The following is a 92,969-nucleotide window of genomic DNA, read 5'->3' on the forward strand; positions in this document are numbered from 1 at the left end:
GGCGAGGCTCTTGGTGACTGTCGACTCCATGGACGCCATCGAGCTGGACGTGCTGGACTGGAGCCGGTTCAGGTCCGAGCCGATCGCCCGGGTGCCGGACGTGAACTTGGAGCTGTCCACGGTTGCGTAGGCGACGAGCTCGCCAACGGTCAAGGCCACGAGAGGGTCACCCCTCTCATGGGTCAGAAGTCGTCGTCGATGTCTCGCTCGATCACAGGGGCCCCGCGGTCCGGATCCTGCTCGGATCTCAGCGCGCGGAAGATGCGGGTCTTGGGGTCGGCCAGGAGGCCGAGCACGCGGACGCGCAACCATCGGCCGGTGCGGGCTCGGAGGAGGCCGGGCTCCTCCAGATCGATCCCGTAGACCTGGTGAAGGTCAGCCTCGATCAGCGACCAACGCGTGAAGAGGTCTTCCCAGGTGATGCCCGACGACTCGGGTTCCGGGTTGTACCAGTCGCGGATGCCGGTGACGGGGTCGACGGGTCCTCCGCCGGGGTCCCCGCCGGCTCGTCGGTCGTCGAGGTCGATCGTGGTTTTGGGACGCCACCACGCGCCCAGATTTCCATGGCGGCTTCTTCACCGTGGACGTGCCATGTCAAGGCGGTGAGGCCGCACGCGCGGATCTGCTTCCACGCCGCACCATCGGAGATGAGGTCGTCGTAGACCGAGCCGAGGCTCTGCCGGTAGAGGGCGGCTTCGGAGCGGTCGTCGGCGATCTCCTCATCATCGTCCTTGGCGGCCGCGGCCCGGTCCTTCAGGCCGGTGAACCGAGAGGCGAGGCGCGCCCACGTGTCCGCGTCCAACGGCTGCACGCTGTAGGTCATGGTGCCGCCGCCCGGGAGGGGGACGGGCAGGTCGAGCGTCTCGCCCAGGCTGGCGTCGAGCTCGGGGAACTTAGGCATGGAGGGGGAGCCCTTCCTACTCGGTTTCGGTTTCGAGGTCGGGGTACGGGGTCAGTTCGGTCCGGGAGCCGCGGCCGCCGAGCGTGAAGTTGAACGGCTCCAGCGCGGTCGTGGCGCCGCCGCCTCCGCCGTACTGGACGTTGGCACGGCCCTGCCACGCGTCAGGGGCGCCGTCGCGCCGGTAGTAGCGGATCTCGATGCCGCTCCCGACGCCGACCCGGTTGCCGGCGCGGCGGATGAACTCCTGGCCGGGATCCGGTGTAAACGTCGTCTCGTTGTCGGCGTCGCGCTTGCGCTTGCCCTCGCACTCCAGCCGCCACTTGCGCTGGGTGACCTCGTCCGATCCCCATTCGGGGTCGTCGAAATCGGAGTCGTCCTCCATCGTGGAGTCGATGGTCTCCTTGAAGGACGACATGCCCTTGATGGGCGTCCACTCGGGATCATCCGAGGTGCCGGTGTTGACGTCCAACGCCCAGGCGCTGGCCAGCAGTGAGCGGGTTGACATGCTGTTATCTCCCTATCCGGGGCGGTGCTGAGTGGATTGATGCGTGAGCAGGCGGTAGGAGTCGGCCCGCTCCCACCGGTTATTGGCGTCCGAGCCCATCGGGGCCTGGATCCGGCGAGTCATGAGGATCACGCCGACGGCCGGGAACTGGGCACCCTGGAACGTGTCGAACACGCCCTGGGCGATGCCGTTGAGCACCTGGATATCGGGGGTACCGCGCATGCGGAACTGGACGCCGAGCGTGCCGTCGGTGTTGACGGGGTCGTCGCCGTCCTGGTCAGCTCCGTACGGGGTGATCGCGATGGCGCGGTCCGGGGCGGTCGGTAGCTTGCCCAGGACGATCGCGACCTCTGACGCGGCGTAGACGCCGCTCCCGGGTGGACGCCACACCCCGACGCCTGCGGCGTGCAGCTGCTCGGCGAAGGTGGTGATCAGAGTGGTGGTCCAGTCGCTCATCGCAGGGCCCGCCGGATCTGGGCGGCAATGAGCTCCTGCATCTTCTGCTGCTCGGAGTCGAAAGGATCCTCGAGGTACTTGGCTTTCCTGCCGTCGTCGTGCTTGAGCGTCAGGTCCTCATGCTGGATCGTGGCGTACGGCGTGTCGTAGGAGACCGCGCCCTTCAGCGCACCCTCGTCCACGCTCGGCGTGCCGGAGCGCTCCAACGCGCCTTCCTCGTGGGGCACCTGCTCCTGACTTTTCTGGAGTAGGTGCTCCATGGCGACCTGGAGGCCCTTGACTGCGCCGGCCTTCATCTTGGCGTCCAGCCCGGACAAGTTCAGCTTGAGCTCGGAGCGCTGCGCCACCAGAGCCTCCTTATTGGAGTGTCACTTGTAGGTGGGAGGGGACGGGGAGGCGGCCGCCGTCGATGGGCGCGGACGACAACACCGTGCTCGGCCGTCCGTCGGGGAGGGTGACGCGGGATCCGGCCGGGCAGGTTTCGGTCAGCTGCATGCGCAGCGTCGTCTCTGAGATGACCTCGGAGCCTGAGGAGTCCCGGACCAGACGCCGCTTGTGCTCGACCAGGCAGCGCACCACGACCTCAGCCCCGAACGTTGGGCCGAACGGGCCCTCCCCGATGAACGGCTCCACAGTGACGTCCTGGCCGGCCTTACGGAGCAGCCATCCCGGGATCGCCCTCACGGGTACGTCCGCGGGGCGTGTCCGAGCAGCCCGGCTGCGTCGAGGATCTCGACCGCTTCCGGGGCTCGGCGCGGGTCGACGGCTCCGCCGGTCGGGTCTGTTCTGCTCGCCTTGGACAGGCTGATGCTGCCTGCGGTGACGTTGCTGTAGTCGGATCCGGCGGCGATGCCGTCGTCCCCGTTCGCGTCCCACCATTCGACGGTGGCGCAGCAGGCGTCCCGGAGTGCGGCGGTCACGGTGTCGTCGGTGGGCTGCCCGTCCTCGTCGACGTCGTAGATGGAGGTTTTCAGGAGGACGTTGTCGATGTACCTGGTGGCCCGGTTCAGCATCCGCTCGGCCCCGGTGGGCGGGGTGTCGCTGAGCCACGTCCTCAGGTCCTCAACGGTCGCGTACGCCATCGCCGCCTCCCTCCTTGTGTTGTTGGTACGCGGGCGGGCGGCCCCCTCCAGTTCCGCCCACCCGCGCGATCAGGACCCCTCTACTTGGTTTTGCTTCGGGGCTTGGCCGGGGGCCGGGAGGCCGCCGAGGTGGTGGTGCGAACCTCGGCGTCCTCCTCGACGATCCCGAACACGTCAGGCACCTCGCGCAGCGCCTGGGCGAGTTCGGGAGACTCGACCTCGGCCCGGCCGTCCACGAAGTAGACGAGGCCGGCCGTGGTGCGGATCGGCGCCTCCCCGGCGGGGAAACGCTCGCAGCGGAAGACGCTCACGGGTCAGGCGCCTGCGGGGGCGCCGACGCGCAGCATCTTGCCGTGCGCCTTCTCGTTGCCGTACTTGAGGCCGATCTCGCCGTACATCTGCCGCTTCTCGCTGGCCCCGACCTTGGCCAGCTCCTCCACGAACAGGAAGCCCTTGCCGGGGATGGGCAGCATCACCGGGGCGCACTCCTCCAGGGAGACGACCTGCAGCACGGACGTGGGCATGTGCCGGTTGAGCATGATGTTGAGGCGGCCGAAGTCCGTCTCGAACGTCATCAGGCTGACGCCACCGACGTTGCGGGTCTGCTCCTGGAACCCCTTGTCGGTGATGTAGATCTTCGTGAGCGCCCTCTTCAAGGAGGCGCCGCACATCAGGGTCGCGGTCTCCGACTCCTGGATGCCGCCGTTCTCCCACACCTGCTGCAGCAGGTTGGAGACGAGCGCATCGGTGAGAGGGGTCGCCTTGTAGACGATCGCGCCGCCGGTGCCCGTGAACGTGATGGCGCTGCCGCCGGGGCGGGTGGCGAGGGTGAACGTGTTGGCGTCCGGCGCGGTGGCCACGTAGTACAACGTGTCCGTCTTGACTACGCCGATCGCGCCTGTGGTGAGCGTGGTCAGGGTGACCTGGTCGCCGACGGTGAGGCCGTGGGCGGTGATGGTGAACGTGCCGTTCGTGGCGATGGTGGCCGTACCGACCGCGGCGCCGCCCTGCGTGGACACGTTGCTGGTGGTGGCCTCCAGGATGCCCCGGGTGCGGCGCGCGGTGGCGTTCGTCGACGGGTTGTTGAACGTCCCGGTGATGAACGACTTCTCGACGTCGCGGGCGATCTGCTTGAGGTGCTGTTCGATCTGCCAGTCCAGCTCGTTCAGCACCGGGTTGGAGCCGTTGAGGCCGACGGCGCCCGCGTGGGAGGAGCCGGTGGAGTTGTACTGGCCGGTCGCGGCGAGCTTCGTGTAGGACAGCTCGAGCGCCTCGGTGTGGATCTCGACCACGTTGTTGACGTTGTACCGGGTGCGGGCCTCGGCGGTGGGGGCGTTCGCACCCTCCAGCCGCTGCCTGTCGTCCTGGGCGTCGCGCAGGTCGTATCCCTGCCACTGGAACAGGGTCGCCGACGCGGCCTCGCCGCCGGTCAGGCCGCCGATCGCGGACAGGAACGGGGTGTCGGTGGGGGTGACGGCGAAGAGTTCGCCGACGTAGTTCGGCAGGCCAAACGTGGTGCCCTGCCCGGTGATGCCCGGCATGGGGTCATCCTCTCTGTGTCGAGGTCGGGCAGGCGGTGGGCCTGGCCCTGGTAGTTACTGGGTCAGCATGAGCTGGGTTTTGAGCTGCCTTGCGGTCTTCCAGTCGCCCTTGGTCTCGGCTTCGCGGATCTGGTCGGCGAGGCTCTGCTGTCCGGTGCCGCCGCTGCCGGTGAAGTCGCCGCCCGACTGGGGCGGGATCGGGGGAGGCGGGGGCGCGGTGGTCTGCTGGGCGGCCATCCACGGGTTCGCGGTCAGCGCGGCCTGGATGGTCTCGGCGAGCTTGGCCGGGAAGTCCACGGCGCTCGGGTCGAGGCTCGCGGCCGCCGCGGCGAACACCGTGCTGCCGAGGAGCGCGGCCGGGTTGACTCCGTGCTCGGTGGCGGTGGTGTAGGCGTGGCGGAGCACGGTCTCCGTGCGGGCCGACGTCCTGTACTTCGCTGACTCGCTACGCAGGTCCGTGATGACCTTCTGCCACTTCTGCGGCAGCTTACCGAGGTCGTCGATACCGCCGTCGTCAGCCTGCGCAGGCTGGGGCGGGGTCCAGGTGGGCGGTTGCGGAACCGGCGGAGGCGCGGGTGCGGGGTTGGCCGGGGGCGTGCTCTGGACGGGCTGCTGCTGGCCGGGGTCGGCCGGTTCAGGCTGGGGTGCCGGGGCCGGCGGGGTGGGCATGGTCATGCGGACCCTCCTGGGGAGCGCGGTGATGGGATGGCCGGCACCTGGCCGACCGGGTGTTTCGGGCCGCTCCGGGCGGCCCTTTTCGGGCATCCATTCCAGGTGATCCGGGATGGAAAGTCATGGTTGCGTCTATGGTGCGCTGATGCACCCTCCACAGCAGCAGCCTCAGCAGTGGCCGCCCGCCCCGCCCCAGCCGTACGGCCAGCCGACGCAGCACATGCAGCCCCCGCCGGGTCAGCACCGGCCTCCGACGAAGAGCGGGGTCGGGCGTGGGCTCGCGGTGGCCGGCGGCGTGGTGCTCGCCCTGGCCGTGATCGGCGGGCTGCTCAAGTTGACGGGCGGCGAGGACGAGACGGCGGCCAGCCCGTCGGCCAGTGCGAGCCCTACAGCTGGCGCTGAGCGTGTGGTGGCAGCCGAGCCGACCCGATCACAGCAGCGCGCCTACCTGGCCGCCCTGAAGGAGATCGACCCGGGGCTCACGGTGAACCCGACGCGGGTGATGCGCCGGGCCGGACGGGTCTGTGATCGTCTGCTCAACGAGCCGGACGGTCTGCCGAAGTACACCGTGCTGGAGTTGTCGGGCGGGAACGCGACGATCGATGAAGACCAGGCCAAGCAGGTCATCGATGCCGTCGCCGCGTGGTGCCGCCCAGCCTAGACGCGTAGGTCGAGGCCTTCGGGCGTGTAGAAGTCGGGGTCGAGCACGTCGGCGGCCTCCACGCCTGCCTCGTAGCAGGTGTGGAGGATGACCCATACGGCCGCGGCCGCGCGCACCCCGGCGGGACCGGCGTCCTCGGAGGGACGGAACCCTGCGGCCTCGCGGTCGTCGGTCCACACCAGGCCGAGCAGCTGGTCGCCCTGGCGGAGCTCGGCCCGGCGCACCTTGCCCTGCGGGGTGCTGGAGTAGCCGGCCGGGGTGTGCACCTCGGCTGGGTTCGGGGCAGGGTCGTAGGCCCAACGCCCATACGCTTTCTTGCCCGTCACTCGTGGTCCTCCTTCGCCCACCCGTTCAAATATCCCTCGTTCGCGTCGCCGTACGGATCCGGTTTCCAGTCTGCGGGCTTGGTCCAGTTCTGCGGGACGATCTCCAACTCCATGAACCAGCGATCATCTTTGTGGTAGGCGGCGTGCACCACATACCGCATACCCCGGTCGAGGAGGATCTCCCGTTCCTCTTCACCGTACTGCGAGAGGCGCATCAGGTTCAGGGCCTGCGTGCCGCGAGGTGCCTTGATCATGAGGTAGATCTCGCCCTGAAACGCGGCGTTGCGACCGGCTGACGTGCTCATGTAGCCGTCTTCGGGAAAATCCTTGCCGACCAGGGCGTGCATGCTGTCAGGCCGGCGAGCACTCGCGCCGAGGAACTTGGCGAAGTTCTCGCCGACGCCGCGGTGCAGGATGACGTCCTCCGGCAGCTTGGACTTGGCGAACGCGGTGTCGCAGCCCTTGACGATCCGCTCGTAGTTCGCGAGATCGCCCGGGGTGGTGGGCAAGTTGCCGCGTAGGCCCTTGTTGACCATTTCGTAATCGCTGCCGGTGTAGGCCCGTAGGGCGTCCTGCTCGGCCTCGGTGAGGTTGTCGGGGGGCGGGTGATGGTCCTTGGCCCAGTCCAGCCCATCCTGGTTGCTGCGGTGGCGTAGGGCTTTCCGCATGCCGCCGGTGCTGGGCGGCTTCGCCGCGGCGGCCTTCTTCGCCTTCGCGGCTGCGAGGGCGCGCGTCTTGGCGGCCGCGGCCTTCTTCGCCTTCTGTGCAGCTTCCTGGGCGAGCCGGTCGGCTTCCGCCTTCTGCGCAGCCTGCTCGGCGGCCTTGGCCTTGGCTTCCTGGTCGGCCTTCTTCTTCGCTGCCGCGGTTGGAGCCGCCTTGGGCTTCGCCGGTGCGGTCTTCTTCGCGGCGGGGCTCGGCGTGGTCGGGTCCGGCGGGACCAGGTCGCTGACCGCGCCGCCCTTCGGCCCGTCGGGCCCGGGGATGTTGCCGGCGCCGATCTGCTCCCGGTACGGCAACCTCTTGAGCTTCGGATTGGCGGCGAGGTGGTCGCGGAGCGCGGCCTGAGCGGCGCGGACGCGGGCGCCTGCGGCCTTCTTCGATGGCTCGTCAAGAGCGCCGAGCGCCTGCTCCTTTTCCCGCCGGATCTTCCGCTCGAGGGCGCGCTGCTTCTGCCGGGCGACGTCACCTTCCGGGTCCTCGGTGTTGTCCTTGAGCTTGGTCACCCCGGGCAGGAACGCCGATGCTGAGTGCCTGCAGTTCGGGTGGAACAGGCCCTTGCCGCGGGCGCCGTCCAGCGTGTCGAGGACGTCGACGGTGACCATCTCGCCGTCCCGCGTCGAGTGCTCGAAGCGGAGCTTGCCGACCGGGCCCGCGTTCCTGCGCAGCACCTTGCTCTCGAAGGGTCGGCAGCGCTTGCACTCCTGCACGTTGTCCGAGATGTAGACCAGGTCGATGCCCACCGACGCGAGCCGGTCGGTCTGTCCTTGCACCATGGCCCTCTGTGCGTTGGTGCGGCCGATCATCTCCGCGTAGGAGGAGAGACGCCACTGCCGCCCGGCGCGGTCGGTGAAGCTCGTGATCCCGCGATCCATGAGCCGCTGCCATGCGGCCTGGGACGCCTGACGGCGGGTGGCGGTGCCAGTCACGATCCGGGCAGCGGTGGCTGCCTGTACGGCCCGGTAGGCGTCGAGGGTGTCGCGGAGGAGGTTGCCGTCCACCCTGCCGAGATCCCTGTGCAACGCCTGAGCGAGGTTCTCCATGATGGCCGCGTTCGGCACCTGCTGCATGGCCGTCTTGGCGTGGATCTTGACGAGGGCGTCCGTCGGAATGCTGGTGAGCGCGTTGGTGTGCCCGGACCGGTACGCCGTCCGGATCGCCTCACGCACGGCCACGCTCTTCGTCTTGGCCAGACGGGCCTGGACGGCCACGGCGGCCGCCTGGAGACGCCGGATGGCGTCCAACTTGACCTCAGCCGTGGGCGCGTCGAGGCCCTTCTTCAGCTCGTCGGCGATGACCTTGACCAGGCTGCTCTCTACCTCGCGGTAGAGGTCGGCGACGGTGCCAGCGATCTGGTCGAGGAGGTCCTGATCCGCGGCCACCAGGACCTCCCCGAACCATTCGCCCTTTTTCCCGGATCCGGGAAAAAGTCAGGTGTGCTACTCCGAGGGCGGCCCGTCCTGCTGGCCAGCATCGGCCAGGGCGGCCGGATCGTCTGGCCCTGTCATCTCGCCGGGCAGGGCGAACGGGTCCATCACCTGCTTCGGCCTGGACTCCGCGATCTTCTGCACCTCAGCCTGGACCTCGGTCTCGTCCCAGTCCGGATGCAGAAGCCTGACCAACGTGTCGTCACTGGCGGCTTCCGCTCGGCGCATCAGCTCCGCCGTGGTCGCCAACGCCAGGATGTCGGTGCCGATACTGTCGCCGAACACGATGGTCGGCCGTTCCGCTGTCACCCCGGAGCCGAACAGGGCGTTCTCCAGTTCGAGGATCATTTCGATCGCGTCGGCGAGCGGCGGCCCGGTGTAGACGGCCTTCTTCCCCCTGGTCGTCAGCGAGCGGCGTTCCTTCGCGGCCACCTCGGTTGCGGTGATCGCCACATCCCCGGACAGGCCGAAGGATTGGGCGCTGTAGCTGGTGGCGCGGAGGATCGCGGCGAGCAGTTCGGCGGCCGTGTCCCGGTGCTCAGCCACGCGGATTGCGAACTGCGTGACCGAGAGTTCCATGCGCTGGTCGCCGCCGAGGATGTCGAGCGCCTCGTACACTTCGCGGTCCGCGTCGTAGTAGGCGCCCTGGCCGCGGCCCTGCGACTGCAGGTAGGAGGAGGGGACGTGGATACGGCCCTTGCCGTGCCGCACATCCCGCATCCAGCTGGTGTATGTCTCGTCCAACGCGTCCATCAAGCCGAGGACCGGGCCGGCGAAGTCCGACCTGCCGAGGTTGGCTCCGGCGGGCAGGTTCCGCCATTCGCGGTTGGGTCGCATGTTGGGGACGTAGACCGCGGTCAGGCGGTCGATGCTGGTTGCGACGACGGGCTGCAGGGCCGCTGTCTCCGGATGCGAGGTGAGCGGGATCGGTTTGCCGAGGTCGCCGCGCTCGCCCCTGTAGAGCGCGTGCAAGATCCGGCCGGGCTCATGCCGCTCCAGATGCCGCAAGAACGTGTGGTCGTCCGGCTGCTCGACGATCCTCCAGAAGGTGACCGCGCTGAGCTTGCCCCAACGCCACTCGGGGACCGCGGCGTCCGCGTGCACCACGGCCAACCACGGCCGCTCGGCGACGGCCTGGTCCCAGACGGCCCGCAGGTAGTAGCCGCCGAGCGCCGCCCCAATCTCGGAGCCTTCCAGCAGGGTGGCCTGAAGGCCGTTCTCCACGAGTTCCTCGATGCGGGCCTGCGTCTGCGTGTTGGCCACCGTGATCGAGGGCGGCTCGGAGAACAGGAGATCCGAGCTCATGGTGGCGATGTCGGAGGCGACCGGCACGTGGAGTTTCGTCCTGCGCTCACCCTGCGGGACCGGGGCGCCCCAGAACATGCGGGCAGCCTTGCCGACGATGCCGCCGCGGTACTGCGACGGCCGGTTGACGGGTCGGGCGCCGGTCTGGTCGCCGTACACCTGGGCGAGCTCGTCGGGGTTGCCGACGTACCACGTGTTGTAGAGGTGGTAGGCGTCGTGGATGGGCTGGAGTGCTTGGGGCGGCCAGGTGCCGCCACCGCTGGGCAGCGGCACGTCAGCCTCCTGTCAGGGGTAGGTGGTTGCCACGTCGTCAGGCCGGGGCTCGGCGGGCGGTGTCCAGCCGAGCGCGATCAGCGCGTCCCGGGTCCTGTCCGGCACAGAGACGACCATCTCGCCATCGACCTCCACCTCGTGCATGAGGAGGTCAACGGTGAGGCCGGGCAGGTCGGCGATCTCGGCGGGCTCAGGCTCGACCTGGCCCGGCTCGCGGATGTACAGGTTCTCGACACGAACCGTGGGAGCGTCGACGCGCTCCGGCCAGTGCCAGGTGCCGCCACGGTGCGACGCCTCGATCCATCCGCATGCGCAGTAGACGATCGCGGCCCGGCACTGCGAGGTGAACGCCTGCGTGCCATCTGGCCGTGGCGGGGTGCCATGGCTGACGTAGTGGACGATGCGGCCGACGGTGGGAGTCTGCATCAGAAGTGCTTCCAGTCGGTCGCGAGCAGGTCCGTCTGCGACGCGACCCACGGCACGAGCTCTCCGTTGACCGCGCACATGTAGATGTAGGGCCTGTTCATCTTCGAATGTGCATCCGGCACCTGAAGGGCAATCCACATGCCCCGGCCGTTCCATCCATCACGGGTGACCTTGTCGCCACGTTGCAGTCGATCGAGCGCTTCACCGAAGTCCATGAGATGCCTCCAGAGGGGTTAGGTAGATCATCTTTTACAACTACCGGGAATGCAGATTCCCGCAAGTTGAACACGTTCAAAACGGTCTCAGGCAGCTCGTGAGCTCGGTTCACACAGCAGCGGCGACCAGATCGCCCGCGTCGTCCTGATCCCGTACCGGAGCGCGTCCACGCCATGGTCTGCGAGCTTGATCGGCTTGTCCTCACCCTTCAGGCTCGCGGCCGGATCCCACGTGTAGCCGGGAATCTCACGGATCAGCTCCTTGCACTCCGCGGAGACGAGGAGACGGCCAGTAGCGAACAGAGAGGCGACATCGCGGATGCCGTCGACGACCTCGTTGTCGGCCAGCGTGCTCGTCTGGCCATCGCGGTGCATCTGCACGCGGTAGCTCTTCGCCGAAGGGTCAACAATCCAGTACGACGGGGTGATGCCCAGACCGTTGACCCAGGCGCGCACCCGCTCGCTGTACTCCGCATCGGTCAGCGAGCCGCGCATCCGTTTGCTGTCCCACCGCCACTCGTGCCCGACGTACAGCCGGCCGTCGACGCCCAGGCCGATCGCGAGGGCGTGGAACGGGTTGGTGGTGCCGTAGTCGAGGGCGATGCACAGCCACCGGTCGATGGCCGGCAGCACGCTGACGACGTGCCGGGCCGGATCCCAGGATTCGTAAACGACACCCTCAGCGATGCACCACTCACCGAGGATCAGCCGGCGATACCACAGGCCGGTGAACTCGGAGGAGACGTCGGCCACGTACTCGGGTGACAGGCTGGGGTTGTCGGCCAGCTTGAAGCTGAACCTGTGCAGGTTCAGCGTGTCGGGACTGTCGCTGCGGTGTACCTGGCCGTCGAGGTCGACATGCAGCCGGGCCCGGTCAAGGTAGCCGACCTTCAGCCAGTGTTGCGGGCCGTCGGGGTTCGTGCTCGCGAAGAGCTGCGCACCCGGGATGGAAAGTCGGGTGAGGAGCATGACCCAGAACGACTCGGGGATCGTTGAGGCTTCGTCGACGTACGCGCCCACCAAGCTCAGGCCGCGGATCTTGTCCTCGGACCCTTCGTTGTAGGCGCCGGCGACGTAGATGACGCGGCCGAGCAGGTGGAGTTCTCCGGATCCGGCGACGAACTTGCACCGCTTCTCGCCGAGCATCTCGATCAGCGGATCGATGATGTTCCGCTTGAGGGTACGTTCGGTTTTGCCGACCATGAGGAGCGGTCCGGCCGGGCAGGTGCGGACGAACTTCAACCACTTCAGCAGGCTGGAGATGGTCTTTGAGGAGCGGACGGACCCGTCCCAAACGTTGAGGCGCGCGGTGGCCAGGGCGACGCTCTGGCGCTGCTTGTCGACGAGCGGCGTGATCCTCACAGCCCCGTCATCTCCGTCAACCAGGCGTCCACCGCGGCGTGCGACTCACCGCTGTTGTCGTGCTTCTCGATGACGAGGTGCTTGTCGATCGCGACCGCGGCCGCCGTCATCAGGTTCCGCAGATCGGACACCGGGGGTTTGGGCAGCACCTTGGAGTTGAAGGTGTTGTCCTTCCCGCCGAAGTTGAACACCGTGTGCTCGCCGTCCATCTGGTCGAGCAGCTCGTTGGCCTTCACCAGGAACCGGCGGGACGTAGACGCGCGGAGAGCGGCGTTGTCGGCCACCTTCGCCTCTGTGGCGTTCTTCGTCTGCGTACGTTCGAAGCCGAGCCCGTTCTCGCGGGCTATCTTCGCGACGGTCGAGGGGCTGACGTCGGCGGAGCGGGCGATGCCTCGGCAGGTGCCTCCGGCCTTGATGCTCTCCAGGATCGCGGCCTTGAGCTCGGGGTCGAGGGGCGGGGGCACACGCTCACCCCCGGGCGGTTGAGATACGGTGACGCAAATGGTGGAGAAGAGCGGCCGTCCGGCTTACCTGCAGATCGTCGACGTGCTACGCGGCCAGATCCGCGCCGGCTCACTCCCGCCCGGTGCGGCTCTGCCGTCGATCGCTCAGCTGGGCGAACGGTTCGATGTGTCTGCCAGTGTGGTGAAGGCTGCGATCAGCGTGCTGCGCACCGAGGGCCTGGTGATCGGCCAGCAGGGCAAGGGTGTGTTCGTCCGCCAGGTGCCCGCCGCGGCGCCTGCTGATGAGGTGTTGGAGCAGCTCGCGGCGATGCGTCAGACGCTGCAGGAGCTCGGCGAGCGGCTCACGGCTCTGGAGGAGGCAGTCTTCGAAGAGCGGGCATGAGAAAGCCCCGCACAATGGCGGGGCCAAGTTTTCGGGCACGCTACGCGTACGCCTGTGGATAATAGCCGACGCCCCTGGTCAGCGCAAGATCGCCGGATGGGCTTACGTCTCGTTCCAGGGCGTCGCGCTCAAACCCGATGGCCGGGATGGAAGTTCGTACCCTTCCGGCAGACGGCGGCGGATTTCTGCAGCCACCTCTCGCAACGCCGCGTCGATCATCGCGGTCTGTTCCTCGCTACCGTCGTCGGTGAGGTCATCGATCGCCCAACCCGCCTCGATCGTTCCGACGATGATGTCGGCTGCCGCCGATCGAGCCCGTCGCTTCGCCTCTGCCCTGTCCATTTTCATGCGGCACGCTCCTCGGCGGCCCGGATGCGCCGGGCGAGACGCTCCCAATCCGAGATGGGCCACACAGGCTGGCCGTGCCACCACGTCCCAACCTCTTTCGGGGGCGGATCACACACGCCTTCGCAGACGATCGCCACCATGCCGCCCGGGAGCTCCCGCACCCGCCACACGTCGTCTGCGCCACACCAGGGGCAGGTGACGGCCAGGTGCTGCCCGTCGTAGACCATGCACAGCGCCCGGGCCACCTGCTCGACCATGCGGTGGGCGATCGGCGCGGCATGCTCGACCAGGTCGTCGGGGAGACGCCGGGCGGCGTACAGCAGGTACGGCCGGGCGTCGAGCTCGCCGGGGCCGGGCGGGGGGAGCGGGGAGTCGCCGGCGACGTGTGCGACGGCCGCGGCGAGGTCGTCGGCCTGCACGAGCAGGTCGAGCATGCTCGACAGGATGGCGACGTCCACCGGGGCGGGGGAGGCTCCGAGGCTGAGCATGCTCCGCTCGAACCGTTCCAGCCGGGCCTGGGCATCTCGTGCGGCGATCGCTGCCGGGGTGAGGTCGGTTTGCCGCCAGGGGCGTCGGGTGCCCGGGATTCTCGACTCGATCAGGTCGGGCCAGTATTCGGCTACCCATTCGAGGTCGGCCACGACATCATTTTTCAATGCGGTCTCCTCAGAATGGCGGCTGGTCGGGGTCGGGCGGGCCGTACGGGTAGACGAGGGTGACGGGCTCGAATCTGAATAAGGGGGGTGGCGCTCCAGGTGGGCATTTGTGGTCGGCGACAACAGCCCATTTCCGAGTGCCTTGGAATCGGAATGATTCCCGGTAGATCAGGAAGGGGCGGCGGGGGAGGCCGAGGGGGTGGACGTCGTAGGTGTGGCGCCCGGCGAGGATCTCGGTCAGTTCCTGGTGGGGGTCGAGCGGCTGGGCGGTGGCGCGGATTGGGAGTCCTTGGTCGTGGCCGAGGAGGATTTGGGTGCCGCATCGGGGGCAGCCGGTGAGCACGGCCGGGCTGGAGATCATCGGCCCGCCCGGTGACGGATGACGGTTGTGACGTGTTCTCCCGCATGAGTCCCTTGCATGCGCGCACGTGACGCACGCGCACACACACGTAAGGGGGGAATCGGAGAAAATCTGTCATCTGTCATCGGCTGGTCGGGGAAAGCAGCATTTTCCCAGCTCAGGACGGCTGCGCGTGTGATGACGGATGTGTCACTCGGAACTGTCATCCCGGCCACCCTCACCACCCCGGGCCGCCGAACTTGTCGGACCCCGAATCGGTCGAACCAGTCTTATAGGCCATTCCGGGCTGTGACAGGTTCGGGGCCGACGGCAGACCGGATGACGGATCCTCATCCTCAATCTGGAGGAGGGTGATGCCCGTATAGAACCGACTCGCCCCGGTACGGCCTTCGCCGACGTTGAACCGGCGGCCGAGCTCCTGGGTGAGCTTTTTCGCCGACACGGGGGTGGTCTCACCCTCGGTGAAGCACCACCGGTCGTAGGCCTCGCGAAGCACGGTCTTCTTGATCTGCACCTGGCTGCTGGCAGCGACGTGGCAGCACTGGGAGACGAACTTCGCCACGGTGTCCTGGTCAGCCTCATAGCCCGCGGTGGCGGCCTTGACCGTGTCGGGCTCCATGAGGCCGCCCTGGGCGAACTGGGCGGCACCCTGAACGATCCACGCGAGCAGGGCGGGCCCGTGCTCCCGGATGAGGATGCCCTGCAGGTCATCGACCTCTTTCTCGGCGGGGACCTCGTGAAGGAACGGGATCAACCGCAGGCGCCGCCAGAAGGACCGGCCGCCTGCTCTGACGGCCGGCTGGTGGTTGCCCATCAACCACAGGTGGTGAGATGCCTGGAACGTGAAATGGTCCTGCCTCATAAACCGGGCGGTCAAAGAGTCACCACCCGTCAATTGCTTGACTTTCGTTTCGTCAAACCGGGCGTCTTCATCGACTTCGGAGCAGATGACCATTCGCATTCCGGCGAGGCGAGCAATTTCGGTTTCATGTTGGATGTTCGCTTTGGCCATGAGGAATCCGCTCGGCGCGGTGGTCGCATAGTCGCCGAGAACACCAATCAACGATTCGAGGAAAACGCCTTTGCCGTTGCCGCCGGAGCCGGCACAGAACGGGAGAACGTGTTTGGCGACACTGCCGGTCGCCGAGTAGCCGACGAGGCGTTGCAGGTAGGCGACCAGCTCCGTGTCGGTGCCGAAGGTGTCGGCCAGGAACTCATCCCACCGGGCTGTGCTCGCTGTGGGGTCGGGGGCGCACGCGGTGACCTTGGTGTGGAGCTTTGAGGCGTCGGAGGGCAGGAGTTCCCCGGTTTCCAGGTTGACGATGCCGGCCGGGGTGTTGAGCTCCAAGGGGTGGTTGTCGAGGTCGTCGAATGCGATGGTGACCCGCACATCCGTCGACGCCTGGGTGAGCATGGCGGTGGTGCCCTGCGACGACAACGCGGTTTTCTTCCAGGAGATGGCTGCCTTGTCGTCTTCGGGGAGACCGCGGGCGACCCGTTTGGCGTACTCACGGATGATGCCGCCGCTCTGGGGTTGCCAGTCCCAGCGCACTCCGTCCCAGGCGAGCCACCGGCCGCGCTGGGAGCAGTAGCGGATGACGTCGCCGAACTTTTCGACGAGGCCGAGGGCGTTGCCGTCGTCGCTGGCCGCGTACGTCCGCTCTTCCACCACCTGGAGGTGTGGGGTGGGGAGTTGGTGGATGGTGGCGAGGTTGCCGACCACGGCCGGGGCCTGTACGGCGGGCGCCGGCCTGGTGGGTTCGACCCGGACCCCGTACCCGCGCGCCTGGAGTGCTTTGGCGGCCGCGCTGTGGTCGCCGCTGTGCTCGAGGTGGGCGTACGCGCCGAACCGGTCGTACGGCCTCTCAGTTTCGAACTCGGTTGAGCTGGACCAGACGTACAGGTTGTCGCCGTCGTTGCGGCCGGTGGTTGCCGAGATGCCGGTCTTCTTGCCGGGGCGGCACCAGTAGGTGACTCCGGCTGAGTCGGTGTAGATCCTGCTCCAGCCGCGCGGGGTGAGGATCTCCTCCCACGTCGTCCGGTTGTTGTAGTCGTCCCCGGGGGAGACGCTGCCGTCGTCCTCGTAGGCGGGGGCGGGCTGGGTGAACAGGGGGCTGGTCGGGACGGTCGGCCCTGAGGGCCGTGCGTCTTCCTGGCCGATGGGCATGCGGTCGAACGCGCCCGCCAGGTGGTGGAGCGCGTCACGCTCCTCCGGGCTGATGGTGGCGATCGTGTCCGCGCCACCGGCGGCGAGAACCCAGGGGGCCCCGGTGGGGTGGACGGTGCCGTGGGAGGGGGCGAGGACGACCCAGCCACCCTCCCCGCGGGTTTCGGCGAGGACTTCGATGGTCGGCCGGCCCGTCTCGGGGTCGACGGGTCCGGGGCGTCGGGCGAGTTTCGTGTTCCCGGCGACCGGACCTTCTACTTTGTAAAGGATGTGGATTCCGCCGGACGGGGTGAACTCGAGGTAGCCGCCGGTCACCTTGCGCCAGAGGTCTCCGAGCCCGGAAGCGTCGGCCAACGCCGTCATCTCGGTGATCATGCCTTCGTGGACGGCGCGGCCCTCGAGTTCCAGCATTTCCAGGTTGCCGCTCACCGCGCCGGTGACGACGCCGAGCCCGGAGGGGGCCGGGTTCTTGTCGAACCACTGGTCGACCTGTTCCCGGGTGGGCTGTCCGGTCTGGAACTGCTTCCAGGGGGTGGCGGGGCGTTTGGTGCCGTCGGCGGCGGCCGGGAGGACGCAGAGGCCCGCGTTGTAAAGGTCCCAGGCGGCCTGCTGAATGTTGTTCAAGTGGTGTCCCCGCTGGTTGTGGTGGCAGATGGGGCAGCCCCCACACGCCGCTTCCCTCGGCGTGTGGGGGCTGGATCAGGGGCCAGGCCGCTTGCTGGTTAGGCGTGCGGCTGGGCGGGCACCGGGGGGATGGGGATGCCGAGGGCGGCCATGGCCTGGGCGGCTTCGGCGGTCACCTGCTGGCCGTTGGGCAGCTGCACGGGCGGACCGGCCGGGGCGGGGGCGGCCATGGGCGCGGGTGCCTGGGCGGGCACGGCGGCCGGGTAGCCGACCGGAGCCGGGGCGGGGTAAGCGGCCGGGGCCGGAGCGGGGACGGCCTGGGGGAGCGGGGCGGCCGGAACCGGAGCCGGGGCAGCCGGGGCGGCGAACGACGGCGCGGTCTGGAACGGGTTGCCGCCCACCGACTGCAGGTAGGAGGTGGCGTACGCGGCGTCCTGGTCGTTGAACGGCTGCAGGATGTACGGGGCGGACTGGCCGGGCTTGGCGGTGCCCTGGCCGAGGCGGGCGAGCACCGGGTCCTTGCCGATGCTGTTGCGCAGGGAGCCGATGAGCGGCTTCTGGAACAGCAAGACCTGAGTCTCCAGGCGGGGCCCGTTGGGGTCGGTGAGGACGACCAGGTCCACCGAGATGGCGTCCGAGCTGCCGTAGCTGGTCTGGATGCTCTCGCGGAGCTCGCGGACGTACATGAGGAGCAGGTGGCCGATGTGGTCGGCGGCCTTGAAGTCGGAACCGGCGGAAGGCTGAGAGAACATGATGATCCTTACTTGGTGGGGGGATCTAGTGATCCGGAGCGTGTGATCCGATGAAGCAAAATGATACACAGTGAATCATTATGAAGCAATATGAAGCACCCTATTGGGCGCCGGGACACCCCTTGGACGGGTCCGTGGACCCGGGCAGGAAGAACGGGCAGAACGTGCAGTAGCTCGACGTGGCGGGGAACATGGCCCAGTTCTGCGGGTTGTTGGGCGGGTCCAGCGCGTCGAGCGCGGCGAGGACGTTGTCCATCCGCTCCAGCGCGGCCAGGGCCATACCGCGGTCGTACGGTGCGGTCCACACGTGCAGGTCGGAGATGCGGCCGCCACGGGGCAGGAACACGACGGCGACGTGCTCCGGCTGCTCGCCGGCGTTCTCCTGGCCCAACCCGTACAGGTGGGCCTGCACCTCGTATTGGGGGCCGGGACCGTTCTTGGCGTACTTCTTGAGCTGGTCGGGGCCGACAATCTTCCAGTCCAGGTTCGTCCTGAGGTCCCGGTCATAGAGGTCCGCGCTGCCGTAGATGTTGCCGCGGATGTGAAGCCGCTTTTCAATCAGGTACCTCTTGCGTCCGAGCCGGGCATTCTCAGCGGCGTACCGCTGGGGCATGCTCTGGTGGAAGATCTCGGACGCGTACTCGTCTTTGGCCTCGTACGTTTCGGCCATCCAGGCGTGGACGGCGGTGCCGATGATGGACGCCCACGGGTCGCCGCTGGTATTCACCTCCGGCCAGTCACACAGCTTGTACGCCATGCGCCGCACGCACGGCATACCGATCTCGGACGGGCCGATGACCCGCTGCAACGACCTGGGGGCGTGGGCGCCGGCGTGCTTCACGGTCTGGACGACGCTGGTGGCGATGGTGGCGGCGAGGCCGGACAGGGCCGGGGTGGCCCATCCGGCCTCAGGCTGACTGAAGGCGGTCATGGCCGGTCCTCGGTGACGAGCTTTTCCAGCTCGCTGTAGTCAGGGCCAGGGCCGACGCCGAGCAGGTAGCGGATCTCGGAGACGTAGAGGAACCGGCGGTCCGGGTCCGGATTCTTGTCTTCGCGGTCGCACTGCTCCAAGAGGAGTTCGATGCGGGAGGGATCGATCATTTCCACTCTCCGGTGAGGTTGAAGGGACGGCTGGCCTTCTTCGGCTTGACGTAGGCCGCGTAAATGTCGGGGTGGTCCTTCTCCAGCGCCTTGCCGTCGAGCTGCATGCCGGGCTTGGACGTCTTCCAGGTGATGGCCGGGCGGCCGGCGACGGTCGCCTCCTCCAGCCCGCGCGCGGCGATCCAGTCCTTCAGCTTCTCGACGGCGGCGGCTTCGATGTCCGCCCACCGGGTCTTGTTCTCCCGGGCCTCCTTGGCGAGGGTCAGCCACCCGACCAGGTCGGCGGGCAGGTCCGTCCCGATGGGCTCAGGGTCGGGGGTGAGCGTGTCCATTGCGGGCGGCGGGGGCTTGGCGTGAGTGTTGCTGGAGAAGCAGGCCGGGCAGCAGCCACCAGCCCCGTTAACGCGGTCGCCGTCGAGACACTGCGAGGCGCTGGTGCCGCACGAGTGGCAGTCGAACACGCACGAAGCGACCCCCGGCCACGCCTGTGCCTCGTCGGCGGGCAGGTCCGTCCCGATGGGCTCAGGGTCCTGAACGAGCACGTCGGCCATGGGCAGCTGCTGGTCGGGTGCGCCGAGCCAGGGCTGGTAGTCGTCGCTGGTGTCGGCGGCGTCCCGGGCGACAGCGTCCTTCAGGGTGTCGACGATGGAGGCCAGGTTCCACGTCGGCTCGGGGAGCGGGGTGCTCCCCGGCAACGCGGACGGATCCAACCCCTGCTTCGCCCGGGTGACGGCGACGTAGGCCAACATGGCCTCGGCCGGGATCAGGTTCCCCTCCTTGTCATGCGGCGGCGGGAAGTCGGCAGCCAACCGGACCGTCGGCCACTCGCGACCCTTCGCCTTGTGCGCGGTGGAGACGACGACGGTGGCGTTGTGCTCGTCGACGAGCTGGTCGACGACGCGGATGATGGCTTCCGGCCCGTGGGAGTCGACCAGCTGCACCAGGGTCTTGAGGTCCTGGCCGCCGGCGTCGTGTTCGGCGTAGTCCTGGACTTCCGCCCAGCTGCTGAAGGCCATCAGCTCCGGGTGGTACGTGCCCTTACCGGATCGCAGGTCCCGGCACGCTTCCGCGAGACGCCGGATGTCGTCGCCACCGCCCACCAGGGCCGCCCGGTGTCCGGAACCGATCGCGGCGATGATCTGGCCGATCGCTCCGGCGTTGGTGCGGCACAGCACCGCGGCCGGGGCGGCGATCCGCTCGATACGGGAGTCGAGGGCCGGGTTGCCGGTGAGCCGGAGCGGTGCGCCCAGCATCTCCAGCCAGGTGTTGGCTTCGTCGGCGATCCGCTGACCGAATCGGAAACTCTGGCTCAGCTGGAAGCGTGCACCTTCGAAGGTTTCCATGGCGTCGACGGCGCCACGCCACCCGTAGATGGCCTGCGACTGGTCGCCGACGAGGATCCGCTGCGACGCTTGCGCTTCGACGATCTGCGCGATGACCGGGTTGGCGTCCTGGGCTTCGTCCAGGCACACGAACTCGGCGGGCAGGGTGGGCCGGGTGAGCGCCCACAGCTTCAGGTAATGGTCGTGCTCGAACTTGAGGCGGCCATCGGCGCGCTGTAGGTCCTCCCATGCCCGGAGCAGCATCGGCATCGCCTGCTCGCGGAGCGTCCACATCGGGCCAGGGCCGTCCGCGTCATCAGGGCCGGGCTCCATGCCGGGGATCGATGCGATGTGCTGCGGCTGCGGTTCGTCGTCGTCGGAGTAGCAGAACCGCTTGATCGCGTCCATGACGAGCCGGGCCACCTTCGGCGCGGTGAGCGCATGCGCGCCCAGGTCGAGGACGGCGGGGATGCCGAGGATCCGCGCGACCTCGCGGGCGGGCAGGCGGGGACCGTTGAGCCGGTGGACGAACTGGCGGCCAACGACGGCGAACGCGAGGCTGTGAGCCGTCGAGCACTGCACGTTGGCGGGGAACGAGGCGCGGGCGTCGTCCGCGATGCTGCGGTTGTAGGCCAAGTACAAGCCACGCTTCATCGTCAAGGCGGCCACCATCTTCAGGGTGGACGTCTTGCCGGTTCCGGCGCCGGCCTCGATGACCAGATCGTTCCCGGTGGCGGCCGCGTCGAGGATGGCGGCCTGCTCGCCGGTGGGCGGGTGCTCGAACACCGAGGCCGCCACCGGGGCGGTGAAGCCGGGATGCGCAACGGCGCCGGGCTGGGTGAACATCACCGGCCACCGTCCTGGCAGATCGTACGCAGCCATTCGACGTTCTTAATAGCGGCCAGGACGCCTTCCTGCGTCCAGCCGAGCAAGAAGCAGAGCATGCCGTCCATCTCGTCCGGGGTGCATGACTTGAAGAAGGCCAGCGCCTGCTCTTTGGTCATGGTCGCCGTGTCGATGACTTCGGCGACCACGTCGGGCTGGTTGGGCCCGTCTTCGGACTCGGTCACTGGGACCTCCATGTCGGTGGGGAAGGGGATCGTTCTGGCGTTGGGTGGGACCGCCACCCCCGAGGGGAGGGCGGCCCGGACTCAACGTCAGACCGACGTGACCGCGCCATCCAGGTTGGCGAGCGCCTTGAAGAAGGCGTCGCCGCCGCGCGTCTCGGCGCGGATCCGGTCGAGCAGGGACGCGGTCTTGGCCTGCTCCGCCTCGGCGGCCTTCGCGGCGACGTTGACGCCTTCGGAGACCGTGATGAGGAGCTGGTGGGCGCGGTCGGCCTCGTAGGTGACGGTCTCCCAGCCGGGCCCGTCCGAGTTGTCGGCGGCGTCGGCGACGACGTCCAGGGTGGTCGCCGTGTGCTTGAGGGTGAGGGAGAGGCGGCCGAGGACGGCCGCGTAGTCGCCGTCGAAGTCGTCGGAGGTGAGGGCGACGGGCAGCAGGGCCGACAGGCGGGCCATCTCGGCGACGATCTCGGTCGCGTTCTGGACGGTGTTCTCGGTGGCGTTCAACGGGGCTCCCAGGGGGGAAGGGGCGGGATGCTTCGTTTTGCTTCACTCGTGCAGACCGAAAGTAGCACAATGAATCACAGTGAAGCAATACGAAGCATTCCCGCCGATAGTGATCCCCCGAATAGGCGTGAGGTGGTGGGCTACCCGATCAGCTCGACAACCTGATCGGCATGATCAGATACCGGTAATCGGGGTCGTCCACGGTGCCGACGATCAGCCCCGGCCTGATCGGGGTTTGCATACCGATCCGGGCCCGCTTACCCTCCACCCCGGCCAACCCGTCCAACAGGTAGGGCGGGTTGAACGCGATCTGGAGCTCGGCGCCATCCAGGTCGGCGGCGACAACTTCGGAGGCGCGGCCGAGGTCGCTGCCGCCGGCCTCCACCGTCACCAGGCCATGGCCGAAGGTGAGCCGGACCGGCGTGGACCGTTCGGCCAGCAGGGCGACGCGCTTCACCGCGGCCGCGAGTTCGGCGACGTCCACCTCAGCCCAGATCGTGTAATCCTGCTCGCCGAGCCGCGTCTTGTAGTCGATGAACTGGTCTTCAAGCAGGCGGACCGTGGTCGTCCGGCCTTCGCAGCTGACGGCGGCCAGCTGCTCGGACAGGTGCAGCGCAACCCCACGGTGCACCGACGGCAGCGACCGGGTGATGTCGTGCAGGAGACGCCCCGGGATCATGACCCCATGGTCGGCACCCTCATCCAAGGTGGGCTCCCAGGTGAGATCCCGGGACACCAGCCGGTACCGGTCGGTGGCCGCCAGGGTGAGCCCGTCGCCGGTGATGTCCACCCGGATACCCATCAGCATGGGGAGCGTGTCGTCTTTCGACGTGGCGCGCACCACCTGGGCGACCGCGGCCGCCAGATCAACGGCGTCAACCGAGCCGACCTCCTCCGGCAGCTCCGGAAGCTTCGGGTAGTCCTCCACCGGCATGGTCAGCAGGACGAACTCTGAGCTGCCGCAGGTGATGGCCACCTCCGTCCCAGACAAGACCAGGTCGACCGGCCGACCCCCGGGGAGGGCTTTGACGACTTCGGCGAGGATCCGACCCGGCAGCAGCACCCGGCCCGGCTCGGACACGTCGGCGCTGACGGTGGTCCGGCGGGACGTGTCGTAGTCGAACGCGGACAGGGTCAGCCCGTCGGCGCCGGCGTCCAGGAGCAGCCCGGCCAGGACCGGCACGCTGGGGCGGTTGGGGAGTGCGTGTGCAGCCCAGCCGACCGCGTCGGCCAGGACGGTGGAGTCAATCGACAGTTTCATCGGGAAGTCCTCGGGGTCGATGGGGGAGGGGTGATGCGCACCCGCGGCGCGCACCGGTGTTCGCGCTTCCATGCCTTCGCGTCCGCCTCGCTGAATCGGCCGGCGTCGTCTTCCCAGTCGTCGGCCATGGAGACGTCGCACGTGTCGCAGACGGCCTCCCAGGACGGCACACAGGTCGCGCAGAGGAGGCCGACGTTCGGGTCGAGCCACCCGGAACCCTCAACGGGCTGTGAGGTCTGCTTGGCCAGGGCCGGGCAGTCGACGTCGATGTGGTCGCCGTAGGCGCCACCCGGATACCAGGGGCGAATCCACGTCGGCATGGTCAGGGTGGTGCTCACGAAACCTCCTGCAACTGCTTGGCCAGGGCTGCGATCCCGATGTGGTAGCCGAGCGCCTCCACATACCGCTGCAACCCATCCAGGCGGGACCCGGAACAGATCTGCACCTCGTAGGAGCGCACGCCGGCAGTGGTCATGAAGAGCCGGTGCGCGAGCCGCGGCCGGCTGACACCCTGGCCGCGCCGCAACTTGGCCAGGTCGACGATGATGTCCTCGCCTTCAGCCACCACGGCACTGCCCTGCAAGAGGACAAGCCTGCGGTCGAGCCACGCCGCGTACGCCACAGCCGACCCGATCGGCGGGCTACGGTGTCCGCGATCCCACGACCCGACAGTGCACACAGCCACGCCGAGATGGTCGGCCATGGTTTGCTGTGAGATTCTCTGGCCCCGGCGGATCAGGCCGAGGCTCACACCGATCGGCGCGGTCATCCAGACACCGCCCTCACGTAACGCTGCACCGTTCGGAGGGACACCGACAACTGCCACGCGATACGCGGCTTGGACCAGCCGAGCGCAACCAGCTCGGCGACTTCAGTCCGACGGTCGACGGTCTGCTGGTGGGTGGAGCCGAGCCGCCTACCCACCGGCCACCGCCGACTCGAGCGGCTGCCCGTACCCGGCGCGGCGCAGGATGTAGCACGCGGAGGACAGCAATGTGCGGATGGGGAAGTCCTCATCAGCAGACAGAGTCGGGAAGATGTAGGAGGCGGGAAGGATCGCCCACCACCGGTGAGCGTTGCGGGGGCCGACCCCGCGCCTCTGGACGACGAGCACACCAACGTCCGCGCGGGCGTTGACCCGCTCCGTCTCTGTCTCGACCAGCCACGAGGCGATCTGCCCGTCAGAAGCCGACTTGGCGGCCTCCCCACCCTTCACCTCCCACACGATGCCGGGACACCCGGTTATGTCGCCGAGATCGTAGGTGCCGGCCAACGCGCGGCGTTCCGCGTGCGGGAAACCGTGGGCGCGGAGTGCCTTGACGACGGCAGTCTCCGCCGCGGTGCCGATGTCTTTCGGCCGGGCCATCACCGGCGGCCTCCGGTCTTCTCCCGGTCCCTGTGCAAAGACCAAGCGGTCAGCACGAGCGCGTCGACGACCAGCAGCGCGGCGACTCCGGCTGTCCAGACAGGGATGGTGGCGGCCGGGATGGCGGCCAAGAGGAGCGCGACGTAGACAGCGAGCAGGGTGCAGACGCCGGTGATGGCCGCGTGCAGCCACCAGCCGCGGCGGGCCGCCGCCACTCCGAGGAGGGCAGCGGCCAACGCGAGCAGTAGAGCAACGGTGACAGCGATCACCGGGCGCCGTCCGGGCGCTTCTTGATATCGAAGCGGGCCAGGATGCCGCGGGCGACACGATCGGCGTCCACGTCGTCGAAGACACCCTCGGAGGCGCCGATCGCCTCTTTCAGGTCCTCCAGCAGCGCGGGATCGGGTTCCGCGGCGGCGACCTCGGCCAGCTCAATGAGGACGCGGCCGACACCGTCCGCCGTGACCGCGTCCCAGCCGCCGGGCCCGCTCACGCCGGGCAGGTGGATGCGGCGGCCGCGGCGTTCGACCCGGATCCCGTTGAAGCTGAACGACGTTTTCTCGCTGCCGTGCCAGTTCAGGCGGGGACGCACGATCTGCTTCGGGTCCGTCACCACCCGGCCCCCCAGGGCTTGGGCGACCGCAATAGGGAAGGTGATGTTCTCGCTCATCAGGCCTGCCCTCCCTGCTCCCTGCCCAGCGGGGTGAACGCCTGGAACCCGTCCTGGAGGTACGGGCGGGACAGGCCCGAACGCGGCCCCACGCAGCTGTCGTCAGCCGGACGCAACGCCTCCGCGAGGTTGAGAAGCGCGGTCCAGTCGGCCAGCTCAGCGGCGGCCGCCTCAACCTGCTTCTGGCACAGGAGCACCTGCTCGTGCAGGCGGGAAATGATCGTGGGGGAAAACATCAGGAGGCCTCCTCGGTAGGCGTGGTAGGCGTGGCAGGGGTGATGAGCACGACCTCGAAACCGGGCTTGCGGTGATACGGCCGCTTCTCGCCCGTGTCGAGCACGCGGGCCTCCACATCCCAGCCCTCGCACGTCGGCAGACGACACGGCTGGGGCGTAGACAGAATCTCCACGGCCGGCGGAACGGCGGGCGAGTCGGGGAGGTGGATCGGCCTGGGGATACGGGCCAGCTGGCCGACGACCAGATCAGCGAACTTCACGCGACACCACCGGAGGTGCCGATCGCCAGGAGCAGGCGAACCTCGGTCTCCTGGTAGCGGCGGTGCCCGCCCAGCGTGCGGATGGACGTCAGCTTGCCGGCCTTCGCCCAACGGGTGACCGTCTTCGGGTCCACCCGGAACATGGTGGCGACCTCGGAGGGGGTGAGCAGGCGCTCATCCTGGGGGATACCGTTCGACATGCGCTTCTCTTCCTTCAGGGATGGGGGTTAGGGGTGTGCTGGCCTCCACCCGGTTGCCGCCAGGTGGAGGCCGTTTCTACGCGGACTTGCGGAGCCCTTCACGGGGCATCCGGGCGGCGGCCGCCCTCGCCTGCCGGGACCTGGCCGCCTTCAGCGACATCTGCTTCATGTGCGCCCGGTACGCGTTCTCCGCGGCCTTCTGGACGTCCTGGTCGCGGACGATGCCCTCGGCCTTCGTCTTAGCGACCCAGTAGTCGAGCGACATGGGGGAGGCCCGCCTGGCTGCCTCCGTCCGCTCGGTGCGGTTTGGTGTCATCGCCCACTGGACGTCGGCAGCGATGCTCGCGGCACGACGCCGGGCCTCCGGGGTCCTGGCCGCCATCAGCCGACCACCGGCACGCAGAACGCCTCAACGGCCTGCTCCGAGATCTCCCACCGTCCCTGCTGGCAGGTGGCCGGCTCCGAGCACTTACTCCCACAGCTGTGGAACTTGTCACCGGCCAGGGCGCCGGAGTGGAGGGCTCGGATCACAGTGGAGCGGCTGACGCGGAGCCGTTCGACTACCTGGGCGACCGTCAGAGACATAGTGCAACCTCGCAGTGCATATGGAGCAATACGAAGCATGACGCTACACAGTGAATCGATTTGATGCAATACGGAGCATTACGAATCACCGGGTTGACCTACCGACTCGCACTGACTCGTACCGACTCGCGCTGACTCGCACTGACTCGATATCTAGCCCGATTTGAAGCACGGTGGTTCAATACGAAGCATGGATACGCGCGAGGGACAACAACAGAAACAACACGATCACGATCCACCGGGTCTCCGGCTGTGGGAGCGAGCCGAACAGGTGCGTCTCGCCCGCGGCTGGTCGAAGACCGAGCTTGCGGAGCGGATGGGGATGGGGCGCGTCACCTACGACCGCCTGAGGACGCAGGAAAACAAGCCCCAGGCCAAGACGGTCCGCAGGGTGGCCGACGCCATCGGCATCAGCCACACAGAAGCGGGGGTCCTCGCCGGGCTCATCGAGCAACCTGCCTCCCGGATGGAGCAGGTGCTCACCGACGCCATCGCGGGCCACCTGCGAGGCGTCCCCTCCGAGGCTGAGCGGCACGTGCGAGCGCTACGGGAGGCCGGCCAAGAGTCAGGGAAAACCCTCGGCGACGTTCTCGTCCTGGCTGGCCTGGCCGAGCCGGACGAGCTGAAGGTGACCCGCAAGGACCCTGTCGTCGAGGAGCTCGAGGACGACCCCGAGCTCCCCGACGACATCAAAAAAGAGTTTCTTGACGGCTACCGGCGTCTACGTGCTGAAGTAGCCGCTCGGGTCCGGGAGTGTCACACGGACTGACCGGGCCGCCCTTTCCAGGACTCGATCTCCAGCTCGAGGTCGTCTTTTCGTGCGTCCATGACCCCTCCGAACAGGGCCCGGACGGCGACGGCGTACGCGCGATCGAAGTGGAGAACGCGCGTTTTAATTTCCAAGATGTAGTCCCGCAGGCGTTCGATAACAAGGGTGGCGATCAGCCCGAATCCGGTGACGACCGCGCCGGCCAGCAGCGTCAGGTGCAGCCGGGAGCTGCCAACCTCGGCCACCGTGACAGCGATGGTCGCCGTCCAGGTGACGATGGTGGCGGCAACCATGCAGACGACAGCGGGCTGGTGAAGGAAACCCATGCATTCTTCTTTCTCCCCCGCAAGTAGAGCTGCGCCAGGTGCAGCGTTCCACTTGCGCGACCGTTGTTCGCAGGCAGACGGTTGTGTAACCATATGTCACCGGTCTGATGGTTTAGAAGAATCTCGGCATGCCATTTCGGTCATTGTCTAACAATATTAACGGACTGCGGCACGATTATTACGCAGCGTGAATATTGAAGTTTCAAATGTGACTTTGACCCGAAATGTCAGATATCACGCCAGCCGGAAACGGTGACAGAAACCTATCCACAGAGATAGGCGGCCATGTGCATCCAGCCCGCGACATGACCCGACCCCGCACCATCGGAGTCGGGCCAGTCCACGCGGTGGACCGTCTGCCTGCGAAGCTGGGCGATCCACCGCGCAGCTTGCCGGGACCAGCAGGCTAACCGATCACTCGGCGTGAATCCCTAACAAAACGGTTAAATCCGATCCCCCGGTGACAGACGGGCATGCGTCTCCCTCGCCCGCTCATGCGCCAGCTCCCCCGTGTAGTGCCGCACCATGTCCGGGCTCTTCCATCCCAGGATGGACTGCACGTCGTCGACGGACGCGCCCGCCCGAAGCAGCTGGTGCGCCGCCGTCCCGCGGAACCGGTGCGCGGTGACGTTCTCAATCCCGGCCTGCAAGCCGCGCTTACGGAGCACATCGTCGACACCCCACCGGGTGAACCCGGGCCGCGTCCCCACCCACAGGGACGGCGAGTCCGCGCACCTGTGCTGGGAGCGGGCCCTGAGGTACCTGTCAAGCGCCGCCACCGTTTTCGAGCCGATCGGTACCCAGTGCTCGTCGCCGCCCTTCAGCGTGATCCTCAGACGCTTGCCCCGGAGGTCGACGTCAGCCAGGAGTAGCCCGGCCAGCCCGGACACACGAACCCCGTTGTCGATGAAGACGCGGATCATCGCCGCGTCCCGACGCTCAAGGAACCCGTTGCCCTTGCACGCGGCCAGGAGCCGGCCGAGCTCGTCGTCGGTCAGGTACTTCTTCGCCTTCTTCGGCACGTGCGGCCGATCCGCCTTCAGCACGGGGGAGAACGTCGAGCGCTCTCCATCCTCGATCATCCAGTTGAACCAGACGCTGAGGTACCGGTGGTGGGCGGCCGAGGTGTGGACGCTCGTCCGCGCCTGCTCCGCCACCAAGAAGCCGCGGACATGCTCGGCTTCAACCCCTTCGGCGTCGCACGGGAGGTCGTGCTCCTGGAGGTGGGCGATGAACGCGCGGGCGGTGCGCGTGTAGAGGGTGATCGTGTAGGCCGCCTTGTTGGAGGCGGCCAACGCGAGCTGCCAGGAATCCAGCAGCGCGTCCAGGGGTGTGCCGGTCGTGACGGGTTTCGCTCGGCGGGTTCGGCGGCCGCGGGCGGGCCGGGCGAACGGGACCACCGTGTTTTCGGACATGAGAGGGGGCTCCTTGCCGTCGTCCCTCGCCTACGCAAGGGAGGCTGATTATTTGGTCAACCACCTGTGCGCGACGCGGTGAGAGCCAACTCCTTTCGACCGGCCACACCTTAAGCGCCATACGACCTGGGAAAACTGATCCACTAGGCTCCGGCGGGAATAAGGACTCGATCCGGCGTGATAGGGACTTACGTAGCAATGTTCATCTTCGAAAGGACACCCCCCGAGTGGCGAGCAAGGTGACTCCCGCCGTCATGCGTAAGGGACTCCGCGTACTCGGGGTGGCCATCCGGGCCGAGAAGGCGGTCTTCGCCGCCGCCACCCTGTCCAGCGCACTCTACGGCGTCATGACGGTCGGGTCGGCGTGGGCGCTGGGCTGGGCCACCGAGAACGTCGTGCTGCCCGCGTTCGCCAGGGGCGAGGTCGCGACCGGCACACTCGTCCTGGGCGCGCTCCTCATCCTCGGCGTGGCGCTGCTCAAGGCACTGGGCGTGGCCGGCCGGCGTTTCTTCGCCGGGGTCATGCAGTACCGGATGCAGGCCCGCTCCCGCCGGGAGGTCACCCGGCAGTACCTCAGGCTCCCGCTGGCCTGGCACCACCGGCACCCGACCGGTCAGCTGCTGTCCAACGCCAGCTCCGACGCCGAAGCCGCCTGGGCACCGCTCGCCCCGCTGCCGATGGCGGTCGGCGTGGTCGTCATGCTCGTCACCGCGGCGGTCGCGCTGGTGCTCACCGATCCGGTCCTCGCCCTGGTCGGCTTCCTGATCTTCCCGGCGATCGCCGTGCTGAACCTGGTCTACCAGCGCAGGCTCAGCCCCCTGGCCACCCGCGCCCAGCAGCTCCGCGCCGAGGTCAGCGAGATCGCGCACGAGAGCTTCGACGGCGCCCTGGTCGTCAAGACCCTCGGCCGTGAGGACGAGGAGACCGCCCGGTTCCAGGTCAGGGCCGAGGAGCTGCGCGACGCCAACGTCGCCGTCGGCCGCGTCCGCGGCCTGTTCGACCCGATGCTGGAGGCCCTGCCCACCCTGGGGGTGCTCGCCGTGCTGCTGGTCGGCGCGGGGAGGCTGGAGAGCGGCGCGATCAGCTCGGGCGTCCTGGTCCAGGTCGCCTACCTGTTCACCCTGCTGGCCTTCCCGATCCGCGCGCTCGGCTGGGTGCTGGCCGAACTGCCCCGCGCCGTCGTCGGCTACGAGCGGGTCCAGGCGGTCCTCACCGCCACGGGCTCCATGGAGTACGGCGACGCCGCGCTGCCCGGAACGGTCCCGGCCCGGCTGGAGGTCCGCGACCTCGACTACGCCTACGACGGCTTCCCGGTCCTGCGAGGGGTGAACTTCGAGGCCGAGCCGGGCCGTACCGTCGCGCTGGTCGGCCCCACCGGTTCCGGCAAGTCCACGCTCACCCAGACCTTCGTCCGCCTGGTCGACCCGGCGGCGGGAGCCGTGCTCGTGGACGGGGTCGACCTGCGTGACGTCGCCCGCGGCGGGGTCAGCGGCGCGGTGGCGCTGGTGCCGCAGCAGACGTTCCTGTTCGACGACACCGTGCGCGGCAACGTCACCCTCGGCCTGCCGGTCGGCGACGAGGACGTCTGGGCGGCGCTGCGCCTGGCCCAGGCCGACGGCTTCGTCAGCGCCCTCGCCTCCGGGCTCGACACCAAGGTCGGCGAGCGCGGCACCACCCTGTCCGGCGGTCAGCGGCAGCGCCTGGCCCTGGCCCGCGCGCTGGTCCGCCGGCCCCGGCTGCTCATCCTGGACGACGCCACCTCCAGCGTGGACCCCCAGGTCGAGGCCCGGATCCTGTACGGCCTGCGGGACGCGGCCCAGGCCTCGACCGTGGTGGTCGTCGCCTACCGGATGGCCACCATCGCCCTGGCCGACGAGGTCGTCTACCTCGAACACGGCGCCGTCGTCGACAGGGGCCCTCACGAGAGGCTGCTCGTCCACTGCGAGGGCTACCGCAACCTGGTCACGGCCTACGAACGCGAAGAGGCCGAGCGCGAGGCGCTCGGGGCAGAGGAAGAGGAAGAGGTCAGCGCGTGAGCGAGCGAGCAGGTCAACCCAGCGGCCCGGGGAGCCTCCGGAACGTCGAGACGCCCGCCGGGGGGTGCGTGTGAGCTCGCTCCGCGGGGTCGAGCGGTCGGCGCTGGCCACCGTCAGGCACGGACTGTCGCTCACGCCGGAGTTCCGCAAGGGGCTGGCCGGGACGCTCGCACTGGCCGTGCTGGCGACGCTGGGCAAGGTGATCGTGCCGATCGCCGTCCAGCAGACCATCGACCGGGGACTCAAGGGAGAGGTCCCCGACCTGCCCTACATCCGCACCGCCGTGCTGGTGTGCGCCGCGGCCGTGGTGATCACCGCGCTGTGCGCGTATCTGATGAACGTCCGCCTCTACCGGGCCACCGAGACCTCCCTGGCCGGGCTGCGGGTGCGCGGCTTCCGGCATGTGCACGACCTGTCGGTGCTCACCCAGAACTCCGAGCGGCGCGGTGCCCTGGTCTCCCGGGTCACCGGCGACGTGGACCAGATCAGCGTGTTCATGCAGTGGGGCGGATTGATGATCATCATCGCCCTGGGGCAGCTCCTGGTCGCCACCGTGCTGATGTTCGTCTACTCCTGGCAGCTCGCCCTGCTGGTCTGGCTCTGCTTCCTGCCGCTCATGATGGTGCTGCCGCGTTTCCAGCGGTGGCTGTCGGGCGCCTACACGCTGGTGCGCGAGCGCACGGGCGACATGCTCGCCGCCGTCAGCGAGTCGGTGGTGGGCGCGGCGGTGGTCCGCGCCCACGGTTCGGAGGCCCGTACGGCGGAGCGGCTGGACACCGCGATCAACGCCAACAGGGCCGCGCAGGCCCGCACGCAGCGGATCGTGGCGACCGTGTTCCCGCTGACCGAGATCGTCGCGGCGGTGGCGATCGCCGGGGTGGTGCTGCTCGGCGTGGAACTGGGCATCGCCGGTGAGATCACCGCCGGACGCCTGATCGCCTTCCTGTTCCTGATCACCTTGTTCGTCTCGCCGCTGCAGATCGCCACCGAGGTGCTCAACGAGGCGCAGAACGCGGTCGCCGGCTGGCGGCGCATCCTCGGCGTGCTGGACACCCCGCCCGACGTCGCCGACCCCGGTCCGCAGGGTGTCGAACTGCCCCGCGGTCCCATCTCGGTCTGCTTCGAGAAGGTCGGCTTCGCCTATCCCGGAGGGGCGCCGGTGCTCAGCGAGGTGTCGGTGGACATCCCGCCGCGCTCGCGGGTCGCGGTGGTGGGGGAGACCGGCTCAGGCAAGACGACCTTCGCCAAGCTGCTCACCCGCCTGATGGACCCGGTCTCCGGCCGGGTCACCGTGGACGGTGAGGACCTGCGCGACATCCGGTTCTCCTCGCTGCGCGAGCGGATCGTCATGGTGCCGCAGGACGGCTTCCTGTTCGACGGCACCCTGGAGGAGAACATCCGCTTCGGACGCCCGTCGGCGACCGAGGCGGAGATCCTGCTGGCCATGACCGAGCTGGGGCTCACCGACTGGCTGGAGGGCCTGCCCGCGGGCCTGGCCACCCACGTCGGCCAGCGCGGGGAGTCGCTGTCGGCAGGGGAGCGCCAGCTCGTCGCGCTGGCCCGCGCCTACCTGGCCGACCCCGACCTGCTCCTGCTCGACGAGGCCACCTCCGCGGTGGACCCGGCGACGGAGGTACGGCTGGCCCGCGCCCTGGAGGGGGTCACGCGGGGCCGTACCGCCATCTCCATCGCCCACCGGCTGTCCACCGCGGAAGCCGCCGACGAAGTGTTCGTCTTCGACCGGGGCCGCATCGTGCAGCGCGGCCCGCACGCCGAGCTCGTCGAGGAGCCCGGGGTCTACGCCGACCTGCACGCCTCCTGGGTCTCGGCCGCCCGCTCGTAGGGGTTCTCCCGGAGGGCGGGGGCCGGTCCCCGCCTCGCGGGCGGGACGCGCCCGCCCGCCGCCGGCCCGCGGCGGGCGAGGTCGTGCCCGCGCTGAGGATTAGGGGCTCTGCGGGGAGGTAGGGGGCAGATATGAGGACAGGGCGGCCTCGGGGGTAGGGATTCATGACAGACGTACGGGGCGAGGAGCCCAAGGAAACGCAGCAGTTCCCCGTGCTCGGCGGGCGCTCGTCGGTGGCCCACCGCGACCTGCTGGACGATCTGCCGAACCTGCGGGTCCTGGACGACGACGATGACGATCCCGTCCTGGTACGGCTGGACGGCACTCCGGTGGACACCTGGAGGGAGAGGTATCCCTACGGGGAGCGGATGGACAGGGCGGAGTACGACCACCTCAAGCGGCTGCTCCAGATCGAACTGCTCAAGCTGCAGTACTGGATCAAGGACACCGGTGGCCGGCTGGTCATCCTGTTCGAGGGGCGCGACGCGGCGGGCAAGGGCGGCACGATCAAGCGGTTCATGGAGCATCTCAACCCGCGCGGGGCCTCCGTGGTCGCGCTGGAGAAGCCCAGCGAGCGCGAGAGCACCCAGTGGTACTTCCAGCGCTACGTGTCCCACCTGCCGGCCGCGGGGGAGATGGTCTTCTTCGACCGCTCCTGGTACAACCGCGCGGGAGTGGAACGGGTGATGGGCTTCTGCTCACCCGAGGAGTACGTGGAGTTCATGGAGCAGGCCCCCGAGTTCGAGCGCATGCTCGTCCGCGACGGCATCCACCTGGTGAAGTTCTGGTTCTCGGTCTCCCGGGCCGAGCAGCGCACCCGGTTCGTGATCCGCCAGGTCGATCCGGTGCGCCAGTGGAAGCTGTCCCCCATGGACCTGCAGTCGCTGGACAAGTGGGAGCAGTACACCGAGGCCAAGGAGGACATGTTCCTCTACACCGACACCGAGGACGCGCCGTGGACGGTGATCAAGAGCAATGACAAGAAACGGGCCAGGATCGAGTCCATGCGCCATCTCCTCAGCCGGTTCGAGTACGACAACAAGGACCACGAGGTCGTCGGTGAACCCGACCCCAGGATCGTCGTCCAGGCGACCGAGCTGTTCGACGACGACCGCACGCGTTGAACCGGTGGCGCCCGTGCCCGCGGTTCAGCGGGTTCCCGCGTCGCCGCCGGACAGGCGCTGGGCCAGGTAGATGGGGACGACCGACAGGACGATCAGGGCGGCGGCGACCACGTTGACCACCGGGGCCTGGTTGGGACGGAAGAGGTTTTCGAAGATCCACAAAGGGAGGGTCCTGACCCCGGCCCCCGCGGTGAACGTGGTCACGATGATCTCGTCAAAGGACAGGGCGAAGGACAGCAGGCCCCCGGCGAGCAGCGCCGAGCGCATCATCGGGAAGGTGACCAGCCGGAAGGTGGTGAAGGTGTCGGCACCCAGGTCGGCCGAGGCCTCCTCCGCGGAGGCGCCCAGGCGGCCCAGGCGGGCCAGCATGTTGTTGTAGACGGTCACCACGCAGAAGGTGGCATGCCCGACGATCACCGTGAACAGGCCCAGGCCCACGCCGAAGGGCTCCAGCACCGCCCGGAAGGCGTTGTTCAGCGCGATGCCGGTGACGATGCCCGGCAGCGCGATCGGCAGCACGATCAGCAGCGACACCGTGTTCCGGCCGAAGAAGGCATGACGTTGGATCGCGAAGGCGACCATCGTGCCGAGCACCAGGGCGATCGCCGTCGCGCCCACTCCGGCCTGGACCGACGTCCACAGCGCCTCGCGCACGCCGGTGGAGTTCCACGCCGCCTCCCACCAGCGGACGGTGAACCCGCCGGGCGGCCAGCCGAAGGTACGGTCGGCGTTGAAGGAGTTGAGCAGCACGATCAGCAGCGGCACGTAGATGACGCCGAGACCGGCGGCCAGCGTGGCCCACAGCGCCGTGCGGGCCGGACGGGACAGATTCAAAGGTTCTCCAGGGCGCCGGTGCGGCGGACCGCCGCGAGGTAGACCAGCATGATCATCACGGGGACGGTGGCGACCGCGGCGGCGAAGGGCAGGTTGTTGGCCGCGCCGATGTTGTCGTAGACGACGTTGCCGATGAGCTGCGACTTTCCGCCCACGATCTTCACGGTGATGTAGTCGCCGAGCGACAGGGAGAAGGTGAAGACCGAACCCGCCACCGCGGCCGGGAAGGTCAGCGGCCACACCACCGTCCGGAACGTGCGCAGGCCGCGCGCCCCCAGGTCGCCGGCCGCGTCCAGCAGCGAGTCCGGCAGCCGCTCAAGGCCTGCGTAGATCGGCAGGATCATGTACGGCAGCCACAGGTAGGACAGGGTGAGGACCGTGGCGGTCAGGCCGTACCCCCAGCCGAGGATGCCGTCGGAGGAGAGCATGACCCTCCAGGCGTAGGCCTTCACCAGGTAGGACGCCCACAGGGGGGTCAGAACCGCGATCACCAGCCAGCGTTGCGCGCGGGGTGAGGCCAGCTTGGCCATCGCGAACGCCATCGGGAACGCGATCACCAGGTCGATCAGCGTCACCGCGGCCGCCACCCCCACCGAGCGCAGGGCGATCGTCCGGTACACCTCAAGGGTGAACAGGTCGCGGAAGTTGGCCCAGGTGAGCTCCTTGACCAGGTCGCCGGTGAAGGTGTCGGTGCTCCAGAAGGCCGTCACGAACAGGGCCGCCAGGGCGCCGAGGTAGGCGACGCCGAGCCAGAGCATCGGGGCGGACAGCAGCAGCGAAAGCCGTACGCCCGCGTGCCGGTGCAGGAAGGCGGTGATCCTGCGCCGTGGCGTGCGGCCTGCCAGTGCGGTGGTGTTCAGCGTGGGCTCCTTGCCATGGAGAGGGGGCGAGGGCCGGACCTCCCGCTCCCCGGGACGGGAGGCGACCCGGTGGTCCGGCCCGGTGCTCAGGTGGGATCAGCCCTTGATCTCAGTCCAGGCCCTGGTCCACGCGGAGTAGTCCATGCACTGGACGTCGGTGCGGCCGTCCAGGCACTGGGCGATCGGCGTGGTCCAGAACCAGACCTTGGAGTAGTAGGCCTCGTCGGTCGCGTGGAAGGTCTCGCAGTGCTTCGGGTCCGCGGTCAGCGCGCAGGACTCGGAGTTGGCGGGAGCCTCCCCGAAGTACTCGGCGACCTGGGCGTTGGCCTCGGGGGAGATGATCCAGTCCATCCACCTGTAGGCGCAGTTCGGATGCTTGGCCACGGCGGAGACCATCCAGGTGTCCGACCAGCCGGTCGCCCCCTCCTTGGGCAGCGTCACCTCGACGGGGGCCTTGTCGGCCTGGGCCACGTTGGCGATGACCTGCCAGGTGGTGCCGACCACGGAGTCGCCGCTCTTGAAAGCCTGGACCTCCTTGGTGTAGTCCGACCAGTACTCCCCGACGAGCTTGCGCTGCTGCTTGAGCAGGTCGACCGCGGCCTGGAACTGCCTGTCGTCCAGCGCGTAGGGGTTCCTGATGCCGAGGTCGGGCTTGGTCTCCATCAGATACAGGGCCGCGTCGGCGATGTAGATGGGCGAGTCGTAGGCGGTGATCTTCCCCGCGTACGGCGAGGCGGGGTCGAACACCGCGCCCCAGGAGTCGGGCGCGGGCTTGACCGTGTCGGTGCGCCACATGAGCAGGTTGGCCCCGCGGCCGTGCGGCACGCCGTACGCGACCCCGTTGACCGAGTTCCACGCCTTGTTCTTCAGACCCTCGAAGACGTTGGCGTAGTTGGGGATCAGCGAGGTGCTGACCGGCGCGACCGCCCCGGAGGCGATCAGGCGCAGCGAGGCGTCACCCGAGGCGGAGACCGCGTCGTACTCGCCCGTCTTCATCAGGTTGACCATCTCGTCGGACGTGCCGGCGGTCTTGGAGTTGACCTTGCAGCCGGTGGCCTTCTCGAACGGGGTGACCCAGTCGACCTTGGGATCGTTGCTGCCGTCCTCGGCGTAACCGGCCCAGTTGACCAGGTTGACCTGGCCCTCACCCGCGCCGAGCGACGTCAGCGCGTCAAGCTTGGGCGGGGTGAAACCGGCCGAGCCCGGGGCGGCCGTAGCGGACTCCGGGGAGGAGGAGCCGCCGCAGGCGGTGACGGTGGCGAGGGCGAGGGCGGACAGCGCGACCGCGCCGTTCCTGAGGAGAATCCGGGGACGCATGGGATGACGACCTTTCTTACGGGACGATCGCGAACTCGTGTCTGCGGTTCCAGACGAGCCGGACCCTGGTGCCTCGCAGGCTCATCACGTCCATGGACGAGACCTGCAGGTTCTGCTGGAGCGCGATGAGCCGCCCGCCCGCGTCGAGGTCGACCAGGAAGCGGGTGGTGGGCCCGGCGTAGACGACCTCGCCGATGGTGCCCGTCGCGCTGTGCTCGGTGTCGCCGACCTCGTCGCCGAGGTCGGCCACGCGCAGTTTCTCCGGCCGCACGCTGAAGGTGCCCTCCTTGCCGAGCACGGTGCGCGCGGCCTCGCCGGAGATCAGGTTGGAGGTGCCGACGAATCCCGCGACGAACGCGCTGGCCGGCTGCTCGTAGATCTCGGCCGGAGTGCCGACCTGCTCGATCCGGCCCCGGTCGAACACCGCCACCCGGTCGCTCATGGTCAGCGCCTCCTCCTGGTCGTGGGTGACGAACAGGAAGGTGATGCCGACCTCACGCTGGATGGACTTGAGCTCGACCTGCATCTCCTCGCGGAGCTTGAGGTCCAGCGCGCCGAGCGGTTCGTCCAGCAGCAGCACGCGAGGGCGGTTGACCAGGGCGCGGGCCAGGGCGACCCGCTGGCGCTGGCCGCCGGAGAGCTGGGCCGGCCTGCGCCGCTCCATGCCCTCCAGCCGGACCGAGGCCAGCGCGCTCAGGGCGCGCTCGCGCCGCTCCGCCCGGGGGACCCGCTTGACGCGGAGGCCGTACTCGACGTTGTCCACCACGCTCATGTGCGGGAACAGCGCGTAGTCCTGGAAGACGGTGTTGACGTCCCGCTCGAAGGGGGCGAGCCGGGTGACGTCCACGCCGCCGAGCTCGACCGTGCCCGAGGTGGGGGACTCGAAGCCCGCGATCATCCGCAGCACGGTCGTCTTCCCCGAACCCGAGGGCCCGAGCATGGCGAAGAACTCGCCGTCGGCGATGTCGAGGTCGACGCCGGTGACCGCGTCGACGGCGCCGAAGCTCTTGCGGAGGCCGCGCAGCCTCACAGCTGGGTCTGACATGGGCGAAAACATATGGGGATAAATGTTTTATCGCAAGGCCCGATCCGGTATCACTGATGCGGGGCCAAGAGACGAGGCGTCTGCGGTAGTCCCCGCGAACCGGCGGGCACCGTGTGACGTCGAAGGGTGAGGAGGCGCACGACCGTGGCCGACATCTCCGGCGACGCCCGGCTGGCCGCGTTCGCGCCGGTGGACAGTACCGCGCGGGTGGACGCCGTGGTCAGGCGGCTCACCGACGCCATCACCCTGGGACTGCTGGCCGACGGTGAGCAGCTGCCGAGCGAGGCGGGGCTCGCCGCCCGGCTCGGCGTCTCCACGGTCACGCTGCGGGAGGCCCTGATGGCCCTGCGGCAGCAGGGCATGGTCGAGACGCGGCGGGGGCGCGGCGGCGGAAGCTTCGTGCGGGTGCCGCCGGAGGCACCGGAAGTGGCGGGCCGGCTGCGCGCCTTCACCGTGGAGGAGCTGCGCGATCTGGGCGACCACTACGCGGCGATCGCCGGCGCCGCGGCCCGGCTGGCCGCCCAGCGGGCGCTGCCGGAGGACGTCGTGCCGCTGCGCCGGACGCTCCAGGAGATGGCCGACGCCCGGGACGGGGCGCAGCTGCGCAGGCTGCACGGCCGCTTTCACATCGAGGTGGCGGCCGTGTCGCAGTCGGCGAGACTCACTCAGGAGGAGATCCGGTTACAGGCCGACATCGGACCGTTGCTCTGGCTCGCCCACTTGGAGGAGGATGGGCCGTCGGCTCGGCACCACGCCATCGCCGAGGCCATCCACCGCGGTGACGACGACCACGCCAGGAGCCTGGCGGAGCGGCACGTCCTCGAGGCGGTGGAACACCTCATCGAACTGCGTCTGCGGCAGCCGTGACAGTTCAGCGTGCGTAGGGCGGTGGGTCGACGTGAGTGAACAGAGAGCGCTGCTGGCGCCCGGCACCGCGGCAGAGGTGGCCGCGGCGGTGGGCGACATCGTGGAGAACGTCTTCGCCGGGCTGCACCGGGTGCGCGCCGCCGCCGTACACCTCCTGGGCGCGGCGCCGGTGAGCGCCGACCTGGCCGCGCTGCGCCCGGTGCTCTTCCCGCTGCTGGGCGGCCTGATCTCCGGGGTCGGGTTCATCGCCGCGCCCGGCCTGCTCTCCGACGCGCCGTGGTACCTGGAATGGTGGCAGGAGAGCGCCTCGGGCGAGCCCGTGCGGCTCGTCAGGGACATGGACCCCGCCAGCAGCGCCTTCTACGACTACACGCACTGGGACTGGTTCGCCGGTCCGCGCTCCGGCGCCGAGCACACGCTCGCCGGCCCCTACGTCGACTTCCTGTGCACCGACGAATACTCCCTCACGCTGTCCGTGCCCGTGCTGAGCGGCGGGGAGTTCATCGGGGTGGCGGCGGCCGACGTGTTCGTGCGCCGCTTCGAGACCGCGGTCTCGCCGGTGCTCCGCGGGATCGAGGGCCCGGCTTTCCTGGTCAACGCCTCCGGCCGGGTGGTGGCCTCCACCACCGCCAGATGGCTGGCCGGATCGATCTTCCGTGGAGCTCCCGGTCTGGCCGCCCGGCCATGCCGGACGTTACCCCTCTCCCTGGTTGCGGCACAATTGCCGCATGCCCCTTGACCCCGCCCTCGCGGCACGGCTGAAGCGCACCGCAGACGGACTGGTGCCCGCGATCGTCCAGCAGTACGACACGGGCGAGGTGCTGATGCTCGCCTGGATGGACGACGAGGCCCTGCACCGCACGCTCACCACCGGCCGTGCCACCTACTGGTCGCGCAGCCGCGGAGCCTACTGGGTGAAGGGGGAGACCTCCGGCCACGTCCAGCACGTCAGGTCCGCCGCCCTCGACTGCGACGGCGACACGATCCTGCTCAAGGTCGACCAGGTGGGCGCCGCCTGCCACACCGGCGACCGGACCTGCTTCGACGCCGACGAGCTGGCGGTGAACCCGAGATGACGGCCGGGCGGGCGCTGTGGACCTGGGTGGCCGCCTGCGTGGCGGGTGCCGCGCTGGTGCTGCTCGCCGCCGGGCGCGACTGGTTCACCGTGACCCAGGGCGCGCGCCAGGTGGCGATCCCCGCCGCGGAACTGGCGCCCGCGCTCGGTCCGGCGGCCTGGGCGGCGCTCGCCGCGGTGGTCGCCGTACTCGCGACCCGGGGCGGGTGGCGCAGGCTCATCGGCGGGGTGATCGCGTTCTGCGGGGCCGGTGTGATCGCCTGGGCCTGGCAGGGGAGCCGTACGGGCGCGGCTCTGCAGGCGGGGGCCCAGCACCTTCCCCTGGCCGGGACCGACGCCCTGAACGTCACGCCCGCCGTCGTCTGGCCGCTGCTCGCCGGGATGGGCGGGCTGCTTTTGGTGTGCGGGGGAGTGGTGGCCGCGCTCCGGGGCGCCGGATGGCCCGGCATGTCCGACCGCTACGACCGCCGCGGGTCCGGTCCCGGTGACGGGGGCCGTGGCGCCGGTGGCGCCCGGAGCGAGCGGGCGCTGTGGGACGCGATCGACCTCGGCACCGATCCGACGGTCGAGCCGGACAACAGGGAGCACTGACAGCTCGCCCGTGCCGTCGGCGCGGTCGCAGCTCGCCTGTGTCGTCGGCGCGGTCACAACTTGCCCACGGAGCGGGCGTGACCTCCCCGGGCGAGAGGCGGGTTTGGCTAGGATTTTACCTGCAGCCCCCGCAAAGAGGAGTCTTTGATGAGCTATGGGAATCAGCCCGGTGGTTACGGACCGCCGCAGGGTGGCGGATACGGCTCCTCCGGCGGGTACGGCCCGCCGCCCGGGGGCGGCTATGACCCCTACGGGCACGGCGTTCAGCCCCCCCGCGGTAACAACGGCATGGCCATCGCCGCGCTGATCATGGGTATCGCCGGTCTGTTCGTGTGCGGCATCACTTCGATCGTGGGCATCGTGCTCGGCCACGTCTCCCTGGGGCAGATCAGGCGGACGGGCGAGGAGGGCCGGGGCCTGGCCATCGCCGGTCTGGTCCTGTCCTATTTCGGCGTCGCCTGCTGGCTGGCCGCGCTGCTCGGGATCTGGTTTCTGGCCGGTCCGATCTGGACGAGCTACTGACGGGCGCCCGCGCCCGCTCTGAGTATCGTGGCGGGTGACGGGCGATAACCCGGTGGACAGTGGAGAGGGGCGGGCGGCCCGATGACGACGGGGAGGGCGGCAGGCACGCGGGGGGCGCGGGCGAGGGCCGTGTCGGTCCCGCTCGGCACGGCGCTGGCGGCCGGCGCCGCGGTTGCGTACGTGAGCGCGGTGAACCCCAACGAGCCGGGGCACTATCCCACGTGCCCGTTCCTCATGCTCACCGGTCTCTACTGCCCGGGCTGCGGCGGCCTGCGGGCCGTGTACGCGCTCGCCCACGGCGACCCCGTCACGGCCCTCGGCCTCAACCCCTTCGTCGTGGCCATGGTCCCGGTCCTGGCCTTCCTGTGGGGACGCTGGGCGCTGCGCTCCTGGCGGGGCGAGCCGTCCGACGGGAAAGCCGTACGCCCTGCCTACGTGTGGGGGTTTCTCGCACTGATGATCGTTTTTTGGATAGGGCGGAACATCCCCATTGGGGAATTCTTGGCCCCGTAGCCACCCGTAGCCATCACCCCATGGCGGGGTGACCTCGGTAAGGCCGATAGCATCGGCTGGACAGGGCAGTCGATCGGGAGGGGCCTTACTCGTGAGCGAGTGGAGCGAGTGGAGCGAGCGGACCACGGGCACGGCAGCGTTCGCGAACTTGACCTCCGAGTTTCGCGAGGAGGGCAAGTGAGCGTGCTGGAGGAAATCCTCGAAGGCGTCCGCGCCGACCTGGCCGACCGGCAGAAGACCGTGTCGCTGGCCGAGCTCAAGGAGCGGGCCAATCGGGCGCCGGCCCCCCGTGACGCCTACGCGGCGCTGGGCGGAGACCAGGTGGCGGTCATCGCCGAGGTGAAGCGCTCCAGCCCGTCCAAGGGCGCGCTGGCCGCGATCGCCGACCCCGCCGCGCTCGCCGGTGACTACGAGGCGGGCGGCGCCCATGTCATCAGCGTGCTGACCGAGAGGCGCCGCTTCGGCGGCAGCCTCGACGACCTGGCCGCTGTGCGCGCCATCGTCGACATCCCGGTGCTGCGCAAGGACTTCGTCGTCACCTCCTACCAGCTCTGGGAGGCTCGGGCCTACGGTGCCGACCTGGTGCTGCTGATCGTGGCCGCGCTGGACCAGAACGCGCTGGTCTCGCTCATCGAGCGGGCCGAGTCGATCGGTCTGACCCCGCTGGTCGAGGTGCACACCGAGGAGGAGCTCGGCCGGGCGATCGAGGCCGGAGCAAAGATCATCGGCATCAACGCGCGCAACCTCAAGACCCTTGAGGTGGACCGCGACGTGTTCGCCAAGCTGGCTCCCAAGGTCCCCGAAGGCATCATCAAGATCGCCGAGTCGGGTGTGCGTGGCCCCCACGACCTGCTCGCCTACGCCAGGGCGGGCGCCGACGCCGTCCTGGTCGGCGAGAGCCTGGTCACCGGCAAGGACCCCCGGGCCGCCGTGGTCGACCTGGTCACCGCGGGCGCCCACCCAGCATCCCGACCAGAGGGGCAGTAAGCAGTGGCAGAGACAGACGGAATCCTCCTCACCCCGGCCGATCTGGCGGGCAACGGCGTCCACGGCGACGACCCCGACATCCACGGCAAGTTCGGCGTCTTCGGTGGACGCTACGTCCCCGAGGCACTCATCCCGGCGCTGGACGAGGTGGCCGCCGAGTACGACAAGGCCAAGAACGACCTCGCGTTCCTGCGCGAGTTCGACCACCTGCTGCGCACCTACGCCGGGCGGCCGACCACGCTCACCGAGGTGCCCCGTTTCGCGGAGCAGGCGGGCGGCGCCCGGATCATCCTGAAGCGCGAGGACCTGACCCACACCGGCGCCCACAAGATCAACAACGTGCTCGGCCAGGCCCTGCTCACCAAGCGCCTGGGCAAGACGAGGGTGATCGCCGAGACCGGCGCCGGCCAGCACGGGGTGGCCACCGCCACCGCCGCCGCCCTGCTGGGCCTGGAGTGCGTGATCTACATGGGGGCCGTCGACTGCGAGCGCCAGGCGCTCAACGTGGCCCGCATGAAGCTGCTCGGCGCCACCGTCGTCCCGGTCACCAACGGCAGCCAGACCCTCAAGGACGCCATCAACGAGGCCTTCCGCGACTGGGTCGCCAACGTCGACCGCACCCACTACCTGTTCGGCACCGTCGCCGGCCCGCACCCGTTCCCGGAGATCGTCCGCGACTTCGCCCGCATCATCGGGGTCGAGGCACGCCGCCAGATGCTGGAGCTCACCGGCAGGCTGCCGGACGCCGTCGCCGCCGCGGTCGGCGGCGGTTCCAACGCGATCGGCATCTTCCACGCCTTCCTCGGCGACAAGGACGTCCAGCTCCACGGCTACGAGGCGGGCGGTCACGGCCTGGAGAGCGGCGAGCACGCCCTCACCCTCACCGAGGGCTCCATCGGAGTCCTGCACGGCTCGCGCACCTACGTCCTGCAGGACGAGGAGGGCCAGACGATCGAGTCCCACTCGATCTCCGCCGGCCTCGACTACCCGGGCGTCGGCCCCGAGCACGCCTGGCTCAAGGACACCGGCCGCGCCTCCTACCACGGCATCACCGACGCCGAGGCGATGGAGGCCTTCGCGCTGCTCGCCCGCACCGAGGGCATCATCCCGGCGATCGAGTCCTCCCACGCGCTCGCCGGAGCCCTCAAGCTCGGCCGCGAGATGGGCCCCGAGGCGACCATCCTGGTCAACCTCTCGGGCCGTGGTGACAAGGACATGGGCACCGCCATGAAGTACTTCAACCTCTGACGACCGACTTGAGCCCCCTCCGGCGCGGCCGGAGGGGACTCAGAGGCCCGAACCGCAACGGAACCAATGATGACGACTCTTCAGACGGTGTTCGCCAAGGCGAAGGCGGACGAGCGCGCCGCACTCATCGGCTACCTGCCCGCCGGATTCCCCACGAAGGACGGCGCGATCAAGGCCGCCGCCGCCATGGTGGAGGCGGGCTGCGACGTGATCGAGATCGGCCTCCCCTACTCCGACCCGCTCATGGACGGCCCCACCATCCAGGACGCCGTGCACCGGTCGCTGACCAACGGCACCCGCATCGCCGACGTGCTGCGCACGGTCGAGGGCGTGGCCGCGACGGGTGCCGCCACGCTGGTCATGACCTACTGGAACCCGATCGACCGCTACGGTGCCGACCGGTTCGCCCGGGACCTGGCCAACGCGGGCGGCACGGGCACCATCACCCCCGACCTGACCCCGGAGGAGTCCGGGCCCTGGCGCGCGGCCAGTGCCGGTGCCGGGATCGACACCGTCTTCCTGGTCGCGCCGAGCTCTCCCGAGAGCCGCATCAAGGCCGTCGTCGACTGCTGCACCGGCTTCGTCTACGCCGCCTCGCTGATGGGCGTCACCGGCGCCCGCGAGTCGGTCGGCGAGGCCGCCCAGGGGCTGGTCGAGCGGACCCGTCTGCAGACCGATCTGCCGGTCTGCGTCGGGCTGGGGGTGGGCACCGGCAAGCAGGCCGCGGAGGTGGCCCGCTACGCCGACGGCGTCATCGTGGGCTCGGCGTTCATCCGCCGCCTCCTGGACGCCCCTGACGAGGCTTCCGGCCTGGCGGCGGTCCGCGAGCTGGGTGCCGAGCTGGCGGCGGGCGTCCGAGGATAACCGTCTCCTGGGTGATGCGGCCGTCTGCCTGGACGGCCGCATCCCCGTTTCCGGTGGGATCCACCGGGCCCATGTCGCCTGCCGTACGGCGCTGCGGAGACGCCGTCTGGCAGTCCCGGAACCGGAGTTCGCCATAGGATGTCTGCCTGCTGCGTCGGGCCGCCATCTGGGCGTTTCCGGTGCGGTGACTCTGCAGGTTTCCTGCCTGGCGGCTGACTTATTCGACGCTTATCTAGCTCATGATGGGGTTTTCTCCAGATATGACCGTATCTGTGGGGGTAGGTCGTAAATGGGGCCCGGAATAGGAGGCGATAGTGCTCGTGACTTCTGACAAGCCCGTGCTTCGTCGGTCGCGTTCGGCTAGTTCGGCGCTACCCTGGGTGACAACCGTCTCCCGGCTGGTGCTGGCAGGCGTCCTGATCTTCGCCGGCTGGGGCAAGATCGGCGCCCCCGTGCTCTCCGTGCAGTCGGTCAAGGCATACGAACTGCTTCCGGACTCGCTCGCCACGGTGGTCGGCTACGGACTGCCCATCCTGGAGATCGTCATAGGGGTGTTGCTGGTTGCCGGACTGCTCACCCGGGCGGCGGGCATCGTCTCCGCGCTGCTCATGCTGGCGTTCGTCATCGGCATCGCCTCGGTGTGGGCGCGCGGGTTGCGGATCGACTGCGGCTGCTTCGGCGGCGGCGGTCAGCTCAAGGCCGGTGTGGAACCCGGCTACCTCGTCGATATCCTGCGGGATTCCGGTCTCTTCGTGCTCGGCGTCGTCACCGCCTGGTTGCCGCCGGGACGGTTCGCCCTGGATTCCACGCTGGGGCTGGCCCCGGAGCGGCAGCCCTACGACGACGATGTCGTGGACGACGACGTCGTGGACGACGACGAGAAGCCCTACGAAAAGGAGAACCACTGATGGGCAAGGCCGCGCGGGATCAGTCGGCGCGTGACCGGATCAAGGCGCAGCGCGAGGAGCAGCGGCGGAAGGAGCGGCTCAAGCGCATCGCGACGATCACGACAGTGGCGGTCGTCGCGATCGGCGCCATCGGCGCCGGCTGGTGGTACGCCGCTCAGGGAAGCAAGTCCGAGGAGGTCGCCGAGGCGCTCGCGCCGATCACCGTCGCCGCCGACGGCTCCGTGGTGATGGCCCAGCCGGGCGTGGAAAAGCCGGTGCTGGACGTCTACGAGGACTTCCAGTGCCCCGCCTGCAAGGCGCTGGAGGAGACCAGCGGCGCCACGATCAAGAACCTGGCCGCCGAGGGCAAGGCCAAGGTGGTCTACCACCCGATCACCATCTTCCCGCAGGAGATGAACAAGGGAGTGACCCGCGGCAACTCCCTCCGCGCGGGCGCGGCCTCCCGCTGCATCCCCGGTGGCACCCCGTGGATCAAGTACCACGACAGGCTGTTCAAGGGGCAGCCGTCGGAGACCGTCGAGGGCTTCAAGACCGAGGACCTGGTCGCCTGGGGTGCGGACGCCGGGGTCGACGCCTCCACCTTCGACACCTGCGTGACCAAGCAGGAGAAGGCGCCCCAGCAGATCGACTACAGCGCCAAGGTCCTGGAGTCCGCGAAGCTCCAGGGCACCCCGACGCTGAAGCTCAACGGCACCGAGGTGGCCAACGACGTCGCGTTCAAGCCAGGCGACCTGCGTAAGACCGTTCTTGATGCGGCCAAGTAGCCCACGACAGGGTAACGTCACCTGATATGCCCCTCGCCTCGATTCCCAGCCCCTCTCAGGGGGTCTGGTACCTCGGCGTGGTCCCCATCAGGGCCTACGCACTGTGCATCGTGCTCGGCGTCGTCGTCGCCGTCATCATCGGTGAGCGCCGCTGGCGCGCCCGCGGCGGCGCGCCCGGAACGATCGTGGACCTCGCCGTCTGGGCCGTGCCGTTCGGCCTGGTCGGCGGGCGCCTCTACCACGTCATCACCGACTGGCAGCTCTACTTCGGACCGGAGGCGCCGAACAGGCCCATCGACGCGCTGTTCATCTGGAACGGCGGGCTGGGCATCTGGGGAGCCGTCGCACTCGGCGCCCTGGGCGTGTGGTTCGGCTGCCGGAGCCGGGGGCTCTCCCTGTCCGCGGTGGCCGACACCGTCGCCCCCGGCATCGCCGTGGCCCAGGCCATCGGCCGCTGGGGCAACTACTTCAACCAGGAGCTGTTCGGCAGCCCGACCGACCTGCCGTGGGGCCTGGAGATCGACCCCGGCCGGCCGGGCACGGTGCCGGGCGTGTCGACCTACCACCCCACGTTCCTGTACGAGTCGATCTGGGATCTGGGCCTGGCCCTCATCCTGATCTGGGCCGGCCGTAAATTCGTGCTCCGTCACGGCCGCGTGTTCGCCCTCTACGTCGCGGGCTACACCCTGGGCCGGTTCTGGATCGAAGGCCTGCGGATCGACACCGCCCACCACATCCTCGGCCTGCGGCTCAACCAGTGGACCTCGATCATCCTGTTCGTCGCGGCGCTGGCCTACTTCTGGTACGCCGGAAGGAAGACCGGCGAGGAGTCCGTCGGCGCCACGCCGGAGCCCGCGCTGGACGGTGAGGGGGCCGTCGATCCGGCGCACCCCTCCGACCAGGCGGACGAGGCCGAAAAGGACGGGCCTGACGGGCCCGGCGATGAGGAGCCCGACGACGGGCCGGACAGCCCTGCGGCCTCCCTGGAGGAGAGCACGCCGCACGCCGGGTCCGAGGGGAAGAAAGAGAAACGATGAGCGCAGGCGAGACCGGGGCGCGCGCCGAGATCCATCACGCGCACCGTGACGTCAACGGCGGCTGGCTGCGGCCTTCGGTGTTCGGCGCGATGGACGGGCTGGTCTCCAACTTCGCTCTGATCGCCGGTGTCGCCGGCGGAGCGGCCGGCACCAAGGTCATCGTGCTGGCCGGGATGGCCGGGCTGGCGGCGGGAGCGTTCTCCATGGCCGGCGGTGAGTACGTCTCGGTGGCCAGCCAGCGGGAGCTCGCCATGGCGGAGATCGACATCGAGCGGCGCGAGCTCCAGCGCAATCCCGAGTCCGAGCAGGAGGAGCTCGCCAAGCTCTACGAGTCGCGCGGCGTCGATCCCGACCTGGCGGCCGAGGTCGCCAGGCAGATCTCCCGCGACCCCGAGAAGGCGCTGGAGGTGCATACCCTGGCCGAGCTCGGGGTCACCCTGGACGACCTGCCCTCGCCCAAGACCGCCGCCATCTCCTCGTTCCTGTCCTTCGGCGTGGGCGCGGTCCTGCCGCTCCTGCCCTACCTGCTGGGGGTGACCAGCCTGGTGAGCTCGGCGGTGATCTCCTGCGTGGCTCTGTTCGGCGCGGGCGCGCTGGTGTCCCGGGTCACCGCGCGCAGCTGGTGGTACAGCGGGCTGCGCCAGCTCGCCGTCGGTGTGGTCGCGGCGGCCCTGACCTTCGGCCTCGGCCACCTCCTGGGCGGGGGCGGCCTGGGATGACCACCCCCACCCGCAAGCGCCGCCGCACTCCGGCGAAAGAGCAGACCTGGAACATCCCCCAGCTGGAGGAGCGGGGGTTCAGCCGGAGCCAGCAGCGGCTGCTGGTGGTCGCCGTGTCGGTGATCGGCGTGCTGGTCTCCGCGGTCGTCCTCGCCTTCGTCATCGGCTCGATGGGCAACGACTTCGTGCCCGGGCGGGCCACCGCCGCGGCCATTTCCACCCAGCCCCGGCCGGACGCCTACAGGGGCTGGGTCTCGCCGAAGCTGTTCTCGCCGATCGCGCAGAGCAAGGCCGACCCCGCCCCGCTGACCCTGAAGGACGTCTTCGCCGAGAAGGTCCTCAAGGAGGGCACGACCACCCTGAAGCTGGCGGCCACCAAGCTGAATGCAGACTGCTCGGCGGTGGTCTGGGGTCAGGGGCTGGCGGACCAGCTCGCCCAGGCCGGCTGCACCCAGGCCGCCCGGGGCGTCTACGCCAGCGCCGACGGCCGCTACGTCGCCCAGTACACCCTGCTGAACCTGCGTGACACCGCCTCCGCCGACGCGCTCGTCCAGTCTCTGACGACCATGCACCGCGGCGGCTGGACCCGTCCGCTGGAATCGGGCAGGGCACGCTTCCGGTCCGGCGGCTACACCGAGGGCAGCGGCCACGCCATGGGCCACTACGCGGGGCTGGTCTGGATCGGCCGCGCAGACGGTGCCGAACCAGGAGCCAGGGACGATTTCGTCTCCCTGTCCCTGGCGGTCCGCGGCGCGGAGAAGGCCGTGTTCCGCCGTGTCGTCGCGGCCGCTCCCGCCTCTTAGACCTGCGCGACACCCGTGGTCCCAGTAGGCTCATGGGCCATGCGCAAGTGGATCGCCGTCGTCGCCGTGCTGCTCGTCGCCGTCGCGGGGGCGGCGTTCCTGTGGTTGTGGGGCGGTGAGGACGCCCCGCGCCCGGCCACCTTCCGCAGTGAGCCGACCACGGCACACTACGCGCCGATCGCCACCCGCGACGCCGACCCCGAGCCGCTGACCGTCGAGGAGATGTTCCCCACCGGATCGGTGACCTCGGGCGGGACCACGCTCGCGAGCAAGGGGACCGAGACGCTCACCGACTGCGCCCCGGCGGTGTGGGGGAGCGCCGAGGACGCGGTGGCGGGCTGCACCCAGGTGCTGCGGGCCCACTACGCGACCCAGGACGGCCGGGTCTCCGGGCAGTTCCTCATCTTCAACCTGGCCGACTCCGCCGCGGCGGACCGGCTCGTGGCCGCCCTCGGGAACGACGGGTTCGTCCGACCGGCCCCCGGCACCCCGGCCGGTTTCGACGGCTCCCGGAGCTGGGCGCAGGCCCGGGCGCTGGGGCACTACGTCACGGTGAGCTGGGTCGCCCCGGTAGGGGGAGCGGGCCAGGTGGACCTCACCTACCCGCAGGTCGCGGTGGACAGCCTCAGCCTGGTGATTCAGCGGCGTCTGCTGCGGTGAGGGAGCTCGCCACCGCCGCCGGGAGCTCACGGAGGCGGTGGGCGGGCAGTTCGAGGACGGTGACGTCTCCGGCCCAGGGGGCGGCGCGGCTGACGAGCGCCCTTGCCTGTTTCTTGGTCAGGTCGCCCCGGGCCGTGATGAGTGCCTCGCGCCAGGTGTTGGCGAGCTTGCCGTGGGCGTTGTCCAGGATGCGGCGCAGGATCCGCCCGGAGTCCGTCGTGGGGGGCGGGAGCCGTACGGCGTGGACCGTCGGGCCTTCGGCGGTCAGTTCGTAGACCGGGGAGAGCAGGCCGGTGGGGAGGTCCCGCGGCGGCCCGGCCAGGGTGACCTGGACGTGCCGGGCGCGGGTGGCCAGCAGGAGCCGGGGGAGTGCCGCCTCCAGCCCGGCCGGTACGGCTATCGCCACGCTGGCGGGATCGCTGGCGTAGGGCTTGGCGAGCCACGTCGTCAGGCGGGCCCGGGGCGTCTTGGCGAGCAGGTCCTTCGGCCACTCACCGACGAGCACGTCGGGAGCGCCGGGGGCCTGGCCGGTGGTGGCCGCCGTGGGGGAGGCCGACCCGGTCGACTCGACGGACTGGGGGCCGTGGGTGTAGATGGCGGCGCCGAAACCGTCGACGCGGGCCGCCACGGCGGGCCAGGTCTTGGTGGTGGGGCGCAGGACGTAGAGGTCGGCGGCGGAGCCGATGGCCTCGGCGCCGTGGTAGCGGTTGAAGTCGGGGTAGATCGCCTCGTTGACGAGGTTGAGCTGGGACAGCGAATGCTGCACCTTGAGAGCCAGCGCCGGGGTGCGCTCGCTGGCCCCGTAGGCCAGCAGGATCCGGCCCCGCTCGCGGTCGCGGAGCCCCTCCACGGCGCGGGCGACGAACAGCCCGACGCCCTCGGGGGTGTAGGGCGGGTCGGTGACGGCCAGGTCGGCCCAGGACTGCGCGGACGCGGGCAGGCCCAGGCGCAGGTCGGCCCAGCGGGTCCGGATGCTGAGGCCGAAGTGGTCGGCCTGGTCGGCGATGTAGGCGAGGATGCGCTCGTCGATGTCGACCACGGTCACCTCGACGCCCGGATGCAGCATCGCGGTCGCCAGCGAGGTCAGGTCGTGGTCGCCCACGCACAGCAGCCGGGCCCCGTCCAGCCAGAACCGGGCGTCCAGCAGCAGTGCCCGCCGGACCACGGTATCGGCGGTCGCGGCCACGTGGTCCAGCGCCTGGCGGCCGCGGGGCGCCTTGGCGATCAGCTCCTCCATCCGCGCCACCAGCTCGGCGTGGCCGGGCAGCAGGTGCGCCACCGGGTCGGCCGGCGCGATCCCCCTCCCGGCGAGGCCGATCAGCGGCTCCCGGAGCCGGAAGCGGTCGCCGGACCGCTCCAGCTCGACCTCGCGCAGCAGAGACTCGACCGTCCGCCGGGAGGTCGCGCTCTCCCGGACCAGATCCGCCAGCGTCCACCAGCGGCCGTCACCCAGGAACGCCAGCACCGTCCGCAGCCGCCTGCCGTCCACACCCGCCTGCGCGATGAGCGCCGCAATCGCTTCCATGGGGCCACCTTAGAGCCCCCACCTGGAATGTTCTGTCCCGCCGCATCGTTCACCAGGTGGGCAAACGCGTACCGAATGGTCGCTATATGGACCGAGTAGGCACGTTTCCGGCAGGGTACGGTAACGTCTACACGCTACGCAGCAGGGCCAACGTCGTCCCTTTGCTTGTCCAGAGAAGCAAGACGACGGGAGGGATTCAATGCCTGCTGCCCACCTCGGCTTCCCCGAGCCCCAGGGCCTCTACCACCCCTCGCACGAACATGACGCCTGCGGTGTCGCCATGGTCGCGGACGTCGCCGGACGCCGCAGCCACGACATCGTCGACAAGGCCCTGACAGCGCTCTGCAACCTCGATCACCGAGGAGCCCAGGGGAGCGAACCGGACACCGGCGACGGAGCCGGAATCCTCACGCAGATCCCCGACACCTTCTTCCGCGCGGTGACGGCCTTCCCGCTGCCCGCGGCGGGCTCCTACGCCGTCGGCACGGCCTTCCTGCCCGCCGGCGCCGAAGACCGCGAGAGCACTGTACGGCTCATCGAGGAGATCGCGGCGGAAGAGGGCCTGACGGTCCTCGGCTGGCGTGACGTGCCGGTCGACCCCGCCCTCCCCGGGCCGAGCGCCCGCGCGGTGATGCCGTTCTTCCGGCAGCTCTTCGTGAGTTCCCCCCACGGCGAGACCGGCCTGGAACTGGACCGTCTGGCCTTCTGCCTGCGCAAGCGGGCCGAGCACGAGGCGGACGCCTACTTCCCCTCGCTGAGCGCCCGGACGATCGTCTACAAGGGCATGCTCACCCCGCCGCAGGTCGAATCGTTCTTCCCCGACCTGAGCGACGAGCGCTACGAGACCGCGATCGCGCTGGTCCACTCGCGCTTCTCCACCAACACCTTCCCGTCGTGGCCGCTGGCGCACCCGTACCGCTACGTCGCCCACAACGGCGAGATCAACACGGTCAAGGGCAACCGCAACTGGATGCGGGCCCGCGAGGCCATGCTGAAGACCGCCGCCCTCCCGGGCGAGCTGTCGCGGCTCTTCCCGATCTGCGACCCGGACGGCTCCGACACCGCCTCCTTCGACGAGACACTGGAACTGCTCCACCTCGCCGGGCGCACGCTGCCGCACGCCGTGCTGATGATGATCCCCGAGGCGTGGGAGAACCACACCGAGATGGACCCCGCCCGGCGGGCGTTCTACGAGTTCCACTCCACCCTCATGGAGGCGTGGGACGGCCCGGCCTCGATCACCTTCTCCGACGGCACCCTGGTCGGCGCGGTCCTCGACCGCAACGGCCTGCGCCCCGGCCGGTTCTGGGTCACCGCGGACGGCCTCGTCGTGCTGGCCTCCGAGGCGGGCGTGCTCGACATCGCGCCGCAGGACGTGGTCCGCAAGGGACGGCTGCAGCCCGGCAAGATGTTCCTGGTCGACACCGGACTCGGCAAGATCATCGAGGATGACGAGATCAAGGCGGAGCTCGCCGCCGAGCTGCCCTACGGCGACTGGCTGCACACCGGCCTGGTCCGCTTCGAGGAGCTGCCCGCCCGCTCACACGAGATCCCGACCCACGAGGCGCTGATCAAGCGGCAGCAGACCTTCGGCTACACCGAGGAGGAGCTGCGGATCATCCTGTCGCCGATGGCCAGGGCGGGTGCCGAGCCGATCGGCTCGATGGGCACCGACACCCCGGTCGCGGTGCTCAGTGAGAAGCCCCGGCTGCTGTTCGACTACTTCAGCCAGCTGTTCGCGCAGGTCACCAACCCGCCGCTGGACGCCATCCGCGAGGAACTCGTCACCTCCCTGGCCAGCACGATCGGCCCCGAGGGCAACCTGCTGGACCCGGGCCCGGCCTCCTGCCGCCAGCTCGTCCTGCCGTACCCGGTGATCGACAACGACGAGCTCGCGAAGATCATCCACATCGACGACGAGGGTGCGCTGCCCGGCTTCCACCCGCACGTCGTCTCCGGCCTGTACGAGGTCGCCGGCGGCGGTACGGCACTGCTGCACCGCCTTGAGGAGATCCGCGCCGAGGTCTCGGCGGCGATCGAGGAGGGGGCCCGGGTCATCGTGCTGTCCGACCGCGGCTCCTCCGACGTCCTGGCGCCGATCCCGTCGCTGCTGCTCACCGGCGCGGTCCACCACCACCTGATCGCCGAGAAGACCCGCACCCGGGTCGGCCTGGTCGTCGAGACCGGCGAGGCCCGCGAGGCCCACCACATGGCGCTCCTCGTCGGCTACGGCGCGGGCGCGATCAACCCCTACCTCGCCATCGAGACCGTCGAGGACATGGTCGGCTCCGGCGTCCTGGGAGTCGACAGGCACAGGGCCGTGCGCAACCTCATCAAGGCGTACGGCAAGGGCGTGCTGAAGGTCATGTCCAAGATGGGGGTGTCCACCGTCGCCTCCTACACCGGGGCGCAGATCTTCGAGGCGCTCGGTCTCGGCAAGGAGGTCATCGACACCTGCTTCACCGGGACGACCTCACGCCTGGGCGGCGTCGGCTTCGACGTCCTGGCCCAGGAGGTCGCGCTCCGCCACCGGCGGGCCTACCCGCGGGCCGAGAACGCCCACCGCCGCCTGGAGGTCGGCGGGGAGTACCAGTGGCGCCGCGAGGGCGAGCCGCACCTGTTCAACCCCGAGACCGTCTTCAAGCTGCAGCACGCCACCCGCTCACGCCGCTACGAGATCTTCAAGGAGTACACCGGCCTGGTGGACTCCCAGGCCGAGAAACTGATGACGCTGCGCGGCCTGTTCAGGTTCAGGGACGGCGTCCGAGAGCCCGTCCCGATCGACGAGGTCGAACCGGTCGCCGAGATCGTCAAGCGGTTCTCCACCGGCGCGATGTCCTACGGCTCCATCTCGATGGAGGCGCACGAGACCATCGCCGTGGCGATGAACCAGCTGGGCGGCAAGTCCAACACCGGCGAGGGCGGCGAGGACCCCGAGCGGCTCCACAGCCCCGCCCGCCGCTCGGCCATCAAGCAGGTGGCCTCCGGCCGGTTCGGCGTGACGTCGGAGTACCTGGTCAACGCCGACGACCTGCAGATCAAGATGGCGCAGGGCGCCAAGCCCGGCGAGGGCGGCCAGCTGCCCGGCCACAAGGTCTACCCGTGGATCGCCAAGACCCGGCACTCCACCCCGGGCGTCGGCCTCATCTCACCGCCGCCGCACCACGACATCTACTCCATCGAAGACCTCGCCCAGCTCATCCACGACCTGAAGAACGCCAACCCGGCCGCCCGCGTGCACGTCAAGCTCGTGGCCGAGGTCGGCGTCGGCACCGTCGCGGCGGGAGTGTCCAAGGCCCACGCCGACGTCGTGCTCATCTCCGGTCACGACGGCGGCACCGGCGCCTCCCCGCTGACCTCGCTCAAGCACGCGGGCGCCCCCTGGGAGCTCGGCCTGGCCGAGACCCAGCAGACGCTGCTGCTCAACGGCCTGCGCGACCGGATCGCCGTGCAGGTGGACGGCCAGCTCAAGACCGGCCGCGACGTGGTCGTCGCCGCGCTGCTCGGCGCCGAGGAGTACGGCTTCGCCACCGCCCCGCTGGTCGTCTCCGGCTGCGTGATGATGCGCGTCTGCCACCTGGACACCTGCCCGGTCGGCGTCGCCACCCAGAACCCCGAGCTCCGCAGGCGGTTCACCGGCAGGCCCGAGTTCGTGGTCACCTTCTTCGAGTTCATCGCCGAGGAGATCCGCGAATACCTCGCCGCGCTGGGCTTCCGCAGCCTGGACGAGGCCATCGGCCACGCCGAGCTGCTGGACACCACCTCGGCCGAGCACCACTGGAAGGCCGCCGGCCTGGACCTGGCGCCGATCCTGCACCAGCCGGAGCTGCCCGAGGGCGCCGCGCTCCGCCGTACACAGGAGCAGGACCACGGACTGGCCAAGGCCCTGGACCACACACTGATCCAGCTCGCCGAGGGAGCGCTCAAGGACGGCCGGCGGGTCACCCTGGAGCTGCCCATCCGCAACGTCAACCGCACGGTCGGTACCATGCTCGGCCACGAGGTGACCAGACGGTACGGCGGAGCCGGCCTGCCCGACGACACCATCGACGTCCGGTTCACCGGCTCGGCCGGCAACTCCTTCGGCGCCTTCGTGCCCCGGGGCATCACGCTGCGCCTGACCGGCGACGCCAACGACTACCTCGGCAAGGGCCTGTCCGGTGGCCGGATCTCGGTTCAGCCGCACGACGAGGCCCCGCTCGAAGGCCACATCATCGCCGGGAACGTCGCCCTGTACGGCGCGACCTCCGGCGAGGTGTTCGTCCGCGGCGTCATGGGCGAACGGTTCTGCGTCCGCAACTCCGGCGCCACCGCGGTCGTCGAGGGCGTCGGCGACCACGGCTGCGAATACATGACCGGCGGCAGGGTGGTCGTCCTCGGCCCGACCGGCCGCAACTTCGCGGCCGGCATGTCCGGCGGCGTCGCCTACCTGCTCGACCTCAACCCCGGCCGCGTCAACCGCGAGATGGTGGAGATCGAGACGCTGGACGAGGCCGACTCCGAGACGCTACGGGAGATCGTCGAGGCACACCTGACGGAGACCGGCTCCACAGTCGCCAAGGCACTCCTCACCGACTGGGACCCGGCCAGGTTCAGCAAGATCATGCCGACGGACTACAAGCGGGTCCTGCGGGCCGCCGAGACGGCGCGCCTGGAGGGCCGCGACATCGACGAGGCGGTCATGACCGCTGCTGTTCAGGGATAAGGGGGCACACCGATGGCCGACCCGAAGGGTTTCCTCACTCACGGGCGCGAACTGCCGGCGCGCCGCCCGGTGGACGTGCGCATCCGCGACTGGCGGGAGGTCTACCAGGACTTCCCCCAGCCCGCACTGACCAGGCAGGCCGCGCGCTGCATGGACTGCGGCATCCCGTTCTGCCACAACGGCTGCCCGCTGGGCAACCTCATCCCCGAGTGGAACGACCTGGTCCACCGCGACAAGTGGCAGGAGGCCGTCGAACGCCTGCACGCCACCAACAACTTCCCGGAGTTCACCGGCCGCCTCTGCCCGGCACCGTGCGAGGCGGCATGCGTGCTCGGCATCAACTCCGACCCGGTCGCCATCAAACGGGTCGAGGTCGAGATCATCGACCGGGCCTTCGACGAAGGCTGGGTCACCCCCCGCCCTCCGGCGTCCAAGACCGGCAAGCGGGTCGCGGTGGTCGGCTCCGGCCCCGCCGGCCTGGCCGCCGCCCAGCAGCTCACCCGGGCCGGGCACGACGTGGTGGTGTTCGAGCGCGCCGACCGGATCGGCGGTCTGCTCCGCTACGGCATCCCCGAGTTCAAGATGGAGAAACGGCACATCGACCGCCGGCTTGAGCAGATGCGGGCCGAGGGCACCGAGTTCCGCACCGGCGTCAACGTCGGCGCCGACATCACCGCGGCGCGGCTGCGCGAGGAGTTCGACGCGATCGTCCTGGCGGGCGGCGCGACCCAGTGGCGGGACCTGCCCGTCACCGGGCGCGAGCTGGCGGGCATCCACCAGGCGATGGAGTACCTCCCGCCCGCCAACAGGGTCCAGGAGGGCGACTACCCGGTCTCACCGATCAGCGCCGAGGGCAAGCACGTCGTCGTGATCGGCGGCGGCGACACCGGCGCCGACTGCATCGGCACCGCCCTCCGCCAGGGAGCCGCCTCGGTCACCCAGCTGGAGATCATGCCCCAGCCTCCGGCGGACCGCCCCGGCAGCCAGCCGTGGCCCACGTTCCCCATCCTGTTCAAGGTGGAGAGTGCCCACGAGGAGCTGACCGACGGCGGCGGCGACCGGGTCTACGCGGTCTCCACCACCGAGTTCGTCGGCGACGCCGCCGGCAACGTGCGCGCGCTGCGCCTGGTCGAGGTGGAGGGCCCGGCGTCCGGTTTCGCGCCGGTCCCCGGCACCGAGCGGGAGATCCCGGCGGAGCTGGTCACGCTGTCGATGGGCTTCGTCGGCCCGCAGAGAGCCGGCCTGCTGGAGGAGCTGGCCTCGGCCGCCGGAGACGGATTCTTCGACGCGCGGGGCAACGTCGCACGGGACAGGGACTACATGTCGGCGGTGGACGGCGTGTTCGTCGCCGGTGACATGGGCCGCGGCCAGTCCCTGATCGTCTGGGCGATCGCCGAGGGCCGCTCGGCCGCCTCGGCGGCCGACCGCTACCTCACCGGCCACACGGCACTGCCGGTGGCGATCCCGCCAACCGCCCGGCCGCTGGTCTGATCGTCTACGGTGTTTCCGGTACGGCGCCGATCGCCGTACCGGAAACACTATGGGAATCAGTGTTCAGGGTGCCGCGCCGGTTATATCCCTGGAGGGTGATTCTTCCTGACATGGATTAATACGGGGGGACATATGAATCGGTGGAGTAGCCGCCTGACCGGTGCGGCGACGGCGGTGGCCCTGACAGGCGCCCTCACAGCGGGCACCCTGCCCGGCGGGACAGCCGCCACCACCGGACAGCTCCACGACTACCTCGTCTTCTACACCACCGGCGCACAGAACCGGGCAATCGCCGCGATCAAGGCAGGCGGCGGCACCGCGCTGTCCACCGAGACCAAACTCGGCTACGTCATCGCCAGAGGCCCAGGCCCCCGATTCATCGAAAACCTCTCCACCAGCGATGCCATCGCCGGCGTCTCCTCCGACCGCGAAATCGGCTCGGTGACCGCGTACCCCGGCACCACCGCCACGGACCGGGCCGCAGCCCCCGACGCCCGGGGAATCTCCACCCCCGCCGAGGAACCACTGGCCGGACGGCAGTGGGACATGAAGATGATCGGCGCCACCACCGACGGCTCCTACGCCACCGCCCCCGGCAACAAGAAAGTACTCGTCGGCATCATCGACACCGGCATAGACGGCAAACACCCCGACATCGCACCGAACTTCAACCGCGCACTGAGCCGTAACTTCGTCACCGACATGCCTAAGGACTCCAAAGGAAACACCTTCGACGGCCCCTGCGAGTTCAAGAACTGCAAAGACCCCGTCGACTGGGACGACGACGGCCACGGCACCCACGTCGCCAGCACAATCGGCTCACCCATCAACGGCCTGGGCATCGCCGGCGTCGCCCCCAACGTGTCCCTGGTCAACCTGCGCGCCGGCCAGGACTCCGGAGTCTTCTTCCTCAAACCCAGCCTCGACGCGCTCACCTACGCCGCCGACGCCGGAATCAACGTGGTCAACATGAGCTACTACGTCGACCCCTGGCTCTTCAACTGCACCGCCAACCCCGCCGACTCCAAAGCCGAACAACTCGAACAACGCGGCGTCATCACCGGCATGCAACGCGCACTGGACTACGCCCGCGCCCACGGCGTCACCCTGATCAGCGCCCTCGGCAACGGCATGACCGACCTGGGCAAACCCACAGTCGACGCCCTCAGCCCCGACTACCCCGCCGGCTCCGCACGCGTGCGCAAGATCGACAACTCCTGCCTCAACGTCCCCGCCGAATCCAACGGCGTGATCTCGGTATCAGCACTCGGCAGAAGCGGACGCAAGGCCTACTACTCCGACTACGGCACCGAACAGACAGACCTGTCGGCCCCCGGCGGCGACGAGTACGACGGCCCCGGAAAACCCGACGTCACCAGGACCATCCTGGCCGCCGCCCCCGAACACGTACTCCGCACCCGAGGCCTGATCGGCGCCGACGGCCAGCCCACAACCCCCTCCGTCGTCCGCGACTGCCACAACGGCACCTGCGCCTACTACCAGTACCTCGCAGGCACCTCCATGGCCGCCCCGCACGCCACCGGCGTCGCCGCCATCCTCATCAGCCGCTTCGGCACACCCGGCAAGAACGGCCTCACCATGCCACCCGCCGACGTCGAACGCCTGCTCTACGCCACCGCCACCAAGAAATCCTGCCCCACGCCGCACACCTACACCTACAGCCTCGCCGGCCAGAAAATCTCCCAAACCTGCGAGAACGGCACCCCACGCAACGGCTTCTACGGCCAGGGCATCGTCAACGCCGCCAGAGCCGCCACTGTCGCCCCATGACCCGGAGCACGGGTCACCGGCCGTCACTCCCCGAAGTAGCGTAACGTCACCGAGTTTTTCACCTGCGCTCCGGCCAACGTAACAACCGAGTGGTCTGTACCAATTAGGGTGGGACCCGTGACCCGTCGTGCGAAAATCGTCTGTACCCTCGGCCCCGCCACCTCCTCTCCCGAACGCCTTCGCGAACTCATCGCCGCAGGCATGGACGTGGCCCGTTTCAACCTCAGCCACGGCAGCCACGAGCTGCACAAGGAGGTCTACGACAGGGTGAGGGAGGCCGCCGCCGAACTCGGCCGCGGCGTAGGCGTGCTGGCAGACCTGCAGGGTCCCAAGATCAGAGTGGGCAAGTTCGAGGAGGGCCCGGTCCGCCTGGGCTTCGGCGACGTCTTCACCATCACCACCGAAGAGGTCCCCGGCGACCGCGAACAGGTCTCCACCACCTACCTCGGCCTCCACAAGGACGTCCGCCCCGGCGACAACATCCTCGTCGACGACGGCCGCGTCCACCTGGAGGTGACCCGGGTCGACGGCCCACGCGTCACCACCCGCGTGATCATCGGAGGCATGATCTCCGACAACAAGGGACTCAACCTCCCCGGCGTCAACGTCAGCGCACCCGCCCTCACCGACAAGGACGAGACCGACCTCCGCTGGGCCCTGCGCAACGGCTTCGACCTCATCGCGCTCTCCTTCGTCCGCCGTCCCTCCGACGCCGACGTGGTGCGCAACATCATGGAACAGGAGGCCGTCCGCCTCCCCCTCCTCGCCAAGATCGAAAAGCCGCAGGCCGTGGAACGCCTCCCCGAGATCATCGAGGCCTTCGACGGAATCATGGTCGCCCGCGGCGACCTCGGCGTCGAACTCCCCCTCGAAGAAGTGCCGATCGTGCAGCGGCGCGCCATCGAACTCTGCCGCGAAAAAGCCCGCCCGGTCATCGTCGCCACCCAGATGCTCGACTCGATGATCAGCGCACCGCGCCCCACCCGCGCCGAGGCCTCCGACGTCGCCTACGCCGTCATGGACGGCGCCGACGCGGTCATGCTCTCCGGAGAGACCTCCGTCGGCAACTACCCCATCGAAGCCGTGGAGACCATGAGTCGCATCGCGACCACCGCGGAGAAAACCTCACTGCACGCCACCCACAGCCTCGACCGGCTGCCGGAGACCACCGGCGGAGCCATCGCCCGCGCCGCCGCCGAAGTCGGCGCCATCGTCGGCGCCAAAGCCCTGGTCGCGTTCACCATGTCCGGGGAGACCGCCCGCCGCCTGGCACGCTACCGCTCGCCGATCCCGCTGCTGGCCTTCACCTCCTCCCCCCACGTCCGCAGCCAGCTCGCACTCACCTGGGGCGTGGAGACCTTCGAAGTGCCGTTCGTCCACCACACCGACGACATGGTCCGCCAGGTCGAGGCCTCCCTGCTGGCCAACGCCCGCCTGGAGAAGGGCGACAAGGTGGTCATCGTCGCCGGCTCCCCGCCCGGAACAGCCGGCTCCACCAACGCCCTGCGCGTCCACACCATCGGCGCGGCCGTCTCACACCCGTCCTGACCCGCCCAGCCCGACACGCCCACCCAGTACGGCCACCGCCCCCCGCGGTGGCCGTACCCGTATAGCGAGCCCCACCGATCGCACCACCCAGCGTTACGGACCCAAAATACGGCCCATAGTGTCCTAAACTCCCTGACCGCGGCCCAAACCGCCCAGATGACCAAGACCTGGCCCGCCCCACACCACCCCCGATCAAGGATTCAAATCGTCCAGCAACTGCTGATTGGCAGCGACCCCTTCAACCTGGTGTGATTCCTGAGCGGGACGGACGGCTCCGGTACGGGCGGCTGCTGCGGATCCTGCTCTTGGGGGTGGGACATCGGAGGCTCCTGGAGGGAATCTCGTGCCGTGGCCACAGCTGCCACACCTACCGGAGTTCCCCATTCCAAGCCCCTGACCAGGGCTGCCACTAAACCATATCGCTCTCCGCAGTCGAGAGACATCGGAGTGTCACAAAATCGGACAGTTGACACCCGAATTTCGGACACTCGAAAGCCAGCCCTGCTACAGGTACTCCCACGTCCGCAGAGCCAGCGGACGACCCTTCTCCTCCGCCGGAATCGGCGGCGCATCCGTCAACCGATACCCCGCCGCACGCGCCACCGCCACACTCGCCGCATTACCCGACTCGATCTCCAGCAGCAGCCGGATGATCCCCACCCGCTCACGCGCGAAATCCGTCATCACCCGCACCGCCCGGGCCGCCACCCCCCGCCCCCGATACGCCGCCCCCACCATGTAACCGACCTCCGCGACATCCAGGCCCGCCTCCGCCCGCATGAGCAACACCTCACCCATGGGCTCACCCCCATCAACCGTGATCGCCAACTGAACCCGCAACCCCGCCGCCCGACGCTCCCGTGCCCGCTTCAGATAGACCCGCGCCGCGTCCAGATCGAACGGCGAGACCAACGGCGTCCAATACGCCACCTCGGGATCATCGAACAACCCCACCATCGCCGCCAGATCGCCGTCGTCCCACTCCCGCAACACCAGACCATGCCCGGCCAACCGGACCTCAGCCGGAAAAACCACCGGAACGCCGACCTGATCCCCCTCAGCGCGGCTCACCACTCACCCCTCCCCGACCTCGCATCCTTCCCCTCCGGGAAACCTACTGGATCGCCGCTCCGGGCCCCCGCACCCATCAATACTTCGGCCCCACGAACACGTCCAGCCGCTCGACCGCCTCCCGCTTCGCAACGGAGATGGTGTTGGGCTTGGAATAACGCCATGCGACGCCGAGAAGGTCGAGTGTCTCCCCGCAGAGCCGAAGGATGTCCCGGGACTCGTTGACGAAGAGGTAGCGCGGGTACTCGTACCAGCGTGTTCCGCTGGGAAGTTCGCGTCGGGTCCGGTTGGTGAGGCGGCACCCATCGGAATGCATCAGCCCCCGGGCGAGGCTGCCGGGATGCGCTTCGATGATCTCCTGTTGCCAGACTTCCAATTTAATCAAACGGTTGTGCTTCTTGCCCGGTCCGTGCTGAGGGAACAGATGGGGCCAGTGTTTGGAGAAGGAGTTGACCTCCGTGCAGCCTTGCCTCGGAAGCATGCGCACCTTGTTTCCTGGCCTGATGGCGAGAAGTGCCTGGGCGCACTCTTCTTGCAATCCCGGCCAGGCGTCGGCGCACATAATTCTCAATGACCAGACCTGTTTTGCGGGGTCGCCGATGACGGTGATGCAGCCGTCTCCAAGGTAGAGGCCGAGGAGATAGGCGTACTTGTCATGCGGTTCCGGGAGCTGAGGAATATCCAGACATCTGGGACACGAAGCCACCCGCAATGAGAAGCGGTCCGGTTGATCCCGCCATCCTTTGATGGTGGAACGTGCGACTCCCGTCTGACGGCTGACCTCGCTGAGGGTTTGGCCGGATGTGAGTAGTTGGTGGACTCTTTTACGTGTAGTGGCGTCATGCATACGGAGAGTATTGCCGATGGGTATGACAAAACCGCCCGGCTGTGTAGCCGAGCGGTTGGAAGTGCCCCGGGTGGGATTCGAACCCACACTGCACGCTGTTTGAGAGCGCTCTCTCTGCCGTTGGAGTACCGAGGCGTGTTCAGTTAAGCCGAGCAATCCGATCATACGATCTCGGCGTGTGTCCCGGCGTGGTCCTAATCTAGCGGACATCGGTACTCTTTTGCTCGTGAGTACTCAGCGGCGAGTGGTGATCGCGGAAGACGAGGCGCTGATCCGTCTCGATCTCAAGGAGATGCTGGAAGAGGACGGCTACGCCGTCGTCGGTGAGGCCGGGGACGGGGAGACCGCGGTCAAGCTGGCGGCCGAGCACCGGCCGGATCTGGTGATCCTGGATGTGAAGATGCCCATCCTGGACGGCATCTCGGCCGCCGAGCAGATCGTGTCGCAGCGGATCGCGCCGTGTCTGATCCTTACGGCGTTCTCGCAGCGGGATCTGGTGGAGCGGGCCAGGGACGCGGGGGCGATGGCGTATCTGGTGAAGCCGTTCACGAAGTCGGATCTGGTTCCGGCGATCGAGATGGCGGTGAGCAGGCATGAGGAGATCGCCGCGCTGGAGCGGGAGGTGGGGACGCTCTCGGACCGGCTGGAGACGCGCAAGTTGGTGGAGCGGGCCAAGGGGCGGCTCATGGAGCAGTACGGGTGGAGTGAGCCGCAGGCGTTCCGGTGGATTCAGAAGGCGTCGATGGATCGGCGGCTGAGTATGCGTCAGGTGGCTCAGGTCGTGGTGGACGGGGCGCCGGGTCCGGCTGGGGCTGAGGGGGCCGGGGGGGTCTGAGGGGCGTTCCGCCGAGCCGTACGGCGGGCGGTCTGTCTGCCGGTCTGTCTGCTGACAAGCCCGCGCATCCCTGTGATCCAGGGGGGGATGTGCGGGCTTTTGCGTGTCTGTGGTAGTCGCCGGGAGTGTAGGAGGTTGCCAGTGACCATGGCTTTTGTCCTGATAGCCAAAAAGAATCGGTGTTGTAAAGAAACGGTAACGGTGGCTTTTCCTGTATCGACCCGTGACATCGGCTGGCTGTACTACCGACAACAACCCCCTGACCACCCCGTCAGGGGAGGGCATCTGTGCACCCGGTCCTGACGCGGGACCGGGCGAAAGGAAGGCAACCTTGCGGCCTAAGACTGCTCGCCTTGGTGGAGTGCTCGCTGCCGGTGTGGCGCTCACCCTCGGCCTCGCTGCCTGCGGTGACGGTGGCACCGGGACCACGCCGGCGGACGGCGGCTCCAGCGCTGCCTCCAGCACGGTCAAGATTGGCTTCATGGGTGACCTGACCGGCGCCAACGCCGGCATCGTCATTCCGCCGCGGAACGGCGCGAAGCTCGTCATTGACGAGTACAACAAGACCAACCCGGCTGTGAAGATCGAGCTGGTTGAGTACGACAGCCAGGCGGACCCCTCCAAGGCCGTCGCTCTGGCACAGCAGGCCATCAAGTCCGACAAGATTGTTGGTCTGGTGGGTCCGGCGTTCTCGGGTGAGTCGGCTCAGGTGGCTCCGGTGCTGGAGGAGGCGCAGATCCCGAGCATTTCGGCCTCCGCCACGAACACCAAGCTCGCCGGTAACGGCTGGAAGTACTGGCACCGTGTTCTGCCGAACGACGACGTCCAGGGTCCGAGCATCGCCGACTTCATCGTGGACGGCGCCGCGGCGAAGAACGTCTTCGTCATCGACGACAAGTCGGAGTACGGCAAGCCGCTGGCTGACGCGGTCCGTACCCAGCTGGCCACCAAGGGCGCGTCGGTGACCGACGACTCGCTGGACCCGGCGGAGAGTGACTTCTCCTCGGTCGTGAACAAGGTCGCGGCGGCGAAGCCGGACGCGATCTTCTTCGGTGGCTACTACGCCGCGGCGGGCAACCTGCTCAAGCAGCTGCGTGACAAGGGTGTGAAGGACACGAAGTTCCTGTCCGGTGACGGTTCGCTGGACAAGGGTCTCATCACCGGTGCCGGTGCGGAGAACGCTGAGGGTGCGCTTGTCGGCTGTCCGTGCTACATCGCCACCGCGGATGTCACCGACGCCAAGGTGAAGGGCTTCGCTGAGGCCTACAAGGCCGCCTACAGTGCCGACCCGGCGATTTACGCGGCTGAGGGCTACGACGCCGCGTCGGTCTTCGTCGAGGCGATCAAGGCCGGCAACACCACCGCGGACAAGATCAACGAGTTCATCTCCACGGTGGACATCTCGGGTGTCTCCAAGGAGGTCAAGTTCGCGCCGAACGGCGAGGTCGAGGCCAAGGACATCTACATCTACCAGATCAAGGGTGGCGACATCACGCTGCTGGGCAAGGCGGCTGAGGCCAAGCTGGGCTAGTCGCGAGCTCGACGACAGCAGGTAGTTGACACGCGGGGGGCGGGAGTGCCGCGGTGCGGTCGCGCCCCTCGCATACTTCCGAAACGGTCTACGAGGCCGGTGGGAAGCTGCGGCTACCGGAACATTGCAGGCGACCCCCGCTAGAAGTGGTAACCCCTAGTGTTCAATGATTTCATCAATCAGTTCTGGCCGGCGACGATTGACGGCCTGGCCTTTGGTTCGATTTACGCTCTGATCGCGCTTGGCTACACGATGGTGTACGGCGTGCTCAGACTGATCAACTTCGCGCACTCCGAAGTTTTCATGATCGGCACTTTCGGTGCGATGTTCGTGCCGTTCGTGTTCGGTATCGACTCGGCGCTCTCCGGTCTCGCGCTGGTGGGTGTGATCATTCTGATGATCCTGGCCGGCATGCTGGCCTCCGCTGGTACGGCGGTCGCGCTGGAGCGCATCGCTTACCGGCCGTTGCGTAAGCGTGGTGCCTCCCGGCTCGCGGCCCTGATCTCCGCGATCGGAGCTTCGATCTTCCTGCAGGAGCTGTTCGCGCTCCTGATCATCCCTGGGGTGTTCAACCGTCCGCAGCAGGGCCGGATCCAGATGGCGCTGCCCCGGCTGATGGAGCGGACCGAGCTGTTCTCGATCTTTGGTCACTCGGTCCGGGTGGATCAGGTGCTGGTGATCGTGGCGGCGTTCGGCATGATGGTCGCACTCGACAGACTGGTCAACCGCACGAAGATCGGTCGTGGTATCCGCGCTACCGCGCAGAATCCCGAGGCGGCGGTTCTGATGGGCGTGGACATCAACAAGATCGTCCGGATGACCTTCCTTATCGGTGGCGGCATGGCCGGTGTGGCGGGTGCGCTGTATCTGATCTCGTATGAGAACACGCACTACTACGTTGGGTTCCTCTTCGGTATCAAGGCGTTCACCTCCGCGGTTCTAGGTGGTATCGGCAACTTGCGGGGTGCCTTGGTCGGTGGGGTCACGCTCGGTCTGGTGGAGAACTATGGGGCCATTTTCTTCGGCTCCGACTGGAAGCACGTGATCTCCTTCACCATCCTCGTCTTGGTCCTGATGTTCCGCCCCACCGGAATTCTCGGTGAATCACTCCAGCAGGCGCGCGCATGAACCAGAACAGTCCTTTGGCCCGGTTCCGTCACCAGCTCGGTCATTACGGCGATGTGATGCATGATCGTTGGATGCGCACGCCGGGCTGGCAGCGGTGGATCGTCTATGTGGCTCTGATCGTCGGCGCGTTGCTGCTTCCGTCGGAGACCATCGGTGGTTTCATGTCGCCCGACACCGACTGGGCGAGCATTCTGTTCTTCCCGATCGGCACCTTCGTGTTGCTGGCCATCGGCCTGAACATCGTGGTCGGCCAGGCGGGTCTGCTCGACCTGGGGTTTGTCGCGTTCTACGCCGTGGGTGGTTACGCGATGGCGTTGATCGGCACCAGGCTCGGCTGGAACTTCTGGCTGATCATGGCGGTTGGCATCGGGATCTGTGCCCTTTCGGGTATCACGCTGGGTGCTCCGACGCTCCGGCTCCGTGGTGACTATCTGGCGATTGTCACGCTGGGCTTCGGTGAGATCATCCGGATCACCGCGCGGAACACCGATGTGATCGGTGGCCCGAACGGTATCCGTGGTATTCCGCATCCTCCGAGCATCGAGGGTGTGGAGCTGTTCGGTGTGGAGATCTTCAAGTACGGCGTGCTGGATCCGCGGCCCTATTACTACCTGCTGGTCGCGCTGGCGGTCATCGTGATCATTCTGGTGAAGCGCTGGGAGAAGAGCCGCGTCGGGCGGGCTTGGGCGGCGATCCGGGAGGATGAGGACGCGGCCGAGGTCATGGGTGTGCCGACGTTCCGTTTCAAGCTTCTCGCGTTCGCGGTGGGTGCTTCCATCGGTGGCGCGATGGGTGTGTTGTGGGCGGCGAAGTCCATTTCGATCAACCCGAACGACTTCCAGTTCCTGTTGTCGGCGACGATTCTCGCCGCGGTGGTCATGGGTGGTTCGGGCAACCTGCCGGGTGTCATGTTGGGTGCGTTCCTGGTGGCCTGGTTGCCTGAGCGTTTCCGTGGTCTGCAGGAGTACCGCATGTTGATCTTCGGTGCGGTGCTCGTCTCACTGATGATCTTCCGTCCTGAGGGTCTGCTGCCGTCGCGTCAGCGTAAGGCGGAGTTGCAGGAGGGATCAGGCGGGATGGGGACGCTCGGCGCCGAGGTGCCCGGGCCGGAGTCGCGTGGCGAGGAGGTGGCTTCCAAGTGAGTGCTGAGGTGAGCGCTGAGGTCGGCGCGGAGGCGGGCCGGGAACGGAGCGGTCGCGCGATGCTGGAGCTGCAGGACCTTGTCATGCGTTTCGGTGGCGTTACGGCGTTGAAGGACGTCAATCTGACCATCAACGAGGGTGAGATCTTCGCTCTCATCGGTCCGAACGGTGCCGGTAAGACCACGGTGTTCAATGTGGTGACCGGGGTCTATCAGCCTACGGAGGGGCAGGTCCGCTTCCTGGGTGAGAAGATCAGCGGCATCAAGCGCTTCAAGATCACTAAGCGGGGTGTCGCCCGTACGTTCCAGAACATCCGGCTGTTCCACAACATGACGGCCATCGAGAACGTCATGGTGGGCGCGGACGCGCATCACCGTTCGGGCATCGTCAGTGTGGCGCTGGGGCTTCCGCTGCACCGCAGGGCGGAGCGTGAGGGCCGTGAGCTGGCGATGGAGCTGCTTGACTTCGTCGGCATCTCCCATCGCGCGAACGACCACGCCAAGAATCTGCCCTATGGTGACCAGCGCCGGCTGGAGATCGCCCGTGCGTTGGCGACCAAGCCGAAGCTGCTGTTGCTGGACGAGCCGGCCGCCGGTATGAACCCGGCGGAGAAGGTGGCGCTGCAGCAGTTGATCCGGGATATCCGGGACGCCGGTCGGACGATTCTGATCATTGAGCATGACATGAGCCTCATCATGGGCATCAGCGACCGCATCGCGGTGCTGGACTTCGGCCAGAAGATCGCCGATGGCCTGCCGGACGAGGTGCGGAACGACCCGCGGGTCGTCGAGGCGTATTTGGGGGCTCCCGCAGATGCTTCTTGAGATCAAGGACATTCGTGTCCACTACGGCAAGATCGAGGCGATCAAGGGCATCTCGGTCGGGGTGGATGAGGGTGAGATCGTCACGCTCATCGGAGCGAACGGGGCGGGCAAGACCACGACCCTGAAGACGATCTCGGGTCTGCGTGGCCTGTCGGCGGGGAGCATCACCTTCGACGGCAAGGACATCAGCAAGCTGCCCGGCCACAAGCGGGTCATGGCGGGGCTGGGGCAGGCGCCCGAGGGCCGGGGGGTCTTCCCCGGTATGACGGTGCACGACAACCTGCTCATGGGCGCCTACTCACGCTCGGGGGACTTCAGTGCCGACCTGGCGGAGGTCTACGAGCTGTTCCCGCGGCTGGCCGAGCGCAGGACGCAGATGGGCGGCACGATGTCGGGCGGTGAGCAGCAGATGGTCGCCATCGGCCGTGCGCTGATGAGCAAGCCGAAGGTGCTGCTGCTGGATGAGCCGTCGATGGGTCTGGCGCCGCTGATGGTGCAGCAGATCTTCTCGATCATCGAGGAGATCAACCGCCGGGGCACCACGGTGCTGCTGGTGGAGCAGAACGCCCAGCAGGCGCTGAAGCTCGCCCACCGAGCCTATGTGCTGGAGACCGGAAAGGTGGTCAAGAGCGCGCCGGCCGCCGAGCTGCTCAACGACCCCGACGTGCAGGCCGCCTATCTCGGTGGTGCTCTCGGGCAGGACACGCCGGAGGAGCACGCGACGCCGAGCGAGCAGGCGTGAGCCGTACCGGGTGATCCCTGGTGGGAACGGGCCCGTCGCGCATCGGTGCGCGGCGGGCCCGGCCGTTCAGGTCAGGGGGATTTCGACGCCGTCGGTGGTGCCGCCGGTGCCGAGTGGCGGGTCGCCGAAGAGCCGGACCGCGGTGACCTTCGCCTCTTTGGGGATGTCGAACCACAGGTCCATCTCGATTCTGACCTCCGCGCCGAGGGGGAGTGTGTCGGGCTGGCGTTTGATGGCCTGGGCGAACCTGTCGATGGTGTGGGTCGCGCCGTCGGCGGTGATGAGCTTCTGCCGTTTGGCGTCGAATCGGGAGTTGGCGCGGCCGGGGTTCTCCACGACGACGCGTACGACCACGTACTGGCCTCTGGCCTGCCATTCGGCGTGGGTGCCGAAGAAGCCGCTCAGGCCCGTCTGCAGTCCGATCACCTGGAAGCGCTCGTCGCCGTCGGTCACCGGCGGGGTGTTGATCGGGCGTTCGCCGGGCCGGACCGGGCGCGGGGCCAGGTTGTAGGTGGGGGTGGATTCGGGTGGCCCGGTCCCGGTGCAGCCGGTAAGGAGGATGCCGGCGAGGGCGGCACCGGCGAACCGCATTGGGGGGTTACGCACATGGGGCAAGGTAACCGAGCCGGGTCGTTGAGTTCAATGCGTCCGGATGGCGGTCGGCGGTGTCCGCCTGTCATTCATCGGAGACCGAGGGTGGTGTCACCGGCGTATGGCAGGCGGAAGAGAGAATTTTTACCATTTTCGGCAGATTCCGGGAATCAGGTCGGGTGGCGGGGCTCCTCTTTCCGGGGGAAAGGCTGTCCATCCGGGGGTCTCTCACCGCCTATCGGTAAGGTGGAGGCGACCTGAACTGCAGATATAGGCTATTTTCATATTCCAGGACTCGGCCTGACCGGTCCGAGTCCATGACGGTCGGTTCAATGAGGAGCCGTTGACCGTTCGATGAACGGGCGCGTCAGGGTCCATATCCGGGGCAGGGTATCGATCAGGCGGCTCCAGACGTGGTTGTTGTCCGAATTGTGTCGTATCGGTGATCTGTGTGGCCATGCGGGTCGGGCAGCATCACCAGCACTGAGGTGTCTGTTCGAGATGCGACATTGACTGTGAGGAGGCCTTCGTGGGCCTGAGTTTTCTTTCCCGCCGTGCGCTCGCGGTAGGTGCGGTGGTCGTCGCCGGTGTGTTTGGCCTGTCCGCCTGTGGCACCGGTGCGAGCTCCGATGACGCTGCCTCGTCGAACGCCCCGGCCGCGGGTGGTCCCAAGCTCGTCACCCCCGGCAAGCTCACCACCTGCACCAACCTTCCGTATGAGCCCTTCCAGTTCAAGGAGGGTGACAAGGTCGTCGGCTTCGACGTCGACATCGTCGACCTGGCGGCCAAGAAGCTCGGCCTGACGCAGGAGATCGTCGACATCGACTTCGCCGTCATCAAGAGCGGTGCGGCGATGGCCGCCGGTAAGTGCGACGTGGCCGCCGCGGGCATGACCATCACCCCGGAGCGCCAGGCGAACATCGACTTCTCCGTGCCGTACTTCGACGCCACCCAGGCGCTGCTGGCCAGGAAGGGCGTCAACGTCAAGACCCTGGACGAGATCAAGGCCCAGGGCCTCAAGTTCGGTGCCCAGGCCTCGACCACGGGTCTCGACTACGCCAAGAAGCAGGGCCTCAGCCCCAAGGAGTTCGCCGACTCTCCCAAGGAGCTCCTGGGTCTGCAGTCCGGTCAGGCCGATGTGATCATTCAGGACCTGCCCGTCGTCCTGACCTGGCTGAAGAAGCCGGAGATCGCCGACAAGTTCGAGCTGGTCGCCAGCCTCGACACCGGTGAGCAGTACGGCGTCGGCCTGAAGAAGGGCGCCGACCCGGTCCTGCTCAAGGCCATCGACGACGCGATCACCACGGCGAAGTCGGACGGCACCTACGAGCAGATCTTCCTGAAGTGGTTCGGCAAGAAGCCCGGCGAGCTCGGCTGATCCATGACCGACCAGCCAACGACGGCTGAGCCGTCCGGTCCCGCCGGGGCTCCCCCCGGCCGGACCGGGCTCAGTCCCCGTAAGAAGCAGCAGATCAGCCGTGCCGTCCAGTACGTCGTGCTGGCGGCCGTGGTCGTCTTCCTCGCCGTCCGCATCGACTGGGTGAGTCTCGGCGAGAACTTCACCAGGCCGGACATCGCGGAGAAGACGCTGCCGGAACTGTTCACGGTCGCGCTGAAGAACACCATCATCTACTCGGTGGGAGGGTTCTTCTTCGCCTTCCTGCTGGGCCTGCTGTTCGCGCTGATGCGGATGTCCTCGGTCCGGCCGTACCGGTGGATCGCGGTCGCCTACATTGAGATCTTCCGGGGCCTGCCCGCCCTGCTGATCTTCCTGATGATCTTGTTCCTGCCGCTGGCCCTGCGTGGCTTCGAGGTGCCCGGCGGCACCTACGGCCAGGGCATCCTGGGTCTGACCATCGTGGGCTCGGCCTACATGGCCGAGACGCTCCGCGCCGGACTGCAGGCGGTCCCCAAGGGGCAGATGGAGGCGGCGCGGTCGCTGGGCATGTCGCACGCGCGGGCAATGATCACCATCGTCATCCCGCAGGCCGTGCGGATCGTGATCCCGCCGACGACCAACCAGTTCGTGTCCCTGCTCAAGGACTCCTCGCTGGTGCTGTTCCTCGGCGTCTCCGGCGAGTACGTCGAGCTCACGAAGTTCGGCAACGACCTCGCCTCGACCTACTCCAACGCCACGCCCATCCTGGTCGTCGGCATGACGTATCTCCTGGTCACCATCCCGCTGGGCTACCTCGCGTCCCGGCTGGAGAAGCGTCAGGGGAAGGGACGGTGACCTCGGTGAACCACGCGGTCGAGATCCGTGACCTGCACAAGTGCTTCGGCGAGCTCGAAGTGCTGAAGGGGATCGACTTCGCGGTCGATCCCGGCCAGGTGGTCTGCGTCATCGGCCCCTCGGGGTCGGGCAAGTCCACGCTGCTGCGCTGCGTGAACCTGCTGGAGCAGCCCACCTCGGGCAAGGTGGTCCTGGAGGGCGTCGAGCTGACCGACCCCGACGTCGACATCGACGCCGCCCGGCGGCGGGTCGGCATGGTCTTCCAGCAGTTCAACCTGTTCCCGCACATGACCGCGCTGCAGAACGTGATGATCGCCCAGCAGCGGGTGCTCAAGCGGGGGAAGGCGGCGGCCGAGAAGATCGCCAGGGAGAACCTGGAGAAGGTCGGTATCGCCGACAAGTGCGACGCCTATCCGCTCCAGCTCTCCGGTGGCCAGCAGCAGCGGGTGGCCATCGCCAGGGCGCTGGCGATGAGCCCGGCGCTGATGCTCTTCGACGAGCCCACCTCGGCGCTCGACCCGGAGCTGGTCGGCGACGTGCTCACGGTCATGCGCAAGCTGGCCGAGGAGGGGATGACCATGCTCGTGGTCACCCACGAGATGGCGTTCGCGCGGGACGTGGCCGACCGCGTGGTCTTCATGGACGGCGGTGTGATCGTGGAGGACGGGCCGGCCGCCCAGGTGATCGGCGATCCGCAGCACGAGCGCACCAAGATCTTCCTGCGTCGCGTGCTCGACCCGACCCACACCGACATCTGAGGCCCGGATCGTCGTACGGCCCGCGCCCCTGTGGCGCGGGCCGTTGCCGTACGAGCCCGGGGAAGGCCTTTGGCACCGTACGGAGCTTCCCCGACCCCGCACGTTTTCTACTCGGCCTCCCCACGGGCACCGCTGTCACCCACGGTAGTGACCCATGTGGCAAGAGTGCAGAAAGGGGTGGTCGTGATACGGGCGAATAGTGGGATCAGACGTCACGCAGGAGGCAGGTGAGGCGGGAGGTGCACACCCGGCGGCCCTGCTCGTCGGTGATCTCGATGTCGTAGGTGGCGAGCGTCCGGCCCCCGTGGATCCGGGTGGCGATACCGGTGACGTATCCGGAGGTGGCCGAGCGGTGGTGGGTGGCGTTGATCTCGATGCCCACGGCGATGCGCCCGGGCCCCGCGTGGATGGCCGCGCCGGTCGAGCCGAGCGTCTCGGCGAGCACGCATGAGGCGCCGCCGTGCAGCAGGCCGTACGGCTGGATGTTGCCCTCGACGGGCATCCGGCCCACCACCCGTTCGGGGCCGGCCTCGGTGATCTCGATCCCCATCCGCTCGACGAGCGTGTTCCTGTGGGAGGCGCCGAGCTGCTCCTCCATGCGGCGGGTGACGTCGTCGGGGTCTGTCATGGTCAAGGGGATCTCTCCTGTCGTGCGGGGCCGGGTTTTCTGTCGCACCAGGAGACTAGGCTTCCGGTGTGCCGAAGAGCGAAACGACCCCCACTCGTCCGTGTCTCCTGCTGCTGGATGGGCATTCCCTGGCCTACCGGGCCTTCTACGCCCTGCCTGAGGAGAATTTCTCCACGACGACGGGTCAGACGACAAACGCGGTCTACGGGTTCACGTCGATGCTGGTCAACGTGCTCCGCGACGAGCAGCCCACGCACGTGGCGGTCTGCTTCGACCGGTCGGAGCCGACGTTCCGGCACGAGGCGTACGCCGAGTACAAGGCGAACCGGAGCGCGAGCCCCGACAGCTTCCGCAGCCAGATGAGCCTGATCCACGAGATGCTCGACGCGTTGCGCGTCCCGCACCTGTCGCTGGCGGGTTACGAGGCCGACGACCTGATCGCCACACTCGCCACCCAGGCCGCCGGGCAGGGCATGAACGTGCTGGTCGTCACCGGTGACCGCGACGCGCTGCAGCTGGTCGACGACCGTGTCACGGTGCTGATGACCAGGGTCGGGATCAGCAACATGACCAGGTTCACCCCCGAGGCGGTGCTGGAGAAATACGAGCTGACCCCGGTCCAGTATCCCGACTTCGCGGCCATCCGCGGCGACTCCAGCGACAACCTGAAGAACATCCCCGGTGTGGGGGAGAAGACCGCGGCCAAGTGGATCCGTGAGTTCGGCTCGCTGGAGGAGCTGGTCAACCGGGTCGACGAGGTCAGGGGCAAGGCCGGCGACAAGCTCCGCGAGCATCTCGACCAGGTGCTGATGAACCGTCGCCTGACCCAGCTCATGCGCGACGTCCCGCTGGAGCGTGAGGTCTCCGGCCTGACGGTCGGCCAGGCCGACCGCGACGAGGTCAACAAGATCCTCGACACGCTGGAGTTCCGGGGAGAGCTCCGCGACCGGCTGTTCAAGACGCTCGGCGCCGCCGCACCCGAGACGGAGGAGGGTTTCGAGGTCGAGGCCGTCGTGCTCGGCCCCGGCGAGGTCGCCGGGTGGCTGGGGGAGCTGCCCGAGGGCCGGGCCGGGCTCGCCTTCAAGGGCGTCTACGGCGGCGGCACCGGACGGATCGACAGCCTCGCGATCGCCGCGCCGGGCGGCCGCGCCGCGTTCGTCGACCCCACCACGCTGACCGAGGCCGACGAGACGGCCCTGCGCGCCTGGCTCGGCGACGACACAAGGCCCAAGGCCGTGCACGACGCCAAGGGGCCGATGCTGGCGCTGTGGGCGCAGGGGATGGACCTGCGCGGCCTGACCTGTGACACGGCGCTGGCGGCCTACCTGGCGATGCCGGGGCAGAAGACGTTCCTGCTGGAGGACCTCGTGCGGGTCTACCTCCAGCGCGAGCTGCGCAGCGAGGCCGAGGCCGGCGGCCAGACCAGCCTCTTCGACGACCAGGACGCCGACGCCGCCCGGGAGCTGGGGCTGCGGGCACTGGCGGTCCGGGAGCTGGCCGAGGCGCTGGAGGCGTTCCTGGAGCCGCGTGACGGCACCCGCCTGATGCGCGAGGTGGAGCTGCCGCTGGTGACCGTGCTGGCCGAGCTGGAGCGGGCGGGTATCGCCGCCGACAGGGACTACTTCAGCGGGCTGGAGGCCGAGTTCGGCGCCGCGGTCAAGCAGGCCGTCGAGGCGGCGCACGCGGCCGTGGGGGAGCAGTTCAACCTGGGCTCGCCCAAGCAGCTGCAGGAGATCCTGTTCGTCCGGCTGAACCTGCCCAAGACCAAGAGGACCAAGACGGGTTACACCACCGACGCCGACGCGCTGGCGTGGCTGGCCGCCCAGACCGAGCACGAGCTGCCGACCATCATGCTCAGGCACCGCGACCAGGCCAGGCTGAAGGTCACGGTCGAGGGCCTGATCAAGGAGATCGCCGACGACGGGCGGATCCACACCACGTTCAACCAGATCGTGGCGGCGACCGGGCGGCTCAGCTCGGAGAAGCCCAACCTGCAGAACATCCCGATCCGCACCGTCGAGGGCCGCCGGATCCGGCAGGGATTCGTGGTCGGGGCGGGTTACGAGACCCTGCTGACCGCCGACTACAGCCAGATCGAGCTGCGGATCATGGCGCATCTGTCGGGGGACGAGTCGCTGATCGCGTCCTTCGAGTCCGGGCACGACTTCCACAAGGCCACCGCGGCGCGGGTCTTCGACATCGAGCCCGAGCAGGTGACGGGGGAGATGCGGGCCAAGATCAAGGCCATGAACTACGGCCTGGCCTACGGTCTGTCGGACTTCGGGCTGGCCGGGCAGCTCAACATCCCGGTGCCGGAGGCGAGGGCGCTCAAGGAGGAGTACTTCGAGGAGTTCGGCGGGGTCCGCGACTTCCTCAACGCGATCGTCGCCCAGGCCAGGCACGACGGTTACACCGAGACCATCATGGGCCGTCGCCGCTACCTGCCCGACCTCAACAGCGACAACCGCCAGCGCCGCGAGATGGCCGAGAGGATGGCGCTCAACGCGCCGATCCAGGGGTCGGCGGCCGACATCATCAAGGTCGCCATGCTCAATGTGCAGAGCGCCCTCAAGGAGGCGTCCCTGAGTTCCCGGATGCTGCTCCAGGTCCACGACGAGCTCGTGTTCGAGGTGGCGCCGGGAGAGCTCGCGGCCCTGCGCGAGCTGGTCGTCGACCGGATGAACGCCGCCTACTCGCTACGCGTCCCGCTGGAGGTCTCCGTGGGGGTCGGCCGCACCTGGGAGGACGCCGGTCACTGATCGATTGCCCGGCCTGTCCGACTCTGTTCTAGGGTGGTGAGCCAGCCGATCCCTCGACAGGCCCGGGAGTACTGTGCGGAGTTCATCCCCCCTCACGCTGATCATCATGATGGCCAACATCGTGGTGGTGTCCGCCGCGGTGGTGGCGCTCCTCACCCTTCCCACTCCCACGGAGGCCGTCCGGCAGGCCGCGCCCCTGACCGGCGCGGCGCCGGGCGCCCCCGTGCCGCCGCCGCCGCAGACCGACCTGCCCTCGGCTGACCTTCCGCCGCCGGTCCAGGCGACCCCGGAGTCCGCCCGCGAGGTCAAGGCCAACGAGGCGGGAGTGGTCCCGGTGCTGATGTACCACCGGATCATGAAGAAGCGGCTGGCCTCCATCGACCGCACACCCTCCCAGGTGCGTCAGGAGATGGAGAAGCTGGCCAGGGACGGTTACGTGCCGATCACCGCGCGGGAGTTCGTCACCGGGAAGATCGACATTCCGGCGGGCAGGCACCCGGTCGTGCTGACCTTCGACGACGGGCACCCGAGCCACTTCGCGCTGGACGGCAACGGCATGCCGGCCAAGGACACCGCGGTCGGGATCATCTACCAGGTCGCGAAGAAGTATCCGGAGTTCCGGCCCGTCGCCACCTTCTGGGTCAACCGGGAGCCGTTCGGCCTGCGCGACCGGCATGACCAGACGCGCGCCGTGCAGTGGCTGACCTCGCGCGGCTTCGAGGTGGCCAACCACACCTGGAGCCACCCCTACCTGCCGGGTCTGTCGAACAAGAAGGTCGCCGAGCAGATCGTCCGGACCGAGCGGCTGCTCGACAAGCTCGGCGCCGGCCCGTCCGACACCTTCGCGCTGCCCTTCGGCGCGATGCCGCGTAAGAGATCCACCGTGCAGTCCGGGAAGTGGGACGGGAGCCGCTTCGCGTTCAAGGGTGTCTTCCTGGCCGGCGCGCAGCCGTCGGAGTCGCCCTTCGTCAAGGACTTCGACTGGCGGGCCATCCAGCGGATCCAGAGCAACGGCAAGAAGGGCGAGTGCCGCAGATGGTGCTCGCAGTACTGGCTGGAGTGGTTGAACAGCCACCCCGACCGGCGCTACACGGCGGACGGTGACCCCGACCGGGTGTCCGTGCCGGAGAGGCTTCGAGGTACCATCACCCCCAAGCTGAGGCAGCAGGTCAATGCGTACTAATGCGTATTAACGTTCTGTTTACGGCGTGTTCCGTCTCCGGATTGACCAGACTCGTCTGGTCTCATATGCTGATCGCTGCGCTGTGGGCTCGCGCGTGTCTCGGACGGAGTGGGCTCGCGCTCGTCACGCCGATGATTTTGTTCGGCTGAACGATAAGAGGCCTGCCGCGTGTTCGCCACATCGACATCTGTCCGCGTTCGGAGCAATTCCACACATGACGAGCAGCACTGAGGCCACCTCGAGCACCCCGCAGGTAGCGGTCAACGACATCGGTTCCGAGGAAGACTTCCTCGCAGCAATCGATCTGACCATCAAGTACTTCAATGACGGCGACATCGTCGAGGGCACCGTCGTCAAGGTCGATCGAGATGAAGTTTTGCTCGACATCGGCTACAAGACCGAGGGTGTCATCCCCTCGCGTGAGCTCTCGATCAAGCACGATGTCGATCCCGCGGACGTCGTCGAGGTTGGCGAGCACGTCGAGGCCCTGGTTCTCCAGAAGGAGGACAAGGAAGGGCGTCTGATCCTGTCCAAGAAGCGCGCTCAGTACGAGCGGGCCTGGGGCACGATCGAGAAGATCAAGGACGAGGACGGCATCGTCACCGGCACCGTCATCGAGGTCGTCAAGGGTGGTCTCATCCTCGACATCGGCCTCCGTGGCTTCCTCCCGGCGTCCCTGGTCGAGATGCGCCGTGTCCGCGACCTCCAGCCCTACGTGGGCCGTGAGCTCGAGGCGAAGATCATAGAGCTGGACAAGAACCGCAACAACGTGGTTCTCTCCCGCCGCGCCTGGCTTGAGCAGACCCAGTCCGAGGTCCGCCAGACGTTCCTCAACACCCTGCAGAAGGGTCAGGTCCGCAAGGGCGTCGTCTCCTCGATCGTCAACTTCGGTGCGTTCGTGGACCTCGGCGGCGTCGACGGTCTGGTTCACGTCTCCGAGCTCTCCTGGAAGCACATCGACCACCCGTCCGAGGTCGTCGAGGTCGGCCAGGAGGTCACCGTCGAGGTTCTCGACGTCGACATGGAGCGCGAGCGGGTCTCCCTGTCGCTCAAGGCGACGCAGGAGGACCCCTGGCAGCAGTTCGCCCGGACCCACCAGATCGGTCAGGTCGTCCCGGGTCGCGTCACCAAGCTGGTGCCGTTCGGTGCGTTCGTCCGCGTCGAGGAGGGCATCGAGGGCCTGGTCCACATCTCCGAGCTGGCCGAGCGCCACGTCGAGATCCCCGAGCAGGTCGTCCAGGTCGGCGAAGAGATCTTCGTGAAGATCATCGACATCGACCTCGAGCGTCGCCGGATCTCGCTGTCGCTCAAGCAGGCGAACGAGAGCGCGGCCGGCGCCGACATCGAGTTCGACCCCACGCTGTACGGCATGGCGGCGACCTACGACGACCAGGGCAACTACATCTACCCCGAGGGCTTCGACTCCGAGACGAGCGAGTGGCTTGAGGGCTTCGAGAAGCAGCGTGACGAGTGGGAGCGGCAGTACGCCGAGGCCCAGACCCGTTTCGAGGCTCACAAGAAGCAGGTGGAGGAGGCCCGCAAGGCCGAGGCCGAGGCGGGCGAGGCCGCTCCCACGTCCTACTCCGGTGAGACCCCGGCCGCCGGCTCCGGTTCCAGCTCCAGCAGCAGCTCCTCCGCTCCGGCGGCGGGTGCCCTCGCCTCCGACGAGGCTCTCGCGGCTCTGCGTGAGAAGCTCGCGGGCGGCCAGAGCTGACCTGGGTGAAGCAGTGAGGATCTGAGGATCCGAGGATCCGAGGAAGGGCCCCGCTCCGGCGGGGCCCTTTTCCGTGTCTCCGCCAGGGTTGCGCCGCGACCTTCAGACGTGACCGCAAAGAATCATCAATCACCGGTCCAATTAGACTTTGCCGAGACGGGATGCTCCCGCGCTCCGGGTGATCCGGCGTCCCCGCGGACCCGCCCGCTCCCGGCCGTGAAAGCCCCCGCCTCGGCGGGCAGGCCGTACCGCGTATGCTGCGGATCATGCTGAAGGTTGGTCTTACCGGCGGGATCGGGTCGGGCAAGAGCGAGGTGTCACGGCGGCTGGCATCCAGGGGAGCCGTCGTCATCGACGCCGACAAGATCGCCCGTGAGGTGGTCGAGCCGGGGACCGAGGGGCTGGCGCGGGTCGTCGGCGTCTTCGGAGACGAGATCCTGCACGGGGACGGGTCGCTCAACCGGGAGAAGCTCGGCTCGATCGTCTTCGCTGACTCCGAGAAGCTGGCCTCGCTCAACGCCATCGTGCACCCGCTGGTCGGGGCGCGGGTCGCCGAGCTGCAGCACCAGGCGGACGGCGATGTGATCGTGGTCTACGACGTGCCGCTGCTGGCGGAGAACGGCCTCGCCCCGATGTACGACGTCGTGGTCGTCGTGGACGCCGCCGACGACGTCCGCCTCGCCCGGCTGGCCGAGCTGCGGGGCATGAGCGAGCAGGACGCCAGGGCCCGGTTCGCGGCCCAGGCGTCCCGCGAGGATCGGCTGAAGGTCGCCGACCTCGTGGTGCCGAACGAGGGGTCGCTGGAGGAACTGGACACCCGGGTGGACGAGATCTGGGCTGAGCTGGCGGGCCGGGCCAGGAAGCGATAGGGCGGGCGGCGTCCCCGGCCCCGGCGCATGTGGTTGCGCCGGGGCACGGGTACGTGCGGACTCGGACGTTCCTTCCGCGGAGCCCCATCGGGCCCCTCGGGGAGACGGAGGGCTTCAGCCGGGTTCGCCGGGGGGCTGGAGCCGGCCGTTGCCCTGGCCGAGCCGCGGCAGGATCTGGGCCAGGAGCAGGGTGGACAGCGCGGAGGACTCGCCGGACATGCCGTCGGTGCGGACCACGACGGGCCGCGGGGCGTTCTCGGCGAGCCTGGCTCCCACGTCCAGGCGGCGCCGGGCCAGCTCGTACTGGAGCACGGCACGGTTGTCGCGGTAGGCGTCGGCCAGCCGGCGCAGCCCCTTGGCCTCGTTCTCCGCGGAGGTGAGCTCGGCCCGTCCCTTGGCCTCGATCTCCCAGCGCACCCGCTGCGCCTCGGTCTCGTGCTCCTCCAACATGCGGGCGACGTCCTTGCGCGCGGTGTTGGCGGCCGCCCGTACCTCGACGATGCGGGCGTCCCGCGTCTTCTTGGAGCGCTCGATCTCCATCAGCAGCGTGTCGATCCGCCGCTTGCGGGTGAGCTCCCACTCCCGTTCGAAGGCCGACAGCTCCTTGGCCACCTTCTCGCGGGTGGCCAGGTGCTGCTGGTACTGGTCGGGCAGCTGCACGTCGGGGATGTTGGCGCCGGTGATCCGCACGCCGTACCGGCCGAGCTGGCGGGTCAGCAGCTCCTGCATGTCGCCGACGTCGGAACCGCGCAGGTCGTAGGCGCGCTCGGTGTGCACCCGGCGGCTGCGCTGGCGGATGGCGTCCTGCACGGCACTGCTGAGCACCAGGTCGAAGTTGCCCGCGCCGATCGTCCGGACGAAGGCGACCGGATCGACGATGCGGAACTTCAGGAAGAACTCGATCGACTTCAGCGGCACGTTCTCCGCGGTCGGGCAGGCGATGATCGGAGCGGAGTAGGGGATCTCGGTGGAGGTGTCCACCACCGCGTCCACCCGGTCCCACGGCAGCCACAGATAGTGGCGTCCCGGGGCCAGAGTGCCCACGATCGCGCCCCACCGGCTGCTCACCCCGGTGGTGCCCTCCTCGATCTCGATGATCGCCCGGCGCCACAGCCAGACCAGCGCCGTGAGCAGGAACAGCACCGCGCCGATCGCGGCGAGGGTGGAGAACACCCCGTCCGACAGCAGCGCCGTACCGGCCAGGTAGAAGGCAATGAACAGCAGCGTCAACCAGCCGAAGCCGCGGCGATCCTTGGGGATGACCACCGGGACGAGCTGACCGGACTCGCCGCCACGCAGCAGCTGGCGGATCTCCGACCAGGAGGCCAGGGATTCCTTGATCTTGGAGAAATCTCCGCTCACCTTAGACCTCTTCCTGCACGGCGGGCACTCTGGCCTCCGGAGTTCCGCCTGTGGTGGGCGCCGCGGTCCTCGCGGCCGGGTTGAGCAGGGCGCCGATCTCCGCCTCGCGCCCCTCGACCCGCCTGCCGATCTCGGTGATCCGTCCTCTGATCGCCGCCATGTCCGCCGTGGAGAACAGCTGCGTTTCCCGGCTGCCGACCAGTTGCCTGGCCAGGGTGAGCAGGTCGATGTCGGTGGTCTCGCCGACCTGCACCACGTGGGGCAGGTGGGGGGCCACCGACTCCAGCTTGTCGAGCAGGTCCTGCTGGAAGCGGTAGTCCAGGATCTCGGGGGCCTCGGCGGCGCTGAGCGCCCTGATGTCCAGTGCCTGCGCCTCCAGCAGCGCCGCGTTGGCCTTGGCGGTGGACTCCGCCTCCACCAGCCGCTGGCCGGCCTGCGCCTTCGCCTGGTGGGACGCGCGCTCCAGTGCGGTGTCCATCTGGGCCTGGTATACGGCGATCTCGGCGTGGATGGCGGAGAGCTGCTCCTGCAGCCCGGCGAGTTCCTTGATCAGGTCGCCCTCGTTCTGCTCCTTGCGCAGTTGGAGTTCGTACTCGTAGGTGTAGGCCTCCTTGGCGACTCTGATCATCTCCGGGGCGGCCAGGTCCATCCGGTACTCCTGGCTGGACGGTTCGGCGTGGGTGATGTTCACGTCGGTGAGCCGTACGGCGGGCAGGAACTGCTGGTTGAGGTTGCCCAGCATGCCCTTGGTGCTCTCACCGACCAGGTCGTAGATGTCCTCGGCGCGCTGGGCGTAGATGAGGGAGCGGGTGACCTCGCTGATGGCGTTCTGCAGCTTGGCCTGGAAACCGCCGACTGAGCCGAGGACGAAGATGAACTCGGCGGGGTCCTCGATCCGGAACTGCAGGAACAGGTCCACGCTGGCCTTGACGCCCTGCTGGGTCGGGGCCTCGCGGATGGGCGTGTTGAAGGGGTACTCCCGGGTGGTGTTGACGATGTAGCTGACCCGCTTCCATGGGTTGAACAGCGTCACCCTGCCCGGCTCGGCGATCTGTACGAGCTTGCCGAACTTGGTGATCAGGGCCTTGCAGCCCTCGGGCACCATGACCACGCTCTGCCGCCACCACAGGAACGCGGTGGCAAGCACCAGCACGGCCCAGTAGTGCGGTCCGAACAGCACCCGCGCGCCGTCGGGGAGGCCGGTGGCGACCAGGCCGACCAGGCCGAGCCCCGCCAGCACGACCAGGGGGATGATCACCCGGGCCATGGTGCCCTTGGGGATCACCACCGGTGAGATCACGTGGGCCGCCTCGCCGTCCGGGCCGGTGCCGGTGAAGCTGCGGTTGACGATCTCACCGGCCTCGTTCAGCGACGCGGTGCGGGCCTCGATGAGCGTGCTCAGGGACGCGCCCTGTTCTCGGGCGGCCAGGAAGTCGCCGGGGTTGAGCGCGAATCCCTGCTGGCCGGCCATCTGGCCTCTGACCTGGTTCGCCACCTGGCCCGCCATCTGGCGTAGGTCGCCTCCCTGTCCTATCGCCTGCGCGGCGGTCATCGCCGACCGCATTGCCTCTCTTGGCCGGGACATCAAACCTCCGGGGTAGCAGGGTCAGGTATATGTCGAGAGCCCGATATATCACGCTTTATAGGCGACGACATGAAGAAAGTAAAAAGCATCTGGTTTGCGGATCACTTGCCACCTGATTGAAAGGGGGAGGACCGGCCCACGGCCGAGGGCGGAATGTCGGTGGCTCCGCCTACAGTGGGTGGAGTGAGGCCGGTAACTGATTTGCAGCGTAAGGTGGCTCCCTTCGGGGTCGTCACCGACATGACCCCCTCGGGCGACCAGCCCACCGCGATCGCCGAGCTGGAGCGGCGTGTGAAGGCAGGTGACAAGGATAACGTCCTGCTCGGCGCCACGGGCACGGGCAAGACCGCCACGGTCGCCTGGCTGATCGAGCGGCTGCAGCGGCCGACCCTGGTCATCCAGCCGAACAAGACGCTCGCCGCGCAGTTCGCCAACGAACTGCGCGAGATGATGCCCGACAACGCGGTCGAATACTTCGTCTCCTACTACGACTACTACCAGCCCGAGGCGTACGTCCCGCAGAGCGACACCTACATCGAGAAGGACTCCTCGATCAACGACGAGGTCGAGCGGCTGCGTCACTCGGCGACCAACTCGCTGCTGACCCGCCGCGACACGATCGTGGTGGCGTCGGTCTCGTGCATCTACGGCCTGGGCACCCCCCAGGAGTACGTCGACCGCATGACCTCGCTCAAGGTCGGCCAGGAGATCGAGCGTGACAGGCTGCTGCGCCGGCTGGTCGACATGCAGTACACCCGCAACGACCTGGCCTTCACCCGGGGCACCTTCAGGGTGCGCGGCGACACGATCGAGATCATCCCGAAGTACGAGGAGCTCGCCGTGCGCATCGAGATGTTCGGCGACGAGATCGAGAAGCTCTCCACCATGCACCCGCTGACCGGCGAGGTGATCACGGAGGACACCGAGCTCCACATCTTCCCCGCCTCCCACTACGTCGCGGGCACCGAGCGGATGGAGAAGGCCGTCCAGGGCATCGAGGCCGAGCTCGCCCAGAGCCTGGAGACGATGGAGCGGCAGGGCAAGCTCCTGGAGGCCCAGCGGCTGCGCATGCGCACCACCTATGACCTGGAGATGATGCGCCAGATCGGCACCTGCTCCGGCATCGAGAACTACTCCCGCCACATGGACGGCCGTGCCCCGGGCAGCGCGCCCAACACCCTGCTCGACTACTTCCCCGAGGACTTCCTGCTCGTCCTGGACGAGTCGCACCAGACCGTGCCGCAGATCGGCGCGATGTACGAAGGCGACGCCTCCCGCAAGCGCACGCTCGTCGAGCACGGCTTCCGCCTGCCGTCGGCGATGGACAACCGCCCGCTCAAGTGGGAGGAGTTCCTGGAGCGGATCGGCCAGACCGTCTACCTGTCGGCCACCCCGGGCACCTACGAGCTGGGCCGTTCCAAGGGCGACGTGGTGGAGCAGGTCATCCGGCCGACCGGCCTGGTCGACCCCGAGGTGATCGTCAAGCCCACGAAGTCCCAGATCGACGACCTGGTCCACGAGATCAGGACCCGGACCGAGAAAAACGAGCGGGTCCTGGTCACCACGCTGACCAAGAAGATGTCCGAGGACCTCACCGACTACCTCCTGGAGCTGGGCATCCGGGTCCGCTACCTGCACAGCGAGGTCGACACCCTGCGCCGCATCGAGCTGCTGCGGGAGCTGCGGATGGGTGAGTTCGACGTCCTGGTCGGCATCAACCTGCTCCGTGAGGGCCTGGACCTGCCCGAGGTCTCGCTGGTGGCCATCCTCGACGCCGACAAGGAGGGCTTCCTGCGTTCGGAGACCTCGCTGATCCAGACCATCGGCCGCGCGGCCCGTAACGTCTCCGGCCAGGTGCACATGTACGCCGACCGCATCACCCCCTCCATGGAGCGGGCGATCGAGGAGACCAGCCGGCGCCGGGCCAAGCAGACGGCCTACAACGAGGCCAACGGCATCGACCCGCAGCCGCTCCGCAAGAAGATCGCCGACATCCTCGACTCGCTCAACCGGGAGGACGCCGACACCGCCCAGCTCCTCGGCGGCAGCGGCCGTCAGCAGTCGCGCGGCAAGGCGCCGGTCCCCGGCTTCGCTGCCAAGCAGGTGGGCCGGCACGCCAAGGCGATCGCGGGGGAGATGCCCCGGGCCCAGCTGGAGGCGCTGGTCGAGTCGCTCACCGACCAGATGCACCAGGCCGCCGCGGATCTGCAGTTCGAGGTGGCCGCCCGGCTCCGCGACGAGATCAAGGAGCTCAAGCGGGAGGTCCGCGACATGCGCGAGGCCGGGGTCTCCTGAGACGGGTACGCCGTATCTCCTTCCTTCCCGGAGGGGATACGGCGCCTACGGCGGCTCCGCGGTGCCTACCGGCCGATGAACGTGCTCAGGTCGAGGTCGATGTCCACGTCGAAGCCGATGTAGGTCTTCAGGCGCCCGCGGTGGATACCGGTGGGGACATAGGCCTTGACGGAGGGCTCCAGCTCGAAGGTGTAGACGACGGGCTGTTCGCCCTCTTGTTCAACACGCCAGAAATGCCTGATCCCGGCGTCTGAGTATTTGATCGGCTTGGTGGTCCGGTCTCGATCCACCGATTCGGGGGACACCACCTCGATGGCAAGGCGCACGTCCGCGGGCTTGAAGGACGTCGTCTTCATGGTCAGCAACGCCGCCCTGTCCACCACCATGATGTCGGGCTCGGGCCGTTGCCGGATTCCGAGCGTCACCGTCATTTCCCGGACGACGGCAAGATCGTCGGGGGGTGTGAGCTCCTGTTCGAAACGTCTCAGTACGAACATGTGGAACGCGGTCTGGGGAGACATCATGATGAGGGATCCATCGATCAGTTCGACGTGCCGGGGGGCGTCGGGGGGGAGCCGATCGAGCATGTCGGCCGTCCACCCGCCCGGCGGGCCCGGGTAGAACCACTCGGGAAGCGCCGTGCTCATGATGACCTCCTTATAACTCGCCCCTCGGAACCGCGCGACGTGTCCATGATGACACGTTCCGTAGTCGTCAGCGGTGCTCTTCCGGGCGGGAACGGCTGATCATGGCACGGTTGTAGAGCTCGTCGATCTGGTCCAGGGGGTCGGGGGCGCGGCGGCGCGCCTCGATCTCGATGTCGGTGCGGCTCTGGACGTCGGCGATGCCGCCGGCCGCGTGCGCCATCTGGTCGTTGAGCAGGTCGGCGCGGATCCGGGCGCAGGAGCCGGTCAGCTTGGCGTGGTGCTCGCGCAGGCGGCCCAGAGAGGTGGGGTCGCCGTGAGACGACATCCGGATGTGCTGGGCGTAGAGGTCGAGCTGGGCGTCCAGCTGGTCGGCGTGCGCACTGATCTCGGCCACCAGCTGGGGCAGGTCGCCCAGGCCCCACCCGTCGCGCAGCGCGTGGTCCACCGCCTGACGGGTCAGGGAGACCTCCCGCCGCAGGTCCAGCCGCATCCGCTCAAGCTCGGCGGCCTCGCCGGTGCCCATCGCCGCCATGTGAGAGGCCACGCGGGTGCTCACCTTGCGGGCCTCTTTGGTGGCCTTCTTCCCGACCTTGACCAGAAGGTAGATGCCGGCCGCTCCCATGAGGAGGAGGAACAGGAAGATCACCAGCAGAATGGTGAGGAAAGTGCCGATCGGAGCCACCTCCCGATGGGGGCGAAACGAGATTCTTCGAGCATAGCCCGCGTGTTCACCTGTACGCGGATCCAGAGGTCTCGATCCCCGGACTGAGGGATTCGGCGGGCTCCACACCGGTGCCGAGAGGGCCGGGGGATTCGGCGGGTCGGGCGGGGGCGTCGCCGAGGTGGGGCGGCAGCCACCCGTCTCCGGGCACGTAGTGGCGGACGACCCTGGCGGGAACACCGGCGATCACGCTGTGGTCGGGGAACTCGCCGCGGACCACGGCCCCGCCCGCGACCACGCACTGCCTGCCGATCCGGGTGCCCGGCAGGATGATCGCGCCGGTGCCCAGCCAGGAGCCCGAGCCGATGACCACGGGATTGTTGCGCGGCCACTGGCGGCCGATCGGCGTCTCCGGGTCGTCGTAGACGTGGTTCTGGTCGGTGATGTAGACATATGGGCCGGTGAACACATGGTCGCCGATGTCGATCGACTGGTGGCCAACGATGTGGCTGCCCCGGCCGATGGAGCAGCTCCCGCCGATCCGCACGATCGAGTCAGGCCCCAGGTCGACCCCCGGGCCCATGCCCGCGGAGATGGAGACGCGCTCGCCGATCAGGGTGTGGCCACCTATCTCGATCCAGGCCTCGCCGAAGACGGCGCCGAGGGGGAACGACAGGAAGGCGCCCTCACCGAGGCGGCGGAACCGGTATCCGGCGGGACTGGCCGGGCTGACCGCGCCGATCGCGCGGATCGCGGCCCAGCCACGATGGACAAGGCCGCCGGCGACACGCCGTAACACCCCACGAATCGACATAACGGCCTAAGCTACCGGCTGGTCGGATACCGGTGGAATACGGGCCGGGGGATGTTCGGGCGGTTCGCGACAACGGTTTGATATTCTGAGAGCCCGTGGGCATGTGGGCCGTCATCAGGGCGCGCCAACTGATCTATGACGACCACGGGAGACTCCTTGCGCAGCGCCGCACAAACCAAGCATCTGTTCGTCACCGGCGGCGTCGCCTCCAGTCTCGGTAAGGGACTGACGGCGTCGAGCCTCGGGCGCCTTCTCAAGTTGCGTGGCCTGCGGGTCACCATGCAGAAGCTCGATCCCTACCTCAACGTTGATCCCGGGACGATGAACCCGTTCCAGCACGGTGAGGTCTTCGTCACAGACGACGGGGCGGAGACCGACCTCGACGTCGGGCACTACGAGCGCTTCCTCGACACCGAGCTGCACGGCTCGGCGAACGTGACCACCGGCCAGGTCTACTCCAACGTCATCGCCAAGGAGCGCCGCGGCGAGTATCTCGGCGACACCGTGCAGGTCATCCCGCACATCACCAATGAGATCAAGGACCGCATCCGGTCCATGGCCGGCCCCGACGTGGACGTGGTCATCACCGAGGTCGGCGGCACCGTCGGCGACATCGAGTCGCTGCCCTTCCTGGAGGCCGTCCGCCAGGTCCGCCACGAGGTCGGCCGCGACAACGTGTTCTTCCTGCATGTCTCGCTGCTGCCGTACATCGGGCCGAGCGGCGAGCTGAAGACCAAGCCGACCCAGCACTCGGTCGCCGCGCTGCGCAGCATCGGTATCCAGCCCGACGCGATCGTCCTGCGCTCCGACCGCCCGGTCACGAACGCGATCAAGCGCAAGATCAGCCTGATGTGCGACGTCGACGAGGACGCGGTCGTCTCGGCCATAGACGCGCCGAGTATCTACGACATCCCCAAGGTGCTGCACTCCGAGGGACTGGACGCCTACGTGGTCCGCCGCCTCGGCCTGCCCTTCCGCGACGTGGACTGGAAGGAGTGGGAGCAGCTCCTGCGCCGGGTGCACCACCCGGCCAAGGAGGTCACGATCGCGCTCGTCGGTAAGTACATCGACCTGCCCGACGCCTACCTGTCGGTCACCGAGGCGCTGCGTGCGGGTGGCTTCGCCAACGACGCCCGCGTCAACATCCGCTGGGTCAAGAGCGACGACTGCGAGACCCCCGAGGGCGCCACCCGCGAGCTGGCCGGTGTGGACGGTGTGCTCATCCCCGGCGGCTTCGGCGTGCGCGGCATCGAGGGCAAGCTCGGCGCGATCCGATACGTCCGGGAGAACAAGATTCCGCTGCTCGGCATCTGCCTGGGCATGCAGTGCATGGTCATCGAGGCCGCCCGCAACCTCGCGGACATCGAGGACGCCGGCAGCACCGAGTTCGACCCCGAGACCACACACCCGGTCATCTCCACCATGGCCGACCAGGAGGACGTCGTCTCCGGCGAACGCGACATGGGCGGCACCATGAGGCTGGGCCTCTACCCCGCCAAGCTCGCCGAGGGCTCCCTCGCGCGCCAGCTGTACGGCATGGCGAAGGCCGATGAGCGTCACCGCCACCGTTACGAGGTCAACAACTCCTACCGTGCCGAACTGGAGAAGATCGGCATGGTCTTCTCCGGTCTGTCGCCCGACGGCCGCCTGGTGGAGTACGCCGAGCTGCCCGTCGACATCCACCCGTTCTTCATCGGCACCCAGGCGCACCCGGAGTTCCGCTCCCGGCCGACCCGCCCGCACCCGCTGTTCAAGGGTCTGGTCGGCGCCGCTCTGACCTACGCCGGCACCCGTGGCACCGTCGCCCGGGCAGGGCGGAGCAAGTGAGCGTCCCCGAAGTCGAGGTCACGGACGTCCCTGAGAAGTGGAAGGTGGTCTCCTCCACCGAGCACTTCAGGGGGCGTGTCATCACCGGGGTGACCGACGCGGTCCTCATGCCGGAGGAGGAGGTCGTCAACCGCGACTACGTGATCCATCCCGGGTCGGTGGCCGTGGTGGCACTGGACGACCAGGACCGGGTGCTGATGATCCGCCAGTACCGTCACCCGGTCCGGCACCTGCTCTGGGAGCTGCCGGCGGGTCTGCGCGACGTCGAGGGCGAGCCGCTGCACGTCGGAGCGGCCCGCGAGCTCGCCGAGGAGGCGGGCTACCGGGCGGAGACCTGGCACACCCTGATCGACGCCTTCATCTCGCCGGGGATGAGCAACGAGCGGAGCCGGATCTTCCTCGCCAGGGACCTCAGCCCCATCCCCGAAGAGGAGCTGGACTTCGTCCACCAGCACGAGGAAATCGACATGCCGGTGGTCTGGATTCCCCTGTCCGACGCGGTTCGGCGTGCCCTGGCGGGAATGATCCACAATTCCCAAGCCGTGGCCGGTATTCTCGCCGCATACGCCGCTTCGGCGGATGGTTTCGCCTCGTTGCGGCCCGCCGACGCATTGGAGGCATGACAGGAGGACACCCTGAGCGAGACGGAGGCCGTCCTCTCCAGCTACCTCGCCCATCTGGCGATGGAGCGGGGTCTGGCCGCCAACACACTGGCCTCCTATCGCCGTGATCTCCTGCGATACGTGGATCATCTGAAGAGCCGTGGCCTCGTCAACTTCGGTGAGGTGGCCGAAGCCGATGTCACGGCCTTCCTGGCCGCGCTCAGGGAGGGCGACGAGGACCACCAGGCCCTCGTCGCCAGCTCGGCGGCACGTGCGGTCTCGGCGGTGCGCGGGCTGCACCGCTTCGCGCTGCGCGAAGGTGCCGCCGGCCATGACCCGGCCCACGGCGTGCGCCCGCCGCGGCAGCTCAGGCGGCTGCCCAAGGCGATCAGCGTGGACGATGTGGAGCGGCTCATCGCCGCCTCCGGTCCCGAGGGCGCACCGCTCACGATGCGCAACCGGGCGCTGCTGGAGCTGTTGTACGGCACGGGCGCCCGTATCTCCGAGGCCGTGGGCCTCGCCGTGGACGACGTCGACCTGGGCTCGAAGACCCAGCAGGTGCGCCTGCGAGGCAAGGGCGGACGCACCCGCCTGGTGCCCCTGGGCCGCTTCGCCAGAGAGGCACTGGGCGCCTACCTCACCCGGGCGCGCCCGGGCATCGCCGCTCACGGCCGGGGCACCTCGGGGCTGTTCCTCAACGCCAGGGGCGGGCGGCTCACCCGCCAGGGCGCCTGGGAGGTCCTCCAGACGGCCGCCGAGCGTGGAGGGCTGGCAGGAATCTCACCCCATATCTTGCGACATTCGTTCGCAACACACCTCCTCGAGGGCGGTGTGGACGTTAGGGTGGTTCAGGAATTGCTCGGCCACGCCTCGGTGACCACCACGCAGGTATACACCCTGGTCACGGTCGACAAGCTCCGCGAGGCCTATGCCGCTGCGCATCCGCGCGCGCGGCATTGACCTTGCTTATGTCCGGGCGTGCCGCCTTGCCGCATACGTGTTGACGCCATAGTGTCCGTCCGGACGGTCCGGTTCAAGGCCGTCAGGGAGGTTCGACTGGTGACTGTGACCACCGACGGTTCTGTCCGGGGAACGACCCCCGGAAACCCCGAGAATCCCTGGGGGGACACCAAGACCGCCGGGACCCCTCACGCTGGGGGAGTTCTCGGCCCGACCGGGCGACCTCGCCCGGTCTTTCCCGACCCGCCTCCTCGTACGGTGCACGGGCCGGCGCGTGTCGTGGCCATGGTCAACCAGAAGGGCGGCGTCGGCAAGACGACCACCACCATCAACCTGGGTGCGGCGCTGGCCGAGGCCGGGCTCAGGGTGCTGCTGGTCGACTTCGACCCGCAGGGCGCCCTCTCCGTCGGCCTTGGGATCAACCCTCACCAGCTTGACCTGACGGTCTACAACCTCCTGATGGAGCGGCAGATCACCGCCAGGGACGTGCTGATGGAGACCGGCGTCGAGGGCATGGACCTGTTGCCCAGCAACATTGACCTGTCGGCGGCCGAAGTCCAGCTCGTCACGGAGGTCGCCCGCGAGCAGGTGCTCGGCCGGGTGATCAAGCCGCTCCTGCCCGAGTACGACGTGTGCCTGATCGACTGCCAGCCCTCCCTGGGCCTGCTCACGATCAACGCGCTGGCCTGCGCGCACGGCGTCATGGTGCCGCTGGAGTGTGAGTTCTTCGCGCTGCGCGGGGTCGCGCTGCTCATGGACACCATCATCAAGGTCCAGCAGCGCATCAACGAGGACCTGGTCATCGAGGGCCTGCTCGCCACCATGTACGACGCGCGGACCCTGCACGGCCGCGAGGTGCTGGCCCGGGTGGTCGAGGCGTTCGACGAGAAGGTCTACCACACGGTGATCAACCGGACGGTCCGCTTCCCCGACGCCACCGTGGCCGGTGAGCCCATCACCAGCTTCGACTCCTCCTCGCTCGGCGCCAGCGCCTACCGCGAGCTGGCCCGCGAAGTCCTCACCAGATGGGCCGCGCTGGAGAGGTGACCGCGGTCCCGGGTGCGGGACAATGGCGGGATGACCGAGCAGCCGCAGACGGCCGACGACACCTTCAGAGTGCACCTGGAGGTCTTCGAGGGCCCTTTCGACCTGCTGCTCGGTCTGATCTCCAAGCACAAGCTCGACATCACCGAGGTCTCCCTCAGCCAGGTCACCGATGAGTTCATCTCCTACATCCGTGCCCGCGGCCCGGAGTGGGATCTGGAACAGACGAGTCACTTCCTGCTCGTCGCGGCCACCCTGCTCGACCTCAAGGCGGCCAGACTGCTGCCGTCGGGCGAGGTCGACGACGAGGAGGACCTCGCCCTTCTGGAGGCGCGCGACCTGCTGTTCGCCCGGCTCCTGCAGTACCGGGCCTACAAGGAGGTCGTGAAGGTCTTCTCCAGCCGGATGGCCGAGGAGGCGCTGTGCTTCCCCCGGACCGTGCCGATGGAGGCCCAGTTCGCCAACCTCCTGCCCGAGCTGATCCTGGGCATCGGCCCCGACCGCCTCGCCCAGCTCGCCCAGCGGGCCTTCGCGCCCAAGGTCCCCCCATCGGTCTCCGTCGACCACATCTACCAACCACTCGCCAATGTCAGGGATCAGGCGGTTATCCTTGTCGAGCGGCTGCGGCGGGTGCGCCGGGCGACCTTCCGGGCCCTCACCTCCGACTGCGCCGGCACCTTCGAGGTCGTCGCGCGTTTCCTGGCCGTCCTGGAGCTCTATCGGGAGGCGGCTGTCTCCTTCGACCAGGTGGAGCCTCTCGGAGAACTGCACGTGACCTGGACCGGTAGCGACGACGGAGACGTCGCCGTGGCCGACGACTACGACGAGAGCACCAAGAGAGAGCCCGCCCATGACTGACGTGGTGCCCGACCCGGACCTGTGCGCCGGGTTGGAGGCTATCCTTCTCGTGGTCGACGAACCGGTCAGCCAGATGACCCTCGCCCAGATTCTGGAACGGCCCACCGGTGAGGTCGCCGCCGCACTCCGTAAACTGTCGGCGGAATACACTGAGGCCGGCCGGGGTTTCGACCTGAGAGAGGTGGCGGGCGGCTGGCGGTTCTACACGCGGGCCGAGCACGCGGCCCTCGTGGAGCGGTTCGTCCGCGACGGCCAGCAGGCGCGGCTCACTCAGGCCGCACTGGAGACCCTGGCCGTGGTCGCCTACCGGCAGCCGGTCAGCCGGGCCCGGGTGGCGGCCATCCGAGGTGTCAACAGCGACGGTGTCATGCGCACGCTGGTAACACGGGGGCTGGTCGAAGAGGCCGGCACCGAACCGGAGAGCCAGGCATTGCTCTACCGGACAAGTTCGTATTTTCTCGAGCGGATGGGCCTGCGGGATCTCGGTGAGCTTCCCGAACTGGCACCGTTCCTGCCCGACGACGTGGAAACCCTAGAGGAGCACAAGTAGTGAATAACAGGCGTAGCACCCCGTCCGGTGATGGACGCGGTCAAGGCCGTGGCGGAGCCCCGCGCGGCGGCAATCCCCGCGGCGGCTCCCGGTCCGGCGGACCCCGTGGTGGGTCGCAGGGTGGGTTCCGTTCGGACGGTCCGCGTCGTGATGACCGTGGGGCGTCCCGTGGTGGGTCGCAGGGTGGGTTCCGTTCGGACGGTCCGCGTCGTGATGACCGTGGGGCGTCCCGTGGTGGGTCGCAGGGCGGTTTCCGTTCGGACGGTCCGCGTCGTGATGACCGTGGCGGGTTCCGTTCCGAGCGTGACGGTTCGCGCAGCCAGTACGGCAGGCCCGCCGAGGGTGGTTTCCGTTCGGATGGTCCGCGTCGTGATGACCGTGGGGCGTCCCGTGGTGGGTCGCAGGGCGGTTTCCGTTCGGACGGTCCGCGCCGTGATGACCGTGGCGGGTTCCGTTCCGAGCGTGACGGTTCGCGCAGCCAGTACGGCAGGCCCGCCGAGGGTGGTTTCCGTTCGGATGGTCCGCGT

General features: G+C 68.6%; 100 protein-coding genes and 1 tRNA gene (1 of these 101 only partly in view). 46 read left to right on the forward strand and 55 right to left on the reverse strand.

The window, feature by feature from the left end; translation table 11 throughout:
• From ACIN94_RS07305 to ACIN94_RS07355, 11 genes are all read right to left on the reverse strand, one after another.
• On the reverse strand, positions 1 to 30 hold the 5' end (the start) of the coding sequence (locus ACIN94_RS07305) for a phage tail tape measure protein (RefSeq protein ID WP_400700767.1). The gene continues 3,354 nt to the left of window position 1, outside the view; the window shows 30 of its 3,384 coding nt (coding positions 1-30); its start codon is at positions 28 to 30; the stop codon falls past the left edge of the window.
• Positions 31 to 182: 152 nt separating this feature from the next.
• On the reverse strand, positions 183 to 308 hold the full coding sequence (locus ACIN94_RS07310; protein ID WP_400700770.1) for a hypothetical protein: 126 nt from the start codon (positions 306 to 308) through the stop codon (positions 183 to 185).
• Between the two features lie 77 nt (positions 309 to 385).
• On the reverse strand, positions 386 to 901 hold the full coding sequence (locus ACIN94_RS07315; RefSeq protein ID WP_400700773.1) for a hypothetical protein: 516 nt from the start codon (positions 899 to 901) through the stop codon (positions 386 to 388).
• A 16-nt stretch (positions 902 to 917) separates the two neighbouring features.
• A complete protein-coding gene (locus tag ACIN94_RS07320) occupies positions 918 to 1,406 on the reverse strand; it encodes a phage tail tube protein (protein WP_400700776.1) in 489 nt (162 codons plus the stop codon).
• 12 nt (positions 1,407 to 1,418) lie between these two features.
• On the reverse strand, positions 1,419 to 1,862 hold the full coding sequence (locus ACIN94_RS07325; protein WP_400700779.1) for a minor capsid protein: 444 nt from the start codon (positions 1,860 to 1,862) through the stop codon (positions 1,419 to 1,421).
• Entirely contained in the window at positions 1,859 to 2,209 is a 351-nt protein-coding gene (locus tag ACIN94_RS07330; RefSeq protein WP_400700782.1) for a minor capsid protein, read from the reverse strand. Before ACIN94_RS07330 ends, ACIN94_RS07325 begins: the two co-directional genes overlap by 4 nt.
• 10 nt (positions 2,210 to 2,219) lie before the next feature.
• Positions 2,220 to 2,546: a hypothetical protein gene (locus ACIN94_RS07335; protein ID WP_400700785.1), complete on the reverse strand. Its 327-nt coding sequence runs from the start codon at positions 2,544 to 2,546 to the stop codon at positions 2,220 to 2,222.
• A complete protein-coding gene (locus ACIN94_RS07340; RefSeq protein WP_400700789.1) occupies positions 2,543 to 2,944 on the reverse strand; it encodes a hypothetical protein in 402 nt (133 codons plus the stop codon). Before ACIN94_RS07340 ends, ACIN94_RS07335 begins: the two co-directional genes overlap by 4 nt.
• An 80-nt stretch (positions 2,945 to 3,024) precedes the next feature.
• Positions 3,025 to 3,255 (reverse strand): hypothetical protein, encoded by a 231-nt coding sequence (locus ACIN94_RS07345; protein ID WP_400700792.1) that lies wholly within the window; start codon positions 3,253 to 3,255, stop codon positions 3,025 to 3,027.
• 3 nt (positions 3,256 to 3,258) lie between these two features.
• Positions 3,259 to 4,485: a DUF5309 family protein gene (locus ACIN94_RS07350; protein ID WP_400700795.1), complete on the reverse strand. Its 1,227-nt coding sequence runs from the start codon at positions 4,483 to 4,485 to the stop codon at positions 3,259 to 3,261.
• A gap of 54 nt (positions 4,486 to 4,539) precedes the next feature.
• Entirely contained in the window at positions 4,540 to 5,160 is a 621-nt protein-coding gene (locus ACIN94_RS07355) for a hypothetical protein (RefSeq protein ID WP_400700798.1), read from the reverse strand.
• 142 nt (positions 5,161 to 5,302) lie between these two features.
• On the opposite strand from ACIN94_RS07355, the gene ACIN94_RS07360 reads away from it, so the two are divergent.
• Positions 5,303 to 5,818: a hypothetical protein gene (locus ACIN94_RS07360; protein ID WP_400700801.1), complete on the forward strand. Its 516-nt coding sequence runs from the start codon at positions 5,303 to 5,305 to the stop codon at positions 5,816 to 5,818.
• Here the strand turns inward: ACIN94_RS07360 and ACIN94_RS07365 are convergent.
• From ACIN94_RS07365 to ACIN94_RS07395, 7 genes are all read right to left on the reverse strand, one after another.
• Positions 5,815 to 6,144 carry a hypothetical protein gene (locus ACIN94_RS07365; protein ID WP_400700804.1) on the reverse strand — a complete coding sequence of 110 codons (330 nt, stop codon included), beginning with the start codon at positions 6,142 to 6,144 and terminating at the stop codon, positions 5,815 to 5,817. The genes ACIN94_RS07360 and ACIN94_RS07365 overlap by 4 nt on opposite strands.
• Positions 6,141 to 8,243, reverse strand: coding sequence for a phage minor capsid protein (locus tag ACIN94_RS07370; RefSeq protein WP_400700807.1), 2,103 nt, complete (start codon positions 8,241 to 8,243; stop codon positions 6,141 to 6,143). Before ACIN94_RS07370 ends, ACIN94_RS07365 begins: the two co-directional genes overlap by 4 nt.
• Before the next feature lie 57 nt (positions 8,244 to 8,300).
• The gene (locus tag ACIN94_RS07375) at positions 8,301 to 9,866 is read right to left on the reverse strand and encodes a hypothetical protein (protein ID WP_400700810.1); all 1,566 of its coding nucleotides are present in this window, start codon (positions 9,864 to 9,866) and stop codon (positions 8,301 to 8,303) included.
• Between the two features lie 12 nt (positions 9,867 to 9,878).
• Positions 9,879 to 10,292, reverse strand: coding sequence for a hypothetical protein (locus ACIN94_RS07380; protein ID WP_400700813.1), 414 nt, complete (start codon positions 10,290 to 10,292; stop codon positions 9,879 to 9,881).
• A complete protein-coding gene (locus ACIN94_RS07385; protein WP_400700816.1) occupies positions 10,292 to 10,507 on the reverse strand; it encodes a DUF2829 domain-containing protein in 216 nt (71 codons plus the stop codon). The genes ACIN94_RS07380 and ACIN94_RS07385 overlap by 1 nt, the downstream gene beginning before the upstream one ends.
• Positions 10,508 to 10,594: 87 nt before the next feature.
• A complete protein-coding gene (locus ACIN94_RS07390; RefSeq protein ID WP_400700819.1) occupies positions 10,595 to 11,869 on the reverse strand; it encodes a PBSX family phage terminase large subunit in 1,275 nt (424 codons plus the stop codon).
• Entirely contained in the window at positions 11,866 to 12,333 is a 468-nt protein-coding gene (locus ACIN94_RS07395; protein ID WP_400700822.1) for a hypothetical protein, read from the reverse strand. The genes ACIN94_RS07390 and ACIN94_RS07395 overlap by 4 nt, the downstream gene beginning before the upstream one ends.
• A 37-nt stretch (positions 12,334 to 12,370) precedes the next feature.
• Between ACIN94_RS07395 and ACIN94_RS07400 the strand changes: the two genes are divergently transcribed.
• Positions 12,371 to 12,715, forward strand: coding sequence for a GntR family transcriptional regulator (locus tag ACIN94_RS07400; protein ID WP_400700825.1), 345 nt, complete (start codon positions 12,371 to 12,373; stop codon positions 12,713 to 12,715).
• Positions 12,716 to 12,817: 102 nt separating this feature from the next.
• Here ACIN94_RS07400 and ACIN94_RS07405 read toward each other — a convergent pair whose 3' ends face one another.
• Together ACIN94_RS07405 and ACIN94_RS07410 are read right to left on the reverse strand one after the other, a co-directional pair.
• Positions 12,818 to 13,063, reverse strand: coding sequence for a hypothetical protein (locus ACIN94_RS07405; protein WP_400700828.1), 246 nt, complete (start codon positions 13,061 to 13,063; stop codon positions 12,818 to 12,820).
• On the reverse strand, positions 13,060 to 13,719 hold the full coding sequence (locus ACIN94_RS07410) for a hypothetical protein (RefSeq protein ID WP_400700831.1): 660 nt from the start codon (positions 13,717 to 13,719) through the stop codon (positions 13,060 to 13,062). The genes ACIN94_RS07405 and ACIN94_RS07410 overlap by 4 nt, the downstream gene beginning before the upstream one ends.
• 199 nt (positions 13,720 to 13,918) lie before the next feature.
• On the opposite strand from ACIN94_RS07410, the gene ACIN94_RS07415 reads away from it, so the two are divergent.
• Positions 13,919 to 14,095 (forward strand): hypothetical protein, encoded by a 177-nt coding sequence (locus ACIN94_RS07415; RefSeq protein ID WP_400700834.1) that lies wholly within the window; start codon positions 13,919 to 13,921, stop codon positions 14,093 to 14,095.
• A gap of 202 nt (positions 14,096 to 14,297) precedes the next feature.
• Here the strand turns inward: ACIN94_RS07415 and ACIN94_RS07420 are convergent, their stop codons facing one another.
• From ACIN94_RS07420 to ACIN94_RS07505, 18 genes are all read right to left on the reverse strand, one after another.
• On the reverse strand, positions 14,298 to 16,871 hold the full coding sequence (locus tag ACIN94_RS07420; protein WP_400700837.1) for a phage/plasmid primase, P4 family: 2,574 nt from the start codon (positions 16,869 to 16,871) through the stop codon (positions 14,298 to 14,300).
• Positions 16,872 to 16,969: 98 nt separating this feature from the next.
• The gene (locus ACIN94_RS07425; RefSeq protein ID WP_400700840.1) at positions 16,970 to 17,623 is read right to left on the reverse strand and encodes a hypothetical protein; all 654 of its coding nucleotides are present in this window, start codon (positions 17,621 to 17,623) and stop codon (positions 16,970 to 16,972) included.
• Between the two features lie 100 nt (positions 17,624 to 17,723).
• Positions 17,724 to 18,554, reverse strand: coding sequence for a hypothetical protein (locus tag ACIN94_RS07430; RefSeq protein ID WP_400700843.1), 831 nt, complete (start codon positions 18,552 to 18,554; stop codon positions 17,724 to 17,726).
• Positions 18,551 to 18,724, reverse strand: a complete 174-nt coding sequence (locus ACIN94_RS07435; RefSeq protein WP_400700846.1) for a hypothetical protein — start codon at positions 18,722 to 18,724, stop codon at positions 18,551 to 18,553. The genes ACIN94_RS07430 and ACIN94_RS07435 overlap by 4 nt, the downstream gene beginning before the upstream one ends.
• Complete coding sequence (locus ACIN94_RS07440) at positions 18,721 to 20,928, reverse strand: UvrD-helicase domain-containing protein (protein ID WP_400700849.1); 2,208 nt, start codon at positions 20,926 to 20,928, stop codon at positions 18,721 to 18,723. The genes ACIN94_RS07435 and ACIN94_RS07440 overlap by 4 nt, the downstream gene beginning before the upstream one ends.
• Positions 20,892 to 21,116, reverse strand: coding sequence for a hypothetical protein (locus ACIN94_RS07445; protein ID WP_400700852.1), 225 nt, complete (start codon positions 21,114 to 21,116; stop codon positions 20,892 to 20,894). Before ACIN94_RS07445 ends, ACIN94_RS07440 begins: the two co-directional genes overlap by 37 nt.
• A gap of 87 nt (positions 21,117 to 21,203) precedes the next feature.
• Complete coding sequence (locus ACIN94_RS07450; RefSeq protein ID WP_400700855.1) at positions 21,204 to 21,617, reverse strand: hypothetical protein; 414 nt, start codon at positions 21,615 to 21,617, stop codon at positions 21,204 to 21,206.
• A gap of 148 nt (positions 21,618 to 21,765) precedes the next feature.
• Positions 21,766 to 22,878: a DNA polymerase III subunit beta gene (gene dnaN, locus ACIN94_RS07455; RefSeq protein ID WP_400700858.1), complete on the reverse strand. Its 1,113-nt coding sequence runs from the start codon at positions 22,876 to 22,878 to the stop codon at positions 21,766 to 21,768.
• The gene (locus tag ACIN94_RS07460; protein ID WP_400700861.1) at positions 22,875 to 23,216 is read right to left on the reverse strand and encodes a hypothetical protein; all 342 of its coding nucleotides are present in this window, start codon (positions 23,214 to 23,216) and stop codon (positions 22,875 to 22,877) included. The genes dnaN and ACIN94_RS07460 overlap by 4 nt, the downstream gene beginning before the upstream one ends.
• A complete protein-coding gene (locus ACIN94_RS07465) occupies positions 23,213 to 23,647 on the reverse strand; it encodes a hypothetical protein (RefSeq protein ID WP_400700864.1) in 435 nt (144 codons plus the stop codon). The genes ACIN94_RS07460 and ACIN94_RS07465 overlap by 4 nt, the downstream gene beginning before the upstream one ends.
• Before the next feature lie 147 nt (positions 23,648 to 23,794).
• Positions 23,795 to 24,244, reverse strand: a complete 450-nt coding sequence (locus ACIN94_RS07470) for a hypothetical protein (protein ID WP_400700867.1) — start codon at positions 24,242 to 24,244, stop codon at positions 23,795 to 23,797.
• Positions 24,244 to 24,513: a hypothetical protein gene (locus tag ACIN94_RS07475; RefSeq protein ID WP_400700870.1), complete on the reverse strand. Its 270-nt coding sequence runs from the start codon at positions 24,511 to 24,513 to the stop codon at positions 24,244 to 24,246. The genes ACIN94_RS07470 and ACIN94_RS07475 overlap by 1 nt, the downstream gene beginning before the upstream one ends.
• A complete protein-coding gene (locus tag ACIN94_RS07480) occupies positions 24,510 to 24,914 on the reverse strand; it encodes a hypothetical protein (protein WP_400700873.1) in 405 nt (134 codons plus the stop codon). The genes ACIN94_RS07475 and ACIN94_RS07480 overlap by 4 nt, the downstream gene beginning before the upstream one ends.
• Positions 24,914 to 25,150 carry a hypothetical protein gene (locus tag ACIN94_RS07485; protein WP_400700876.1) on the reverse strand — a complete coding sequence of 79 codons (237 nt, stop codon included), beginning with the start codon at positions 25,148 to 25,150 and terminating at the stop codon, positions 24,914 to 24,916. Before ACIN94_RS07485 ends, ACIN94_RS07480 begins: the two co-directional genes overlap by 1 nt.
• Positions 25,150 to 25,410: a hypothetical protein gene (locus ACIN94_RS07490; RefSeq protein WP_400700879.1), complete on the reverse strand. Its 261-nt coding sequence runs from the start codon at positions 25,408 to 25,410 to the stop codon at positions 25,150 to 25,152. The genes ACIN94_RS07485 and ACIN94_RS07490 overlap by 1 nt, the downstream gene beginning before the upstream one ends.
• Positions 25,407 to 25,610 (reverse strand): BldC family transcriptional regulator, encoded by a 204-nt coding sequence (locus ACIN94_RS07495; RefSeq protein WP_400700882.1) that lies wholly within the window; start codon positions 25,608 to 25,610, stop codon positions 25,407 to 25,409. Before ACIN94_RS07495 ends, ACIN94_RS07490 begins: the two co-directional genes overlap by 4 nt.
• 76 nt (positions 25,611 to 25,686) lie before the next feature.
• Positions 25,687 to 25,992, reverse strand: coding sequence for a hypothetical protein (locus tag ACIN94_RS07500; RefSeq protein WP_400700885.1), 306 nt, complete (start codon positions 25,990 to 25,992; stop codon positions 25,687 to 25,689).
• Complete coding sequence (locus ACIN94_RS07505; protein ID WP_400700888.1) at positions 25,992 to 26,195, reverse strand: helix-turn-helix domain-containing protein; 204 nt, start codon at positions 26,193 to 26,195, stop codon at positions 25,992 to 25,994. The genes ACIN94_RS07500 and ACIN94_RS07505 overlap by 1 nt, the downstream gene beginning before the upstream one ends.
• Before the next feature lie 190 nt (positions 26,196 to 26,385).
• Here ACIN94_RS07505 and ACIN94_RS07510 point away from each other — a divergent pair, with 190 nt between their 5' ends.
• Complete coding sequence (locus ACIN94_RS07510; RefSeq protein WP_400700891.1) at positions 26,386 to 26,964, forward strand: helix-turn-helix domain-containing protein; 579 nt, start codon at positions 26,386 to 26,388, stop codon at positions 26,962 to 26,964.
• Here ACIN94_RS07510 and ACIN94_RS07515 read toward each other — a convergent pair.
• Together ACIN94_RS07515 and ACIN94_RS07520 are read right to left on the reverse strand one after the other, a co-directional pair.
• The gene (locus ACIN94_RS07515) at positions 26,952 to 27,290 is read right to left on the reverse strand and encodes a hypothetical protein (RefSeq protein ID WP_400700894.1); all 339 of its coding nucleotides are present in this window, start codon (positions 27,288 to 27,290) and stop codon (positions 26,952 to 26,954) included. The two genes, ACIN94_RS07510 and ACIN94_RS07515, sit on opposite strands and share 13 nt — an antisense overlap.
• Positions 27,291 to 27,733: 443 nt before the next feature.
• Positions 27,734 to 28,705 carry a tyrosine-type recombinase/integrase gene (locus tag ACIN94_RS07520; protein WP_400700897.1) on the reverse strand — a complete coding sequence of 324 codons (972 nt, stop codon included), beginning with the start codon at positions 28,703 to 28,705 and terminating at the stop codon, positions 27,734 to 27,736.
• 254 nt (positions 28,706 to 28,959) lie between these two features.
• Between ACIN94_RS07520 and ACIN94_RS07525 the strand changes: the two genes are divergently transcribed.
• The 3 genes from ACIN94_RS07525 to ppk2 all read left to right on the forward strand — a co-directional run bounded on the left by ACIN94_RS07525 (position 28,960) and on the right by ppk2 (position 33,708).
• Positions 28,960 to 30,741: an ABC transporter ATP-binding protein gene (locus ACIN94_RS07525; protein WP_400701677.1), complete on the forward strand. Its 1,782-nt coding sequence runs from the start codon at positions 28,960 to 28,962 to the stop codon at positions 30,739 to 30,741.
• Between the two features lie 64 nt (positions 30,742 to 30,805).
• Positions 30,806 to 32,584 (forward strand): ABC transporter ATP-binding protein, encoded by a 1,779-nt coding sequence (locus tag ACIN94_RS07530; protein WP_400700900.1) that lies wholly within the window; start codon positions 30,806 to 30,808, stop codon positions 32,582 to 32,584.
• Positions 32,585 to 32,748: 164 nt separating this feature from the next.
• Entirely contained in the window at positions 32,749 to 33,708 is a 960-nt protein-coding gene (gene ppk2 / locus ACIN94_RS07535; RefSeq protein ID WP_400700903.1) for a polyphosphate kinase 2, read from the forward strand.
• A gap of 24 nt (positions 33,709 to 33,732) precedes the next feature.
• Here ppk2 and ACIN94_RS07540 read toward each other — a convergent pair whose 3' ends face one another.
• The 4 genes from ACIN94_RS07540 to ACIN94_RS07555 all read right to left on the reverse strand — a co-directional run bounded on the left by ACIN94_RS07540 (position 33,733) and on the right by ACIN94_RS07555 (position 37,764).
• Positions 33,733 to 34,542, reverse strand: coding sequence for an ABC transporter permease (locus tag ACIN94_RS07540; protein WP_400700906.1), 810 nt, complete (start codon positions 34,540 to 34,542; stop codon positions 33,733 to 33,735).
• Positions 34,539 to 35,300 carry an ABC transporter permease gene (locus ACIN94_RS07545; RefSeq protein WP_400700909.1) on the reverse strand — a complete coding sequence of 254 codons (762 nt, stop codon included), beginning with the start codon at positions 35,298 to 35,300 and terminating at the stop codon, positions 34,539 to 34,541. The genes ACIN94_RS07540 and ACIN94_RS07545 overlap by 4 nt, the downstream gene beginning before the upstream one ends.
• Positions 35,301 to 35,498: 198 nt before the next feature.
• Complete coding sequence (locus ACIN94_RS07550; protein WP_400700912.1) at positions 35,499 to 36,719, reverse strand: ABC transporter substrate-binding protein; 1,221 nt, start codon at positions 36,717 to 36,719, stop codon at positions 35,499 to 35,501.
• A 16-nt stretch (positions 36,720 to 36,735) separates the two neighbouring features.
• Positions 36,736 to 37,764, reverse strand: coding sequence for an ABC transporter ATP-binding protein (locus ACIN94_RS07555; RefSeq protein WP_400700915.1), 1,029 nt, complete (start codon positions 37,762 to 37,764; stop codon positions 36,736 to 36,738).
• Between the two features lie 144 nt (positions 37,765 to 37,908).
• Here ACIN94_RS07555 and ACIN94_RS07560 point away from each other — a divergent pair, with 144 nt between their 5' ends.
• The 15 genes from ACIN94_RS07560 (at position 37,909) to ACIN94_RS07630 (ending at position 49,322) form a co-directional block, all read left to right on the forward strand.
• On the forward strand, positions 37,909 to 38,631 hold the full coding sequence (locus ACIN94_RS07560; RefSeq protein ID WP_400700918.1) for a FadR/GntR family transcriptional regulator: 723 nt from the start codon (positions 37,909 to 37,911) through the stop codon (positions 38,629 to 38,631).
• A gap of 31 nt (positions 38,632 to 38,662) precedes the next feature.
• A complete protein-coding gene (locus ACIN94_RS07565; protein ID WP_400700921.1) occupies positions 38,663 to 39,370 on the forward strand; it encodes a cache domain-containing protein in 708 nt (235 codons plus the stop codon).
• Positions 39,360 to 39,707 carry a phosphoribosyl-AMP cyclohydrolase gene (gene hisI / locus ACIN94_RS07570; RefSeq protein ID WP_400700924.1) on the forward strand — a complete coding sequence of 116 codons (348 nt, stop codon included), beginning with the start codon at positions 39,360 to 39,362 and terminating at the stop codon, positions 39,705 to 39,707. Before ACIN94_RS07565 ends, hisI begins: the two co-directional genes overlap by 11 nt.
• On the forward strand, positions 39,704 to 40,297 hold the full coding sequence (locus ACIN94_RS07575; protein ID WP_400700927.1) for a Trp biosynthesis-associated membrane protein: 594 nt from the start codon (positions 39,704 to 39,706) through the stop codon (positions 40,295 to 40,297). Before hisI ends, ACIN94_RS07575 begins: the two co-directional genes overlap by 4 nt.
• Before the next feature lie 147 nt (positions 40,298 to 40,444).
• Positions 40,445 to 40,819: a DUF4190 domain-containing protein gene (locus ACIN94_RS07580; RefSeq protein WP_400700930.1), complete on the forward strand. Its 375-nt coding sequence runs from the start codon at positions 40,445 to 40,447 to the stop codon at positions 40,817 to 40,819.
• An 81-nt stretch (positions 40,820 to 40,900) separates the two neighbouring features.
• Positions 40,901 to 41,332, forward strand: coding sequence for a DUF2752 domain-containing protein (locus ACIN94_RS07585; protein WP_400700933.1), 432 nt, complete (start codon positions 40,901 to 40,903; stop codon positions 41,330 to 41,332).
• A 177-nt stretch (positions 41,333 to 41,509) separates the two neighbouring features.
• A complete protein-coding gene (gene trpC / locus ACIN94_RS07590; RefSeq protein ID WP_400700936.1) occupies positions 41,510 to 42,319 on the forward strand; it encodes an indole-3-glycerol phosphate synthase TrpC in 810 nt (269 codons plus the stop codon).
• Positions 42,320 to 42,361: 42 nt separating this feature from the next.
• Complete coding sequence (gene trpB / locus ACIN94_RS07595) at positions 42,362 to 43,567, forward strand: tryptophan synthase subunit beta (protein WP_400701680.1); 1,206 nt, start codon at positions 42,362 to 42,364, stop codon at positions 43,565 to 43,567.
• A 69-nt stretch (positions 43,568 to 43,636) separates the two neighbouring features.
• Complete coding sequence (trpA, locus tag ACIN94_RS07600) at positions 43,637 to 44,431, forward strand: tryptophan synthase subunit alpha (RefSeq protein ID WP_400700939.1); 795 nt, start codon at positions 43,637 to 43,639, stop codon at positions 44,429 to 44,431.
• Between the two features lie 380 nt (positions 44,432 to 44,811).
• Positions 44,812 to 45,339, forward strand: a complete 528-nt coding sequence (locus tag ACIN94_RS07605) for a DoxX family protein (RefSeq protein WP_400700942.1) — start codon at positions 44,812 to 44,814, stop codon at positions 45,337 to 45,339.
• Positions 45,339 to 46,103: a thioredoxin domain-containing protein gene (locus tag ACIN94_RS07610; RefSeq protein ID WP_400700944.1), complete on the forward strand. Its 765-nt coding sequence runs from the start codon at positions 45,339 to 45,341 to the stop codon at positions 46,101 to 46,103. The genes ACIN94_RS07605 and ACIN94_RS07610 overlap by 1 nt, the downstream gene beginning before the upstream one ends.
• A 26-nt stretch (positions 46,104 to 46,129) precedes the next feature.
• Positions 46,130 to 47,140 (forward strand): prolipoprotein diacylglyceryl transferase, encoded by a 1,011-nt coding sequence (gene lgt / locus ACIN94_RS07615; RefSeq protein ID WP_400700947.1) that lies wholly within the window; start codon positions 46,130 to 46,132, stop codon positions 47,138 to 47,140.
• The gene (locus ACIN94_RS07620; RefSeq protein ID WP_400700950.1) at positions 47,137 to 47,859 is read left to right on the forward strand and encodes a VIT1/CCC1 transporter family protein; all 723 of its coding nucleotides are present in this window, start codon (positions 47,137 to 47,139) and stop codon (positions 47,857 to 47,859) included. The genes lgt and ACIN94_RS07620 overlap by 4 nt, the downstream gene beginning before the upstream one ends.
• The gene (locus tag ACIN94_RS07625) at positions 47,856 to 48,662 is read left to right on the forward strand and encodes a hypothetical protein (protein WP_400700953.1); all 807 of its coding nucleotides are present in this window, start codon (positions 47,856 to 47,858) and stop codon (positions 48,660 to 48,662) included. Before ACIN94_RS07620 ends, ACIN94_RS07625 begins: the two co-directional genes overlap by 4 nt.
• A gap of 39 nt (positions 48,663 to 48,701) precedes the next feature.
• Positions 48,702 to 49,322 (forward strand): hypothetical protein, encoded by a 621-nt coding sequence (locus ACIN94_RS07630; protein WP_400700956.1) that lies wholly within the window; start codon positions 48,702 to 48,704, stop codon positions 49,320 to 49,322.
• Here ACIN94_RS07630 and ACIN94_RS07635 read toward each other — a convergent pair.
• Positions 49,288 to 50,847: a bis-aminopropyl spermidine synthase family protein gene (locus ACIN94_RS07635; protein WP_400700959.1), complete on the reverse strand. Its 1,560-nt coding sequence runs from the start codon at positions 50,845 to 50,847 to the stop codon at positions 49,288 to 49,290. The genes ACIN94_RS07630 and ACIN94_RS07635 overlap by 35 nt on opposite strands.
• Positions 50,848 to 51,046: 199 nt before the next feature.
• Between ACIN94_RS07635 and gltB the strand changes: the two genes are divergently transcribed.
• From gltB to pyk, 4 genes are all read left to right on the forward strand, one after another.
• On the forward strand, positions 51,047 to 55,552 hold the full coding sequence (gene gltB / locus ACIN94_RS07640) for a glutamate synthase large subunit (RefSeq protein WP_400700962.1): 4,506 nt from the start codon (positions 51,047 to 51,049) through the stop codon (positions 55,550 to 55,552).
• 12 nt (positions 55,553 to 55,564) lie between these two features.
• Positions 55,565 to 57,043 carry a glutamate synthase subunit beta gene (locus ACIN94_RS07645; RefSeq protein WP_400700965.1) on the forward strand — a complete coding sequence of 493 codons (1,479 nt, stop codon included), beginning with the start codon at positions 55,565 to 55,567 and terminating at the stop codon, positions 57,041 to 57,043.
• 132 nt (positions 57,044 to 57,175) lie between these two features.
• Complete coding sequence (locus tag ACIN94_RS07650; RefSeq protein ID WP_400700968.1) at positions 57,176 to 58,834, forward strand: S8 family peptidase; 1,659 nt, start codon at positions 57,176 to 57,178, stop codon at positions 58,832 to 58,834.
• Between the two features lie 117 nt (positions 58,835 to 58,951).
• Positions 58,952 to 60,382, forward strand: a complete 1,431-nt coding sequence (gene pyk, locus ACIN94_RS07655) for a pyruvate kinase (protein WP_400700971.1) — start codon at positions 58,952 to 58,954, stop codon at positions 60,380 to 60,382.
• Positions 60,383 to 60,886: 504 nt separating this feature from the next.
• On the opposite strand, the gene ACIN94_RS07660 is transcribed toward pyk, so the two are convergent.
• From ACIN94_RS07660 to ACIN94_RS07670, 3 genes are all read right to left on the reverse strand, one after another.
• A complete protein-coding gene (locus ACIN94_RS07660; RefSeq protein ID WP_400700974.1) occupies positions 60,887 to 61,453 on the reverse strand; it encodes a GNAT family N-acetyltransferase in 567 nt (188 codons plus the stop codon).
• 76 nt (positions 61,454 to 61,529) lie between these two features.
• On the reverse strand, positions 61,530 to 62,300 hold the full coding sequence (locus ACIN94_RS07665) for a transcriptional regulator (protein WP_400700977.1): 771 nt from the start codon (positions 62,298 to 62,300) through the stop codon (positions 61,530 to 61,532).
• 62 nt (positions 62,301 to 62,362) lie between these two features.
• A tRNA-Leu gene (locus ACIN94_RS07670) sits at positions 62,363 to 62,435 on the reverse strand.
• Positions 62,436 to 62,526: 91 nt separating this feature from the next.
• On the opposite strand from ACIN94_RS07670, the gene ACIN94_RS07675 reads away from it, so the two are divergent.
• From ACIN94_RS07675 to ACIN94_RS07700, 6 genes are all read left to right on the forward strand, one after another.
• Positions 62,527 to 63,135, forward strand: coding sequence for an ANTAR domain-containing response regulator (locus tag ACIN94_RS07675; protein WP_400700980.1), 609 nt, complete (start codon positions 62,527 to 62,529; stop codon positions 63,133 to 63,135).
• A gap of 331 nt (positions 63,136 to 63,466) precedes the next feature.
• The gene (locus ACIN94_RS07680) at positions 63,467 to 64,666 is read left to right on the forward strand and encodes a branched-chain amino acid ABC transporter substrate-binding protein (RefSeq protein WP_400700983.1); all 1,200 of its coding nucleotides are present in this window, start codon (positions 63,467 to 63,469) and stop codon (positions 64,664 to 64,666) included.
• A gap of 159 nt (positions 64,667 to 64,825) precedes the next feature.
• On the forward strand, positions 64,826 to 65,794 hold the full coding sequence (locus tag ACIN94_RS07685) for a branched-chain amino acid ABC transporter permease (protein ID WP_400700986.1): 969 nt from the start codon (positions 64,826 to 64,828) through the stop codon (positions 65,792 to 65,794).
• Positions 65,791 to 66,936, forward strand: a complete 1,146-nt coding sequence (locus ACIN94_RS07690) for a branched-chain amino acid ABC transporter permease (RefSeq protein ID WP_400700989.1) — start codon at positions 65,791 to 65,793, stop codon at positions 66,934 to 66,936. Before ACIN94_RS07685 ends, ACIN94_RS07690 begins: the two co-directional genes overlap by 4 nt.
• Before the next feature lie 59 nt (positions 66,937 to 66,995).
• A complete protein-coding gene (locus ACIN94_RS07695) occupies positions 66,996 to 67,760 on the forward strand; it encodes an ABC transporter ATP-binding protein (protein ID WP_400701682.1) in 765 nt (254 codons plus the stop codon).
• A complete protein-coding gene (locus ACIN94_RS07700) occupies positions 67,750 to 68,502 on the forward strand; it encodes an ABC transporter ATP-binding protein (RefSeq protein ID WP_400700992.1) in 753 nt (250 codons plus the stop codon). The genes ACIN94_RS07695 and ACIN94_RS07700 overlap by 11 nt, the downstream gene beginning before the upstream one ends.
• 66 nt (positions 68,503 to 68,568) lie before the next feature.
• Here ACIN94_RS07700 and ACIN94_RS07705 read toward each other — a convergent pair whose 3' ends face one another.
• Positions 68,569 to 69,108, reverse strand: coding sequence for a DUF4352 domain-containing protein (locus ACIN94_RS07705; protein ID WP_400700995.1), 540 nt, complete (start codon positions 69,106 to 69,108; stop codon positions 68,569 to 68,571).
• Between the two features lie 514 nt (positions 69,109 to 69,622).
• On the opposite strand from ACIN94_RS07705, the gene ACIN94_RS07710 reads away from it, so the two are divergent.
• From ACIN94_RS07710 to ACIN94_RS07720, 3 genes are read left to right on the forward strand one after another with little or no spacing between them, the layout of a single operon-like run.
• Complete coding sequence (locus ACIN94_RS07710; RefSeq protein WP_400700998.1) at positions 69,623 to 70,471, forward strand: ABC transporter substrate-binding protein; 849 nt, start codon at positions 69,623 to 69,625, stop codon at positions 70,469 to 70,471.
• A 3-nt stretch (positions 70,472 to 70,474) separates the two neighbouring features.
• A complete protein-coding gene (locus ACIN94_RS07715) occupies positions 70,475 to 71,326 on the forward strand; it encodes an amino acid ABC transporter permease (protein ID WP_400701001.1) in 852 nt (283 codons plus the stop codon).
• The gene (locus ACIN94_RS07720; RefSeq protein WP_400701003.1) at positions 71,323 to 72,084 is read left to right on the forward strand and encodes an amino acid ABC transporter ATP-binding protein; all 762 of its coding nucleotides are present in this window, start codon (positions 71,323 to 71,325) and stop codon (positions 72,082 to 72,084) included. Before ACIN94_RS07715 ends, ACIN94_RS07720 begins: the two co-directional genes overlap by 4 nt.
• Positions 72,085 to 72,289: 205 nt before the next feature.
• Here ACIN94_RS07720 and ACIN94_RS07725 read toward each other — a convergent pair whose 3' ends face one another.
• Positions 72,290 to 72,682, reverse strand: coding sequence for a PaaI family thioesterase (locus tag ACIN94_RS07725; protein WP_400701684.1), 393 nt, complete (start codon positions 72,680 to 72,682; stop codon positions 72,290 to 72,292).
• A gap of 98 nt (positions 72,683 to 72,780) precedes the next feature.
• Here ACIN94_RS07725 and polA point away from each other — a divergent pair, with 98 nt between their 5' ends.
• The 4 genes from polA (at position 72,781) to coaE (ending at position 79,237) form a co-directional block, all read left to right on the forward strand.
• Entirely contained in the window at positions 72,781 to 75,471 is a 2,691-nt protein-coding gene (gene polA, locus ACIN94_RS07730) for a DNA polymerase I (RefSeq protein ID WP_400701006.1), read from the forward strand.
• A gap of 106 nt (positions 75,472 to 75,577) precedes the next feature.
• Complete coding sequence (locus tag ACIN94_RS07735; RefSeq protein ID WP_400701009.1) at positions 75,578 to 76,654, forward strand: polysaccharide deacetylase family protein; 1,077 nt, start codon at positions 75,578 to 75,580, stop codon at positions 76,652 to 76,654.
• Between the two features lie 214 nt (positions 76,655 to 76,868).
• A complete protein-coding gene (rpsA, locus tag ACIN94_RS07740) occupies positions 76,869 to 78,368 on the forward strand; it encodes a 30S ribosomal protein S1 (RefSeq protein ID WP_400701011.1) in 1,500 nt (499 codons plus the stop codon).
• A 266-nt stretch (positions 78,369 to 78,634) separates the two neighbouring features.
• The gene (gene coaE / locus ACIN94_RS07745; RefSeq protein ID WP_400701014.1) at positions 78,635 to 79,237 is read left to right on the forward strand and encodes a dephospho-CoA kinase; all 603 of its coding nucleotides are present in this window, start codon (positions 78,635 to 78,637) and stop codon (positions 79,235 to 79,237) included.
• 114 nt (positions 79,238 to 79,351) lie between these two features.
• Here coaE and ACIN94_RS07750 read toward each other — a convergent pair whose 3' ends face one another.
• Both ACIN94_RS07750 and ACIN94_RS07755 read right to left on the reverse strand, forming a co-directional pair.
• On the reverse strand, positions 79,352 to 80,599 hold the full coding sequence (locus tag ACIN94_RS07750; RefSeq protein WP_400701017.1) for an SPFH domain-containing protein: 1,248 nt from the start codon (positions 80,597 to 80,599) through the stop codon (positions 79,352 to 79,354).
• Between the two features lies 1 nt (position 80,600).
• Positions 80,601 to 82,163 carry an SPFH domain-containing protein gene (locus tag ACIN94_RS07755; RefSeq protein ID WP_400701020.1) on the reverse strand — a complete coding sequence of 521 codons (1,563 nt, stop codon included), beginning with the start codon at positions 82,161 to 82,163 and terminating at the stop codon, positions 80,601 to 80,603.
• A 204-nt stretch (positions 82,164 to 82,367) separates the two neighbouring features.
• On the opposite strand from ACIN94_RS07755, the gene uvrB reads away from it, so the two are divergent.
• Complete coding sequence (gene uvrB / locus ACIN94_RS07760) at positions 82,368 to 84,479, forward strand: excinuclease ABC subunit UvrB (protein WP_400701023.1); 2,112 nt, start codon at positions 82,368 to 82,370, stop codon at positions 84,477 to 84,479.
• Between the two features lie 65 nt (positions 84,480 to 84,544).
• Here the strand turns inward: uvrB and ACIN94_RS07765 are convergent, their stop codons facing one another.
• The 3 genes from ACIN94_RS07765 to ACIN94_RS07775 form a co-directional block, all read right to left on the reverse strand.
• Complete coding sequence (locus ACIN94_RS07765) at positions 84,545 to 85,126, reverse strand: Uma2 family endonuclease (protein WP_400701026.1); 582 nt, start codon at positions 85,124 to 85,126, stop codon at positions 84,545 to 84,547.
• 67 nt (positions 85,127 to 85,193) lie between these two features.
• Positions 85,194 to 85,808 (reverse strand): hypothetical protein, encoded by a 615-nt coding sequence (locus tag ACIN94_RS07770; RefSeq protein WP_400701029.1) that lies wholly within the window; start codon positions 85,806 to 85,808, stop codon positions 85,194 to 85,196.
• Positions 85,809 to 85,854: 46 nt separating this feature from the next.
• A complete protein-coding gene (locus ACIN94_RS07775) occupies positions 85,855 to 86,601 on the reverse strand; it encodes an acyltransferase (RefSeq protein WP_400701031.1) in 747 nt (248 codons plus the stop codon).
• Between the two features lie 156 nt (positions 86,602 to 86,757).
• On the opposite strand from ACIN94_RS07775, the gene ACIN94_RS07780 reads away from it, so the two are divergent.
• The 6 genes from ACIN94_RS07780 (at position 86,758) to scpB (ending at position 92,442) form a co-directional block, all read left to right on the forward strand.
• A complete protein-coding gene (locus tag ACIN94_RS07780; protein ID WP_400701687.1) occupies positions 86,758 to 88,428 on the forward strand; it encodes a CTP synthase in 1,671 nt (556 codons plus the stop codon).
• Positions 88,425 to 89,051, forward strand: coding sequence for an NUDIX domain-containing protein (locus ACIN94_RS07785; protein ID WP_400701034.1), 627 nt, complete (start codon positions 88,425 to 88,427; stop codon positions 89,049 to 89,051). The genes ACIN94_RS07780 and ACIN94_RS07785 overlap by 4 nt, the downstream gene beginning before the upstream one ends.
• A 12-nt stretch (positions 89,052 to 89,063) precedes the next feature.
• Positions 89,064 to 89,990, forward strand: a complete 927-nt coding sequence (locus tag ACIN94_RS07790; RefSeq protein WP_400701690.1) for a site-specific tyrosine recombinase XerD — start codon at positions 89,064 to 89,066, stop codon at positions 89,988 to 89,990.
• 99 nt (positions 89,991 to 90,089) lie between these two features.
• Positions 90,090 to 91,037, forward strand: a complete 948-nt coding sequence (locus tag ACIN94_RS07795) for a ParA family protein (protein ID WP_400701037.1) — start codon at positions 90,090 to 90,092, stop codon at positions 91,035 to 91,037.
• A gap of 30 nt (positions 91,038 to 91,067) precedes the next feature.
• Positions 91,068 to 91,892, forward strand: coding sequence for a segregation and condensation protein A (locus tag ACIN94_RS07800; protein ID WP_400701040.1), 825 nt, complete (start codon positions 91,068 to 91,070; stop codon positions 91,890 to 91,892).
• The gene (gene scpB, locus ACIN94_RS07805) at positions 91,885 to 92,442 is read left to right on the forward strand and encodes an SMC-Scp complex subunit ScpB (RefSeq protein ID WP_400701043.1); all 558 of its coding nucleotides are present in this window, start codon (positions 91,885 to 91,887) and stop codon (positions 92,440 to 92,442) included. The genes ACIN94_RS07800 and scpB overlap by 8 nt, the downstream gene beginning before the upstream one ends.
• Positions 92,443 to 92,969: the final 527 nt, after the last annotated feature.

The organism is Streptosporangium sp. NPDC087985 (genome assembly GCF_044741965.1).
Lineage (GTDB): Bacteria > Actinomycetota > Actinomycetes > Streptosporangiales > Streptosporangiaceae > Streptosporangium.

Coding starts and splice junctions, on each gene's coding strand:
- ACIN94_RS07315 (WP_400700773.1), bottom strand. CDS start 901: ATGCCTAAGTTCCCCGAGCTCGACGCCAGCCTGGGCGAGACGCTCGAC.
- ACIN94_RS07320 (WP_400700776.1), bottom strand. CDS start 1,406: ATGTCAACCCGCTCACTGCTGGCCAGCGCCTGGGCGTTGGACGTCAAC.
- ACIN94_RS07325 (WP_400700779.1), bottom strand. CDS start 1,862: ATGAGCGACTGGACCACCACTCTGATCACCACCTTCGCCGAGCAGCTG.
- ACIN94_RS07340 (WP_400700789.1), bottom strand. CDS start 2,944: ATGGCGTACGCGACCGTTGAGGACCTGAGGACGTGGCTCAGCGACACC.
- ACIN94_RS07350 (WP_400700795.1), bottom strand. CDS start 4,485: ATGCCGGGCATCACCGGGCAGGGCACCACGTTTGGCCTGCCGAACTAC.
- ACIN94_RS07355 (WP_400700798.1), bottom strand. CDS start 5,160: ATGACCATGCCCACCCCGCCGGCCCCGGCACCCCAGCCTGAACCGGCC.
- ACIN94_RS07360 (WP_400700801.1), top strand. CDS start 5,303: ATGCACCCTCCACAGCAGCAGCCTCAGCAGTGGCCGCCCGCCCCGCCC.
- ACIN94_RS07380 (WP_400700813.1), bottom strand. CDS start 10,292: ATGCAGACTCCCACCGTCGGCCGCATCGTCCACTACGTCAGCCATGGC.
- ACIN94_RS07385 (WP_400700816.1), bottom strand. CDS start 10,507: ATGGACTTCGGTGAAGCGCTCGATCGACTGCAACGTGGCGACAAGGTC.
- ACIN94_RS07400 (WP_400700825.1), top strand. CDS start 12,371: ATGGTGGAGAAGAGCGGCCGTCCGGCTTACCTGCAGATCGTCGACGTG.
- ACIN94_RS07405 (WP_400700828.1), bottom strand. CDS start 13,063: ATGAAAATGGACAGGGCAGAGGCGAAGCGACGGGCTCGATCGGCGGCA.
- ACIN94_RS07425 (WP_400700840.1), bottom strand. CDS start 17,623: ATGTTCTCTCAGCCTTCCGCCGGTTCCGACTTCAAGGCCGCCGACCAC.
- ACIN94_RS07430 (WP_400700843.1), bottom strand. CDS start 18,554: ATGACCGCCTTCAGTCAGCCTGAGGCCGGATGGGCCACCCCGGCCCTG.
- ACIN94_RS07435 (WP_400700846.1), bottom strand. CDS start 18,724: ATGATCGATCCCTCCCGCATCGAACTCCTCTTGGAGCAGTGCGACCGC.
- ACIN94_RS07440 (WP_400700849.1), bottom strand. CDS start 20,928: ATGGCTGCGTACGATCTGCCAGGACGGTGGCCGGTGATGTTCACCCAG.
- dnaN (WP_400700858.1), bottom strand. CDS start 22,878: ATGAAACTGTCGATTGACTCCACCGTCCTGGCCGACGCGGTCGGCTGG.
- ACIN94_RS07465 (WP_400700864.1), bottom strand. CDS start 23,647: ATGACCGCGCCGATCGGTGTGAGCCTCGGCCTGATCCGCCGGGGCCAG.
- ACIN94_RS07470 (WP_400700867.1), bottom strand. CDS start 24,244: ATGGCCCGGCCGAAAGACATCGGCACCGCGGCGGAGACTGCCGTCGTC.
- ACIN94_RS07480 (WP_400700873.1), bottom strand. CDS start 24,914: ATGAGCGAGAACATCACCTTCCCTATTGCGGTCGCCCAAGCCCTGGGG.
- ACIN94_RS07485 (WP_400700876.1), bottom strand. CDS start 25,150: ATGTTTTCCCCCACGATCATTTCCCGCCTGCACGAGCAGGTGCTCCTG.
- ACIN94_RS07495 (WP_400700882.1), bottom strand. CDS start 25,610: ATGTCGAACGGTATCCCCCAGGATGAGCGCCTGCTCACCCCCTCCGAG.
- ACIN94_RS07500 (WP_400700885.1), bottom strand. CDS start 25,992: ATGGCGGCCAGGACCCCGGAGGCCCGGCGTCGTGCCGCGAGCATCGCT.
- ACIN94_RS07505 (WP_400700888.1), bottom strand. CDS start 26,195: ATGTCTCTGACGGTCGCCCAGGTAGTCGAACGGCTCCGCGTCAGCCGC.
- ACIN94_RS07510 (WP_400700891.1), top strand. CDS start 26,386: ATGGATACGCGCGAGGGACAACAACAGAAACAACACGATCACGATCCA.
- ACIN94_RS07515 (WP_400700894.1), bottom strand. CDS start 27,290: ATGGGTTTCCTTCACCAGCCCGCTGTCGTCTGCATGGTTGCCGCCACC.
- ACIN94_RS07520 (WP_400700897.1), bottom strand. CDS start 28,705: ATGTCCGAAAACACGGTGGTCCCGTTCGCCCGGCCCGCCCGCGGCCGC.
- ACIN94_RS07525 (WP_400701677.1), top strand. CDS start 28,960: ATGCGTAAGGGACTCCGCGTACTCGGGGTGGCCATCCGGGCCGAGAAG.
- ppk2 (WP_400700903.1), top strand. CDS start 32,749: ATGACAGACGTACGGGGCGAGGAGCCCAAGGAAACGCAGCAGTTCCCC.
- ACIN94_RS07545 (WP_400700909.1), bottom strand. CDS start 35,300: ATGCTCTGGCTCGGCGTCGCCTACCTCGGCGCCCTGGCGGCCCTGTTC.
- ACIN94_RS07550 (WP_400700912.1), bottom strand. CDS start 36,719: ATGCGTCCCCGGATTCTCCTCAGGAACGGCGCGGTCGCGCTGTCCGCC.
- ACIN94_RS07555 (WP_400700915.1), bottom strand. CDS start 37,764: ATGTCAGACCCAGCTGTGAGGCTGCGCGGCCTCCGCAAGAGCTTCGGC.
- hisI (WP_400700924.1), top strand. CDS start 39,360: ATGCCCCTTGACCCCGCCCTCGCGGCACGGCTGAAGCGCACCGCAGAC.
- ACIN94_RS07575 (WP_400700927.1), top strand. CDS start 39,704: ATGACGGCCGGGCGGGCGCTGTGGACCTGGGTGGCCGCCTGCGTGGCG.
- ACIN94_RS07580 (WP_400700930.1), top strand. CDS start 40,445: ATGAGCTATGGGAATCAGCCCGGTGGTTACGGACCGCCGCAGGGTGGC.
- ACIN94_RS07585 (WP_400700933.1), top strand. CDS start 40,901: ATGACGACGGGGAGGGCGGCAGGCACGCGGGGGGCGCGGGCGAGGGCC.
- trpA (WP_400700939.1), top strand. CDS start 43,637: ATGACGACTCTTCAGACGGTGTTCGCCAAGGCGAAGGCGGACGAGCGC.
- ACIN94_RS07610 (WP_400700944.1), top strand. CDS start 45,339: ATGGGCAAGGCCGCGCGGGATCAGTCGGCGCGTGACCGGATCAAGGCG.
- lgt (WP_400700947.1), top strand. CDS start 46,130: ATGCCCCTCGCCTCGATTCCCAGCCCCTCTCAGGGGGTCTGGTACCTC.
- ACIN94_RS07620 (WP_400700950.1), top strand. CDS start 47,137: ATGAGCGCAGGCGAGACCGGGGCGCGCGCCGAGATCCATCACGCGCAC.
- ACIN94_RS07625 (WP_400700953.1), top strand. CDS start 47,856: ATGACCACCCCCACCCGCAAGCGCCGCCGCACTCCGGCGAAAGAGCAG.
- ACIN94_RS07630 (WP_400700956.1), top strand. CDS start 48,702: ATGCGCAAGTGGATCGCCGTCGTCGCCGTGCTGCTCGTCGCCGTCGCG.
- ACIN94_RS07635 (WP_400700959.1), bottom strand. CDS start 50,847: ATGGAAGCGATTGCGGCGCTCATCGCGCAGGCGGGTGTGGACGGCAGG.
- gltB (WP_400700962.1), top strand. CDS start 51,047: ATGCCTGCTGCCCACCTCGGCTTCCCCGAGCCCCAGGGCCTCTACCAC.
- ACIN94_RS07645 (WP_400700965.1), top strand. CDS start 55,565: ATGGCCGACCCGAAGGGTTTCCTCACTCACGGGCGCGAACTGCCGGCG.
- ACIN94_RS07650 (WP_400700968.1), top strand. CDS start 57,176: ATGAATCGGTGGAGTAGCCGCCTGACCGGTGCGGCGACGGCGGTGGCC.
- ACIN94_RS07665 (WP_400700977.1), bottom strand. CDS start 62,300: ATGCATGACGCCACTACACGTAAAAGAGTCCACCAACTACTCACATCC.
- ACIN94_RS07690 (WP_400700989.1), top strand. CDS start 65,791: ATGAACCAGAACAGTCCTTTGGCCCGGTTCCGTCACCAGCTCGGTCAT.
- ACIN94_RS07695 (WP_400701682.1), top strand. CDS start 66,996: ATGCTGGAGCTGCAGGACCTTGTCATGCGTTTCGGTGGCGTTACGGCG.
- ACIN94_RS07700 (WP_400700992.1), top strand. CDS start 67,750: ATGCTTCTTGAGATCAAGGACATTCGTGTCCACTACGGCAAGATCGAG.
- ACIN94_RS07715 (WP_400701001.1), top strand. CDS start 70,475: ATGACCGACCAGCCAACGACGGCTGAGCCGTCCGGTCCCGCCGGGGCT.
- ACIN94_RS07725 (WP_400701684.1), bottom strand. CDS start 72,682: ATGGAGGAGCAGCTCGGCGCCTCCCACAGGAACACGCTCGTCGAGCGG.
- ACIN94_RS07735 (WP_400701009.1), top strand. CDS start 75,578: ATGATGGCCAACATCGTGGTGGTGTCCGCCGCGGTGGTGGCGCTCCTC.
- rpsA (WP_400701011.1), top strand. CDS start 76,869: ATGACGAGCAGCACTGAGGCCACCTCGAGCACCCCGCAGGTAGCGGTC.
- coaE (WP_400701014.1), top strand. CDS start 78,635: ATGCTGAAGGTTGGTCTTACCGGCGGGATCGGGTCGGGCAAGAGCGAG.
- ACIN94_RS07755 (WP_400701020.1), bottom strand. CDS start 82,163: ATGCGGTCGGCGATGACCGCCGCGCAGGCGATAGGACAGGGAGGCGAC.
- ACIN94_RS07765 (WP_400701026.1), bottom strand. CDS start 85,126: ATGAGCACGGCGCTTCCCGAGTGGTTCTACCCGGGCCCGCCGGGCGGG.
- ACIN94_RS07775 (WP_400701031.1), bottom strand. CDS start 86,601: ATGTCGATTCGTGGGGTGTTACGGCGTGTCGCCGGCGGCCTTGTCCAT.
- ACIN94_RS07800 (WP_400701040.1), top strand. CDS start 91,068: ATGACCGAGCAGCCGCAGACGGCCGACGACACCTTCAGAGTGCACCTG.
- scpB (WP_400701043.1), top strand. CDS start 91,885: ATGACTGACGTGGTGCCCGACCCGGACCTGTGCGCCGGGTTGGAGGCT.